At 47.6% G+C, this 100,971-nt stretch carries 71 protein-coding genes (1 of these 71 running past the window's edge); 27 read left to right on the top strand and 44 right to left on the bottom strand.

All coding sequences use genetic code 11. The features are described from left to right. Positions 1–53: 53 nt before the first annotated feature. The 9 genes from NF543_RS16705 to NF543_RS16665 all read right to left on the bottom strand — a co-directional run bounded on the left by NF543_RS16705 (position 54) and on the right by NF543_RS16665 (position 11,523). Positions 54–923 (bottom strand): endonuclease/exonuclease/phosphatase family protein, encoded by an 870-nt coding sequence (locus tag NF543_RS16705; RefSeq protein WP_257669319.1) that lies wholly within the window; start codon positions 921–923, stop codon positions 54–56. Between the two features lie 29 nt (positions 924–952). Further along, a complete protein-coding gene (locus tag NF543_RS16700) occupies positions 953–2,284 on the bottom strand; it encodes an SMP-30/gluconolactonase/LRE family protein (RefSeq protein WP_257669318.1) in 1,332 nt (443 codons plus the stop codon). A 43-nt stretch (positions 2,285–2,327) separates the two neighbouring features. Beyond that, the gene (locus NF543_RS16695; RefSeq protein ID WP_257669317.1) at positions 2,328–3,254 is read right to left on the bottom strand and encodes a phosphodiester glycosidase family protein; all 927 of its coding nucleotides are present in this window, start codon (positions 3,252–3,254) and stop codon (positions 2,328–2,330) included. A 13-nt stretch (positions 3,255–3,267) separates the two neighbouring features. Then, the gene (locus NF543_RS16690) at positions 3,268–4,563 is read right to left on the bottom strand and encodes a RagB/SusD family nutrient uptake outer membrane protein (RefSeq protein ID WP_257669316.1); all 1,296 of its coding nucleotides are present in this window, start codon (positions 4,561–4,563) and stop codon (positions 3,268–3,270) included. A gap of 19 nt (positions 4,564–4,582) precedes the next feature. Beyond that, a complete protein-coding gene (locus tag NF543_RS16685) occupies positions 4,583–7,699 on the bottom strand; it encodes a SusC/RagA family TonB-linked outer membrane protein (RefSeq protein WP_257669315.1) in 3,117 nt (1,038 codons plus the stop codon). A gap of 83 nt (positions 7,700–7,782) precedes the next feature. Continuing rightward, the gene (locus tag NF543_RS16680) at positions 7,783–8,856 is read right to left on the bottom strand and encodes a FecR family protein (RefSeq protein ID WP_257957521.1); all 1,074 of its coding nucleotides are present in this window, start codon (positions 8,854–8,856) and stop codon (positions 7,783–7,785) included. 136 nt (positions 8,857–8,992) lie between these two features. Continuing rightward, positions 8,993–9,535, bottom strand: coding sequence for a sigma-70 family RNA polymerase sigma factor (locus NF543_RS16675; RefSeq protein ID WP_257669313.1), 543 nt, complete (start codon positions 9,533–9,535; stop codon positions 8,993–8,995). A 147-nt stretch (positions 9,536–9,682) separates the two neighbouring features. After that, on the bottom strand, positions 9,683–10,627 hold the full coding sequence (locus NF543_RS16670; protein WP_257669312.1) for an MlaD family protein: 945 nt from the start codon (positions 10,625–10,627) through the stop codon (positions 9,683–9,685). Between the two features lie 47 nt (positions 10,628–10,674). Beyond that, entirely contained in the window at positions 10,675–11,523 is an 849-nt protein-coding gene (locus NF543_RS16665; protein WP_257669311.1) for an N-acetylmuramoyl-L-alanine amidase family protein, read from the bottom strand. A 175-nt stretch (positions 11,524–11,698) separates the two neighbouring features. Here NF543_RS16665 and NF543_RS16660 point away from each other — a divergent pair, with 175 nt between their 5' ends. From NF543_RS16660 to NF543_RS16650, 3 genes are all read left to right on the top strand, one after another. Further along, positions 11,699–14,380 carry a putative LPS assembly protein LptD gene (locus NF543_RS16660; RefSeq protein ID WP_257669310.1) on the top strand — a complete coding sequence of 894 codons (2,682 nt, stop codon included), beginning with the start codon at positions 11,699–11,701 and terminating at the stop codon, positions 14,378–14,380. Positions 14,381–14,397: 17 nt separating this feature from the next. Further along, the gene (locus tag NF543_RS16655) at positions 14,398–15,657 is read left to right on the top strand and encodes a competence/damage-inducible protein A (protein ID WP_257669309.1); all 1,260 of its coding nucleotides are present in this window, start codon (positions 14,398–14,400) and stop codon (positions 15,655–15,657) included. A gap of 196 nt (positions 15,658–15,853) precedes the next feature. Beyond that, positions 15,854–17,170 (top strand): dihydrolipoamide acetyltransferase family protein, encoded by a 1,317-nt coding sequence (locus tag NF543_RS16650; protein WP_257669308.1) that lies wholly within the window; start codon positions 15,854–15,856, stop codon positions 17,168–17,170. 105 nt (positions 17,171–17,275) lie between these two features. On the opposite strand, the gene NF543_RS16645 is transcribed toward NF543_RS16650, so the two are convergent. Both NF543_RS16645 and NF543_RS16640 read right to left on the bottom strand, forming a co-directional pair. Then, a complete protein-coding gene (locus NF543_RS16645; protein WP_257669307.1) occupies positions 17,276–18,631 on the bottom strand; it encodes an MATE family efflux transporter in 1,356 nt (451 codons plus the stop codon). Between the two features lie 59 nt (positions 18,632–18,690). Further along, positions 18,691–19,701 (bottom strand): helix-turn-helix transcriptional regulator, encoded by a 1,011-nt coding sequence (locus tag NF543_RS16640; RefSeq protein ID WP_257669306.1) that lies wholly within the window; start codon positions 19,699–19,701, stop codon positions 18,691–18,693. A gap of 107 nt (positions 19,702–19,808) precedes the next feature. Between NF543_RS16640 and NF543_RS16635 the strand changes: the two genes are divergently transcribed. From NF543_RS16635 to NF543_RS16605, 7 genes are all read left to right on the top strand, one after another. Then, entirely contained in the window at positions 19,809–22,235 is a 2,427-nt protein-coding gene (locus NF543_RS16635; protein ID WP_257669305.1) for a TonB-dependent receptor, read from the top strand. A gap of 17 nt (positions 22,236–22,252) precedes the next feature. Then, complete coding sequence (locus NF543_RS16630; RefSeq protein ID WP_257669304.1) at positions 22,253–23,620, top strand: DUF4374 domain-containing protein; 1,368 nt, start codon at positions 22,253–22,255, stop codon at positions 23,618–23,620. A gap of 127 nt (positions 23,621–23,747) precedes the next feature. After that, a complete protein-coding gene (locus tag NF543_RS16625) occupies positions 23,748–25,043 on the top strand; it encodes a PepSY-associated TM helix domain-containing protein (RefSeq protein WP_257669303.1) in 1,296 nt (431 codons plus the stop codon). Between the two features lie 192 nt (positions 25,044–25,235). After that, positions 25,236–25,460: a hypothetical protein gene (locus NF543_RS16620; RefSeq protein ID WP_257669302.1), complete on the top strand. Its 225-nt coding sequence runs from the start codon at positions 25,236–25,238 to the stop codon at positions 25,458–25,460. A gap of 33 nt (positions 25,461–25,493) precedes the next feature. Next, the gene (locus NF543_RS16615; RefSeq protein ID WP_257669301.1) at positions 25,494–28,241 is read left to right on the top strand and encodes a M14 family metallopeptidase; all 2,748 of its coding nucleotides are present in this window, start codon (positions 25,494–25,496) and stop codon (positions 28,239–28,241) included. 215 nt (positions 28,242–28,456) lie between these two features. After that, positions 28,457–28,930, top strand: a complete 474-nt coding sequence (locus NF543_RS25425) for a Sec-independent protein translocase subunit TatA/TatB (RefSeq protein WP_308379065.1) — start codon at positions 28,457–28,459, stop codon at positions 28,928–28,930. A gap of 82 nt (positions 28,931–29,012) precedes the next feature. Beyond that, on the top strand, positions 29,013–31,253 hold the full coding sequence (locus NF543_RS16605; RefSeq protein ID WP_257669300.1) for a Tex family protein: 2,241 nt from the start codon (positions 29,013–29,015) through the stop codon (positions 31,251–31,253). Between the two features lie 77 nt (positions 31,254–31,330). Here the strand turns inward: NF543_RS16605 and cysM are convergent, their stop codons facing one another. From cysM to NF543_RS16585, 4 genes are all read right to left on the bottom strand, one after another. Next, positions 31,331–32,203, bottom strand: coding sequence for a cysteine synthase CysM (gene cysM / locus NF543_RS16600; protein ID WP_257669299.1), 873 nt, complete (start codon positions 32,201–32,203; stop codon positions 31,331–31,333). A gap of 3 nt (positions 32,204–32,206) precedes the next feature. Beyond that, positions 32,207–33,019 carry a serine O-acetyltransferase EpsC gene (gene epsC, locus NF543_RS16595; protein WP_257669298.1) on the bottom strand — a complete coding sequence of 271 codons (813 nt, stop codon included), beginning with the start codon at positions 33,017–33,019 and terminating at the stop codon, positions 32,207–32,209. 124 nt (positions 33,020–33,143) lie between these two features. Then, the gene (locus NF543_RS16590; RefSeq protein ID WP_257669297.1) at positions 33,144–33,527 is read right to left on the bottom strand and encodes a DUF3037 domain-containing protein; all 384 of its coding nucleotides are present in this window, start codon (positions 33,525–33,527) and stop codon (positions 33,144–33,146) included. Next, a complete protein-coding gene (locus NF543_RS16585; RefSeq protein WP_257669296.1) occupies positions 33,505–34,281 on the bottom strand; it encodes a HipA family kinase in 777 nt (258 codons plus the stop codon). The genes NF543_RS16590 and NF543_RS16585 overlap by 23 nt, the downstream gene beginning before the upstream one ends. Positions 34,282–34,356: 75 nt before the next feature. Here NF543_RS16585 and NF543_RS16580 point away from each other — a divergent pair, with 75 nt between their 5' ends. The 9 genes from NF543_RS16580 (at position 34,357) to NF543_RS16540 (ending at position 43,744) form a co-directional block, all read left to right on the top strand. Continuing rightward, positions 34,357–34,905, top strand: coding sequence for a DUF1599 domain-containing protein (locus NF543_RS16580; RefSeq protein ID WP_257669295.1), 549 nt, complete (start codon positions 34,357–34,359; stop codon positions 34,903–34,905). A gap of 7 nt (positions 34,906–34,912) precedes the next feature. After that, positions 34,913–36,100: a BT_3928 family protein gene (locus NF543_RS16575; RefSeq protein ID WP_373275014.1), complete on the top strand. Its 1,188-nt coding sequence runs from the start codon at positions 34,913–34,915 to the stop codon at positions 36,098–36,100. 8 nt (positions 36,101–36,108) lie between these two features. Beyond that, entirely contained in the window at positions 36,109–36,633 is a 525-nt protein-coding gene (locus NF543_RS16570) for a shikimate kinase (RefSeq protein WP_257669293.1), read from the top strand. Positions 36,634–36,766: 133 nt separating this feature from the next. Further along, a complete protein-coding gene (locus tag NF543_RS16565) occupies positions 36,767–37,711 on the top strand; it encodes a glycerophosphodiester phosphodiesterase family protein (RefSeq protein ID WP_257669292.1) in 945 nt (314 codons plus the stop codon). A 74-nt stretch (positions 37,712–37,785) separates the two neighbouring features. Further along, positions 37,786–38,499, top strand: a complete 714-nt coding sequence (locus tag NF543_RS16560; RefSeq protein WP_257669291.1) for an ATP-binding cassette domain-containing protein — start codon at positions 37,786–37,788, stop codon at positions 38,497–38,499. Between the two features lie 99 nt (positions 38,500–38,598). Beyond that, positions 38,599–39,174, top strand: a complete 576-nt coding sequence (locus NF543_RS16555) for a hypothetical protein (protein WP_257669290.1) — start codon at positions 38,599–38,601, stop codon at positions 39,172–39,174. Between the two features lie 106 nt (positions 39,175–39,280). Next, positions 39,281–41,683 (top strand): gliding motility-associated ABC transporter substrate-binding protein GldG, encoded by a 2,403-nt coding sequence (gldG, locus tag NF543_RS16550; protein ID WP_257669289.1) that lies wholly within the window; start codon positions 39,281–39,283, stop codon positions 41,681–41,683. A 216-nt stretch (positions 41,684–41,899) separates the two neighbouring features. Beyond that, complete coding sequence (locus NF543_RS16545; RefSeq protein WP_257669288.1) at positions 41,900–42,712, top strand: helix-turn-helix transcriptional regulator; 813 nt, start codon at positions 41,900–41,902, stop codon at positions 42,710–42,712. A gap of 174 nt (positions 42,713–42,886) precedes the next feature. After that, the gene (locus tag NF543_RS16540; RefSeq protein WP_257669287.1) at positions 42,887–43,744 is read left to right on the top strand and encodes a 3-keto-disaccharide hydrolase; all 858 of its coding nucleotides are present in this window, start codon (positions 42,887–42,889) and stop codon (positions 43,742–43,744) included. Between the two features lie 69 nt (positions 43,745–43,813). Here NF543_RS16540 and rpsT read toward each other — a convergent pair whose 3' ends face one another. Further along, positions 43,814–44,068 (bottom strand): 30S ribosomal protein S20, encoded by a 255-nt coding sequence (gene rpsT, locus NF543_RS16535; RefSeq protein WP_257669286.1) that lies wholly within the window; start codon positions 44,066–44,068, stop codon positions 43,814–43,816. Positions 44,069–44,241: 173 nt separating this feature from the next. On the opposite strand from rpsT, the gene NF543_RS16530 reads away from it, so the two are divergent. Both NF543_RS16530 and sucD read left to right on the top strand, forming a co-directional pair. Next, the gene (locus NF543_RS16530; protein ID WP_257669285.1) at positions 44,242–44,778 is read left to right on the top strand and encodes an RNA methyltransferase; all 537 of its coding nucleotides are present in this window, start codon (positions 44,242–44,244) and stop codon (positions 44,776–44,778) included. A gap of 193 nt (positions 44,779–44,971) precedes the next feature. Further along, a complete protein-coding gene (sucD, locus tag NF543_RS16525) occupies positions 44,972–45,850 on the top strand; it encodes a succinate--CoA ligase subunit alpha (RefSeq protein ID WP_257669284.1) in 879 nt (292 codons plus the stop codon). A 68-nt stretch (positions 45,851–45,918) separates the two neighbouring features. On the opposite strand, the gene NF543_RS16520 is transcribed toward sucD, so the two are convergent. Next, positions 45,919–46,383, bottom strand: coding sequence for a GNAT family N-acetyltransferase (locus NF543_RS16520; protein WP_257669283.1), 465 nt, complete (start codon positions 46,381–46,383; stop codon positions 45,919–45,921). Positions 46,384–46,452: 69 nt separating this feature from the next. Between NF543_RS16520 and NF543_RS16515 the strand changes: the two genes are divergently transcribed. Together NF543_RS16515 and smpB are read left to right on the top strand one after the other, a co-directional pair. Beyond that, on the top strand, positions 46,453–47,181 hold the full coding sequence (locus NF543_RS16515) for a metal-dependent transcriptional regulator (protein WP_257669282.1): 729 nt from the start codon (positions 46,453–46,455) through the stop codon (positions 47,179–47,181). Between the two features lie 254 nt (positions 47,182–47,435). Further along, the gene (gene smpB / locus NF543_RS16510) at positions 47,436–47,894 is read left to right on the top strand and encodes an SsrA-binding protein SmpB (protein WP_257669281.1); all 459 of its coding nucleotides are present in this window, start codon (positions 47,436–47,438) and stop codon (positions 47,892–47,894) included. Here the strand turns inward: smpB and NF543_RS16505 are convergent, their stop codons facing one another. Then, positions 47,895–49,703 carry a MutS-related protein gene (locus NF543_RS16505; protein ID WP_257669280.1) on the bottom strand — a complete coding sequence of 603 codons (1,809 nt, stop codon included), beginning with the start codon at positions 49,701–49,703 and terminating at the stop codon, positions 47,895–47,897. A gap of 27 nt (positions 49,704–49,730) precedes the next feature. After that, positions 49,731–50,387, bottom strand: coding sequence for a protein-L-isoaspartate(D-aspartate) O-methyltransferase (locus NF543_RS16500; RefSeq protein WP_257669279.1), 657 nt, complete (start codon positions 50,385–50,387; stop codon positions 49,731–49,733). Positions 50,388–50,568: 181 nt separating this feature from the next. On the opposite strand from NF543_RS16500, the gene NF543_RS16495 reads away from it, so the two are divergent. Then, on the top strand, positions 50,569–51,342 hold the full coding sequence (locus NF543_RS16495) for a hypothetical protein (protein WP_257669278.1): 774 nt from the start codon (positions 50,569–50,571) through the stop codon (positions 51,340–51,342). Here the strand turns inward: NF543_RS16495 and priA are convergent. Further along, positions 51,336–53,819 (bottom strand): replication restart helicase PriA, encoded by a 2,484-nt coding sequence (gene priA, locus NF543_RS16490; protein WP_257669277.1) that lies wholly within the window; start codon positions 53,817–53,819, stop codon positions 51,336–51,338. The genes NF543_RS16495 and priA overlap by 7 nt on opposite strands. A gap of 80 nt (positions 53,820–53,899) precedes the next feature. Next, complete coding sequence (locus NF543_RS16485) at positions 53,900–54,289, bottom strand: DUF423 domain-containing protein (RefSeq protein WP_257669276.1); 390 nt, start codon at positions 54,287–54,289, stop codon at positions 53,900–53,902. Between the two features lie 143 nt (positions 54,290–54,432). Between NF543_RS16485 and NF543_RS16480 the strand changes: the two genes are divergently transcribed. After that, positions 54,433–57,117: a PQQ-binding-like beta-propeller repeat protein gene (locus NF543_RS16480; protein ID WP_257669275.1), complete on the top strand. Its 2,685-nt coding sequence runs from the start codon at positions 54,433–54,435 to the stop codon at positions 57,115–57,117. A gap of 16 nt (positions 57,118–57,133) precedes the next feature. Here NF543_RS16480 and NF543_RS16475 read toward each other — a convergent pair whose 3' ends face one another. Next, positions 57,134–60,160, bottom strand: a complete 3,027-nt coding sequence (locus NF543_RS16475) for a ThuA domain-containing protein (RefSeq protein WP_257669274.1) — start codon at positions 60,158–60,160, stop codon at positions 57,134–57,136. Between the two features lie 255 nt (positions 60,161–60,415). On the opposite strand from NF543_RS16475, the gene NF543_RS16470 reads away from it, so the two are divergent. Together NF543_RS16470 and panD are read left to right on the top strand one after the other, a co-directional pair. After that, positions 60,416–61,504, top strand: coding sequence for a DUF6695 family protein (locus NF543_RS16470; protein ID WP_308379073.1), 1,089 nt, complete (start codon positions 60,416–60,418; stop codon positions 61,502–61,504). 32 nt (positions 61,505–61,536) lie between these two features. Continuing rightward, complete coding sequence (gene panD / locus NF543_RS16465; protein WP_257669272.1) at positions 61,537–61,905, top strand: aspartate 1-decarboxylase; 369 nt, start codon at positions 61,537–61,539, stop codon at positions 61,903–61,905. A gap of 9 nt (positions 61,906–61,914) precedes the next feature. On the opposite strand, the gene NF543_RS16460 is transcribed toward panD, so the two are convergent. The 22 genes from NF543_RS16460 to NF543_RS16355 form a co-directional block, all read right to left on the bottom strand. Then, positions 61,915–62,805: an ROK family protein gene (locus NF543_RS16460; protein ID WP_257669271.1), complete on the bottom strand. Its 891-nt coding sequence runs from the start codon at positions 62,803–62,805 to the stop codon at positions 61,915–61,917. Continuing rightward, complete coding sequence (locus tag NF543_RS16455) at positions 62,795–65,350, bottom strand: sodium:solute symporter family protein (RefSeq protein WP_257669270.1); 2,556 nt, start codon at positions 65,348–65,350, stop codon at positions 62,795–62,797. The genes NF543_RS16460 and NF543_RS16455 overlap by 11 nt, the downstream gene beginning before the upstream one ends. A 44-nt stretch (positions 65,351–65,394) precedes the next feature. Then, positions 65,395–66,321, bottom strand: a complete 927-nt coding sequence (locus tag NF543_RS16450; RefSeq protein WP_257669269.1) for a dihydrodipicolinate synthase family protein — start codon at positions 66,319–66,321, stop codon at positions 65,395–65,397. 40 nt (positions 66,322–66,361) lie between these two features. Next, positions 66,362–67,786: a sulfatase gene (locus NF543_RS16445; RefSeq protein WP_257669268.1), complete on the bottom strand. Its 1,425-nt coding sequence runs from the start codon at positions 67,784–67,786 to the stop codon at positions 66,362–66,364. Positions 67,787–67,918: 132 nt separating this feature from the next. Beyond that, on the bottom strand, positions 67,919–68,854 hold the full coding sequence (locus tag NF543_RS16440) for a dihydrodipicolinate synthase family protein (protein WP_257669267.1): 936 nt from the start codon (positions 68,852–68,854) through the stop codon (positions 67,919–67,921). A 131-nt stretch (positions 68,855–68,985) separates the two neighbouring features. Continuing rightward, a complete protein-coding gene (locus NF543_RS16435; RefSeq protein WP_257669266.1) occupies positions 68,986–70,419 on the bottom strand; it encodes a sialate O-acetylesterase in 1,434 nt (477 codons plus the stop codon). A 33-nt stretch (positions 70,420–70,452) separates the two neighbouring features. Continuing rightward, the gene (locus tag NF543_RS16430; RefSeq protein ID WP_257669265.1) at positions 70,453–71,928 is read right to left on the bottom strand and encodes a sulfatase; all 1,476 of its coding nucleotides are present in this window, start codon (positions 71,926–71,928) and stop codon (positions 70,453–70,455) included. Between the two features lie 34 nt (positions 71,929–71,962). Then, positions 71,963–73,417 (bottom strand): RagB/SusD family nutrient uptake outer membrane protein, encoded by a 1,455-nt coding sequence (locus tag NF543_RS16425; protein ID WP_257669264.1) that lies wholly within the window; start codon positions 73,415–73,417, stop codon positions 71,963–71,965. A gap of 11 nt (positions 73,418–73,428) precedes the next feature. Continuing rightward, on the bottom strand, positions 73,429–76,569 hold the full coding sequence (locus NF543_RS16420) for a SusC/RagA family TonB-linked outer membrane protein (protein WP_257669263.1): 3,141 nt from the start codon (positions 76,567–76,569) through the stop codon (positions 73,429–73,431). Between the two features lie 224 nt (positions 76,570–76,793). Further along, positions 76,794–78,728: a glycoside hydrolase family 27 protein gene (locus tag NF543_RS16415; RefSeq protein ID WP_257669262.1), complete on the bottom strand. Its 1,935-nt coding sequence runs from the start codon at positions 78,726–78,728 to the stop codon at positions 76,794–76,796. Positions 78,729–79,022: 294 nt separating this feature from the next. Continuing rightward, positions 79,023–80,762: a sulfatase family protein gene (locus tag NF543_RS16410; protein ID WP_257669261.1), complete on the bottom strand. Its 1,740-nt coding sequence runs from the start codon at positions 80,760–80,762 to the stop codon at positions 79,023–79,025. A 61-nt stretch (positions 80,763–80,823) separates the two neighbouring features. Beyond that, a complete protein-coding gene (locus tag NF543_RS16405; RefSeq protein ID WP_257669260.1) occupies positions 80,824–81,618 on the bottom strand; it encodes a sialate O-acetylesterase in 795 nt (264 codons plus the stop codon). Positions 81,619–81,636: 18 nt separating this feature from the next. Beyond that, on the bottom strand, positions 81,637–82,887 hold the full coding sequence (locus NF543_RS16400) for a sialidase family protein (RefSeq protein ID WP_257669259.1): 1,251 nt from the start codon (positions 82,885–82,887) through the stop codon (positions 81,637–81,639). A 213-nt stretch (positions 82,888–83,100) separates the two neighbouring features. Then, a complete protein-coding gene (locus NF543_RS16395; RefSeq protein WP_257669258.1) occupies positions 83,101–85,938 on the bottom strand; it encodes a glycosyl hydrolase in 2,838 nt (945 codons plus the stop codon). A 50-nt stretch (positions 85,939–85,988) separates the two neighbouring features. Then, positions 85,989–87,137, bottom strand: a complete 1,149-nt coding sequence (locus NF543_RS16390; RefSeq protein ID WP_257957520.1) for a sialidase family protein — start codon at positions 87,135–87,137, stop codon at positions 85,989–85,991. Positions 87,138–87,185: 48 nt separating this feature from the next. After that, positions 87,186–89,117: an exo-alpha-sialidase gene (locus NF543_RS16385; protein WP_257669256.1), complete on the bottom strand. Its 1,932-nt coding sequence runs from the start codon at positions 89,115–89,117 to the stop codon at positions 87,186–87,188. Positions 89,118–89,160: 43 nt separating this feature from the next. Next, on the bottom strand, positions 89,161–90,669 hold the full coding sequence (locus NF543_RS16380; protein ID WP_257669255.1) for a RagB/SusD family nutrient uptake outer membrane protein: 1,509 nt from the start codon (positions 90,667–90,669) through the stop codon (positions 89,161–89,163). A gap of 30 nt (positions 90,670–90,699) precedes the next feature. Beyond that, positions 90,700–93,492, bottom strand: coding sequence for a SusC/RagA family TonB-linked outer membrane protein (locus NF543_RS16375; RefSeq protein WP_257669254.1), 2,793 nt, complete (start codon positions 93,490–93,492; stop codon positions 90,700–90,702). 28 nt (positions 93,493–93,520) lie between these two features. Then, positions 93,521–94,954, bottom strand: coding sequence for a fasciclin domain-containing protein (locus tag NF543_RS16370; RefSeq protein ID WP_257669253.1), 1,434 nt, complete (start codon positions 94,952–94,954; stop codon positions 93,521–93,523). A 12-nt stretch (positions 94,955–94,966) separates the two neighbouring features. After that, positions 94,967–96,466: a RagB/SusD family nutrient uptake outer membrane protein gene (locus tag NF543_RS16365; RefSeq protein WP_257669252.1), complete on the bottom strand. Its 1,500-nt coding sequence runs from the start codon at positions 96,464–96,466 to the stop codon at positions 94,967–94,969. 61 nt (positions 96,467–96,527) lie between these two features. Beyond that, positions 96,528–99,758 carry a SusC/RagA family TonB-linked outer membrane protein gene (locus NF543_RS16360; RefSeq protein WP_257669251.1) on the bottom strand — a complete coding sequence of 1,077 codons (3,231 nt, stop codon included), beginning with the start codon at positions 99,756–99,758 and terminating at the stop codon, positions 96,528–96,530. A 16-nt stretch (positions 99,759–99,774) separates the two neighbouring features. Continuing rightward, on the bottom strand, positions 99,775–100,971 hold the 3' portion of the coding sequence (locus NF543_RS16355; RefSeq protein WP_257669250.1) for a fasciclin domain-containing protein. 750 nt of this gene lie beyond the right edge of the window; 1,197 of the gene's 1,947 nt are visible here — the last part of the coding sequence; its start codon lies beyond the right edge, outside the window; its stop codon occupies positions 99,775–99,777.

Genomic DNA, 100,971 nt, shown 5'->3' with positions numbered 1-100,971 from the left:
GGTATTGTTAATTAACTTTTGTTGCATTTCTTAATTGAACTTACGGTCCTATTTTATTGTAGATCGAAAATAGCAAGCACAGGATAATGGTCTGACATATGATGGGTTGCCTCATCGTGTATAATATCAATCGACTTGAGTTGATCAGCTAATGCGGAATTAGCCAGTATATAGTCTATACGGTTTCTTACTGAAGTGGGGGTTGCATACCTTTCAGTGGGAATACTATGCTTAAATATGCCAGTATGCTGGTGCATCAAATCATGATATCCCATATCCTCCGCAATCTCCATTACCGAGTAGTCCAGTTTATTGTCGTTCAGGTTTCGGATATGGTCATGTTGGACCTCTCTGGTTTTTAATTGTTCTAACCAAGCCTGTAAGTTTTGGTTGTAGGTTATTGAGTCTTTTGAGGAAAGGGAATTGAAATCGCCCATGATAATAATCTTTTCATGCGAAGGTATTAAGGCTGCACGTGCCATGATTTCTTTCATCTCAAATTGACGCTTCACATAGCTGAATGGCGAAAAATGCACGACAAAGACATGAACGTCGTTGATGTTTGCATAGAGGTATGCATGCCACATATTGGCTACCACCTTTTCCACTTTGACGATAGGGTGCTTTGAAGATAGTGCTACGGGAAAACCATCAACCTTTGATGTTACCGCGTAGGGATGTCCGTATTTACTTGCAAATTCTTCGATGCTTTCTTGGGTAAAGCCGTTCATTTCCTGATATGCAATTAGATCGGGATCGATTTCCTTAACCCAATCAACATACTCCTTATGGATTACTGTATCTTGCTGCAATCCTTTCAAGACGTTGTATGACAGCACCTTGAAATTACCCTGCGCATAAATGGAACATGTACCGATCATGGTGGTAAAAAAAAACGTAATCGTTGCTCTCAATGGTATCATAATATTGATTTTAACACGTAACTTGCATTTCAATCGACAAAAATCATCCTTATTCTTGCATTACCAAGATCGGCAACATAGATATTACCTTCATCATCGACCGCAATATCGGTAGGTTGACTGAATCTTGCAGCAGCTCCAATGCCATCTGCAAAACCAGCGGCAGAACCAGCAATTGTTAACACGGTTTCCGATCCGATATTTATCAAACGTACTTTGTTGCTTCCCAAATCCGCCACATAAAGTTTCCCATCATTATCCAAGGCAATACCATAAGGTTGACTAAAAGAAGCCTGGGCTAAGGATCCATCCACGGCTCCGGCTGTTCCCAATCCACTGATGGTACTCAAATGGCCATCAACAGATAACTTGCGAATACGGTGGTTATTTCGATCGGCAATGTATACATTCCCCGCTTCGTCCGTTTCGATTCCCGAAGGGTTCCTCACCCGGGAACTTGTAGCCATTCCATCGGAAAAGCCAGCTGTACCATCCCCTGCGACGGTACTTACCATCCCGTTAGGATCTATTTTACGTATTCGATGATTATTATTGTCTGCTACATAAACATTACCCGAAAGGTCGACAGCCACATCGATGGGTTGGTTAAACCGGGCAATTTCACCTGGACCATCTACAAATCCAGCCTGTCCGGTTCCCGCCAAGGTACTTACCATGCCATCAATGCTTATCTTTCTGATACTGTGATTATCGCGATCAGCAATATAAATGTTGCCTGTTTCATCCACAGCAGATTTCCATGGATAATCCAATTTGGCAATTTCCAAAGGACCGTCAACAAAACCGTCCGTGCCACCCAATAGCGTGGTGACCATACCATCTGTCCCCACTTTGCGGATGGCATTGTTATTTCTATCCGTCACATACAGATTGCCGGCACCATCAAGCGTCACCCCTTCCGGATTATGAAAGGTAGCCTGAAGCAATGGGCCATCACTTTTCCCCGTCATACCGCTTCCGGTATAGGTAATCACCTTATAAATATTAACCGGTTCGGTATAATTAAATGTCCCCACATCAAATACACGATCTCCAACCCGCAATTGCACCAACCCGCTTGTTCCATTAACCGGTACAGCTACTTTGACCTCATCGGTTGATGATTCCAGAATGACCGCTTCACGATCACTGAAGGTTACGCTCAAAGCCGATCTGTCATTGCCGAATTGACGACCCAAGATGCTAACGACTTCATTGCCATATCCACTTTGAGGCCAGAAAGAAACAATTACTGGCTCTTTACTTTCCTGGCTGGAAGTAGTCTCCTTCTTGCAAGAAAGCATACATATGTTGATTGCACATATGATGACTACCCCTAAAAAAACATTCATTATCTTCATTTCGAATCAGTTTATAGCTAAATATTTAGGATGACATGTTGCATTATTGCTCTTCAGCCAAAATAGCCCAACCATTTGCCACGCTACGAGGTGCACCATCCGATGGACGGTTACGTACATGCCAAACATCCGCCATCGGATGCCTGATAACAAAAGTAGATGATCCCCCGCCGTCGAGATTAATTGATTCCTTTGCACCCAAGGCGTTCATGAAAATGGCTAGGTCAAGCAATGTGATCCCGTTGGAATAATCAAACCTACGCCCATCCACTACGATGAAATACAGCGTTTCATCAGCTGTGAAACCCACAGCTGTCCGTGGCTCAATGGAAAGATCCGTTTGGGAAACAATTTGGCCATGATCAATCAAGCGATGATGGCCGCCCAAAGCGTTTGTAATTTGATCGGCAAAAGCAAGATACTGTTGAGGGCCACCGATAATGGGGTCCCCGTTTTCCAGAAAACCAAAGAAACTCCTTCCCTCCGGTATCACGGTCCTTATTGGCACCCCATCCAGTTGTACAATACTCCTAGGTTCACCTGTACTCATGTTGTAAAAATCGGCATTAATACCAGCTACGGGTACGCTGCCCGTTGGGGAAATGACATATTGTAACATATCGGGGATGGTTTGCATGCCATAAGATACCGACCCATATGGTGTGAGTGGCACACAGGAGACGCCTTCTGTGTTTAGATCAATTTTCAATATAAATGCGCGCATGGTATACCCATTCATGGAGAGGTAGTGAATATCAGTTTCTTCCACACCCGGCGCCACGACAAAAGTAGAATCACTAAATACCCTACTAATTAACCCCGTACTGTCTACCAATATCTGAGTAAGGGGAGTTAATTCTACCTGTCCGCCATCAACTACAGGATCCTGTTTTGTACAGGATGAAAATGTAATACTGATGCCATTGCCAATGAACAACAGTAGGATGAGGCCAAAACATCTTGTGTTCATCATACAACCTTTTTTAATTATATCCATCATTTTGCGTCATTAATTCGTTTAAAATCAGTTCATTTTCAGGAATTGGGAACTTTTGTCTGGAGGGATCTATCCCCAACGTTTCCACGGCTTCCCCCCTCCTTACCAAATCATAGTATCGAAATCCTTCCGCAAACAGCTCTCTTCGCCTTTCCAACGTCACCGCGGACTCATATTCCGTTTCATTGGCAGGTGCTATAGGTGGCAAATTGCGTGCATGCCGCAATCCATTTAAACGGGGCAATCCCGCCATGCCCTGAGCTTCAGCACTGATTAGATATATCTCAGCCAAACGGATGACAATAATCGGATCCGTACCAGCTTGGCCACTGGAATATTTATTCACAACATCGAGCCCCTCATAGGTATCGATCGAAATGGCTTTTCTCTTGTCATCCTCTCCGTATAATACCAATACCTCATCATTCGGTTTATAGACATAAGATCCTCCTACCGGATGCGCATAGGTATAAAACATGGTACTCAGGTTGACACTGGATTCAACATTCAGGTTTACGAAGGAGAATATCACCTCATTATTATCTTGTCCACGGAACATGCGTGAAAAATCATCCAACTGAAACTGGTTGGATGTAATTATCGCTTCCGCCCAAATCGCTGCTTCTTCCGTTTTACCCGTCATTAATTTTACCCTTGCCATCAACGCCTGTGCAGCTTCCTGCGAAAGGTAGAAATAGTTGCCATTGAGCCCGGTGGCAAATGAAGGTAATGATGGTATTGCTGCGGTTAGGTCCTCTTCAATGAACGCCCATACTGCTGCTTCGGTATCCCGAGGCAGCTTATCCTCCGTTTTTACCCGCAATATAGGCACCCCACCCCAGCGGGTTACCAAATTATAATAAATCAAAGCCCGAAAGAAATGGGCCGTTCCAAGCAGGCGGCGTTTTTTCTCAGAATCGGGTAGCGGTTCCACGGACTCCATGGCATTATTCACCTGATACAATGCGGCGTAGTAACCATTCCAAGCCGTTGACATCAAACCTTGTTCAGGGCGTAAGATGTTGTTGATGAAGACAAGTTGATTGCCTCCGGCGGCATTGATCATATTACCCCCCACAAGATCAAACATCACATATGATTCTCTTCCCGGCCTATTCTGCACTACATTGTATAAGCCATTTATTAGCGGCTCCAAATCGCTTTCCGTTACATTCCCCGGAGTTACTGATGAATAGGGGTATAAATCAAGTTGCTTGCCACAAGATGGCAAGAGCATTACCCCTAGGGTTATCCACAAAAAATATTTCATCTGGTTATACATGGTCTTACCTTTTTATTGATTAAAACTGAAGATTAATCCCAAAATTAAAGATTCGAGGTTGTGGCAAAATAAGATTGTCCTCCCCTAGAAACCGTGGATCGAAATCGCTTGTCACTTCTGGATCCATTCCTGAATATTTCGTCCATAAGAATAGGTTGTCGGCCTGAGCATAGAGCCTGAGGTGCTTTACCTTGATTTTACTGGTCAACGCGGTCGGCAGTGTATACCCCAAGATCAAGGAACGCAACCTAATGAAGGATCCATCCTCTAGAAAACGTGTGGAATTTTGTGTGTTCCAAGGGGATCCATATATTGCTCTGGGCACAGTGTTGCTTGTTCCGGCACCAACCCACCTGTTTTCCGCCGAAGCCTCAGTGAAACCAAAAAAGCCATTGCCTAACCGTTCGATAAAAGTGCGATAGGAGAAATAGACATCATTTCCATAGCTATAGGTAAAAAATGCACTTAAATCAAAATTATTATAGCGCAAGGTATGGTTCCATCCACCGTAAAACTTCGGATTGATCGATCCTACTACCTGCCGGTCATTTACGTCGATGACCCCATCATTATTGATATCTTCATAGATAAGATCGCCTGCTCGTACATTACTGTTGTTATATAAGGACTCAGGGACTTCCTCATCATGTTGGTATATCCCCAACACCCGGTATACATAATGACTCCCTACTTCATGCCCCACTTGCAATGTTCTGTTGGATCCAATCAACAGCGCCTCATCACCGATAAGTGAGGTAAGCTTATTCTTGACAAATGAAATGTTGAAATCGGAAGACCAATTCACTTTGCCGATATCCAAGTTACCATCCAGTGTAAACTCCCAACCGGTATTGCGCATGGAGCCGATATTGCTGACAATGCTAGTGAATCCTGTGGTGGCATGTAACGGTCTACTATAAAGTAGATTGCCCGTATTTTTGATAAAATAATCGGCAATGAAACCTAATCTTCCCTTAAAAAGGCTTAGATCCATACCCGCATCAAATTGTGTCGCAGTCTCCCAAGTCAAGGTATTATTGCCAAGATCACTCACGCCGATGCCACTTTGGTTATTGTAGTTTCTTCCTCCACTCATTTGGGCATGGTAGGCATAACTGCTAATCCCCTCTTGATTGCCTGTGGCACCATAGCTTGTTCGCAATTTTAAATCAGTACCGTGATCCTTGTTCCAAAAATCTTCTTCGGAAATATTCCATCCGGCAGATACGGATGGAAAATAGCTCCATCTATTGTCAGGACTGAACTTTGATGAGCCATCAGCTCTGAAAGAGAGATTCAGTAAGTATTTATTATTATATGAAAAGCTGGTCCTGGCAAAATATGATTCCAGGGCATTATCCGATAGCGAAGTACCTGCATCATTAATCTCTGCTGCTACAGATAATACTTCGAAAGATGAAGAAGGGAACCCTTGTCCATCAATAGCTGCCGAAGAACTAGTCACTTTCTGGAACGAATGTCCCATTAGTACAGTAAAATGCAATTTATCAAAACTCTTTTTATAATTCAATGTGTTCTCCAGCAGCAGATTGGTAATCAAGCGGCGGTTATCAAACATTCTGCCCATACCGACACCATACGGATGGGTATCGTAATAATGGATGAGATCCTTCGTATAAATGGCATCAAGCCCAACCATACTTTTAAATTCAATATCGCGATGAAGTTTTGCGGTAGCGTGGATATTACCCAAGTAACGATAATTGTCCAAGTAGGCGTTTCCTTCATTCAATACTTGAATGGGGTTATGCCTCAATAAGTCGTCCGTTCCACCTTTATAGTAAGAACCATCCGGCTTATAAATACGGTCATATGGGCGCTGAGAAATGGCCCTTCCCATAATTGTGGCGCCAGAATTGGATCCCGGAACCCTATAATTTCTGGAATAGCTTATGTTGGAATTTGTTCCAATAGCCAACCAGTCATACAGGCTATGTGACAAATTCAATTTGGAAGTTACTTTTTGAAAGCGGTTGGTTTTGATGACACCTTCTTGATCCATATATCCACCAGACATAAAAATCTGGGTCTTTTCGGTGCCGCTCGAGAAGGAAAGATTGGCATTTTTTACGCCAGCTGTGCGAGTAACCGCTTTAAACCAATCGGTGTCGCCCATGCCCGGATAAGGGTTCATCTTTCTTTCCATATAGTTGGCATCGCCTGGATTGTGGCCAAACTGCACATTGTAATTATCTATCGCTTCATTAATAACCTCGATATATAGGTCGGAGCCGGCCATCTTAATTTGCCGTGAATCGGACACATCCTGCATACCTTGGTAATAATTAACGTGGACGGCTGTACGACCCACTTTACCTGATTTGGTGGTAATAATAATAACACCGTTGGTGGCCCTAGAGCCATAAATGGCTGCTGCGGCGGCATCTTTCAGCACTTCAAGGGATTCAATATCATTCGGGTTTAGGAGTGCCAAGGGATTCATGTTTTCTCCCATATTCAATAAGGCCGCATTGTGTCTTAGCACCGGTATGCCATCGATTACATATAATGGTTCGTTATTAGCACTCAACGAACCAATCCCTCGTACACTTACCCGGTTTTGCGTACCAGGCGCACCGGATCCGCCAGAAACATTCACACCAGCCACCTTACCCTGGAGCATCTGTTCGGGGCCCAATACGGGTCTGGAATTTTCCTCGGTTGGCCTGAATGTACCGATGGCCGCAGTAACGTCACCTTTTCTTTGCGTTCCATACCCAACTACCACCACTTCATCGAGTTCGCCTAAGGCTTCCTCCAATTCGATAACCAAAGACAACTTGTCATTGTTACCTATACGATAACCATCCAGCACCTTGGGTTTAAAACCAATGGATGAAAACTTCAGTTCATACCCGTCTCCAGGTTGGATCTGGCTGAACGTAAATATACCGTTGCTGTCCGTACTGGTGTTGCGCTTCACCCCAAGCGTGCTACTCTCCAAACTGACGGATACTCCATTGAGCGGACGTCCTTCTACATCCCTAACGATACCTGTCACCATAGCACCCGTTTGAGCTCGCGCTTGCACAAACACCATCATTAAGCACACATAAGGCAACCATAGATGAAGTCGCCTTGCTTTGATAATTCCTCGTAGTCTATTTTCATTCATATTTATTAAGTTTTAAGCAATACCCTTCCCTCCACACCTTAAAAGTGTAGTATAAAAATTTTATTTTCAATATGTTATGTTGTTTACTTAATTAGATATCCCACATCGGTTTTTTCAATTTTCAACCCATTTAAGGTCGTCACAGTATGCATAATTTCTTCTAATGTCTGTTGTTCGGAGCTTCTATCCAGTTTAAGGGATCCTGTAAAGTACATGTCTTTGACTACTTGAGGGCTGCACTGGATGGAGGTTTTGAAATAAATCTCCAGATCCGCAAACAGCATCTCAAGTGGTTGGTTGGTGAAGACCACCGAAGAATCGGTAAACAACGTAGTACCCAGTTTCTCCACGGCCTGCGACGGAGGTTGTTGAGCCTTTGGCTGGTCACCCTGTTTGGATTTGGGCAGTACCGTTGCCACCCATGTCTTGCGATCCAAACTCACTTTATCCCCCGGTGTGAGGTAAACTTCCTTCATCCCATGACGCAATGTGGTTTCATCGGGACTAACTACCACTTTACCGCTGATCAATTCCACGGCTGTCTCGTCATCGTCCGTGTAGGCAGAGACAAGGAACTCGGTACCCAAAGCTGTGGTAGCCAAGCCACCTGCGTATACCGTGAACGGCCTGTTTTTATCTTTTGCGACAGCAAACCGCGCCGCGCCCTTGAGGTAAAAATCCCTATGGTCGCTTTCCCCTTCCATATAGGCCAACTCGCTTGCTGGATATAACGTAATCACCGAACCATCCTCCGTATGGATTTCTATCATCTTATCGCTTAGATTCTCCCGGGTTATCGGCATCTTCTCAACGATTTGTTGTTCGTTATGCTGTTTTCCTGAGTTCCCCGTACTTACATAATATACCCATAGCCCGATAGAGGCGAGCATAAGTACAGATGCCGCCACGGCCGCTATACGCCACAACCTCACTGCAGGACGGCTTTCAATCCCTGTTTGCTGACGTATACGTGCCAGAATCGCTGGTTTTTCTTGTTCAGGATGCAGACTTTTTTCCCGCGCAAACGATTCCCATTCCGTTTCTGGCAATATCGATTTCAATGCTTCAGGATGCTCCATGAGGTAATTGGCTACGCGATCGGCCTCTTCAGCTGTGCATTCATTCCGCAAAAACTTTTGTATTAGGGACGCTTCCATCATTGTTAGTTATAGGTAATACGTTTAAGGAGCTCCATACCCCTAAGCGAATGTAAAAAAAATAGTGGGACAGGCAAAGGGGGGGTACGTCGCTAAGACGCAAAAAGACAGGCTTGGCGGCTGGTATACCAGCCACTCACATAAAAGGAAACCAATAGCTGACAAGCAACAGCAGTGATTTCTTTAGGTATTTCAGTGCGAGCGCAATATGGTTTTCGACAGTTTTTGGGGATATGGCAAGTTTAGCTGCGATTTGGGCGTAGGTGAAATGCTGGAACCTACTCATCGTAAATACTTTTTTGCGGACAGCAGGCATTTGGTCGATGGCAGCATGGATGCGGGTGAGTGTTTCTTGGTGGTACAGTTGCTGTTCGGCTCCCGGGCTAATGTGGAGCTCCACCTGCTGTTCCCTATATTTACGGGCGTGGGCGGCCTTACGGAGTTCGTCAATTAATATCGTCCTAGCCACTCTGAATAGTTGGATAGCTAACGTATATTCGGTGGAAAGCAAATGGCGCTTTTCCCATAAGCGTACAAAGGTTTGCTGCACCACTTCTTCTGCAAGGTCTTCCGACCTGCATTTTTTTAGTATGAATGTATAAAGCTTAGCATGCCATATGTGGTATGCCTGCTCAAAAGAATCCACACAGCCATTCCGTATTGCTATGATATCCTCCATATTCCGCAGTGCAAATATTCGAAATATTACAAAACACCCAGTGTCGCACTTATTACCTTTTCATCAAGAAAATGTTAAGCCATAAGATTGGGATGCAACATGCATCAGATTTGATTTATAATTTATCTGCAGCTTAATTTTTGGCTTTTAATCCTTCTTACGGCCGAACACCGAAAAATGCACGTATCGTCCCGGTCTGGCTTTCATATCTGCGATGAGTTCTTCAAGATTTTGGGAGGCTTGATTGAGGTTGTCATATAATTTTTCGTCATTCAACAACATACCGATGGAGCCTTGGCCTTGGTTTATACGGTCAGTAATAGACTGGAAATCGGCCATCGCTTTATTAGCGCTGGTGATGGTTTCCGCAAAATTGGCTTTGGCCATTTGATCTGTTATTTCATCCAAATTGATCAATACTTGACCGATCCGTTCATTGTTATTCTTCAAATTGCCGGTGATAGACTCCACATTGCCAACGATATGGCTAATGCGATTCCGTTCAGAGACTACCAAACCATCCAATTGCTGGGTAATCCCCTCCAGGTTTTGGAGTGAATTGGCTATGCTGTTAATACTCCGGTTAAAATTACGTTGAAAATCCGCATTAATAGTATTATTGACGGCACTCAGCACCGAGTCTAATGCGGCAGCGATATCTGCAGCTTTCCTTTGGATAGGCTCTACCTGCTCCATGATGTTTTTCTGTATATCAGCCTCCAATTCATCACCATCCTTAGCATATTCGGGGCTATCGCCCAATTCGAAGACGATGGCCTTCCCCCCTAATAAATCCGTACTTGTCAGACGGGCAAGTGTGTTGGCCGGAATGGCATAGTTCTGCTTTACCTTGAATTCCACCTTAATCTTACCATCGGGTTGCAGTTGCATTTCTGATACACGGCCAATTTGATATCCGTTGACAAGAATGGGTTTGGAGGGTGTCAGCCCATCTACCCGTTCATAGGTAGCATAAAATGTATTTTCACTGCTAAATACATCATTCCCCCTTAGGAAACTATATCCAATAATCAAGATGGCAATGGCCACTACAGCCAATATCCCCACCTTGGTTTCATTTGCTATCTTCATTTATCTCGTTTCTTTGTAAAGATACTGTTTTTTGGCAAACTGAAAACCTAGCGCTCGACCTGCCTTTTGTATGCCTTGACAGCATCAAGCAGATTCTTCACGATTTCGGCCTGCCCTTTTTCTGATTTCATGTAAGTCTCCTCATTAGGGTTGCTCAAGAAGCCAATCTCTGTAAGGATAGCGGGCATGCCCGCACGGGCAAGTACCGCTAAACTCAATTCCTGCACTCCCCTATCACCCCTTCCTGATCTAACGTATTCATTTTGGATAGCGGATGCTAATTTGATACTCTGTTCCCTGAACTGGTTCTTCATCAAGGAAAAAACAATATAGCTTTCAGGGTCATTGGGATCAAAGCCCCCGTAATTCTCTTCATAATTCTCCTCCAGCAGGATATCCGCATTCTCCCGCAGCGCCGCATCTTGCTCTCCCAACCTGCTGAATCCCGATACAAATGTCTCTGTACCCCTCACACTTTTATCTTGTACAGTTGTGTTATAATATTTACCCTTGCTATTCCGTCTCCTTACCCTACGAGCCGGAGTCGCATTACAATGGATGGACATAAAAATATCCGCTTTCTTCGCATTGGCAAATTCAATGCGCTTATATAAATCCACATCCACATCGGTGGTGCGCGTATAATATACTTTTACCCCTGGAATTGCAGCCTCAATCGCCTTGCCTAATTTTAGTGTTACCTGTAGGACGACGTCTTTTTCTAATGATGTTGCTCCTTTGGTGCCGGGTTTGTCGCCCCCATGTCCAGCATCCAGTACAATGGTCTTTATGGTATAGATGGAATCCCTATACTTATTTGCAAAAGTAACCGTTGGTATAGATATGAATAGGAGCAGGAAGTATAGCGTGTACTGCGTAAATTGTTTGTTAATCATATCGATGTATTGAGGTTTGGTTTTCATTCATAAATCACGTTGTCGCATTTCTAGGATTATACTCGTTATCTACAAAGATCCAACCACTATGCGAATATATTTGAAAACACCAAAATCCTGACTATTTTTAATTAATTTTGTGCGCAATTCCAATTTATTGCAAAAATACTATTCATTGTCAAATTTGAAGTCAATTGCCGTTTTTTTTTCGTGTATTTTATTATTCTTAACGGTATTTTCGGTCGTATCCGTATATGCACAGAAAAATTCCCGAAGGAATAGTATCAGGGTTGACTCCCTGCGGCAACGGCCTCCCCTATCCGATACAACGCGCAACGCATTGACAGACACCTTGGTAGTTGATTCCCTTGGCGGCAAACAAGATACCACCCAGCGAGGAGAGGAAACACCCGATGGATTAAAAGCCATGGTAAGCATAGTTGCTGCGGATTCGCAGATCACTGAGATGAAAACCAATATCGTGCATTTGTATAAAGAGGCGCGAATCAAATATGAAGGCTTTGAGCTTGCGGCAGACTATATTCGGGTAAACCAAACCACCAATGAAGTATTTGCTAGTGGGCTATATGACCATAACGACAAATACCGGGGAAGGCCCGTTGTCATCTTCCCCAACGAAACACCAAAGGCTGTGGATTCGCTCCGGTATAATTTCGATACAGGCAACGGCATTACACATGGGATATTCACCGAAGTTGAAGGAGGATACATTCAAGCGAGTAGGGTGCGTAAAAATCGGTACAACGAGATGTCGCTCTATCGTGGCATGTACAGCACCTGCAATTTACCAGAGCCGCATACACACTTTGGTATCCAAATCAGTAAAGGCATCGTTACGGAAAACCAAATCATCGCCGGCCCTTCCTATCTCGTCATAGAAAGCGTCCCCTTGAAATTTGTTGCCATTCCATTTGGTTTTTTCCCGAAGCCTGACAAACGTTCCTCAGGTTTTCTGTTCCCTACGTTTGGCGAAGAATTTTCGAGAGGCTTTTTCATGCGGGATATCGGGTGGTACCTGGCCTTCAACGACTATTGGGATAGTGAAATCAGGGGCACACTGTATTCAAAAGGTTCTTATGAAGCATCTATACTCACCCGGTACAAAGTCAACTATAAGTTTGACGGTGGATTCAACATGCGGTATGCCAACACCCGAAACGGCGTGGAGGGTACCCCGGAATATCGGGCCAACCAAGATTTCAACGTTACTTGGAACCATAGCCAACGGCAGGAAGCCAATCCCGGAACCACGTTTAGCGCGAATGTAAATTTCGGCACAAGTTCCTACTTTCAAAACACCGCCGCAGGTGCCAGTTATGATTACGATCAACTGACCCGCAACAACATGTCATCCAGCATCAGCTATGGAAAGGTATTTGCTGATGGGAAGGTAAACTTCACCTCCAGCTTGAGTCATCGGCAAGACATGGCCAAAGGCGAAGTATTTCTGGAATTGCCCACGTTTTCACTGAATGTGTCTTCGTTCAATCCATTTGATTCCAAGGATCGTGTCGGTGAGCAAAAGTGGTACCAACGCATCACCATGGGTTATTCCTTGCAGGGCAGGAATTCGGTCACATCCCAAGAAAGCGGTCTGTTCAGCAGGGAGACATTGGATAAATTCCAGAACGGCTTCCAGCACAACATCCCCATTAACCTTTCGCTGAATGCATTCAAGTTTTTCCAGTTCAACACCAGCGTAAATTATACCGAACGCTGGTATTTACAAAGCATCCGAAAGCGCCTAGAGAATTCGCCGAGTGGATTTGAAGAGGTTCGGGATACCCTTCCGGGATTCAACAGGGCCTATGATTATTCCATATCTTCTGGCCTATCCACCAAGATTTATGGGATGTACCCCAAAATAGGCAAAATGCAAGCGATGCGCCATGTCATCACCCCCTCCATAAACCTCAATTATCGGCCTGACTTTTCCGATGAGCTATATGGTTTTTACCGGAGGTTCAGGGATGCGCAAGGCAACGAGACACAATACTCCATCTTCGAAGGCGGAATGTTTGGCGGGCCGGGGCGCGGCAGATCCATGGGAATTGGCTTTTCCATCGATAACAACTTGGAGGCGAAAATCCTGAGCAAAAAGGACACCACCGATGGCGGCATAAAGAAAGTCCCCATTTTACAGGGGTTGACATTCAGCGGCAACTATAATTTCGTTGCCGATTCTTTTAACCTGTCCAACATCAATTTTTCGGGTAGGACCGCTATCTTCAACCAAAAAATAAACCTCAATTTCAACGGCACCTTCGACCCGTATAGTTTTGACCAGGCTACTGGCAGGCGCGTCAACCGTTTTGCCATCAAGGATGGCAAGCTTGCTCGGCTTACCAACTTTGGATTGTCCTTTGATTATAGCTTCAATCCTGAGGCCAATGAAAGCCGACAAAATGGATTGGATTCCTTAAACAACCAACGGGCCAACATGACCCCGGAACAGCAACAGGCGCTATCGCGGATCAGTTCAGACCCCAATGCCTTTGTCGACTTCAATATCCCATGGAACCTTGCCGGCTCGTTTAGTTTCCAGTATTCAAATCCAGGCAACCGCAGTAACGTTACTGCTACGCTGAATGTCCACGGCGATTTCAGCCTCACCCCCAAATGGAAGGTGCAATTCAATTCGGGTTACGACTTCAGGCAAAAAGAAATTTCCCTTACCCGCTTCAGCATCTATCGCGATCTGCATTGCTGGGACATGTCTTTCGGCTGGGTACCATTCGGCCGATACCAAAGCTACAATGTCACCATTCGGGCCAAGTCTTCTATCTTGCAAGATTTGAAGTTGACCAAACGGAACGATTCTTTCGGAGGCTTTTAACACCATAAATCAGAACCATGTTAGCTGAAATCATTACCATAGGCGACGAAATCCTCATCGGGCAGATTATAGATACCAACTCGGCCTGGATGGCTCAACAACTAAATGCCGAAGGTATCCATGTGAAACAGGTCAGCTCCGTCGCAGACCATCCGACAGATATTATTGTGGCGCTTACACTCGCTGCTGGTAGGGCCGATATCATCTTGATCACAGGTGGATTAGGACCTACCAAAGACGACGTGAGTAAACAGGCAATGGCCACCTATTTTGACTGCGGCTTCAGGCGCGATCCGAACGTGCTTGCCCATGTCGAGTCCATTTTCCGGCGTTATAACCGCCCCATGCTAGAAATGAATCGCCAGCAGGCCGATGTCTTGGACAAATGCGAAGTATTGTCCAATGAGCTGGGCACTGCCCCCGGCATGTGGCTCACCCATAAGGGAAAGACATACATTATTATGCCCGGCGTACCTTTCGAGATGAAGCATATCATGCAAGAACGGGTACTCCCGCGCCTTCGGCTATTCGAAGGAAGGCTTCCCATGTGGCACCATACCCTATTGACCGGTGGCATCGGTGAATCTTTCCTTGCCAAGCAAATTGCCGATATTGAGGCGGCATTGCCACCGCATATACATCTCGCCTACCTGCCTAAGCCCGGTGTTGTGCGGTTGAGGCTTACCGCTATTGGCGATAACTTGGATACCTTGAAGCGCGAAACGCAAGCCATTGCTGCCCAATTTAAAGAACGTATAGATGGTCACTTCATAGCCGATGAAGACACCACATTGGAATCCGTAATCAAGCGCATAATGAATCAGAAAGGCTTGCTCCTTGCCACAGCCGAGAGCTGCACAGGAGGCAACATTGCCCGTCTCATCACTTCCCTTCCGGGAAGCAGCTCCATGTTTGAGGGCGGCGCCGTTACCTATTCCAATGCTATGAAAATAAAATTGCTCGATGTCAAACAACAAACCCTTGAGCGCCATGGTGCTGTAAGCGAGGAAACCGTGCGAGAAATGGCATTAGGTGCTCAAGCAAACTTCAAAACAGACTATGCCATTGCCGTAAGCGGTATAGCCGGACCCGACGGTGGTACGCCCGAAAAACCGGTCGGCCTCGTGTGGATTGCAGTGGCCGGCAAAAAAGGTGTGATTGCACGGGAATATCAATTTGGCAACGACCGACTCGTCAACATCGAAAGGACCTCCATGGCTGCACTATTCATGCTTTGGCAAATGTTAATGGCCGAAAACCCATTCAAAACCTCATAGGTTTTGCCTCACTTGGGCTGGTACCCAAACCCAAGCGGTTTAATCATAAATAAACCGAAGAGCAGGCATATGAAGGTTAATAACAACTATTAAATTATGTAAAAATACCATTGTGCAAAATAAAATTCTGTTCTTTTATTTTTAATCAATTATTTATGTAACTTGGGCCTTTTCAATAATAGCACGAATAATCGTTATGGCGACATACAACTTACAACTACCCCGGATGGGCGAAAGCGTATCAGAAGCAACGATAGTAAAATGGTTGAAACAACCGGGCGACCACATTGAAGAGGATGAACCGGTGTTGGAAATTGCCACGGACAAAGTGGATTCCGATGTCCCTTCTCCGGTTTCAGGGATACTCAAGGAGCAGCTCATAAACGTGGATACCATCGCCCAAGTTGGGGAAGTCATCGCCACCATTGAAATTGAGGGCGATGAGGATAACATTGAACCTACTGAACAACCCGATGAGATCATAATCGGAGAACCCGCTACAGACGACATCCCGGGTATAGAACAACTGGACGAACCTGAGCCAGCGCAACAGCCCAAAAGCCAGGATTCGCGCTTTTACTCTCCACTGGTCAAGAGCATCGCCGCAGAAGAGGGGATTACACCTGAAGAATTAGACACTATTACTGGCACCGGCAATGAAGGCCGTGTGACAAAACAGGACATACTTGATTATGTAGGAGCAAAGAACAGCGATGAGGCATCGGAAAAAACGCCAACAGGTATACCCGCGGAAAAAGCCGAACAACCTATCGCACCCCCACCCGCCTCTGTAATCGTATCGCCCACCGACGAACTCATTGAAATGGACCGCATGCGTCGGTTAATCGCCGACCATATGGTCATGAGCGTACAAACTTCCCCGCATGTATGTTCCTTTGTCGAAGCGGACGTGACCAATTTGGTCAACTGGCGTAACAAGATAAAAGCTGCCTATGAAAAACGGGAAGGCGAAAAAATCACCTTTACTCCCATTTTCGTTGAAGCGGTAAGCAAAGCCCTTCGGGATTTCCCCATGGTCAACGTCTCGGTAAATGGCACACAAATCATCAAAAAACGGCGCATCAACATCGGTATGGCTGCGGCGCTACCCTCCGGAAATCTTATTGTACCCGTTATCAAGAACGCCGACCAGTTGAGCCTCGTTGGGCTGAGCAAAGCTGTAAACGACTTAGCAAACCGTTCGCGAACCAATAAGCTGAAGCCCGACGACACACAGGATGGCACCTTCACACTCACCAATATCGGTGCTTTTGGCAATATCATGGGCACCCCCATTATCAACCAGCCCCAGGTAGCTATATTGGCCGTCGGCATCATCACCAAGAAACCAGCTGTCATCGAAACGGAATACGGCGACATGATCGGCATACGGCATATGATGTACTTATCCTTGTCGTATGATCACCGTGTGGTGGATGGTGCATTGGGCGGGCGGTTTGTGAAACGTGTAGCCGATTATTTGGAAAATTGGGACGTGAACCGAGAAATTTAGTGTTTCACGCAAAGGACGCCAAGGCAATTTACGCAGAGAACGCTAAGCGTATGGATTTCTTCGCGAACTTTGCGCCCATCTTTGCAAGCTTTGCGTGAAACCAGCTCAAACGCCACTCAACTTACCCACCACCCGTCGGTATCGCATATATAACAATACCGAAGAAGTGAGCAGGCCCAAGGTGAGTCCATACCATATCCCCTCCACACCGAAGTGGAGCACGATGCCCAATAAATACGCTATAGGAAGCCCCACTACCCAATAAGCCACAAACGTAATCAGTGTGGGCGTGTTTACATCACCCATTCCCCGCAATATACCCAGGCCCACTACTTGGGTGCCATCAAAAAGCTGGAACAACCCGGCAATGATTAGCAATTGAGCAGCAATACCAATCACTATGGTATCCTTTGTGAAAATCCATGGCAGATATTGATTCAATAGCGCAAACAGCAGCGCACATATTCCCATAAAAACCAGTACGATATGGTAACTGGAAATCGCGTACCGCTTCAAACGGAAAAAATTCCGTTGCCCAAAGCTGTTGCCTGTTTTAATGGTCGCAGCAGCAGCTATGCCACTGGCCATCATATAGGTCATGGCAGCCAAGGTAATGGCCACTTGATGAGCTGCTTGTTCATTGGGACCTAATGTGCCCGCTATCACGGCCGCCCCGGCAAAAGCACCGATTTCAAAAACATACTGCATTGCTACAGGTGCTCCGATTTTCAAGATTGACAAGCACCGTTTCGTATCGATGCGCATGATATTGAACCGCGGCAAGTATCGTTTGAAGTTGACGGAATGGAACACATAAAACCCCATCACTACCGCCATCAAACAACGGTCTATCAAGGTACTATACCCCACTCCGCTCACCCCCATGGGGGTTATGCCAAACATCCCCTTCACGAAGACAATGGCCAACAGCACATTCAGTACATTACCCCATATGGTGATATTCATCGCCTGCTTAGTAAAACCAAGTCCTTCCGCAAACTGTTTGAAGGCATTGAACACCATCAAGGGCAAGATCGACAAACTGAGGATAAACAGGTAAGGTTTGGCTTCGCGCACGACTGCCGGGTCTTGGCCAAGGTGGTCTATCACCACCATCGACCCAAAATATACGAGGCAAAACAGTAAGATACCGGATAAGATATTAATCAATAAACTATTGGAAAGTAGCACCCCGCATTCGTCGTAATTTTTTCTACCGTTTTCTTGTGCAATCAATGGTGTGAGGCCATAGGCAATGCCCAATCCGATGACTAGCACAATCATGAAGACGCTATGTACCAGCGACACGGCGGCAAGGGGTATCGTGCCTGCAAACTGCCCTACCACGATACTATCGGCCGTATGTACCAGCGTATGTCCCAACTGGGAAATAACCACCGGGCCAGCCAATACCAAACTACTCCAATAATAGGGTTTATATGCTCTGAATCCTCGACGCACCTTGTTTGCTTTTTAATACAGGAGCGGCAAAGGTACGAGAATTTAGCTTCTACCTCTTATCAAAATGCCAATAACAGACACACCGATTCCAGTTCGTCAGCAATAATAAATGAGGCTGCGAAAATCATTCTCCGTATTACTTTGTTGGGGAGGTACCCGAAATATTTCCGAAAAGCTGACGAAAAATGAGATGCATACTTATACCCCACTTCTTGCGCTACCGCCGCCACTTTCAATTGCCCATTGGCCAGCAAGATCTTGGCGCGCTCCATACGACATGCGGTAAGGTAACCAAATACCGTTGTTCCGTAAACCGCTTTGAAGTTCTTCTTCAGGCTCGCCTCATTCGTACCCACGGCGTGAGCAAGCCCAACAAGTGAATAGGCCTCAGCCGGATGATCATGCAGCATAGTTCCGACTTTGCGGATGCGGTCTAACTCGTCCGGCCGCAGTCGCGCCAGCGCCTGTTTGCTATCAAACCTATCAGCCTGTTCCAAAAACAAAACGAACAACTCAGCAAGTTTCAATTGCATGTAGGCAGATTGTAGATACGCTGGTTTCTTCTCATGCAATATTTGTTGGATTACGGCAGTCTGTCGGATGTCCAGCGGCGAATTACACACATCCAGTAGCCAGGCACACTTATTTCCTTCCAGGAAATCACGGAGATGTGGTTGGCTTCCTGATATAGGCAAAGAAATATCAGAAAGTCCTACGACAAGCATAAACAGCTCACATCCTCCTTCACTATCGATGGTAATATCCTGAGTGCAACCCGCCTTTACGAATGAACAATTGCTTTCTCCGACCGAAAACACCCTCATACTCCCTGCATAACCCACATGGGCATTTTGCCCCTGTAACAAGCAAATTAAGCGGATCTCCGGTCTCGATTGCTCCAAAACACGCCAATGGCAACCGGAAGGATGCGAAGTGCTGAAATGATAATAGCCGAAAACGCCGAAACGACTTACCGTAACTTTACCGTCCCCCCGTGCAACTGTATCGATAGCTCCATCTATTAATAGGTCGTGCGTGAGTTCATCACACTGTAACGAAAATTCCGCCATTTATAATTTGTATTCCGTTAACTATAATATTCTAGTTGTGCGTACGCTTATATTTGCGCCAAATTTACATTATTTAGACTATATATAAATAATGGGATGAAAAATAAATGAAGCTACTATCATCTATTACCATTTTGTTCCTTTCCACGTTGACGACGCTCGCCCAAAACGGCGAACTTTGGGGAACAGTAACGTTATCTTCAGGGCAACCCGTTGTTGGGGCGTCGGTCATTTTACAGTCCGGCAACATCGGTACAATGACAGACGAGCGCGGTCGCTATTCCTTAAGCGCCATACCATTCGGAGACCATGTGTTGGTCGTCACTTCATTAGAGATACAGCCCGTAGAAGCTCGGGTCACGTTAAATGAAGTCCGCCAACGCAAAAACATTATCGCGAAGGGAAATGAGTCTACACAATTGACCGAAGCATCCGTCGTACGGAGTTCGGAAAAGCGTGAAATCGAAACCCAGGGATTTGCCGTAAATGTTATCGAAACGAAAGAAGCTGCTCTCCGAAATATTCAAACGAATGAATTATTGGACAGAACGGTAGGCGTTAGGGTCCGGCAAAGTGGAGGTTTGGGTTCTGAAGTACAATACAACCTCAATGGGATGACCGGAAGGTCCGTCGGTATTTTTATCGACGGGATAGAAATTTCAACGTATGGTTCGTCATTTAATCTAAACAATATCCCTCCGGCAATGATCGACCGGATAGAGGTATATAAAGGTGTTTTGCCTGCGCATCTATCCGGAGACTTACTTGGCGGAGCGATTAATATCGTATTGAAAAAAGGAAATACGGTCAACAACATGACGGCTTCGGTATCCTATGGATCGTTCAATACCTTACAATCAGATTTAAGTGCCAATTACCGCAACGCTAAAAATGGATTCACCGCCAAAGTATCAGGTTTTTATACGGCTACCGACAATGATTATGAGCAATGGGGTAAATTTTCGAAGTATATCGAACCGAATGGTATCGTCACCCGAAATTATCGAACCAAGCGATTTTTTGATGGATATACCACCTTCGGAGGAAGATTTGAACTCGGCTTTACTGACGTCAAATGGGCAGATGCCTTTTTAGTCGGGTATAACATCGCTGACTCCTATAAGGAAATTCAGCATGGGCAAACCATGGGCACACCTTACATGGGCAGAACTTCGGAAGCCCAAGGTCATGTACTCAACTTGCATTACACCAAGAACGATCTATTAACCCAGGGACTAAATCTGACTGTTAATGGGGTATATGGCAATCGGAATACGTATATCCAAGACACCGTTCCATGGGCCTATAATTGGGATGGCAATATTCGTGTCGATCTCAATGGTAACCCGATACGAAGATTAGGCGGCGCGCAACAAGGGTCGGCTCCGACCATGATGGATATCGATAGGCAAATTACGAATATCAGGTCCAATGTAAGTTATGATATGGTAGCAGGGCATCGGATATCCGTAAACCACATCTACTATACGGTTGATAGACAAGACGATGACTTATTAAATCCCCTTGGAGACGGTGCGTTAAAGAACTCGAATGACTTGTCAAAAAATGTCCTTTCATTCAATTACGAAGCGCAAACCTTCAATAATAGATTGCGGACAAATTTATTTGCCAAGATTTATCAGCAGTCTTTAACGAGTATCGCTTACAACGGCTCGCAGGTTGATGGTCAAGTCGTTATTATAAAAGATGTTGTGCACGATAACCGGTCCAACACGGGTTATGGTTTTGCTGCGTCTTATTCGCTATTCCCCCGCATGATCATCATCACCTCAGCAGAACGTGCGGTGCGCATGCCTGGAGACAATGAAATATTCGGGAGTCCAGATCAAAACGTGCTGGCCAGTCCTGCGCTAAAGCCCGAGCGAAGCGACAACTATAATGCAGGTTTTAGAGTCGGTACGTTCGAATTCGACCAGCATAAAATATCCTTGTCTACCAATGTCTTCTGGCGTAATGTAAAAGACAGAATTATGCCAAGGACCAATGAGCTGCTCAACAATCAGGAAATAGAAGAGACACAATATATCAATCTTGGTCTAGCCCAATCGTTAGGTTTCGAAGGCGAGCTATCTTATATCTACCAGAATAACCTGACCCTTATGGTCAACTTCTCCAAATTCAACTCGTTATTTAAACAGGAATTTGACCCTGCCACAGGTCAACGGATGACCTATTACAATACACAAATTCCCAATGAGCCATTTTTCACCATCAATGGCAACGCGCATTACAGACTTGACGACGTCATTCAGCAGGCATCGGAGTTAAACTTATTTTACACATTAGGCTATGTACATCCGTTCAGAACCATATGGCCGGTATCCGATTGGTTTATTACCCCCGCACAATACGCGCAAAATGTAGGGGCAAGTTACATCTTCCCTAATCGCAAAGTTATAGCCAGCCTGGATATCAAAAACATATTTAACGCAGAAGTCTATGATAATTTCGGTGTACAGAAACCTGGAAGAGCTTTTTATTTGAAACTTAATTACACCATTAACAACTTCTAAATAAATATCACAGTAATATGAAAGCAAATCTGATTAAAACCGCTTTATTCGGTGCAGTTGCAACGGCATTTTCATTGGCAAGTTGCAGTAAAAATGATGGCCCAGACACGACAATTCCCGAAGATGTAGACCGTTGGATTACCGTTTCCGGAGCGATGATGGATGAAGAGGCTGGTGACGGTAATGGCGGCACCATGGTATATAGTGTATCTGCTGCTCAGGCCAAAGATCCGGGTGTCTCCATCAATGTTTTTGATAACGGTATGCACGTTAAATCACAGCGTACCGCTCGTCTCCAAGCTTCTGCTGATGGAGATTTCTTATATAATATCCAATATGTGGGAGACGATGGAGGGATCTTTAACAAATACAGTGTTCATGGCGGAAAAGATTTCCGGCCAGATGGCCCAGAGGTAGAAACAGCAACTTATGTCAGTACCTCTCCTCGTTGGCTAAAAGCCGCTGAAGGCGTCGGGGTAGCCGTGAGAGCAGCTGCTAATGATGCCGTATATGAAGGCACCAATCCCAATTTTGTTTTTAAATACAGAAGGGCAAAAACCGATGCGATTACCTTAGATCTTAACGACCCAAAAATCACCAAAACAACTTCATTCGAATTAGGGCTTTCTGAAGATGAAGAGGCCGCTGGGTATTATGTGTCCCGTATTGATGTTCCGGTAATTAATAAGGCTGGAAACAAAGTATTCATTGGCGCCGCGGTAAACAAAGTTAATCCTGATAGCTATACACTGGAAGAAGGCGTACCGGTCTTTGACAACGATAGAACAAGGCCGAAAAGTTGGGCAAAAACCCTGGTATTGGACTACCCTTCGCTTGCTAATCCGAAGGTGATTACGTCTACGCAAACCAGGGGCAATACCAATGGCTACCGCAGCACCATGCAATATGTAGGCACAGACGGCCATGTGTATCAAGCTACTTCTGGTGAGGCGGTAGGCACCGGCGGATCTAAAATACTCAGAATCAGTACCGAAACGAACGATTATGACAACAGCTACGTATTTAGTCTGGACCAGGCGTTGGGCTTAACAAACACGTACATTGAAACATGGAGATATACTGGTGACGGTATTGGTTTTGTGGTTTATAGCTTGGTCAATAATGCCGGAGAGCGCACTGGCGGTTACATCGCCCGTGTCGACCTGAATAATAAAACCGCTACGAAGTATACCATCCCTAACGAGGCTGCGTTGAAGTTCCGTCAAATTCAAAACATTGCAATCGACGGTGACGATGTTTACATTGCTGTTGCTGCTATTGGGCAAAACGGCAACATCTATGTGTTTGACAGAAAAACAGGTGAAATGACGGTAGGCGCTAAACTTGTTAATAAAACTGGTAACCAGTACATCGGCGTTTACTAAAAGTAAAACGCCACATGGTCTTTAATAAGGAGGAGGCTTTTGCCAGCAATTGCTGAACAGAAAATCATCCAATTTGACCATTGGATGATTTTCTTGTTTGGATTATTTTAAAACGAACTACATAAACATGGTTAAAACAGCACGCAAAAAAACAACCTGGCAAAAGACCCGGAAGTTCTTCAACGACATCCATCTCTGGGCTGGGCTAATCAGTGGTATCGTTGTGATCCTGATCTGCTTCAGTGGCACCATCTACACCTACAATACCGAGTTGCGCGAATGGGCATCGCCACACCTGCACAAGGTAGAGATTCCGGCAAACGGTAAACGCCTGCCGGCAGATGATATCATCAAAAAAATAGAAGAAACCTCGGGCGGAACGGTTACTTCGATTAGCATTCCTGCTGACCCGGCCCGCACCTATCAATTTTCAGCACGCATTGAAGGCGATAGAAGCCGCTTTGGCACGACGTATTACGTCAATCCCTATACCGGCGACATCACAGGTACCTCCAAAGAAAAAACCAAAACCGGCGAGTTTATGCAGAATATGTTCAGCCTGCACCGCTGGTTATTGCTGGATAAAATAGAAGAGCCCCTGATCGGTGAGTTACCAAATCGGCAACTGGGCAGTTATATTTCCGGAACGGCTACCATATTGTTCACCTTGGGCGTCCTAACCGGACTAGTCATCTGGTTTCCTCAGAAATTACGGACATGGAAGCAGGGGCTTAAAATAAAGTGGAGCGGCAACTGGAAACGCATTAACCACGACCTTCATAACTCCCTAGCATTTTATTCATTGATCTTTTTATTCCTCATGGGTATCACCGGCCCCCAATGGTCTTTCCCCTGGTACCGCACGGGGCTGCAAAAAACCCTGGGCACCTACAAGGAACAACCTGCTGAACGTGACGGAGGCCCTGGCCGTGCCAATGCCGAAAGAGGCGGCAGGGGAAAACCAGGTAATGAAGGGGAGCCGGACGAAAAAGAACAAAAAGCCGAACTACAACTATTGCCGTTCGCGTCTTATCTTGCTGCTGCCGATCAGGCGCTACCTTATACCGGCGACTATCGGTTAAGCTTGCCGAAAGATGCGGAAACTCCCCTATCCATCAGCAAGAACCGGGTCGGTTTTTTTGCCCCGGCAGCCGGGGATCAGGTTAGCCTGGATGCCTCCACTGCGGCCGTAAAAGACGTGCGGATCTTCCGTGACAAACCGTTCAACGAACGTGTGGCCGCTTCCATAAAAGCACTGCATGTAGGCAATATCTATGGCCAATTCACCAAGCTGATTTACTTTTTAGCCTGTTTAGTCGCCACCACCCTACCCATTACCGGTACCCTCATCTGGCTCAATAAAATGAAGAAAAAACCAGCTAAACAGCATCGGAAAATTCCGACAATTAAAGCGGCTTATTAAAAAAGAGCGGCTGGCGTTAGGGGTTAAGTACATAATTACATCAAGAGTACATGGCTACATCTTGGTGACGACCGACTTCCCTAAAACACTTTTGAATACACTGGCCGAACTAGCAGAAATTGGCTACCACACCCCAACATCCGGCAATTCCCATTACCCAGTACCATCAGGAGTACCGACATCCTATATGAAGTGGTCACCGAATTCCCCAAGACGTTCATCCATACCCCCACCGGATTGGCTGAACTTGTTGGTATCGATTTAGATACAGTGGAACCGAATGATTACTTTTTATTTAAGTTTGCCATTACAATGTCAGACGGTACTCGGATTGTGCAATTCCAAGACAATGCCTGTGACGAGTCACGAGGTGAGCCTTGCGATTGCCGTACCGGAGTCCGATTCAAAAATCAATAAGCTTATCTTCTAATCCAATTCAATTGCAAACAAATGCTGAAACGTATCACTTTTTCCTTACTGGCATTTGTCCTAGTATGGACACAGGCCCTCGCACAGCACATCCCCACACCCAAAGAACATTTCGGGTTCAACATCGGGGACGATTACACACTGGCTAATTACATGCAGACCGAAGCCTACTTTAAAAAGCTGGCTGCGGCATCTAATCGGGTAAAAATGGAGTTGGCTGGAAAAACCTCGGAAGGTCGCAACCAGTACCTGATTATTATTTCTGCGCCTGAAAATTTGAGTAAAATAATCGAGTATAAAGAAATCTCCCAAAAGCTAGCGCATGCCGAGATGACGGAAACAGCAGCCAAGGAGCTATCCTTGGCAGGAAAGCCGATCATATGGATCGATGGGGGATTACACTCCACTGAAACGGTGGCCGCACAGCAACTCACTGAAACCTTTTATCAACTCGTCAGCCGCAATGATCCCGAAACCCTACGGATACTTGATGAAGTCGTCATCCTACTTTTCCACTGCAACCCTGATGGGCAGGATCTGGTATCCAACTGGTACATGCAGCATGAAGACACGGCTAAGCGGAACAAAAATACACCCACACTATACCATAAGTATGTGGGACATGATAACAACCGTGATTTCTACATGAATAACCTAATAGAAAGCACCACCATATCTCGCTTGCAATACATTGAATGGATGCCGCAGATTATCTACAACCACCACCAATCAGGCCCTCCAGGAACTATTCTCGCAGGGCCTCCCTACCGCGACCCGTTCAATTACGTACTCGATCCCCTGCTCATCACCGGCATAGACGGAGTAGCCGCCGCGATGATCAATAGACTCAATGCCGAAGACAAACCCGGCTATACACGGCTTAGTGGTTCGGTCTTTTCCACTTGGTGGAATGGCGGACTGCGTACCACTCCTTACTACCACAACAGCATTGGTATATTGACGGAAATTGTAGGCGATCCCACTCCCATGACCATACCCCTCGTACCCGATAGGCTCGTACCCAATAATGCCACCCCTTACCCGGTGTCTCCCCGCCCATGGCATTTCAAGGAGGCCATTGATTATTCCGTTTCCCTCAATTATGCCATCCTCAATTATGCCAGCCGTGTGGGCGACGAATTGCTGTACAACAGGTATAAAATGGGGCGCAATGCTATCGAAAAGGGGAACCAAGATTATTGGACTCCTAAACCCAGCTATATCCACAAGATAGAAACCGATTACGCGGCAGACAAAAAAGCGGGTAAAACCGGTGGGGAAGCCGACGAAGGGCACTATGGGAATCGCAACAACATCCCCACAAGCTATTACGATGCAGTGTTCAAAAACCCCGCGCTACGTGATCCCCAAGGGTTCATCATCCCTGCAGATCAAACAGATTTCCCCCGGGCAATCCACTTCATCAATGCCCTGATGAAATCCGGAGTCTTGGTGCATACAGCCACATCCGATTTCTCCGTGGCCGGCAAAGCCTATCCTGCGGGTTCATACCTCGTCAAAACCAGTCAGGCTTTCCGCCCCCATGTTATCGACATGTTTGAACCCCAAGACCACCCGAATGATTTCCAATATCCCGGAGGGCCACCCGTGCGACCCTATGACGCCGCCGGATGGACATTGGCCTACCAGTTTGGAATTGAGTTTGACCGCATATTGGATTCCTTTGAAGGGCCATTCGAACCTCTTCCCTATGGCCAATTGCAAGCACCACCGTCGCAAACGGTCGCTAAGTCATCGGCGGGCTACCTATTGAACGCCGAAGTTAATAATTCCTTTATAGCTGTCAACAAACTACTTGCGGCTGGCATAAACGTATCGCGTATCACCAATCCGATAGAAGGCGCATCTGCTGGTTCGTTTTATGTCCCGGTGAAAGGCCTGGCTGTTCTTCAAAAAACGGCTGATTCTTTGGGGATAAGCCCCATAACGGTCAGCACCAAACCTAAAGGCCTCATGGAAATCAAGCATCGGCGGATTGCCCTTTTTGATCAATATGGTGGCTCCATGCCCTCCGGATGGGTGAGGTGGATGCTAGAACAATATCATTTTGCCGACTTCACCGTGGTATACCCGGGAGAAATAGATGAAGGTGGCCTCAAGGAAAAGTATGACATCGTCCTGTTCATTGGAGGCGGTATCCCATCTGCCAGTGGCCAAGGAGGAGGACAACGACGCGGTCGAGGGCCAAATGCGGATGACATACCGGAAAAATACCATCACATGCTTGGCAGTATTACCAAAGAAATCTCCATTCCCAAACTAAAGGAGTTTTTGGAAGCAGGGGGTGAAATCTTCACCGTTGGAGCCAGCACGGCACTGGCCTATCATTTGGAGTTGCCCGTCAAGAATGCCTTGGTAGCGATAGATAGCAGTGGCCAGGAAAAACCGTTACGTAGCGAGCAATTCTACGCGCCCGGAAGCATCCATCAAGTGTTTGCAGACACCGTCGACCCCGCTGGCTGGGGTATGGCAGCAAAGGTGGATGTCATGTCGAACAACAGCCCTGTGTTTAAGTTAACTGACGATGCGGCATCCGAAGGTATTACGCCGCTGGCTTGGTATGGCGATGAAAACCCGTTAAGAAGCGGTTGGATTTGGGGGGCGGATTACCTCAAGAACGGGGTGGTGGCCTTTTCAGCGCCAGTGGGTAAAGGAAAACTTTATGTCTTCGGTCCGGAAATCACGTTCCGAGCCCAACCCCATGGCACATTCAAGTTGTTATTTAACACATTATATCAAACCCAATAGTTCTTTCTGCCGTCACCGATCAAGCAGATCATCGCTGATTTTTGATCATTAGCTGTGTGAATCCGCAATATCCGCATCATCGGCGTTCTATTTTTAGTTTATGCGATCCAAGACATCGACGGTTTGCCTATTGGCGCCAACTATTTTCACCCAAAACATGGATATCACAAAATTTACCCCTACCTTAGCGGTTACAAAATAGCGAAGATATAGTTATGTTGAGTACAGTATTGGCATTCCTGAATATTGGAACAAGTGAGATGATGCTCATCATCGGAGCGGCATTGTTGCTGTTCGGGGGCAAGAAATTGCCAGAATTGGCTAGGGGCTTGGGACGAGGTATCCGCGAATTCAAGGATGCTTCAGAAAGCATTAAGCGTGATATCAGTGAGCAGATTAATAATTTCGAAAAAGATATAGACGTGAAGGATGTCATTGTGGATGATGCCGAACCCAAAAAATTGAACGAAAGTAATCCTTCTACACCAGCCGGCACCTACCAACACAATCCCGGACGTGAACCCGACTATTATGGTAGCGAGGGCCCTTATTATAATGACAGCTATTCATATACCCAGCCCGAGGCTACCGAAAACACGGAGGATCCATCTCAAGAAAGCACTTCGAAGGAGGAAAACACAGCTTCTAAAACACCTCGTTTACCGGAAAACGAAGAAAAGAATACGTAGTCGATTTAGCTGATCATTACTTTCCATTCTCAGCAATTAGCAGTGCAACTGTGTTGTCCACCCATTTTTTTCCATTCCATCCATGACCCACGAAATTCGTATTTCCAAGGAACTTACGTTGTCAGAAAGACAAGTGAGCACCACCATTGCACTCCTTGATGAAGGTGCTACCATTCCATTCATTTCCCGCTACCGCAAGGAAATGACAGGCAGCTTGGATGAAGTGCAGTTAACACATATACGTGACCGTGTGCAGCAATTGCGCGACTTGGATAAACGTAGGGAAGTCATTCTCAAATCGTTGGCGGATCAGGGAAAGCTCACCCCCGGATTGGAGGAACAGGTCAGGGCTGCCGAAACCATGGCAAGCTTGGAAGATATTTACCTTCCTTACAAACCCAAGCGCAAAACCCGGGCAAGTGTGGCCCGCGAAAAGGGGCTCGAACCCCTCGCCCAGCTCATTCTCTCGCAGGATGGCAGCAATATCAGGAATGCAGCCCAGCTATTTCTTGATGCAGACAAGGGGGTAAATGACGTGGAGGAAGCATTGGCTGGAGCACGTGACATCATTGCCGAAACCATTGCTGAAGATGCTTCCGTTAGAGCCAAGACCCGGCATATTTTTCTGGAAAAAGGACTTTTCGTATCCCGGGTGGTACCCGGCAAAGAGGAAGACGCCCTCAAATACAAGGATTATTACGAATGGTCGGAGCCATTGAAAACAGCTCCCTCGCATCGGATTCTGGCCATGCGCCGGGGCGAAAAAGAAGAAATGCTGTACCTCGACATTGAAGTATCCGAAACAGATGTATTGCCACTGTTGGACAATGCCTACATAAAAGGCGCCGGCGAAGCGAGTGCACAGGTGCGTATGGCCATGCTCGATGGGTATAAACGCTTGCTCAAACCTTCCATGGAAACCGAGGTACGGGTGCTTACCCGTGTACAGGCCGATGAAGAGGCCATACGGGTATTTACCGAAAACGCCCGGCAGCTATTACTTGCTGCACCACTTGGCCAAAAACGGGTGATGGCTCTTGACCCCGGATTTCGTACAGGTTGCAAAACCGTATGCCTCAACGCGCAGGGTGAATTGCTTGATAACACGGCGGTATTTCCCCATACCGGTGCTGCAAAAGCCGAGGAAGCCGCCAAGACCATCCATTTCTTGGTGGAAAAACACCAAATAGAAGCCATCGCCATTGGCAATGGTACGGGTGGGCGTGAAACGGAGGCTTTCGTACGCAAACTGGCCATTCCGGATGTTACCATAATCATGATCAATGAAAGTGGAGCCTCCATCTATTCGGCGTCTGAAGTTGCCCGCGAGGAATTTCCAAACCATGATGTGACTGTACGTGGTGCGGTGTCCATTGGTCGTAGGTTGATGGATCCTTTGGCCGAGTTGGTAAAAATCGACCCAAAATCCATTGGTGTAGGCCAATACCAGCACGATGTAGACCAAACAAAGCTTCAAACGGCGTTGGACGATACGGTCATGAGCTGTGTAAACGCGGTGGGTGTGGAACTCAATACCGCATCCAAACAAATCCTGTCATATGTGTCGGGCTTGGGCCCCTCGCTAGCGCAGCAAATCGTCAACTACCGCCATGCAAATGGTGTATTCCATAGCCGTGAAGCGCTGCGGAAGGTACCCCGTCTCGGAGACAAAGCCTTTGAACAGGCGGCGGGTTTCCTGCGTATACGCAATGCCGAAAATCCACTCGACACGAGCGGCGTGCATCCCGAACGGTATGCGTTGGTGCAACAAATGGCCGCTGATCTGGGTCATGATGTAGCAACTTTACTCCGTGATGAGCAATTACGTAAACAAATCCCCTTGCGCGACTACATAAGCGATACCGTGGGGATGCCTACCCTCCGGGATATTCTTGCCGAATTGGCCAAACCGGGCCGTGATCCGCGTGAGCAATTTGAGCAATTTTCCTTTACGGAAGGCGTGAATAGTGTTGCCGACCTGCGTATTGGCATGCGGTTACCAGGTATCGTCACCAATATCACCAATTTCGGGGCATTTGTAGACATCGGTGTACACCAAGATGGCCTCGTACACCTCAGCCAATTGGCCAATCGCTTTATAAAGGATCCCAATGAAGTGGTGAAGGTACAGCAAAAAGTGATGGTAACAATTACGGAAATCGACGAAAAGCGTAACCGCATTAGCCTCTCCATGAAAACGGAAGAACGCCCTACTCCAAAGAAAAACGCAGGAAATAAAACCCGGAAAGTAGAAAAGCCAAGAAATCAAGAAAATGACTTGGTTTCCAAATTAGCAGCGCTTAAAAATAAATTTGGGTTTTGATGGAATGGAACACGGATGACACGGATTCGACGCATAAATCCATCTGATCTGTGTTATCGGCGTTCCAATAATAGTACTCATCCAAACAGATCACTGGTCAAGTAGCGGTCGCCCCGGTCACAGGCGATGAACACAATGATTCCTTCATCCAGTTCTTGCGCCAAGCGAACAGCACAGGCCAAGGCACCTCCCGTGCTCATGCCCACAAACACACCTTCCACCCTCGCCAATTGCCTTGTCATTTCCGTCGACTCCAGTTGCGAAACATCCATTATACGGTCTACCCTACTGGCATCATAGATTTTGGGCAAGTATTCCGTAGGCCAACGGCGAATGCCGGGGATGGATGATTCCTCCGTAGGTTGGCAACCTATGATTTGGATAGCCGGATTTTGCTCCTTCAAAAACATCGAATTGCCCATAATGCTTCCGGTAGTACCCATTGCGCTTACAAAATGCGTGATTTGTCCCGCTGTATCACGCCAGATTTCCGGACCCGTTGTCTTATAATGCGCTAGGTAATTATCCGGATTGGCAAATTGGTTCAAGATGAAATAATCGTCCTGCTTTCCCTTCTCCTCGGCATAATCTCGGCAAACTTCGATGGATTCCAGTAAGGTGACCTTCGCACCAAAGGCTTCCATGGTGAGCGTGCGCTCCCGGGTAGAATTGGATGGCATCACCAGCTCGATGTCCAGCCCATAGATTCGGGCAATCATGGCCAGCGCGATGCCCGTATTGCCACTGGTCGCTTCAATCAAGCGGGTTCCTTTTTTGATATCCCCGCGTTCCAAGGCGCTTCGAATCATGTTAAGCGCGGCCCTGTCTTTCACACTTCCCCCCGGGTTGTTGCCTTCGAGTTTTGCATATAACTGCACCCGGGGATTAGGATTCAATTTCTGGATTTCTACTAGTGGGGTGTTCCCTACACAATCGATAATCGTTCCCATCTTTCAATGCGCTGTTTTGGAGTCCACAATTTTAACGGTAGGTTGATGATACGCCGTGGAATATGGCGGGATGCTCGATGTAAGCCATACATTGCCCCCAATCACGCTGTCATGGCCAATAACTGTTTCCCCACCAAGGATGGTCGCCCCAGCATAAATAATCACACGATCCTCAATGGTAGGATGCCGTTTAGTATTTGCCAAGATTTTCTCCACACTCAATGCGCCCAACGTTACCCCTTGATATAGCTTCACCTGGTTACCAATCACCGCCGATTCTCCGATGACAATCCCCGTACCATGGTCGATGAATAGGTATTCGCCAATGGAGGCACCGGGATGAATATCGATACCGGTAGCGGAATGAGCATGCTCAGTTAGGATTCGTGGAATCAGGGGTACCTGCGATTGTAGCAATGCATGGGCCATACGATATAAGGAAATGGCAAAGAATCCCGGATAAGTACGGACGACTTCAAATTCACTTGAGGAGGCGGGATCTCCTTCATAAATGGCCGCCGCATCGGTATACATCACCCGTCGCAATTCCGGCAGGGTGCCAAAAAAGTGCTTGGCCACCAATTCGCTATTGCACTCTTCACAAGCCTTGGTCTTGTTGAGAATACTGATTAATTCCTTTTCAGACTGGACAAACTGCTCCTTGAGCTGGTCTATGGTCCTGTCGGGATGTGTTTGGCGTTCAGGAAAAATCAAGTCCAATAGACGTAGTGCCCAAGCCGCAATGGTATGATTGGCTGGCACATCCGCTATTTCCCGTTGTTTATCATGAAGGTTATTGAAAAACTCCTCGTTCATTGTTTGTTGTTATAATCTTTATAAAGAATAAAGAAAAGAAAATTAGTATATTTTGGCAACAGTACCCTCATATTATGACATTCATTCCAATTTACAAAGTCAGCTAAAGACCGGTGGTATCGTATCAAAGTACCAACTTCTCATATAAACGTTCCAGTGCCAATCCCGCATCCTTACATAGCCCTGAGTGCACGGGCGATGTTTGTACGACCGTGCTCCGCTTAGCCGTGAGCCAACGGAAACGCTCCGCCATCGGCAAAGCAGCAATGGGCCCTCCATCGGCATTGCCCCAGCAGATACGTTGGAAAGCCAACAGATATGCCTTTAGCTCATCCCTATCCAATGGAGCAAAGAACACTTCACATCGAGTTGTATCCAAGGCAAACCGCACGTCCAGAAAGTTTTGCCCACGGCAATATAGCACCACCCCCACGTTTAGGAATTCTTCCCGCTCCACCCTTGGAACGATACGGACAACGGCATATTCAAATAATTCGCTTTCTTGCATTTTGCGCCTCGTTTACAAACCTAGTCGATGCGGCCACCCGCATCTCCAAGAATTCAGCATATACCTCCCTCGCTTCATCAGGAGAAATTCCACCTACATCCATCAACCATTCGTCGGGCACCAAATGCACAATTGCCCGGATGCGATCTGCTGTGAGCATGGGTTTCAGCGCAAGGTCCGCCTCTTCCAATTCAGACGCCCAGGGGAGCAGCACATGTTCATTGACTTTCACGAAGGGCCTGGTAGCCTGTTCTCGCCAATTGTTCCATGAATGGTGGAAATACAACGATGCTCCGTGATCTATCAGCCATACCTCCTTATGCCACATCAGCATATTGGTGTTCCGCGCCGTGCGGTCAACATTCGTCAATAAGCAATCCAACCATACGGTACGCGAAGCCAACGTCGCGTCCACTGTGGTAACCGCGGGGTCAAACGTAATTGCTCCCGAGAGGTAATGCAATGCGAGATTGAGCCCTGTGCTGGCCCGCAGTAAATCCTGTATCTCCTCATCCGGCTCGGTTCGGCCAAAAGCCTCATTGAGGTTGGCAAACACGATTTCAGGTACCCGGAAACCCAATGTACGGGCAATTTCTCCACCCAGCAGTTCAGCGATCAGCGCTTTGGTTCCCTGGCCCGCCCCCCGAAACTTCAGTGCATATAAAAATCCGTCGTCTGCCTCCGCAATGGCGGGCAATGAACCTCCTTCACGTAAGGGAGTGACATAGCGTGTTACCTGTACAGTACGTATCATCAAATTATTCACCTCCAAATATCCATATAATTTTGCGAATCGTAAATCGTAAATCTTCTTATCTTTGCCGATAACATGGATACATCAGCACAATACGACCGCGTCATCAAGCATTGCCAGCAGTTATTCACCAAAAAAACTACAGATTATGGTACCGCATGGCGAATCATGCGCTTGCCGTCCATCACGGACCAACTTTACATCAAAGCCCAGCGCATCCGTACCCTAGAAGAAAAAAAAGTATCCAAAGTGGGTGAAGGGGTGATGGAAGAATATGTAGCGATCGTCAATTATTGCGTGATAGCCATCATGCAAATGGAATTGGGGGTCGATGAGGATGAAAATCTGCCATTGGAAACCGTCGTGCAGAAATATGATGAAGCCATCCATGAAACCAAGGAATTGATGTTTGCCAAAAACCATGATTATGGTGAAGCATGGCGCGATATGCGGCTGACATCGCTTACCGACCTGATTTTGATGAAGGTATACCGCGTGAAGCAAATTGAAGACAACCAGGGCCAAACGGTTGTTTCAGAAGGCGTGAAAGCCAACTACCAAGATATGCTCAACTATGCTGTATTTGCGCTGATCAAACTCGGAGTTGCTGCAAATAAACCATAACCACATGATGCAAACCACAAGTAATCTCCAAAAACGAACAAACTACCTGCTGGGATTCGCAAGAATATTCACGGGCCTATTGTTTATCTTTTCCGGACTTATCAAGGCCAATGACCCGATAGGATTTGGATATAAGTTAGAAGAATATTTCCATGTCTTCGGCACCCACTTTCTCAATGACTATTCGGTGATTATCGCCGTGGTAGTATGCGGCCTCGAAATTTTGCTTGGCACATTATTGTTACTCGGATTTTGGAGGCGAACGGTTGCTTGGGGTTTACTGTTGCTCATCCTATTTTTTACGTTCCTTACGTTTTATTCCGCTTTTTTTGAAGTAGTCACTTCCTGTGGATGCTTTGGAGACGCCATACCGCTCACACCCTGGCAGTCATTCATAAAAGACTTGGTATTACTCGCGTTGATCTTGATCATTTTCTTCAACCGTAGCCATATTAAACCCGTCACGACGGACCGATACACCAAAACCATCACGACTGTGGCGTTGGTTATCTTATCACTGGGTATTGGCATCTATACCGTCAATTACCTGCCATTTATCGATTTCCTACCCTACAAGAAAGGCAATAATATTCCCGAGCTGATGACCTTGCCGGAAGGAGCCGAGGGCGACCAGTATGAAATTCGCTATACCTTACACCATAAATCTTCCGGCGAACAAAAAAAAGTATCGGACAAGGAATACATTGCCGAAGAAATATGGAAGGATGAAAACTGGGAAATCGTTGGCGACCCTGAAAGCAAACTGGTAAAAGAAGGACACCAGATTCCCATTCCCGATTTGCTGATAAGTGATGCCAATGGAAATGATTTCACTCAGCAGGTCATCGAAAATCCCTATTACAACATCATCATCGTGGCCTGGAACCTGGATCATACGAACCTTGAGGCATTGCGCAATATCAATGCGCTGGTGATGAATGCAGCCGACGCCTACAATATACGTTCGGTATTGCTTACCGCAAACAGCACACAGGATGCCGAAAGAATCAGTGACGACCTGAAACTATTGGCTGAAATTTTTTATGCCGATGCTGTACCGCTCAAAAGCATGGTTAGGGCTAATCCAGGGGTATTACTTATGCAAAATGGTGTAGTGATTGACAAATGGCATTACAATACGCTGCCTGATTTCGACACCTTGGACAAAACATATTTCAGCAAATCTTATCAATAGCGCATTCCATGGACAACAAAGACAGACCCGTGTTCATTGTGGGCTTCATGGGAAGTGGCAAAACCACTTGGGGCCGCAAGCTCGCCCGCAAGACCGATCGGGCATTCATTGATTTGGATGCGCGGATTGTCGATGAAGCAGGCATGTCCATTGCCGGGTATTTCTCGCAGCACGGTGAAGCACCATTCAGGGAAATGGAAAGCCAAGTGCTGAAAAACCTACGCTTTACGGATCCGGTTATTGTGTCTACAGGCGGGGGTACCCCTTGCTACTTTGACAACATGGCATGGATGAATGAAACCGGGACAACCATCTACCTTCAGCTGCCCCCCAAGGCAATATGGGATAGGCTCATGCAGACCGACATCACTTCACGGCCGGCGCTCAATGGTTTATCAGGCGAGGAATTATTGGATTACATCACGCTTAAATTAGCCGAACGAGAACCTTTTTACAAACAAGCCAAGTACACGATAGACCAATTGTCCTTACAAATGGCTGAATTGATTGAACTAGTTGAAAGCGATAACTAATACCCCAAATCCTACTTTTCTCATAAAAACGACATTTTTCGTCAATAAACCTCAATAAATTACATTTTGGCATTAAAATCGCTAGGTAAATAGTAAGGCTTTCCCCTTATTTTGTTGCGTTTAAATTTATTTTATGGTCAAGGATTTTACTAAGTTCCTTTTTGTCCTTTTTATTGCAAGTTTATGTACTTCCTGCCTACCTTCCGGTATCGGCAGCGGAGAATTTCGTTATAACGCCAATAAAATAAAACTCAAAACGACCACCGACTTATACCGTTTCCTCACTTATAACGAAAAGCGTTATCCCTTAGTCAGCGCACACCGCGGGGGACCCACTGCAAAATTTCCTGAGAATGCTATTGAGACCTTTGAAAACAGCCTTCGTCAGCATCCAGTCATCATCGAATGCGATGTCCGTGTGACCAAAGATTCCGTACTGGTACTCATGCATGACGAAACCGTGGATCGTACCACCACGGCTACAGGCAAGGTGCATGAATACGATTTGGTTGCACTGAAGAAGCTCCGCCTAAAAGACCCGGATGGCCAGGTAACGGCGTACCGTATCCCCACGTTGGATGAAGCGCTCCGATGGGGTGCCGGAAAAGTCATCTTCACGATCGACGTTAAACGAGGAACACCCTATGCATCCGTTGTAGAGGCCATTCGCCGCAATAAGGCAGAGGCCTATAGCGTGGTCATTACATACAATGCTGACCAAGCAGCGACCGTACACCGGTTGGCACCCGATTTGATGATTTCGGCTTCCATTCATTCGGCCAGCGACCTACTCCGGCTCAATGACCGCAATATTCCCGACAACCGGCTTATGGCATTTGTTGGTACCAGCGAAGTGAATAAACAGGTATATGAACTCCTCCACGGACACGGTATCCTATGCATATTAGGTACCATGGGCAACTTGGACAAGCAGGCGACCAGCCGGGGGGATACGGTATACACTGGTTTGGTGGAACGGGGAGCCGACATCCTATCGACTGACAGGCCCGGAGAAGCGGGAAAGGCCTTAAACTCTTACCGGAAGCAATACAAAATAGCTTCGGCATATATCAATTAAAGCTGCCGTTTTCAGCATCTAGGTCCATCTTAATTCCTTCCAATCAATAAAAAACACTTATTTTCGCCAATAAGATGTCGATCCATGTAACCAATCTTAGCAAATCTTACGGCCATCAGCTTGCCCTGAAGGGCATTTCTTTCAAGGCCAGCCCCGGCAGGATATTGGGTTTCCTTGGACCCAACGGCGCGGGGAAGTCCACCACGATGAAAATCCTTTCCGGCAGCCTATCGCCTTCTTCGGGCCAAAGTGTTGTATGTGGCTTCGACATCCAGCAGGATAGCCTTGCGGCACGTCGGCACATCGGCTATCTACCAGAAAACAATCCGCTCAACACCGATATGTACGTGCGTGAAGCGCTGGATTTTATGGCAGGGATGCATGGCATACGCCACAAAAACGCACGAATAGATGAAGTCATCAGGCTGACGGGGCTAAATCCAGAGCAACACAAAAAAATTAACCAGTTGTCCAAAGGCTACCGCCAACGCGTTGGCTTGGCTCAAGCTATCCTGCATGATCCCGATGTACTTATCCTGGATGAACCGACCTCCGGGCTGGATCCCAACCAATTGCAAGACATCCGTTCATTAATCAAGCAATTCAGCCTTGAAAAGACGGTATTGCTATCCACCCACATCATGCAAGAAGTGGAGGCTATCTGTGATGATGTGGTCATTATCAATCAGGGTGAAATCATTGCGGATTTCGCATTAAGCAAGCTCCATACCATCTATCCAGAAGACAACTTAGAAAAACTATTCATTAGGCTCACAGCTAACAAATAGGAGCTAATTTACCCTATTTTAAACAAAATGGCACGTTTTATGTTAACAACCTAAAGACATTTAACCATATTAATTTTGAAACATTAAAAACAGAAAACCATGAAAAGCGTATTTTTATTCTCAGTACTCTTCTTGACAGGTGCTTTTTTAGCAAATGCTCAAGAAATCAATAAGCCGCAGACAACGGCCGATGTGGGGATGACCCCAATCCAGAAGGGTAATTGGATCGTTGGTGGCGCTATTGGCGATATAGGTTACAGTTTTGAAGGCGAAACTTTTAAAATAGGACTTGCCCCTACGGCTGGATATTTCATCACGGACGGATTAGCTTTGGGTTTACAGCCTTCCCTGTCTTTTCGTACGGTGAAAGATGGAGATGACATTTGGGGATATGGTATTTCTCCCTTTATTCGTTATTATTTCCCCCAGGGTTCTAGTGCTTCCGGCCGCTTCTTCGCACACGGCAATATAGGTATTGCAGGTAGTTCTCCTGGTGATGGTGCTACGCTAGATGTTGGAGCTAATATTGGTTATGCTCATTTTATTACTCAAAATGTAGCATTAGAAGCCATGGCGGGTTATAATTATAAAAAGGCGTCGGTTGAAGGATCGCAGAAGCACACTGGGCTTGGTGTTAGCTTAGGCTTCCAAATCTACATACCCGGCCAACGATAAGCTGATTCAAAAAAACAAAGCAAAAAAGCACGGGCTAACTAGCCCGTGCTTTTTTGCTTTGCAACCTATATTTTCCTATTTTCGATGCCGCATAACACCAAACAATTTGCTAAGCATCTATAAAAGAGAAATTGCCGCTTATTTCAACTCGCTGACCGGATATCTAGCCGTTGGCCTGTTCCTGTTGGTCTCCGGTTTATTACTGTGGGTATTCCCAGATACGAGCATCCCTACCCATGGCTATGCTTCCCTGGAAAGTTTCTTCCAGCTAAGCCCCTACTTATTCATGTTCTTGATACCGGCCATTGCAATGCGTAGCATCGCCGGCGAAAAAGCCGAAGGTACTTGGGAACTGTTGCTTACCCGCCCTATCCGGATGTGGGATTTGCTCTTTGGAAAGTACTTGGGCAGCTTCAGCATTGTGGTGCTGGCCCTCGCACCCACCTTGATCTATTATTACACTGTATACCAGTTAGCCATGCCCGTTGGCAACATAGATACAGGAGCCGTTATCGGTTCCTACATCGGTCTTTTACTCTTGGGAGCCACGTTCACCGCCATCGGGGTTTTCGCATCGGTTTTAAGCAACAACTCCATCGTGGCGTTTTTGCTCGCTGTCTTTTTATGTTTTTTATTTTTTTATGCCTTTGATGCCCTCAGTGGATTGCCACTTCTTTCCGCTTACGAATATACCGTCTCCTCTTTGGGTATTCAATCCCACTACGAAGCCATCAGCCGGGGAGTGATGGATAGCCGAGATCTTATCTATTTCCTCAGTCTCGCGGCGTGCTTTCTCTGGAGTTCTTATGTCTTATTGACCAAAAATCGGAACCCTTGGAAGAAAACGCTGGTACGCTGGCTGATGGTGGTGGCTGGTATCTTGGTTGCCAATATCTTTGCTTCCATCTATTTTGGCCGTGTCGATTTTACCGCCGAAAAGCGATTTACCTTCTCCCCCATTTCCAGGCAAACCGTGGGCAATCTCCCCCAAGGCGTTCATGTCACTGTATTCCTCGAGGGCAAGCTACCAGCGGGCTTTACCCGGCTACGGAAGGCCACTGTCGACTTATTGAGCGACCTGAAAGCCTATTCGGGTGGCAAGTTAACCTACTCATTCATAAACCCGATGGATGGCAATGCAGAGCAGCGGCAGCAAAATATGGAAGCGCTTGCCGATAGGGGCATTTCTCCTACCAACTTAAATGTGCGTACGGAAACCGGATTTACCCAGCAGCTTGTTTTCCCCGGAGCCCTCATCACCTATGGCAAGGAGGAGATACCGGTAGCCCTCCTCCAAAACCGCACGGGAGCCTCTCATGAACAGGCATTGAACAATTCCGTGCAGAACTTGGAATATGCGTTCGTATCCGCGCTCCGCAAGGTGGCATCGGGCGGCAAACCCTTGGTCGGGTTTACCGAAGGGCATGGCGAATTGAACAATTTGCAACTCCATGATGCCATCCAAAGTTTGATGAATGGATATCAGGTGGGGTTTGTGGATCTGAACAGCATTACGGTTGAAGGATTGGACCAACTGAAAGTGCTTATCGTAGCCAAGCCGACTCGCCCCTTCACCGAAACGGAAAAATATAAAATCAACCATTTCGTGATGAATGGGGGTAGCATGTTGTGGGCTATCGACCAATCGGATGCCGAGTTGGATAGTCTGCGCACCACCGGTGACCAAACCGTGGTCGCCAGGTCGCTCAACCTCGATGACTTGTTATTTACCTATGGCTTGCGCTTCAATTATAACCTTATTGCCGACATGAATTGCGCGCAAATCCCATTGACCATGGGCCATATGGGCGGACAAGCGCAAATTGAACTGGCACCATGGCTTTTTTACCCCATCTTTGTGCCTACTACCAATCACCCCATCTTGAAAAACCTTGATGGCATACGTAGTGAATTTGCCGGCACACTCGATACGGTAGCTGTTCCGGGCGTAGCCAAGGAAATCATTCTTCAATCATCACCTTTTTCCCGATTGCGCAACATCCCCGCCACCATTTCCTTACAATTGGTGGAAGAAGAGCCCAATCCGGCCGAATTCAAAAACCAGCCATACCCTGTGGCAGTAATATTAGCGGGCAAATTCCCCTCCGTATTTGCCAATCGTCCGATACCTGCGGGGATAACCCTTTCGGATCAAGTGCCCGAGCAAGGCAAACCCGCCAAGATGCTGGCTATTGCCGACGGCGATGTATTCAAAGGGCAGGTAAATCCCACGGACGGCTCGCCTTATCCACTAGGTTGGGATCGGTATACCGAACAACAATATGGCAATAAATCGTTCCTGCTGAATGCCATGGATTACCTCACCGATGATGCGGGCATCATTGAACTGCGGGCCAAAGAGGTGAAACTCCGCTTGCTGAACCAAGTGAAGGTCAAGGATGAATCGCTTTATTGGCAGTTATTAAATGTAGCCCTTCCTCTCATCCTGCTCATATTGTGCGGCGTGATGCAGCAGTATCTGCGGAAGCGGAGGTATGGTTTGTTTTAACGCCACGGCGTATGGTTATGGATGTACGATGCTAAGCTTTTTCCAAACGGTAGTTAAGCATTTTCAAACGGTTTTAGTAGGGAAAAACATTCTTTTACTGCTTATCACCTTACGTCATAAATTTATCCAATTTAGACAAAGAATCATATTTTCTGATTATTTTCGCCCATTGAACCGCAATCAAGTGGCACTGAACAGCTGGAATTAGCTCGTTAAATGGAAAAATATGTAAATAGGTATTACCTCACCGAGGTGGACCGATACCCGGACACCATCTATTGCCACCATGCCATGATGGGGGAAAAACTCATCCCTGAACACGAACACAAAAAAGGCCAATTCCTCTACACCGAAGGCGGGGTCGTCTACCTCAATACACCAGAACAATCTTATTTCCTGCCCGCAAGGCATTACATTTGGATTCCCGCGGGGGTACGGCATAGTATCCATCCCAGCTCACCAGAGGTAATCATGCGCAACCTGTATTTTCCGGTATACGCATGTGACGATGCGTTTTTCTTCCGGACAGGAATATACCCGGTGGATGACTTGCTGATGGAATTGATGATGTTTACCAACCGGTGGAACGGCAACATCCAGCGTGATGAAGAGAGTCGCTATAGCATCGCCAAGGCATTTAAGATGCTATTACCCGAACTGAGCAGAGGGGCCCTGCCCTTGGCTTTGCCTTACCCGGATGATCCCCGACTCAAGAAAATCGTCAAATACCTGGATAAACACATCGCAAATACCATTAGCGTCAAGCATGTGGCCGATCATTTCGGCATCAGTGAACGGTCCCTAGCCCGCTTGTTCCAAAAGGAACTCAATATGTCCTTCATCCAGTATTTCACGATTTTGAGGATGCTCAAAGGCTTGAAATTGCTACTGGATGAAAAACTCAGTATCAACGAAGTGGCCACCAAAGTAGGATACAGCAGTTTACCCACATTCAGCAATACGTTCACCAAGATTGTGGGGGTGAGACCCAGCGAATATGTCAAACACCGAGGGGTTTGGGATAAGTAAATGGAAGGCAAAGTGTACCAATCCCATTCCTTAGCGGCCTTCGCGAGAAAGTGGAGCGCCTTTGTGGTCTCTGCGTGAACCCTTTTAACAGATTGATGCATTTTGTCGTACACCCTATAGGACTTTAGTAATTTATTATTATCTTCAACGCGTTGAACGAATAATTATATCTTAATGAAAACATCCCTCATTCTCGCAGCGACATTGGCTGCAGCCGCAAGTGCATGCACAAACTCGGCTAATGAAAAAAATGATACCTTGGAATGGATACAGCTCTTCAATGGAAAGGACATCAACGATTGGACCGTTAAAATCTCCAAACACGAAGTGGGTGAAAACTATGCCAATACCTTCCGTGTGGAAGACGGCTTTATGAAAGTACGGTACGATGGGTATACGGATTTCGATAAGCAATATGGCCATATCCATTATAACACCCCCTATTCGGCCTATCTCCTACGTGTGGAATACCGCTTTACAGGCGAACAAGTACCGGGTGGCGAAGGTTGGGCTTGGCGCAACAGTGGCGCGATGCTCCATGGGCAGGATCCGAAAACCATGTTGAAAGACCAGGATTTCCCCATCTCCATAGAAGGCCAACTGCTTGGCGGAGATGGTACAAATGAGCGGACGACCAGCAACCTCTGCACACCGGGCACCAATGTGGTGATGGAAATCGACGGTGAAGTATTCACCCCCCATTGCATTAATTCCAGTTCCAAGACCTACCATGGCGACCAATGGGTTACTGCCGAATTCCTCGTACTGGCAGATTCCGTGGTGCACCACATCCTCGAAGGGGATACCGTGATTACCTATTACAAACCCCAGATTGGTGGCGGAGGCGTGTCCAACCACGACCCTGCCGTAAAAGAAGACGGGAAATTGCTGAAAAGCGGATATATTTCCCTCCAAAGCGAAAGCCATCCCATCGACTTCAGGAAAGTGGAATTGCTGGATCTGGAACCGTACATGCAAGACCAAGGCAAACTCCAGCAGGTGCTGGAAAGATTGAAATCGGAAAAACGCTAAGCGCACATCAACTAAAAAAAGCCGCTCTGGATATCCAGAGCGGCCTCTATATTTTTTATACCTGTACTATTATGACAAGCTATTCACAAGTTTCGTCAACTTCGACTTGTTGTTGGAAGCTTTGTTCTTGTGGATAACATTTTTCTTGGCCAAGCGGTCAAGCATTGAAATCACCCGCGGTAACAATGTTTTCGCATCTTCCGCAGAAGTGGTGTTCCTTAATTTCTTGATTGCATTACGGGTCGTCTTTGCCTGATAGCGATTCCTGAGACGCTTTGTGGCGTTTGACCTGATTCTTTTAAGTGCTGATTTATGATTTGCCATTTATTCTAGCTAATTTATTCCTGCCTTGTTTTTCGGACTGCAAATTTAGCATCTTATTTTCAATATTCAAAACAATTATCTCAAAATTTCATATACTAGTAAAGAATACAGGTCTGGGGCTTCCCAACTTCTTTCCTATCTTTGCGGCATATCGCCAATAAAAGTCAAATCATATGCATATAAAACGCTCCATGGGCCAATTGCAGCGGCCATCCATCGAAGCATTCAAGGCACAGGCCAAACTTCCGGTCGTACTCGTACTCGATAATGTCCGTAGCCTGCACAATGTAGGTTCGGCGTTCCGCACCGCTGATGCGTTTGCATTGGAGCGGATTGCGCTGTGTGGCATTACGGGCACCCCACCCCATCGTGAGATTGAAAAAACCGCCCTTGGTGCCACCCAATCTGTGGAGTGGAACCATGTAGCCGAAACGGCGCAGGCCATCCAGCAACTCCGTGAAGAAGGTTACCATATCATCGCTATTGAACAAGCCGAAGGCAGCATCCCCCTCCATCAATTCGCTCCGGTATATCCGGAAAAATATGCCTTGGTATTCGGCAATGAGGTTCATGGCGTATCGGATGAGGTGATGCTTGCCGTCGATTCCTGCATTGAAATCCCGCAATCGGGTACCAAGCACTCCCTTAATATTGCGGTATCCATCGGCATTGTATTATGGGATTGCTACCACAAACTCCACCTCCAATGAGAGATTCGCAATAAATACCACATTATCTCTTCCAAACATTTCCACATCTCATCTCAAAAAACCGCTAAATTGCTTTTATAATACCGTTTCCATGAACGTGCTTATACCGGTGAAGCCAACTTGAACCCTATGCAAATTAACATTTGGGAAAAAAAGCAATTTTAGCTAAGTTTGCGGTGCAAAAAACAGAACAATGAGCGTATTAGTAAATAAGGATTCAAAAGTCATCGTACAGGGCTTTACAGGCAACGAAGGCACTTACCATGCTTCGCAAATGATTGAATACGGCACCAATTTGGTGGGCGGCGTAACACCCGGCAAGGGTGGCCAAACACATTTGGAACGGCCTGTGTTCAACACGGTGCAAGAAGCTGTGGATAAAACCGGGGCCAATGTCTCCATCATTTTCGTTCCTCCGGCATTTGCCGCAGATGCCATCATGGAAGCTGCTGCCTCCGGCATCGGGGTGATTGTGTGCATTACCGAAGGTATCCCTACCAAAGATATGATCCAGGTAAAATCATACCTGAGTGATAAGCGCTCAACGCTGATCGGGCCAAACTGCCCCGGTATCATCACCGCCGATGAAACGAAAATCGGCATCATGCCCGGTTTCATTTTCAAGAAAGGCAACGTGGGCATCGTATCCAAATCAGGCACCCTTACCTATGAGGCGGTGGACCAAACGGTGAAAGCCGGATTGGGCATTACCACGGCCATCGGTATCGGTGGTGATCCCATCATCGGCACCACCACCAAGGAGGCCGTAGAACTATTGATGAATGACCCCGAAACCGAAGGTATCATCGTTATCGGTGAAATCGGCGGTGGCATGGAAGCCGAAGCCGCACATTGGATCAAGGAATATGGCACCAAACCTGTAGTGGGGTTCATTGCCGGGCAAACAGCGCCTCCGGGACGCCGCATGGGCCACGCGGGAGCTATCGTGGGTGGTGCGGATGACACCGCTGCCGCCAAGATGAAAATCATGCGTGAATGCGGAATATGCGTAGTGGAGTCGCCCGCCGAAATCGGCAAGGCCATGGCTGAGGAATTGGGTGTACGTGCCTAGTAGCTAATTTTATCGTGATATAGTGGGGCGCTGGATGTATAATTCAGTGCCCTTTACATAACCGTATTTTATATCCACGATTTTAATTCAGGCTTTATTGCCATTCTCAATACAGCAACGTTAATCCGCTCGTTATACTTCCCTTCAAATTCCTCAGCGACTCTGAATCCATGTTTTACATACAAGGCAAAAGCTGGTGAATTTGTTTTCACCACAAGCAACCACGCACGATCGCCGATAATGGAAAGGACAAATTCCAATAATCTTGTCGCAATTCCATGCCTGTAGAAATTCGGATCAATAAATAGAAATGAAATCAGATCTCGCTGATATCCGATGAAGCCCAAAACCCCGTTCTCATCGACAGCAACATACAAGTGGCTGTTTTCAAACAAATTCAGGAGTCCATCATCTTTATCCAAAGGAATAATGTCCTTTTGGTGGATAGATCCGGCAAATTCATCCGGTTTGGCCCTACTGAAAATGTCGAGTATAACGCTCCAGTCATTTTTATGGTATGGTCTGATTGTCATAAGGTAACCAATACGCCGCATCGATAAGATTTGTAAGATATTATATTTTCGGACAAACAAGAAATATTTTTGCCAATCGTTTTTCAAGCTATTGAACGCAGCGCTATTCCTGACAATTTACCTACCTTTGCCCTTATGTTATCCGATACCGAGGAAAATTACTTGAAAGCCTTACTCCGTATCACTGTCGAACAGGACAGTGCTGGTGAAGCGGGCACCAACCAATTGGCGGGCAAACTCAATGTGCGTCCGGCTACGGCTACCGACATGCTTAAGAAGCTAAAGGAAAAACAGCTCGTCAACTACGAAAAATACGGGAAGATATCGCTTACAGATACGGGGCGCGACCTAGCCATTGCTATCGTCCGCAAGCACCGGCTTTGGGAAACGTTCCTGTTTGACAAGTTGGGATTCAGCTGGGACGAAGTGCATGATATTGCCGAACAGCTGGAGCATATCAAATCCGAAAAATTGGTGGAACAGCTCGACAAATTCCTGGGTTACCCGCAGTTTGACCCACATGGCGATGCTATCCCAACCGCTGATGGAGACTATATCAATGAAGCGCGCCTCACATTGGCCGAGGCCAGTGAAGGTAAGCACTATACCATCATCGCCGTGAAAGATAATAGCCCGTCATTCTTGCAATACGTGAGCCAAATGGGCATCGGTATCCATAGTCAAACAAAAGTACTTCAGAAATATGCGTTTGACCATTCCATGGCATTGGAAGTAGATGGCACTAAAATCAACATTTCGGACAAAGTAGCACAAAACATCTATTGTAAACTTTTATAATTTATACGCAGATTCGCTGTTCGCCATTCGCAAATAGNGTAGATGGCACTAAAATCAACATTTCGGACAAAGTAGCACAAAACATCTATTGTAAACTTTTATAATTTATACGCAGATTCGCTGTTCGCCATTCGCAAATAGGCAAAACCCGACGCAGGAGGGTTCATTGATGCCTTTAAAAACAAACAGGGAATCAATAATAAACGAATAAGTGAACAGCGAATAAACGAATAAGCAAATAAACAATACTTAACATGGCATTATCTTCAGCTATCAATATTAAAAACAAAAAAGCACACTTCGAATACCATATCCTGGACACTTATGTGGCTGGTATTCGACTTCTCGGCACGGAAATCAAATCCATCCGGGAGAGCAAGGTCAATATCAACGATTCCTTTTGTGCGTTTTTCGATGATGGCCTCTATATCCGCAATATGCACATCGCCGAATATTCCCACGGCTCATTCTATAACCATGAAGCCAAGCGCGACCGCCAGCTCCTGCTCAACAAAAAGGAAATCAAGAAATTGAAAACCAAGGGCGAGGAACGTGGCTTCACCATCATCCCGCTGCGCATCTTCATCAGCAAAAGGGGGTTTGCTAAGGTGGAAATCGCATTGGCGCAAGGCAAAAAAGATTTTGATAAACGGGATTCCATTAAGGAGCGTGACACCAAACGCGAGTTGGCAAGGGTGATGAAAACTCATTGATCAACCATTCACATGTATGCCGATGTTTTTAAGCAATAGGGAAGCATTGAAAATGGTACACTCACCGGGTTTGAGTTTATAGTCAAAGACCATCTCATCATCCCGTACCTGAATATCGAAATGGAAATTGGCTATAATGCCGGGGTGTTCATCGGCGAGTTTAGCCAGTTGCAAGTCGTGCGTAGCCACCATACCTACCCCACCATCGGCAACCAATTGCTTGATAATCGCTTTGGAACCCAAATATTTATCCATTGAATTCGTTCCCCGCAGCATTTCATCGATAAGGAAAAACGTATTCGGTTGGCTTTTCACGGTTTGAAGAATCATGTGTATCCGGTCGAGCTCGGCCTTAAAGGTAGACGTGCTTTCATTCAGCGAATCCTTGATCCGCATATAAGTGACCAAGTGGAACGTCGCTACTCGCATATGCTCCCCATGCACGGGTGCACCGCAAAAAGCCAACACGGCATTACTCCCCACCGTCCGTAGGAATGTGCTCTTACCCGCCATATTGGAGCCTGTAATAAGCGCTACGCGGTGGTTTTCCATCTGATAGTCATTAGGCACCGATTTATCGGCCGGAATGAGCGGATGGGAAAGTACAGAGGCCTCCACAAAAGGTGCTGTAGCGCTGATCACCTCAGGGAATGCCCACTGTGGGTGGTTTCGGCTTAATGCGGCCAAGCTGCCCAGTGCTTCGATCTCCGCGACCACATCAAAGGCTTTCAGGATATCTACACCGTATTTGGCACGCCAGTCGAGGATGGCAAATACCTGCCTGAAATCCCACAACGCCACCATATTGAGGACGGCGCCAACCAACATATTCAGCCGGTAGTCTAGCCGGTCAATCAGCGTAGCCAATTCCTTGAAAACAGTCGAAATCGGTTTGGTGCCATTTTCGGAACGTAAGGACAAAAACAATTTCATACCTAACTGGCTCTCCCATTTCCGGCTTTCAACCAGTTTGAACGACTCCGCAAAAGCCCCCAATAATTGTCCGGTTTTATCCATTTTACCAGCGATGCGACCTACCTCACCCCCATACCTTACGGCAGCCAATACATGTATCATGGCCAAAAAAATAGCTATACTTGAGCACGTGGGCACAAAAAAAGCTAGCCCTACTAGCCCCCCCATCAACCAGGGCACCACCTTCACATACATGCGCAGGAGCGTGTTGCCAAACGTGAGATTACGGTCATTTAGATAGCGCGCAAACTGCTGCCTGAAATCCTCGTGTTTCTCCAAATTGAACCACAGCTTGGCCTGGAACTGCTGGCACCAGCCCGCATCATCGGCCAACTCCTTGACCGCTTGCTGCCTCATCGCGATGGTTGTGGCATCTGCCGGAGCCATCAACCAAGTTGCCAGTAGTCGGTTGGCCTGCACCGTAGCGCTGCGGTTGACTAAAGCAAATAATGAAGATACGCCAAATACATCCAAATCTTCACTATAGGGATGGCCGCCATCCCTGAAAGATTCCCCGTTGGGATAACGGTTTGGCTTGCCATCAACGATGTCGATCTCGTTTTGGTTGACTGCCAAAAAATCAAGCAGTACAGCCTTCTTTGCTTCCAGCTTGCTTTGTCGCCACACCAGCCCCGAAAAAAGCAAAATCACTGCAAAAAATAGCACTAATACCAGCCATACTTTCTCCGACTGCACACCCATAAACAGTGCAGCACCGCCGCCGATGATGACCCCAAGACGCAAAAAGGAATTGCTGTTTATCGATTTGCGCAAGGAAGCCAGCGCCTTATTTGTATCCGTTATGTTCCTTCGGTATATATCAAAACTGTTCATTTGCTGATTTGATGATTATTAATGACACTACCATGCTTGGTCGCCCACTAAGGGTACAAACCGGAATGTGTCCAGCTCAATCCGGTCATAGTCGTGCTCCCCCGCTCGGATGATGGTTACCATTTTCTGTTCTTTTTCACTTCCCACCGGAATGACCAACACCCCTCCGATGCGAAGCTGCTTCAGCATGATTTCAGGTACAAAGGGCGCTCCGGCAGTCACCAATATCTTGTCATAAGGTGCGTGCGCGGGGATTCCCTTGGAGCCATCGCCAAGGAAAAAATGTGGTTTGTACCCCATATAGGGCAATACTTGGATGGTGCGGTCATAGAGGCTCTGTTGCCGTTCTATGGTATATACGTCGGCACGCAGTTCCATTAAGATGCAGGTTTGGTAGCCAGACCCCGTGCCAATCTCCAGCACTTTATCGCCTGGTTTAATGTGCAGCAATTCAGTTTGGTAGGCCACGGTATAGGGTTGAGAAATCGTTTGCCCCCCCCCAATGGGAAAGGCAATATCTTTATAGGCTTGGTTCCAAAAGGTTTCGTCAAAAAAATAATGCCGGGGCACCTTGCCGATGGCTTCTAGCACCTTCTTGTCGGCTATTCCTCTTCGCTTCAAGAGTTCCACCAATTGCTTCCGTGCGCCCCGTTCCCGATAATTGTCAATAAACTTATATGCCATTACGCCCCAAAAATAAGATTTTAGATTGATGATTCGGTTATCGGGTATTAGCTATCGATTATCAGCTGTCGGCTGTTGGCTATCAGCTAATGGCTAACTGCGATACCCTTACCTATTTCCAACCACACGCTCGATATACAATTTTATTTACTATTTTCGCACGGTATAAACGCTATCACGGATGAGGTATATACTTTTACTTGTTATGCTTTGCAATCTAGTCGGTTATGCATCGGCCCAAGTGACGAAAATTGATACGGTCAACTATCTCGACCCTATCATCCCGAAGAAAAAGAACTATAATTTCAATACGGATTACTGGTACACCATCGCCATTAGGGCTTACAGCTACGAACAATTCCCGCAAATCCTCAACGAACCCTATGGACAAGCTTTCCATACGTCATACCTCAATGGGATTCTCTTCAAGATAAACGACAATCAAATCGGATACCGGTTGCAGGCCGCTTATTTTAATCAGGATGTTTCGTTTACCAACGAATGTGAAGGGTGTGCTACCGGCAAAGGAAAACTGCAAAATACAGCCGTGAAAGTGGGTATCGAAAAGAGCATCAATTACACCAGGTTCCAACCTTACTTCGGTGCGGATATAGGCTTCATGGTGCAACAGTTCGACGGGCATACCTATCATGCCATTACCACTGACTCCATAACTGCAAGAACCCAGGACAATAAAAATGCGCTGTTGATATCACCGTTGGTTGGATTCAAATTGTACCTTACACCTCGGGTGGCGCTAAGCGCTGAAGCCAATTTCAACATCGCCTACACTTACCAAAAGTCTAATTTATATGCACCGCTACCAAAAGATGAGGGTGAGAAACAAACATACAGCACCATACCTGATCAAACAAAACGTTACCGATTTGAATACTTCTTCGCTCCGGTAGCCGCCATCACCCTCCAATACAATTTTAGCCTCGTCAATCAGTAAGGATCTACATCAATCTGCAGACGAACCCCCTTGTTGGCTTTATTGGCTTCAAAATTCAATAGCGTACTTTTTATCAGTTCCTTCACCTTGGCCATGCTCGTACCCATGCGTTCCACTTTGAGCATGATGCTGTAGATGTAATTGTTACGCACACGGCTCACTAACGGCACTTCGGGTCCAATCACCCGGCTTCCCAAGCCCTCCCGCAGCAATACAGCCAAGCGATGTGCCGCATCATGGACGGTTTGTTGTTCTTTGTGCTTCACATCGATTTTGAATAACCGGAAAAAGGGTGGGTAAGCATAATTCTTCCGTTCGGTCACTTCCGTCATAAACATCCCTACATAGTCATTCTCCATCACTTGTTGGATAATACGATGGCTCGGTGCATAGGATTGGATGATCACCTTCCCACTGCTATTGCGCCTCCCCGCCCTTCCGCTCACTTGGGCCAGTAACGAAAAGGCCCTTTCATAGGCCCTGAAGTCCGGATAATTGATCAGCCCATCGGCGTTGATGATGCCAATGACGCTTACTTTTCCAAAATCCAGTCCTTTCGCCACCATTTGGGTGCCTACCAGGATATCATAGCGGTGCTCGTCAAACGCATTAAGCACCCGGTCAAAGCCGTGCTTACCCCGTGTTGAATCCAAATCAAGGCGACCTATACGGGCATTGGGAAGCAATGATTCAAGCTCCTCTTCCACGCGTTCGGTACCAAACCCCTTGCTTTCGATATGGGTAGAGCCGCATGCCGGGCATACCGGTACGGGCTCCTCCGAAAATCCACAATAATGGCAATGCAATTTGCCGCTGCTTTTATGGTAGGTAAGGCTCACATCGCAATGGATGCATTTCGCAATATAACCGCAGGTCTTACATTGCAGAAGTGGCGTATGCCCTCGTCTATTCTGGAAGAGGATAACCTGTTGCTGTTGGGCCAATGCCTTTTCTATCTCCTGCAGCAGCGTGCCACTGAAGTATGAAAACATGTTTCCCTTCCGGCTTTCTTCGCCGATGCTCACCGTAGTGATTTCGGGCAGTTGAGCATCCCCGTATCGTTGGTTCAATTCCACTAGGCCATATTTGCCCGCACGGGCATTGTAATAACTTTCCACGGCGGGTGTGGCCGAACCCAATAACACCTTGGCGCCATGGATATGGCCGAGGTAGATAGCCGTATCACGTGCATGGTAGCGGGGTGCAGGGTCAAATTGTTTATAAGACGTTTCGTGCTCTTCGTCAACAATGATGAGCCCCAAAGATTGGAATGGCAGAAAAACAGCCGATCGCGCCCCGATTACCACCTGGTATTCATGGTTGAGTACCTTATGCCACACCTCCGCCCGCTCATTGTCATTGAACCGTGAATGGTAAACACCCAGCTGATTGCCAAAATGCAAGCGCAGCCGCTCGGTAATCTGCGCGGTCAATGCGATTTCCGGTAGGAGATAAAGCACATTGTTCCCTTTGGCCACGGCCTCCTCAATGAGGCGGATATACAGTTGGGTCTTGCCCGATGCGGTGATACCGTGCAGCAACACCACATCTTTTTCCTCGAATTTATTCTTTATTTCACCAAAAGCCTTTGATTGGGCGTCATTGAATGTAAAATCCCCCGACACATCAATGGGTTCACCATCCAGCCGACTAATGGCCCGTTCTTCCAATACAAATACCCCTTTATCCACCAAAGCCGTTATCGTGGCCGCACTGCAACTGCTCGCCTCCATGATGTCCGATTTGGCCGCATCAGGGTTCAAGCGCGCCAATTGGAGGTAAGCCAGCACCGCATCCTGCTGCTTCGGAGCTTTACTGAGCGACTCCAACAGCAGCTTTTTCCCCGTGTTGTCTGCATATTCACCGTGGAGCCTGATGAACGCTTTCATTCGGGGTTTATATTTTGCCGAAACTTCCTCGGAAATCATGATCAAGCCCTTGTCAAAAAGCCGCTTCAAAATGGGAAATACCGTTTTTTGTCCCAGCAGCTTCACGATATCGCTCACTTTCAGCTCAGGTGAAATATCCAGCGCATCCAAGATAAGATACTCCTTGTCATTCAATTCAGACCGGTCGACAAGACCCGTATCCACTGCAATGATTTTGGTCTCGCTGGCCAGTTTGAGGGCCGCGGGCAAGGCTGCCTGCATCACTTCGCCCAACCTACATAGGTAATAGGTAGCAATCCATTCCCATAGTTGGAGCTGGGTATCTTCAACAATGCGTGTATCATCCAATACGTCGAGGATATACTTGGCTTCATACAATCCCGGGGGTTGGTCCGTCACCCGGTAGATGATGGCTGAATAGACCTTGTTCTTCCCAAATTGCACGATGACGCGTTTGCCAATCGCTACCTGGTCATTCCATGCATTGGGAACACGATACGTATATGTTTTGGAAATGGCCAAAGGCAGTATCACCTCCACGAATAACGTGGCGCGTACATCCTCATTACCTTCCGTAAATTCAAGCATAGTCGGATAAAAGATCATTAAACTGGTGAATCCATGCTTTATATGAGCGCGGATGAACCAACGGTACGGGAAAAATTAATTTAGCCCCTGCTCTTTATGGTGGCAATGAATAACCCCAACCAGCCCACAATGAAACACACCCCGCCAATAGGGGTAATGGGTCCTAAGATGGCAGGTTTGCCGAAATCGGTAAGCGAGTATGTACTTAACAAATATAACGATCCCGAAAAGAGCAATATTCCCAATGTGAATGAAGCATAAGCGAGCTTGATAAATGAATTTTTCGCCCTCGAAAAGGTGGCCAAAAACAATAATGCCACTGTATGGTAGAATTGGTAGTCCACTGCGGTTTCCCATGTTTTCAAATGGTCTTCGCTGATTTTGTCTTCCAAACCATGTGCTCCGAAAGCACCTAATATTACAGCGGAAAGGCCAAAGAAAGAGGCAGTGAGTATAATCCGTTTATTCATCGGTATGTCAACGATTTATATAAGGCCAATTGTACGGTACAATATTTTGCCAAACATAGTTATAATTGGAGTTATATGCAAGGATCATCCCGACCTACCGACTGCCATGTTTCAAACAATCTTTCAAACACGTAATAAAGTTCATGAAAATTTCCAGTTCGGCACTTTTTGTGTTAGGTTTGTCTAGGATGAGGAACACGATTATCGTCACATCGGTATTGTTCATTGCTGTGATCGTTGCTTCTGTTTTATATTTTGCCGATCTCAAGCAGGGCGACCAATCCAAACGGAAACTATTTACCCATGTTCCCGAAGATGCTGTTTTTTTGGTATCATTCCAGAACGACGAGGTATTGGATGACATCTTCAGCGGATTCGATATTTTCAAGGCCATGCTCGGCGATGCACATTTTCAGCAACTGACCGATATCCGCGAGCAGGTGTTGCGGCATGAACTGATCTCGGCATATACCCATGGAGAGGAAATCGCGTTATCCTTCCACCCCAGTAAGGCGCAGATTGATTACCTCATGGCGCTACCCGCCAATAAATCGTTGACCATACAAACCTTGTTTAACGAGGTGGAAACCATCGATGCAGGCTTCAACCCGGAGTGGATGGATTCCTTGCAACAACAACTTTTCCGCATGCATTTACCCGATGGCAAGCAATCCCTGTATGTGGCCGAACACCAAGGAGTCTTATTCGCAAGTTTTTCTGCAGATTTAATAAACCGTGCCACCGATGATACATCGCCTAAGCTTCCTGATGCAGCGATCACTTATTTCCGTCAAGGGAACAACGGTAATTCGCCTTTGACATGGTATATCAATCACGAACGGTTGTTCGATTTCGCAGGGAGTCTCATGGCCAATAAACCGGGTGATTTTGTTCGGTTGCTGGAAGGTCTTTCGGGCTATTCAACATTGCGCATGAACTTCAAAAGCGATGCACTCATGTTTAGCGGTAGCAGTACATTGGAGGTTGATTCAACCCAGTACTTATCCTTATACAGCCAACAACAGCCCATTGAACAAACCCTGAAAAACATCGTTCCCGCTACCACCGCCACCTATATTTCGTTCGGCATCTCGGATTTTATACGATTACATGATGGCATTACCAACCTGCTAACCACTAGAAAGGAAATTGCCCAAATGCGTGAGCAACACCGGTTGATCCGACATACGGCTAAGGTATCCATTCAAGAAGAGCTGTTGCCGGAGTGGGGAAACGAATTCGCTGTACTTGAATTGGCCAACCGGGAAACCCTCGCCATCATCAAGGTGAAAGATTCCCTATCCTTTGCCAACACCATCCAACGGATTAGCACACCTTATCCCGCAAACTTATACAGGCTCAACCATTCCAACCTGTTGTACTATAGCTTTGGCGACCCTTTGAAAGCATTTACCCGCCCATACTTCCTCTTGATTGACCAATATATGATCTGTGCCAACCATACCAGCACCCTGCGGCGGTTCGAAACGGAATACGCTCAGCAGAAGACCCTGGCAAGCACGTTAGGTTATATCAACTTTGACCGTTTACAGGCCAATAGGGCTAATGTAGCCGTGTTTGTTAACAATGAAAATGCATCAAACACCATCGCACGCGGATTGAAAGCTCCATTTGAAGCCGCTTACACCGATGAAGCACATTTTGGTTATCAAAAATTCTATGCATGGTCCTTCCAACTATCGGGTTCATCAGGAGGTTTTTTCAGCAATTTCTATGCGAAGTACGCCGATACGGAAGCGCCAGGCGCCACACCGGAGTGGACATTCGACCTGCATGGCAGGCCCGTTGCCGGGCCCATGGTACTTGATTATGACCATTCCAGTAAATTTATCCTGGTCCAGGCATCCAATCACATCCTCTATGCGGTGTCGCCGGATGGGCAGCAGCTGTGGAACGCACAATTGCCCGGCCCTATATTGGGACGTGTGCATCAATTGGCAGACAGCAGCATCATACTTACCACAGCACAACGACTCTACCGCATTGATACCGGCGGCAATCCCCTACCAGGATTTTCCCTGCAATTGCCCCATGGCGCTACGAGCAGTGCCACCGTGTTTGAAGATGGGGAGGATATCCGGTTGTTTGTGCCTGCCAAAAACCGTATACTGGCATATGATGCAAGGGGGAAGATACTTCCTGGATGGGAAAACAAGACCGTTACCGGCGATATCCTGTTTGACCTCAAGTCCACCCATGTGGATGATATCAATTATGTCATCGCTGGCACAGACGCGGGAAGGTTTTATTTTTTTAATTACAATGGTCAGTTGGTACAGCTGACTGAAGCAAAAACGCGTACCGATTTCCAGAATCCAATTGGACTATATACCCTCCCCGATGAGCCTTCATCATCATGGATTGCCACTACGGACACCGCCGGAATGCTTACCACCATCTCCTTCGAGCAGCAGCAATCGCGTAAAGTGATGGGGCAATGGAGCGCATCGCATACATTTGACACGGAAAACATAACAGACAATCGCTTACCCGAATTTGTGTTTACAGACAACGGGCAACTGTCCGTGTATCGGTATCAAGACAGCAGCTTGGTATACCACTATGACTTTGGCCAGCGCATTGCACTACGCCCGCAATTTTTCCGCACAACCTCCGGCACGCACCAGATCGGTATTGCCACAGCAGGAAATGGGTTACTCTACGTATTCAATCCCGATGGAACCTTGGTCGATGGGTTCCCCACAACAGGCAGTCCGTATTTTTATTTTGGCAAGTTACATAGCGATAACAGGGCTTATTTGATATGCAGCAAAAACGACCGGAAACTCCATGTATACCAGTATTAATCAATGACAAGCATTGTTATTCTTTGAGGTTGAGGTCAACCGTTTTCGATCCTGACAACGGCCTGATACCCATTTCTGGGCTATTGGTATACTGGGCAGTAATGCGCAAGACCGTTTGCTTGCCATCGTCTGATGGAGGTCTGGCCACAAAGGTTCCCTTAGCCGGCAAGGATTTGCGCTTGGCGCTTTGGTCATCCGCCAACGACATGATCCATTGCACGATTTGCCTAGCTTCGGATTCCTTCATATCCGGATGCGCTGCCATGGCCACCTCTCCCCATACGCCGCTGCCCCCTTGTGTGATTTTTTCGACGAGGTAGCTTGATACATCCTTCCGCTGCTTATAGCGGGTAGCTACCTGCATATAGGAAGGTCCAATACTGGGTTCATCGATTTTGTGGCACGACTGACAGTCGGAAGCCATCATCAGGCTCCTTCCCAATACAATTTCTGATACTTGCTGGTGACCTAAAGACGCACCTGCCATGTCTGTACCCTTGATATAATCGATGGATATCACCAGGTTAGATGTGTCAATCGCGCGCCCACGGTCATCCACTTTTACCTCATAGCCAATGGTTTCCCCTGGGGTATAAAAACCATCGGTGTTCGTGAGTACAATCTCCACTTCGGGGTTTTCATTGCCAGCATAGACCGTAATGGGGTTGCTTTCCGCGTTACCTTTGGAAGGATCTTCCACCGTTACGCTGATGGCATATTCCCCTACCCTATCCAATGTATGGGTAAGTAAAGGTTCATTCGTTTGCTGGGTTACTTCCCCGATTTTCCAAGTGTATGTGAGCTTGTCGTTCTCATAATCCGTGGCTTCCACCCTGGCCTTCACGGTGAAAGGCACCTTGCCATTGTTTTTCTCCACCACAATATCGCCTACCTGCGGCGGAAGATTGCCTGAGATGTAATCGATACGGGCTATACCGGCATCTTCATTCTTGGAAAACCATCCAGAACCATATTCAAGCACATAGATCCTGCCATCCCGTCCTACTTCCATGTCGATGGGGTTGGCAAACTTAACCCCCTCTATAAACGGCTCCATCTTGTCAAAGTCGCCATTTGGCAACATCGTCACTGCCTTGATCCAGCCCCGTATCCAATCGTAGATCATTAGTTTCTCATCGTAATAATCCGGATAGCGGGTAGCTTTTGGGAACATATCTTCATAATATACCGGTCCGGTCATCGCATTGCGCCCACCTGTGCCCACCTGAGGGAACTGTGGCGATGCTGCATAAGGGTACCAGACATAGGCGGGTTGTGCAGGCGGCAACGCCTGTATCCCCGTGTTGTTCGGCGAATTGTTTTCGGGCTTGTCCGGATTGAAGGTTTCACCAGACTGTCCTGTAGCATAATTGTATTTGCGGTACGCATAATTGTCGCCCACGAAGAAGGGCCAGCCAAAGAAACCGGCTTGCCTTGCTTGGTTCACTTCGTCATATCCACGGGGGCCACGGGTAGCCAAGCTGTCGTTATTGGCATCCGGACCCACCTCTCCCCAGTAGAGGAACCCATTTTTCTGGTCGACGGAAATGCGATAAGGATTGCGGTTGCCCATCACATAAATCTCCGGCTTGGTCCGCTCCTGCCCAGCTGGAAACAGGTTGCCATCCGGAATTTCATAGCTACCATCGGGCAACACTTTTATGCGAAGAATCTTACCTCTTAGGTCATTGCTGTTGCCCGCTGAACGACGGGCATCATATTGCTCATATCCCGGGCGGCTATCCAATGGCGCAAAACCATGGTTCTTATAGGAGGGGTCGGGTTGGTCAAAAGGTGTCGAGTTGTCGCCTGTCGATAGGTACAGCAGCCCCTCGCTGTCAAAAGCGATGGAACCACCCGTATGGCAGCAGATGTCGCGTTGCGAATAAAATTGCAGTACCACCTGCTCGGTACTCCGGTCTAAGGTATCATTGCGATAGACAAAACGTGAAAGGCGGTTTACCGATGTATCAGCAGGGCTATAGAAAGCATAAATATAGTTGTTGTGTTCATAATCTGGGTCAACGGCCAATCCCATGAAACCTTCCTCGGCATTGACCTTGGGCACTTCAGTCTTGTGGTACACATCCAGAAAACCCACCTGCTTTACTTCCCGTGTTTCCTCTTGGTACAGCATTAGCTCACCCCGCCGCTGGGCCACCAGGATATCAAAGTTGGGCAGTATAGTCATCTCCGTGGGCTCAAACAGACCGCCTTGGTGCAATTGCGTTTTCACGAAACGCTGCCTTTCCGGCACAGGCTTGCTTTTTGCCTTGCGGTAATTCAGTTTATGGTTTTTGCCGATGGCGTAGTGCAAGCCCCCCAATATATGTTTCAAATGCAAGGAATCCCGAAACGATTCCGGAGAATGGCCAAAGGCCGTGAAAAACGATCTTCCCCCATCGTAATCGTGGTACCAAGCCATTGGGTGCCGTTCGCCGTTTTCCCCACCCTCGTAGCTGCTTTCGTCAATCGTAATGAGCACGTTGATAGCTGGGGAAAGTTTGGTGAAATTATACCATTCGTCATCATAGGTAAATGTCTGCGGCAAGCCTTCCGTAGCGGGGTGTCCCGAATCGATGACATGGAAAGTTGCCGGTTGGGGCCGTGGATGGTTCTTGAAATACCCACCCACCAAACGGCCATACCATCCCCAATCATATTCCGTATCGGATGCCGCATGGATACCCACGAAACTACCTCCTGCTTGGATATACCGTTCAAATGCCACTTCCTGATAATGGTTGAGTACATTCCCTGTTGTGCTCAGGAATACCACGGCAGCATATTTTGCCAAACTGTCTTCATGGAACCATGCCGCATTGGTGGTGGTATCGATATCAATACCATTTTCCCTTCCCAGCTTCAGCAACGCTTCATTCCCCGCGGGGATGGATTTATGGTAAAATGCAGCTGTTTTGCTGAATACCAGTACCCGCGGTTTTCCGCTGCGTTTATTGCAGGAATTTACAGCGATACAGACCGCCACAGCCAGAAAAAATAAAATCGATTTAGTCGAAACGGCATTAAAAAAACTCTTCATCTTATGGTTTATCACATTGTTTACTATCCGGATTGCAAAAATGATAATTTCTGCAACAATATCATGATAAATTTAAATTACTTGGGTAAGTTTTCTGGTACAGATTTGAGGGTGGGGTTTCAATGCGATGTAACGTTATGCGTTACAGGGAGGAATTAATGAATCCAATGTGTTAAAAAACCTTAAAAATAGAGGAGAGTAAATGATAATGCTTAGTTTCGCAAACGATGTATGTATATCGAATAGTAAATATAAATTAAGGACTTAGAGACGGAGGACTATCTGGACAGTAAAGATTTAGCATTAGTAATCGCTTGGCCTGATGTAACAGCGCGGGGAGATGAGAAGTGGATGGCTGTACTGAAGCGCCTTGGTATCGTAAAAAACCTGAATTTTAAGGTAGGCCATGCAGCCATTGTATTATTGCATCGTGAAAGCGGAACGATGGCCTATTATGACTTTGGCCGTTACATCACACCCCGCGGATATGGACGGGCCCGTTCGGCTGAATCTGATCCGAGACTTCGCTTATTTACCAAAGCAACGATTACGGGAAATAACGAAATTGGAAATATACATGCCATTTTGGAAGAATTGCACCAATTGGAATTTGCTACCCATGGGGGCGGGAGGATGTTTTTTTCCCTATCCGAAGGAATTTCGTACGCGAAGGCAACAACATTAGCCAATCGCCTCGTCAGCCAAGGCTTGATTAAATATGGCGCTATTGCTAAAGGCCATAATAGCTGTTCCCGCTTTGTGGCCCAAACGTTATCAGCAGGCATGAAAGACAAACATCCTGCAAAAGCCACCCTTATTTATCCAGAAAGCATCAAGCCGAGTCCGATGAGCAATGTAGTAAATGCGGTAACTAACGGCACCATTTATTGTTATTACGAAAATTCGTTGACAAAAATGAAGATGAACAGGTGGCAATCCCTTCGTTTACAAATAGATTTGCTACTTCATAACTTTTCTTCCGGCAAGGCAAAGCAGCTGCCTTGCGACCGGACACCGGGATGTATTTCAGAACCCAGCAGACCATCTCATTTACCTAAATCTGCCCAATGGTTGGGCGGTATCGGCGAGGGGGCCTGGTTTTTTCTTGAGCAGGTTACGAAAGCAGGTTCCTATGCCGTCATCAAATATACCAGCCGTGGCGATGAAGAATACCGGGTGAACTGTGAAGCAGGGCAACCGATAGAGCCGCATGTCCCTTATCAATTTACTTACCACTTACATTACCAGCGGTATATCTTGCAACAAGGGCAAACACAAATCACCTTAAATGCCATGCCTATAGCAGCAGAACGTTTAGTAACTGAACAACAAGAAAACAACTAACTATATTAATGATAAAAATATAATGAATTAAAATGGAAATCAATATCTTAAAGTCAAAAATCCATACTGTAAAAGTGACCGAAGCAAATGTAGCGTATAATGGATCCATCACCATAGATGCTGATTTGCTTGATGCCGCCCAAATAAAAAAATACGAGCAGGTGTATATCAATAACGTGGTAAATGGTAGCCGCATTATGACCTATGTACTACCTGGGAAAAGAGGAAGTGGTGAAGTGTGTATGAACGGAGGAGCGGCCCTACATGCCAAAAACGGTGACACCATACATATCCTCGCTTTTTGCAATATGACGGAAAAAGAAGCCGACACATACCAACCTATACTGGTATTCACCAAGGAAGACAACCAAATTGCATCCGTAGAGCGATATGAATACTAGGTGGATGGTTCAAATGCTGTTTGAAACGTTCGCCATCGCATGTAAGGATGCGGCACCCCATATTGGTGCCATCTCACCCAACCGGCATGGTGCCAATGCGATGCCATTCGGTGCTCCAAATTCCGATTCAAGAATAGGCCAAAACAAATCACTGGCTTTTGCAATATTTCCACCGATGATGATGGTATCGCATGTTAACTGCTGGATAATGCTATTCAAAAACGAGGAAAGGTTATACCCAAATTCTTCAAATAGCTGCCCTACCTTAAGATCTACCGAAGCCATGTGATACAATTCGGCTACACCAGTTGCTGTTTTTCCTGTACGTGATTCATACTGACTGACAAACCAGCGGGTGGAAAAATGGTTTTCGGCAATACTTTCCCCGAATGGGGTCCTCCACAATTCAGCATCTTCAGCAACCCCGCCCACTGCGTATGCCGATCCGAATCCCGTGCCCAGCGTAAACCCAAGTACACGGCCTGGTGTTTCCCCCGATAAGGCCAACAACTCGCCTTGTAGAAAACAAGCTGCATCGTTTTTGAACAGGATATTTTCAGGTGCGGTGTTTAGCCGCATCGCTAACGCCTCACGGACATCCACCCCATATAACTTCTCATATTTACCCATCCCTTTCATCCACGATATGCCCTTTTCATAATCAAACGGGCCGGGCATGGCCAGGCCTACCCGCTGCGGAACAGCCCGCCCTTGACAACTGCGGCGCAATGCCGCAGACCATGCATTCAGGATTTCGTCTGCACTCCCATCCGACTGGACAGGGGTTCGTACAACCGTATCTTCCAAGAGACGACCGTTACCCAAGTCTACCAAACCCGTTGTGATATGCGAGCCGCCAATATCAGCGCCAAGTGCCACGTTATCGTACTTAATCTTCATCAGTATGCTTAAAATTGATTTTTGCTTGCGTTTGGTCAGGGATTAAATAACTGGCGAGCCAACTTACCGTGAAACATCCCAATACCCCTACGGCAGCATACAACAATAAATGGATGGAAGTAAACTGCTTGACAAGGAACAGCGCTGTGGCACTGAGGATGAAACCGAAAAAGACCGCCCGAGCATGTATCCGCTTCACCAGTATTCCCGCCATAAACATACCGGCCAGACAGCCACCCAATAATCCGATGATAGCAATGTATTGGTCCCATATCGATGTATTGCCCAGCGAAGCGATGTATATCGATACCATACAGCCGATGATTCCCATCGCAACGGTGGTCCACCTGGCAAACACAAACTGCTTCTTGTCTGGAGCCTCTGGTTTGAGGTATTTGTAAAAATCAGTGGTGATAACCGTAGCCATCGAATTCATGCTGGAGCTGATGGTTGACATCGTAGCCGCAAAAACACCTGCAATCACGAGGCCGGAAACACCGGACGGTAGCTCATGGGCAATGAACCAGGGAAATACATCGTCAATCCGCCCATGCGGGTTGATTGCGGCAGGATTATGCCTGAAATATACCCACAGCGCCGATCCTACACCAAAAAAGATAATAGAAGCTGGAATGGTCAGCAATGCATTAGTATATATCGACTTGCGGGCTTTCTGTTCAGTAGACGTAGTAAGATAGCGTTGAACCACTACCTGATCCGAGGAGTAGGTCACCAACTGGCCAAAAAAGCCCCCGATGATCATTACCCACAATACCGGCTCAGATAGGCTGCTCCCCAAGTCGGCAAGTACCAGCTTATGGTTTTCTGATGCTTCACCAAAAAGCTGGACAAATCCGCCATCCAAGGAAAAGGCAATGTAAAACAAGGTGGCCAGCGCCCCACCAAGCAACACAACCACTTGCATCACATCGGTCCAAACCACGGCCTCAATACCCCCTAGAAAGCAGTAAACAGTGGTCACCAAACTTGTGACCATAATGCAATACACCAGATCAATACCCATCAGCGAACTCACTACCAGCGCAGGCAGGTATATCACCACACCCAAGCGGCTCATCTGGAAAACGAGGAACACAAAACTGGCCAGGAGCTTTACGGAACGTGAAAAACGAATCTCCAAATACTCGTACACGCTGACGATTTTCAGTTTACGGAAGTAAGGCAAATACAGATACACAATAAAAGGTGCCACCACCACGATCATCAGGTTGTTCACCAAGTATGTCCAGTTTGTCGCATAAGCTTTCGCTGGGATGGCAATGAAGGTAAGGGCGCTTAGGGTTGTTCCGAATATACTCAAGCCTGCCGCCCACCAGGGGATTTTACTGCCCCCCAAGAAAAAGTCGGATGTGGTGCCACCCATCTTTCTGGATACCACGACACTGATGGCGATGGTCAACAAGAAATAAGCCAGCACCACCAGCCAGTCAAGCATCAAAAATACGCCTTTTTGCTGTACAGGTTGTGCGATAAGCACCCTCGGTGTGCGAGTGGCCGGCCGCACCTCTCCTCCGGGGATGACTAGCTGTCCATTCCAGTTGACCAAGGTGGTGGTTACCGCAGGCCAGGTACTGCCGTTGGGATTTTCTTCGGCATCCGGCCGTTTGTCTGATGAGATGGATTCCATCGCTACCCAGGTATCGGTAACTACATTGTAGCTCCACACCTGATGGGAAAACCCCGGGTGCCGGGATTGCAATGTTGCCGCTTCCTGCGCCAATGAACCATCGTCTCCCCCCATGATGAGCAAACTAGTCTGCCCTGCCGCATAGGCCGGCGTAGGTGCGGCGGCAACCGATGCGGGCATATCGTTCAGGCGTGTCCATTCCCCATCGGCACTCAAGCGGTAGGCATCGTTCAGGTACCTACGCTGTCCGTCTACCAATTCCACACCACTGAACACAAAGAATGCCCCATCTTGCACACCAGCCACACTCAGCATGCGTCCGGGACCGGGTATGGGTGCTTCCTGCTTCCAATGTCGTTGACCGGGCGACATAGCCAAGTCCATCGACCAGCAATCGCTCGATGCCATCTGCGCATCGGGGGTATGTATCCCTCCTGCAATGTAGAGCACATTCCCCACCAGCGCCCCACAGGCATTGGCCAATGGTCGCGGGAGTGGAGGCAAATCTTCAATGGTCGTTTTTCCATCGCGGTACCGCACGATAAAGGCATCCCCGGAATGCCCATCGGCATGGCTTCCGCCCACACACACCATTCCATCCATCCAGCTTGCCGAAACGCCGTATCCCAGCCTACGTGGCAGCTGCCCGGCATACTTCCATTCCCCATCGGGTTTTTCCAAGGCAAAGAGGTGGTCATACCATAATTTTGTTCCACCGTTCCAAGGAGTTTGGCCGTTCGGGAAATTGGCCCCGCCGGCCACCAGCAGTGTGCCATTAGATACCCCAGCAAAAGAACCAGCAAAGCCGACGCTATCGGGGATTGCCGGAAGCTGCCCCCATTGGAGGTAACCTGAGCCTTCGTCTGCTGCGCGGTTAAGGGTTGGGAATGCGACCATGAAAACAGCTAGCCAAATAATCCATATGCTATTTGTGAAAATCCTCATCTATGTATGGGGGAAGTGCTATCCAACAGCGAAAAAAAATCCGTTTCTGTCAGCATAGCTATAAACGCTTCGGTTTCTATCGGGGTAAGGCCCTTCAATGGCAAACGGCATGGTCCCATATCAATGCCACGTGCTTTCATGACCGCCTTTTGCGCCGGAATGGGCGAAAATTTCATCAGTACCCTGACCATCTCGACCAATTTAAACTGCGTATCCTTTGCTTTTTCCAATTCACCGTCTGCAAAATAAGCCATTACCTGTTGGTATAGGGGTGCGGCATAATTATACGTGCTCCCAACAGCACCCCGTGCACCAATGACCAATGCTGACAAAAGTAATTCATCGTAGCCAAAGAGGATATCAAATTTACCGTTTTTATAATTGAGGCAGGCTTGGTACTCATGCAATGTGGAAGCGGTGTATTTAATGCCATACAACGTTGGTATCTGCTTCTCCGCCAGCGTCAAAAACTCCACCATATCCATCCCCACACCGGTCAATGCCGGAATATGGTAATAGTAAAATGGTGTGTTCGGCGCTTCCGCAGCAATGTCTACCATGCTTTCCACCAAGTTTGCCACTGAGGTCGGCTTAAAATAGAATGCCGCTACCGATGAAATGGCATCTGCTCCTGATGCTTCCGCGTGCCGGGCTAATTTCCGGGATTCTTGGATGGAAGAATGCCCTACATGTACCATCACCGTTAGCCTATCTGTGGCTGCCTTAATATACGCTTCGGCCACAGCCATCCGCTCGGCAATGGTCAGGCTGGGCCCTTCGCCGTTCGTACCGCATATAAATATCCCTTTTAAACCGTCGGCTACCAGTTTATCCACCATTGTCGGTATGATATCAAGATTCAGTGAACCATCCTCGTGGAACGTAGAAAATGTAGCAGCTATTAGACCTTCTATTTTTGTCATTTGTTTTTAGTTTTTACCCAATTCAACATATCCATTCCTTTTATTTCGTACGCTGAACAGGAAATCGGGCATTAATCGTTGTTAAGTGTGATAATAATTTTTCTTTCATGGCTTTCGCTCGTTCAGGATACAACTCACTGAGGTCTCGCTGTTCCCCGGGATCCGCGTTGATACGGTATAATTCAACATCATCATGTTCATAATGGTAAATCAGTTTATAATCTCCTATCCGCAAAGCTGATTGGGGTTTGGTATCAACAACGGGCTTATGGTAAAAAGGGAAATGCCAGTAGAGTTCTCTTTCCGCCATGGCATCTTCGCTTATATCCAACCCCAGGAAAGCAGGCAACAGGCTTATTCCATCGAGTTCGACATTCACCGGTATTTTTGACGAAGTGATATCGACCAACGTAGGAAGCAAATCCATGCCGGTTACCGGAAGGTCACTCACCGTTCCGCCGGCGATCCGGTCTGGCCACTTTACCAGCATCGGAACCCGGATACCTCCTTCATATAAATTCCACTTACTCCCATTAAAGGGCGTATTATCGGCATATTCAGGATGCCCTCCATTGTCAGATGTCAAAATAACCAAGGTGTTTTCCGCTAAAGCAAGCGCTTCCAAGGCTTGCAATAACCTACCAATGTGATGGTCCATTGTTTCCATAAAAGCGCCATAATGAACATGGTTTTCCGTGGCATCGTCGCCTAGCTTTTTCCGGTATTTATCATGTAGCCATTTGGTGCGGGTTTGCACCGGGGTATGCACATAGTACATGGAATAATAGAGAAAAAACGAGGTATCCCGATTGGATTTCAAAAAATCGATCGCCTTTTCAGTCAGTGAATCCACGGGAAATTTTCCTTCTTCAGTTTCATCAAATGGTTGGTTTCCGGTTTTGGGATAACCATACGAATGGCTACCACGGTGTGCTGAGCCGGTTGCAAAACCCTGCTGTAGCGGTCCAAATTTACCCCCCCAATCCAAATAAAGGTCGCTTTCCTGCGTCAAATGCCATTTCCCATAGAAACCGGCTATGTAACCAGGGCCTAAAACTTCCGGTATGGTCACCTCTTCCAAGGGCAAATCCCGGGGATATGGGGGCTGTAGAAGAGCCGTGTTCTTTGGTATTTCACTCTTATCAGGTTTGGTCACAAATTCGAAGTGCAACCTTGCAGGCGATTTGCCTGTCAGCAAGGAAGCCCTGGATGCAGAGCAAATTGGAGCAGGCGCATAGGCATTCGTAAATCGCAAACTCTCCTTCGCCAATGCATCGATATGGGGTGTTTCGTGCACAAAGTTGTTATAACAAGGCAAATCAGACCAGGCCAAATCATCAATCAGGATGAATACGATATTCGGGCGATCTGTGGTATTCGCTGCAAAACATGTGCATGACACCGTTGCCGCAATAAAAACAAGCAGTGCTTTTGCGTTAAATATTTTACGATTTCCCCTTATCATTTCTTCCCAATTTAAGTTTGCATGGTATGCACGTTTCCTTTTATTATGTAGAACATATCAACAAATATAAAAGATTATTTCATTCATCTCAAAATAAAATAACAAAAAATAGTACCACGGAGTGCCACCGGATTAATGCTCGAAAAAAAAGCTCGGCAATGCTTTCTTGGCATATTTCCTTGCCTCGTCCACGTTGGCTTCCGGGACGGACCGATATGGCCACCTGATCCGCGTGCTTATTTTACTCCAGCCGCCTACCACGGCCAAAAACTTGTCTAGGGCGGGATTTGAATATCCCGCGTTTTTTAACGGATCAATCGCCTTGCGGAAAAAACCAAGCAGCAATTTTTCAATCGCCAATGCTTCCTTCGTATCTGATAACATCAACGCATACCAGCGTTGGGCGCCCAAAGGGCTCAAACAGGCTATATTGGAATAAGCACCCGCTGCCACCCCCGAGGCGATACCCGTAGCAAGGTGATGTCCCGGCACAAAAATCGCCAGTTTTGCAGCGATAGGTTTCATTGCCTTGTACCATGACGTATCGCCATCGGCTACTTTGATACCGATCAATCCCGGTATCAGATTGGCCAATTGATTAAACTCCTGGGGCGTCACCATTCGTTTGGCATGGGGTGGATTATAGAGAACCAACGGGATCGGGAAGGCCTTTTCCTGTATCCGGGTTAAAAATTCAGCCTGTTCACTGTACGTAGGCGCCACCCAGTCCGGCAATATCAATTGGAAGGCCGATGGCCGCAAGTGTTTCAAGCTATTGAGGCGCTTAAGGGATATCTTAGGGTTAGTATCGCTGATACCGATCTGGAATGGAATGGCCGCCGCGTGGCATTTTTTTGCCAACATTTCATTTACCCGGAGTGTTTCCTCTTCCTCCAGGTTGTAAAATTCACCGGCAGTTCCACCTGAATAAATACCGTCTACTTTGATGCTGGTCAAATAATCAATTTCTTCGTCCAGTATATCAAAATCAATGTTTTCTGATGCCGTCAGCGGTAGCAAGAGGGTAGCCCAGTTGCCTTTCAAACTATTCGCGGTAAGGTATGCCATCTAACACGTACTTAAACTTGTTTATGCATTATAAGGTTTTGGTCCTGAATTAATTAATCATTGGCATGCAGTATTGGCTATTCCGGCTATTGCGTTACTAGGGGTGTTTCGGGTGTTAATTAATTGCATCCTTACCATTCATCGGTCCTAAACGATGAGGCCGGTAGTCCAGCTGAATTATATAAATCGCCGACAACCCAATCTTTAAAAGCATACCGGACACTCACCGGTTTGGCCACCTCCTGGCAGCTGACCACCACTTCGTCCTGTCCGGTAATACGTGCTTCAGCCGGATAAAATACCTGATCGGCGCCCGCCACCTCAAAATGGGCCAACGCTTGGGTCGAGGTCGAGGCGGTCAGTCCCTCCGCTACATGGTCAAAATGCAAACGGACGGCCTTTCCATCCACCTTCATGCGTTTTAACGCCGGACCAAACACTTCCCCGCGCCTCTTTTTATACGTTTCCGCCAGCGCGAGGTTGGATAGCCGATTGGCCACAGTTGTCTTGTCCGGCGGATGTATCGTGCTTTCGGATCCGACATCCATGGTAACGGCCATCCCGGCATGGGGGATTTCTTCAGCCGCATCCAATTGGGCTTCGCGGAGATACGCCGACTGATGGGTACCATCGTATTTATACGGTGCGATCTGCGCGTAATAAAATGGAAAATCTCCTTGTCCCCATCGTTGCCGCCAGCCGCGCACCATACCGGCAAACCAATCCGCATACCGGTCGGCTGTGGCCCGGTTTCCTTCACCCTGATACCATATCGCGCCTTTGATTCCGTATCCCAGAACCGGATAGATCATGGCATTGAATAGCACTGTCGGTGTATTTTTGGTCACCTTTTCGGGTACCGCTTGGCCGGCAAGTTCCGGAAATGAGTTGAGCGTGGTCGAATCCATCCACGCTTGGACCTTTGTGCCACCGTAGGCGGATTGTACGATGCCAACGGGCACGTCCAGTTCCTGTTGCAGATTTAAGGCAAACTGATAGGCAACTGCACTAAAGGACGACACCGATGCCGAATCGGACTGTGTCCACGTGGCATCACAGTCATCCAACGGATGTACCGCCTGCTTTACCGGCAGCCTGAATAAGCGGATAAGCGGATTGCCGGCTTCCGCAATGAGTTTAGCGGCATGCAGGGTTGTATCTCTAGGTCCGTTTCCCACCCGCATGCCCATATTAGACTGGCCCGAAGCCAGCCAGACTTCCCCGATCAACACGTCTCGCAACACCGTTTCGCTTCCGTCGTCCAGGTGAATCTCATAAGGCCCACCTGCTTCCGGTGTTTTCACCAGCAATCGCCAGGTACCGTCATCGTTTACGTTGGCGCGGTACTTTTTTCCATTCCAAGAAGTGGTAACATTAACTGACTGACCATCGGAGGTACCCCAAAGCGGTACGGTCGCTCGTTGTTGCAGTACCATACCATCACTCAATATAGCAGGCAGTTTGATATTGGCATAGGCCGACCCGAAAAGCATACCGACCCACAATAAGGCGATAGTCTTCATATAGTTAACTGGTCTCGTCACTGATATTTTCATATTGTTCATCGTATCGTGTTATTTGTTTGTATTCTGTACGTTTCAACGGTCACGCAGGATTGTCCCTTTCTGTCCCTTCCGCAACATGGTGCGCATCTTACGCAACGCTTTCTTATATTCCGTCCGGCCGGCTAAATTTTCGGTTTCGATACCTTCGCCATCATAGCTGTACAGCTCCGTTGCCATCACCGATGCATCGTTCATATTCCGCCATTCCGTATACCGGAAATCCGGGGAACGCACACTGTAACCCATCACGTCGGGGGTATCCTTATACATCCAGGGCCGTGGAAACTGACTGAACGCAACGCTTTTCCAGCGCCTATCCGGGTCAGCCAGCAACGGCGCCAAACTGGCACCTCCCAAGTCGCCGGAAACCGGCAAATCGGCAAGTTCCGACAACGTGGGGTAAAGATCCACTAGCTCCACCACGGCATCGGTGTGCATCCCATTGCCGGAATGGTCAGGAGCGGAAATAATCAACGGTACCCGCGTGTCTAGTTCAAAATTGGTTGTTTTACACCAAAGGCCAAGCTCACCCAGGTGGAAGCCATGATCACTCCACAGCACGATGATTGTATTGTCGAGCAATCCTTGCCGTGCCAGCTCATCCAACAGGTTGCCGATCTGCGCATCGATAAAGCTGATGCTGGCATAGTAACCGTGGCGCAGCTGATGGATCTGTTCATCAGATAGCGGCCCCATATCCGGTATGTCGGTATAACCGCGAAGTTCCACACCATCATGCAGCGCGATTTCCGGTGCATGTCCAGGCGGATCCGTACGAGAAGGCTTGGGAATTTGGGAATCATCATACAGGTCCCAATATTTCTTCGGCGCCGAAAACGGCAAATGCGGCCGCCTGAACCCGACCGCAAGGAAGAAACTGGTATCTTTCAGTTCCCGGATGGCCGCGATCGCGGCATTGCAAACCCTGCCGTCCACATAAGCGCTGTCAGGCACATCTGCAGATTCCGTAGCGGCTGCTTTCCAGGAAGTTTTAGATACTAGGTTCTCGCTCAGCACATATTTACCCCCGGCATCGTCGGTAACCGCCAGCACCGGAGGGGTCGACCAGGAAACCGGATCTTGTGCGCTCTTGGGATCATGATAGATCTTGCCAACACCGCGCACATCATATCCGTGCTGTTTGAAATGCTGCGGCAGCGTCACCACGTCTGGCAGCGCCTGCCGGAAATGGGTCTGTAAGTCCCAGACTTTGGTCGCATCCGGCCGCCTACCCGTCAGCACGGAAGCCCGTGAGGGTGCACAGACCGCCTGCTGGCAATAGGCGTGGTTAAATACCACGCCCCGATTGGCCAGTCGATCAATATTTGGCGTAATGGCAACCGCATCGCCGTAGCAACCCAGTTGTGGACGGAGATCATCTACCGCAATGAACAGCACATTGGGCTTCCCCGGCCGTTCATTATGTCCATCTCCGGCAGCTGATGCACGACCAGTGAGCCATACCAGCGCACAACACAGCAAGCTATATTTAACGTTTATCCAAACCATCTGCTCCTGTTATTCATCTTCCAATCAACCGTTGTTAGTACCCCGGCGTTTGAATAATATTGGGGTTCGTGTTGATGGATGTATTATGCACTGGCCACAGGAGAATATTTTGTTCATTCTCACGGCCGACCAATGACGGCACTTCATCAAATACCACTCCAAATCGGATTAGATCCCACCAGATCTTCCCTTCAGCAACAAACTCTCGCTTACGTTCATTCAAAATTTCGCGATCTATCTGGTCCGGCGATAAGGCGGCGGAGTAGAAATCAGCCGTGCCATAGGCCCGTTCTGCCACTGCATTCAGCCGTTCGATAGCCAGGGGTGAATTATCCAGTGCATTTTCGATCTCGGCGCTCATCAATAAGGCGTCCGCGTACCGGTAAACAACGATGTCAGCGTCGAAAACACGGGTTTGGTTCTGCCAGCTGCCCGCATACTTGTTGATCCATTGAAACGTTGCGTCTTTCGGTGCGTCGAAAAACGTCTCGAAACTTACATTAGTCCGTTGATCATCTTCGTTTTCTGACAAAAATGATTTGTAGGCATTCGTCAGGAAAATCCATTGCTGATGACTACCCACCTTAATGGGATTTTCGATGTACTGTGTCGATATGTATTGCAAAGGCACCAGGTAATCCGCCGGATACCCGCCGGTATATTCGTCCATGACATAGCTCCACGCAAATACGATTTCTTGATTGAGTTCACTGCTGAATACGCTTGAAAAGTCCGACATCAACGCATAATTGGAGTTACTCAACACCGCATCAACCACTTGTTTTGCCATATTCAATGCTTCCATTCCTCCACCCCTCACTTTCGCCATCCACAAATAATAATCAGCTTGCAATAGATTAATTGCCGCCTTGGATGCCAAATCGCGGTCGGTAACGCTCTCTGGCATCAGGGAATTGGCAGTTTCAAGGTCAATGCCTACTTGATCGAACACACGATCGGCCGGGTCACGTGAAGGATACAGATCTTCCTGCCCGCCAGACTCAAACCCGTTCAACAATACCGGAGCATCGCCCCAAATGCGCCCGATCCAGTAATAGCAAAAAGCCCTGACAAACAATGCATTGGCAAGCACCTTATTCTTATCTACTTCATTAGCAAAGGAAATGTCCGGCGTGTATTTCAGAATAAGATTGCAATCGTTGATTGTCGTATACAGGTTTTTCCAATTGGCATGGGTATGCGTACTGGTTAACTGGTTGGTAAACGGATCGCTATACGTTGCATTGGTGGCCAATCCCCCTCCCCATAAACCAGAGCGGTATTCCCCCCAGAAGGCATAGCCGTCTGAAAACGACGAACGCATCTCATTGTAGATACCATACATCGCCGCAACGGCGTCGCCTTCATCCGCCCACATGGCGTCTGCCGTAATGGCGCTTTTTTGGTTAACATCCAGTTTGTCATGGCATGCCTGCAATCCGAGCAAGCCGGTCATTATATAGATAAGATAATATTGTTTGATCTTCATGACGCTGTGATTTACAGTGTAATTTTAGCTCCAATCGAAAACCTTCTGATTGGCGGATAATTGTAATACCGGGTTGCGTTACTATTGCTATACGTAGTAGACGCTCCCACCTCGGGCGAAATACCCTTGCCCTGCACGGCAGAGAAATAATGCAGATTGTTTCCGGACAAGGTCAGGGTCATATCCTTGATTCCCAATTTAGCGAAGACCTTCTCCGGCATGCGGTATTGCAAGGTCACTTCCCGGATGCAGAGGTAATCACCTTTGTAATTGAATACGTCTGATGTCCTCGAAAAGTTCGAGTTGCCAGCGTCGGGATCGTTCGCCGTAAACCGGGCATACTTGGTGCCATCACCCTCTTGCTTCCACGTCTCTTTAACTTCGTCCACAATGGTGTAGTTGTTGGCAAAGGTATTCATGAAGTAGCGCATATACGCATTGTGGTTAATCGAATGTCCCAATGCCCAATCCACGAATATGTTCAGGCTAAAGTTTTTATACGAGAAGGAGTTATTCAAGCCACCGGTAGTGTGTGGCACCGTTACACCCAAGTCAAACTGGTCCATGGTCGTAATCCGCCCATCCCCATCGCGGTCCATCCATTCATAGTCGCCCGGCAATTTCCGGCCGCGTATGCTTTGTCCATCTGTAGGATCAAAGCCGCGCGCACGCTCATCGTACCGTGCATTGGCCGCCTGCTCCGCATTTTGCAGGATATGGTCCACCACATAGCCCGTATACCGATACAACGACTCCCCCTCGGCAGTACCGCCGAAAGCCGTCCCGTCAGCCAGGGTAATCCCGCCGATACGATTACGGTCTCGGCCATTGTCCGGCAATTCGAGCACTTTGTTCTTGACAAAGCTCCAAGTAAGTTTCGAATCCCAGGAAAATGCATCCGTCTGGATGTTGCGCGACGACAATTCCAAGTCATAACCATGGAACCGCACCTTGCCGACATTGGTTTGTACGTTATCAAAACCAGAAGTATTAGGCAGCTCCATGCTGAACAGCAAATCTTCCGTGATTTTGTTAAAATAATCGGCACTGATTGAAATCCGGTTATTGATAATATTCAAATCGAAACCAGCATCGAGCTGCGTCGAGGTTTCCCAGGTCAGGTCCCGGTTCGGCATGGTAGCGGTGGCATTGCCTGAGGTCCCAGGAACAATACCCGCATTTCCATTATACCGGGCGTCGGTCGCATACCGGCCAAGCGCATCGTACAACCCGATTGCGTTGTTACCCGTCTGTCCGTAACTTGTCCGCAGTTTTAAGTAATTGATGACCGGGCTATTCTGTAAGAAATTTTCGTCCGAAATCACCCAACCTGCTGACACCCCCGGGAAAAAGCCCCAGCGGTTCTCCTGCGCAAACAGCGACGAGCCGTCGACCCGAAATGTCGCCATCAGCAGGTATTTCTTCATGTAATCATAGGAGAGGCGACCGAAATAACCGATCAACACCTCTTCATCAAAATTGCTATCTGCGCCGGTCTTATTCGGTCCGGCGGTCAACGTAGGCACTTTGTCGGAGCTCGCACCCGTGGCGCTGGCGGAAAACCCCTTGTTATCGGTCACCTGGTACGAATAACCCGCCATCCCCGATAGCGCGTGCTGGCTACCAAAGGTCTCATCATAAGAGAGATAGGCGTCCAGTTTGGTCCGTTCCAGCTCAGCAAACCTAGCCTCAGTGGTCCGGAGACCGCTGAATTCATGCGCTCTTTCAAAATAATCATATTGCGTGGCGTGGTTATAGTTCGAAAGTTGGACATTGGCCTTCAATTGGTCCAAAATCCGGTAATTTAAACCACCAATCAAGGAAAGCCGTTGGTCCTTGTTTGCCACGTCGCGGGTATAATTCCACCAGACGGGGTTTGGCGAGGTAGCGTTGTAGCCTGGTGTCGGCCGACCGTCTGCATAGTATATTTTCTGGGTAGGCGGTGTAGCCAATCCCCTTGCAATCACGTTCTGCTGGTTTTCAAATTGACTGGAACGCGTCAACGAAAAATCAACGGCCGTATTTAATGTAAGCCGTTCCGAGATCGTCACATCCGTCTTTGCTCGTGCACTATAACGGGTATAACCGGTGCCTAAGGCTACGCCGGCATCATCCGTATAGCCACCGCTGGCCGCATACCGAAGATACTCATTGCCTCCATCGACGCCCAGGTAATAGTTTTGCCAAAGCACTTCGCGGAACATCAGCGATTGGTAATCGTTATCTTGATAGATCAATGTTCTACTTGGATCCACGGGGTCAGGCATCGAACTGTACCCTGCGGGCACAGCTTCACCCTCGCCTAGGTATCGGGTGGAATAAAGCGAGCTTTCATCATTGCCGGAACTGGCCGAATATCCCGAAGCGCTGTTGTACTGCGGGTTCGGACTCAAGGCCACGGCCGGGCGCACCGTATTGATATAGTCCCTCGAATTCATAAAATCGATGAGGGTTTCCGGTTCCTGGTATGCAAGGCTCGCATCAAACGTAATCCGCGGCGCCTGCGAGGCTGATCCCTGTTTGGTGGTAATCAACACCACCCCATTGGAAGCGCGCGAACCGTAGATGGCCGTAGACGCCGCATCTTTGAGCACTTCGATCGATTCCACATCATTGGGATTGATACCGGAAAACGCCCGTTCCACCCCATCCACCAGTACCAGCGGATTGTTTGATTTATTGATGGACGACCCACCTCGTATCCGGAAAACAGCATCCGCACCTGGCGTATTGTTGGACTGATACACGCGTGCACCGGCCACTTTGCCTTTCAATCCCTCCCCTACTGTACTGATGGGAATGTTACGCAAAGCCTCACCACTGATTTTCGTAATGGCTGAAGTAATCGTTCGGCGTGATTGGGTGCCATATCCCACCACCACGACTTCGTCCAAACGCTCATGTGCGCCGGCTAGCGTAATGTTGACTTCATTTGACGCGGGTATAGGAGTCTCTATCGTTTCGAACCCGATAGCCGTAAAAATGAGCACTTGCCCCGTGGGCGGCACATCGATGCTAAATGCTCCGTTTCCATCCGTAGTGGTTTTTGCATTTGAATCTTTGAGTGAAACCGTCACCCCTTCGAGCGGATTTCCGTCAGCCCCACTGACCGTACCCGCAACCCTCCTATCCTGTGCGACTACATGTTGCATTGAAAAAATAGTACAACACAGGAAAACAATAACTAACAAATTAACCCTCATAACTCAGTTAAATTTAATATTGGACATTGGTCTTTATGTAGAACATATCAACAAATATAGAGTTTAACGTTCGATAGTTCCAAATTATTGTTTAAAAATTGTTAAACGAGGGTTAATGTTCAATCAGCTTCTCCCCGGGGTCCGGGGAGCGATAACGTTATGCGTACTTCATATTATTTTATTTTCAACAGCTTAACGCCATGTCTATTGATGTCAAGATCAATATTTCCGCTAAACGTTCCTAAATCTTTCTGTGTCCACACATCGCGGGCATGATGGTTACGAGATAAGCCCAAAGCGGATAATGATAGTTTATATGATAGCGGAGTTTCACCAAGATTGAATATTCCCACAGCCATCGATCCATCTGACAAGGATTTTACCCACACCTGAATATCATCTTCTTTTAGGACTCTTGTAGCCTGATTCCCCAGCATGTCTTGATTAATGGCAATAACTTCAGCATTTGACAGTAAATTGTAAGTAAACGGATCCAAACGGGTTAAATCGGATCCGATTAGAAGCGGCGCACTAAGTAAACTCCAAAGTGAAATATGGGCATATTGTTCATTAGGAGAAAGCATGGTGGGCCTCAAATGCTGGCTCCATCCCACATAACCAACAACCAGCATGTCCGGATCATTCCAATGTCCCGGACCTGCATAGGATTCCAAGCCTGCCTGGCTAAAGCCGTTTTTTAAAATGCTTCCCCAATTGTCCCTTATATCACCCCTGGTACGCCATAAGTTTCCGCCAATAGATTTTCCCCATTTCCAAACATCTTTATTCCCGTATTGACACAGACTAAAGACAATGTCTCTATTCACACTTTTTAACGCATCGCCCATCAAGCGATACGGTAATTGGGCTTCGTTTAAATCCGGTTCCGGAACTACGCCTCGGTATCCGCACCAATCATATTTCAAGTAGTCAAATCCCCATTTTGCGAATTGTTGAGCGTCCTCCATTTCATGTTCATAACTACCTTCATAACGTTGGCACGTTAGTGGTCCGGGTGATGTATAAATCCCTGCTTTAAGCCCATATTCGTGCAAATACCCCGTCAAAGATTGCATATCCGGGAAATCTTTATTGGACAAAATGCTTCCGTTATCATCCCTTGTCTTACCGACCAGTTCATGTTCATTAAAACGTACTTTCTTTGTGTTGGTACGGAAAGCTACGTTCGCCTCGTAATAAGGTTTCCGAATCGCTTTATCTTCCCCTTCGGGCATATGCTCGATATCCGGCACCTTCATCCAGCAATCATCAATATTAATATAGCTCCAACCGAAATCTGCAAGGCCCGAGTCAATCAGGATATCTGCAGCATTTTTAATATCAGCCGCCGTAACATTGCACGCATAGGAATTCCAGCTATTCCAGCCCATTGGTGGGGTTAGCGCAATATCTCCGCCTACCTTAATTAACACGTGCTGTTCATCCTTACCATGTTTATTTTGAGCGGTAATAACAACATCATATGCTCCCTTTTTAGCGATGCTTCCTCTAATTACACCAGACTCTTCGTCTAAATAAGAACCCGGTGGCAATCCGTTAACCGCATATCGCATTGGCTTCTCGCCAGAAACCGCAATCCTATAGATGATCTCATGGTTTGGACGCACGCCGTATAGTTTCGGACTATTTATTTTTGGACTTTTACTCGGTTTAGGTGTTAAAATAATATACTCTGCCTTCCTCGAAGCCAAGTAAACTGCCCGGAGACTTACGAGATCTTCCATGGTTCTAACGGCTGAATCAAGCGGTTCCGGCGCTACTCCGCGTTCATTACATGAAACCCTGTATGCATCTAAATACTTATTCGCCAGGACCTGCGTTCCTTTAATTCCCTTTGGTAATGCATCACTCCAGATACCATCACGCTCTTCCCAACTCATTTCCAGAAGAACATCAGCATTGGTGAAACGACCCCTCAATTCATACCAAAGATGACTAACATTATTCTTCCATGCTGAAGAATCGGTATGGGTAATAGAATGATACATTTCGGAAAACCAGCTACTATCACGTACTTGGCTTAGGGCACTATTAGCAAACACACATAAAAAAAGTGTTACTAAACAACAAAGACCAGTGTATTTCATCTGTTTATTTTTAATTTTATTGATGTCATTATTTGACTTTTCAAGGCATCAATGAGCTCGCAAGCTCGGTTCAATGGCCAGATGGAACCTTTGATGATTAATCCGCCAGCTGGCGGACCCCTGTGGGTTTAACTGCAAAGCATTCATGAACGCCGTTAAAAATAGACAGGAATGTGAATAATGATTATTTTTAATCATGTCGGTTTCATATGTTTTTATTCTTTTGGCGTTTATAGTTAAATTTATCCAATTATTACAAATAGCATTTACCGGGGGTTATGCTCATTTCAACCATTAAGCCGGCCCTAAGCGAGGCATCCATGCCGTCTCCTTAAACATATCAGCTTGCATGGCCCGGTGCATCATTTCCATTTTCAGTTCCTTGAAGTCTTCTTGTTGCCATAGGTTGTTGAATTCCTGTGGATCGGTCTGTAAATCGAATAGCTCTCCTTCATCGGAATGCATGTACCAGGTTATTTTATACCGTCCTTCGATATAGGTCTTCTGGTAAAATTTAGTAGGCTGGAAGTGATTTTCAGTAATGACCCAATCGCGTACCTTGTCAGCTTTGCCATACCAGAGGGCCGAGGCATCAACACCGCTCATGGTTGTCGGTTTTTCGCCGCCGGCAAGGGAGATAAAGGTCGGGGCAAGATCCACCACGGATATGAGGGCATCAGTGCGCCCGCCCGATGGAAAGCGGTCTTTCCATGAAACGACAAACGGAATACGCAGGTCTTCCTCAAAAGCGAAGCCGCCCTTGGCATAAAGGCCATGCGTACCCAGGTGATGCCCGTGATCGGTGGTAAACACGATGATGGTGTTTTCCAGCTGACCGGTTTGCTCCAGGTGATCCAGGATCTTGCCGATGTAGTGATCCATCATAGAGATCATGCCGTAATAGATGGCTTTGTCCCGCTTGGCTTTTTCGGGATTCACCAGGTGACTGTAGAATCCATGGACGCCCTGTCCGTCTTCCATGTATTGCTTGTTCCATCCTTTTTGGTTGGTCTGCGTCATCCGGTAGTGGTGCGGCATGTCATCCAGATCGCCTTGGGGCACCTCGGGCAGGACCATATCTTCGGGGTCATACATTGAAGCCCATGGCTCGGGAACCAGGTAGGGCGGATGCGGGTCAAAAAAACTTGCCCACACGAAAAAAGGCCTTCCATCTTTGATTGATACATCGATTTGTGCATTGGTCTGGTCGGCTATCCATGCATTTAAATGGTATTCACCGGGGATGTTCCATACCCCATTCTGGGCGTTCCCTTGTGCGGCATGTTCCTCCATAATGGGCCGCATCACCGCGTTTGCCGCATTAAATTTCGCTTGCCGGGGTTTGCGGTACCATTGTTTCCATGTTGCGGGATCGTGCCCCGCTTCTTTTAGCTTGCGTTCCATCCAGAGGGCATAATGCTGGCCAACATGCGCTTCGTCGCCATGCGGCCGGGCCAGCTCGACCGACTCAAACCCATAGAACGGCCCGCGGTAATGGGTCCAGAAGTCCAGGTCCTGGAGTACCGGATAGGCTTCCAGCGAGGGGTACTCGGCGTTGCCCGCCAAGGGCATGAAGTGCGCTTTGCCAACCAATGCTGTACGGTAACCCAATTCTTTCAGGTAGTCGCCAACGGTAGGGACGGTTTCTGGAAGCTTGGTACCGAGGGCATACGCGCCGTGCTGCGAGGGGTACATGCCTGTAATCATCGAAGCCCTCGCAGGGGTACATACAGGATTGCAGGTATAGGCACGGTCGAAAATCATACCTGATTTGGCCAGTCGATCGAGGTTAGGTGTTTTCAGGGTGGTATCGTTGTAACCCACGCCCATCCAGTATTGCTGGTCGCTCGTAATAAACAGCATATTGGGCTGGCGGTCTGTCGCCGGCACTGCTTCCACCGGCACGCCATAGGCTTTCCGGTATTCTTCGCGGACGGCGGGTACGTCGTTGTGGAATACGCGCAGCGGTGCCCGCTGGGCCAGCAGTGCTGAGGTGCATAAATTCGTAATCAAAAGCAAGATGATTTTTTCCATTTCTTTCATTTTTACCACATAACGGTAGTTTGTTCCAGATAAACGGGCAACGAATCCTTCACTACCTAATTGACAGGACGGCCCTTGCAAACCTTATTCCCAATTCGTGAGCAGATTCACTGTTTAGGTGGACACCATCTCCCTTATGAGTCAGCCCTTCAGACGAAACGACCCATGTATTTTTAACCTTTAACGGCAGTTTAGCGAGTTGCTCATTTATCAATGCATAGCTATCCTTGTACCTACCTAATTCACTAACCACAAAAGGTAAATCGGGGGTATTCGATTCCTTTCTTATTCTTGAGATTAACTTCGATAATTTTTTCAGATACTTATGCTTCTTTTTTTCTGTGCTATTCGCTTCACCCTGCATCCACAGCACCCCTTTAATCACGCCGTATTTTTGTGCTGTCTTCAGCCGGCGCACGGCATCATCAAAGGGGTAGGTTTTGGTGATTTCATCGAAACTACCGGGGGTCCACTTTCCTATATCCGTGCCGCCAACGGCGCAAGGAACCAAACCCACACGGATAGCGGAATCCGCCTCAGCGATTTCCATCCCAAACGAAAGCCCTGGTCCTACGCCTGCCCTTTTCGGTTTATCGAAATGTAGAGGATGTTTTGCCTTCACCCAATGTCCTTCAGCATCCAGGGCGAAAACCCTTTCATGCTCCATAGCTGCAAATTCCGGTGTGATTTTTCCCCTGCCAGCCATATTGGATTGGCCCAACAAAAGATAAATATGGAAGTCGTCATCCTTTTGCACTTCTTGCCCTAGCACGATTGGGACCCCCAGTGTGACTAGATACACGCAAAGAACCACGGACACGCTATAAATCCTGCGAAATACTTTCATAACGATATCCTAATAGCTTTACGGCTCGGATTGTCCATTTAATATCCATGGGATATTGAACCTATGGAATTCGATAGATCGATGTGAGGTAGCGTTGCCTACATTTTCGTTATATTCGACTAATGCGCCAATCTTGTAATCTGCTGTTTTTGTCATACTTGAATACCCACCTTTACCTTGATTGCACGTTTCGGTTTCCGTAAGCCAATCATGAAGTCTACGGCTTCTGGGCCATGTAGCTCCACTGTTATAGCTAATCCTTACACGCATTTTGCAGCGTCTTTCTGTGCTGGCCGGATTCAAGAATATTAAACGATCACGATCGCCGGCATACCGTATAATCGACGCCTGGCACTTCGGATCTAACAACGTCGCATCATGTACAAACGAATTAAAGCCGCCGCTTAGCGACCCAGACGCTTTCCACCTGCGCTTATGCTGGTTCCATTGGGTACTATTCGGGCGATCATTACGCAACAACGACCCGTTATCCCGCTCTACAATCGCGCCTTCATTTGTGCCGCCGTGAATTTGTTGGTACGCCCAGGTATTTCCTCCGTCGGTGCTATAAATATTTCTCCGAGTGGCCGGAATAATCAATGCGCCGTTATCCGGTGATTTGGCTTTTTGTATCCCATTACCTGGCCCCATGGCATCCCAGGCATATCCGGGAGGCAAAAGCGTAGATGTCATATTCTGACGAGGTGACCAGGTAAGCCCATGGTCATCACTATAAGTCATATAAACCCTTCGGTCCCCCCAGGAATCAATTTTGTCGTAACCATCGTTCCCATTTTGATTATGAAATTCATCATTCCAGGACATGAACAACCAAACCCGGCCTGTATTCTGGTCAACTACAGGTGTAGGGTTACCCCAGGTACCTTGCCCCCAGCCTACCACTTCCTTCAGCGATGACCAACTTGCACCGTGGTTTGTCGATCGTTTATAAACCAAGTTAATATTGCCATAGTCCCGATTATTGGCTACACGCCCTTCCGCAAATGCCAGTAGTGTACCATTAGTCGTTCTGACCAGTGCGGGGATACGATAAGAATGGTACCCATCCGTGCCCCCATTAAAGAGAACGGTGTGGCTATGAAACTGTGGAGCCGCAAGAACGCCCGCTTCGAGTGAAAAATCATCTTGCAATTCAGACTCCGGTACGTTATCGATACCCGCTTCTTTGCTGCACGACAGAATAAAAAGAATCGTAAAACAGGACAAGCCTTTCAGAACCACCTGTTTAATTTGTAAAAATTGTATCATAATTCATAAATTAAATAATTGAAAACTACTTTGTTATATGGTTTGAAATTGGTTTATATGTAGAACATATCAACAAATATAATATTTATTATCTGACAATTCCAAGATTATGTTAAAAAAAATCACGACCAATCCAGCAAACTAAGCGAGGAAGCGATTCTCAAAAACGTCAGCTAATCCGTCTGATTGGAAATAGGTTATAAAAAATGCCATTTAATGTGCTAAAATCTCAACTTCCCCATCTATTCCCGACGGGATCTTTTTATAGTTTTTAGTCCATACGTTAGAAACAGGGTCTTTCAACTCCATCATATAGTTGCTCAAAAGCGTAGTATACTTAATCTCCAGTGTATTTTCTCCTTTATTAAGGTGTTTGGCCAACGCAAAAGAAGGCACGCCATACCAGCTTTCTCCAATTTTCGTATTGTTTAAGAATACTTCCACAACTCCCTTATTCGTATTATTAATTCTCAAAACATCACCTAATCCGTCTGATTGGAAAGTGGTTTTATAATAAACGGTACCCGCAAACGCATGGAGCAAAGAATCATTTGACGTGCCGAATTCACGAAGTATATTTGATTCATTACGGGTAAACTCGGTTCCGTTTACATGTTTAAAGGTCATTTGCCAATTGGCATTGAGTGATTTGATTGACTTGTATTCCTTGCTTTCAAGTGCATAATCCACCACATCTTCTTCATCTGACGGGTCGAAAATCAATAGGATAGATTGCAAAGGCCGCAATTTAATAGATAAGCTATTGCTGCTTTTTCCATTTGCATATTTTTCTCTTGTCCCATCTTCCGGATTCCATATCCATGGCGTTTTTCCAGTCAATGGGAAGTCTACATAAAAACTTATTTCTTCCGACCTGTTCGTGTTGGTGAAGAAATAAATATCGCTGTCTCCTGCCGTTTTATGTATTTGGAATATATTTTTATTGGGGGTTTTAATCTTCACATCGTATACATCCTCTCCTCCGTGTGACAATGTCTTTAACATATTATCTACCCATGGAAGCAGTTCGTCTTTATTTTTGGGAGCAGGCACCCGGTGAAAATTGGAAGAATAATTTTTTGCTAGCAGATTGAACGCGTCGCTAACAATTTTGTCTCCCTGTGCTTTATCTTTCATTGAAAGCGATCTATTTGGAGTTTTGTCTATTCCAACGAGCGTTCCCCCGGATTTTACAAAGTCAGCCAATTTTTTAGCAACGTTAGGTTCAACCGATTCCACGGACGCCAACATGATTACGTCAAAAGACATTGGACCGTATATCAACTGCCCGTTACTTACTTCTCCGTTTTTGATAATATCATCCGTAATATAGTCACAAGAACTGCCTGCCTGACTAATCCCCTCCCACAATCTGTAAGCATACCACGGTTGTGTGTTAAAGTGTGTCCTTATTAATCCATGATTAGCCCATACGTCATTTTGTGGGGCAACGATTGCAATTTTCTTTACCGGGTCGGAATGTTGAAATACATAGGAAAGCCTTGCGTTATATGCCGCCCATTTCGGAAAATAGGGCCACCACGTATTATATTCGCTGAAATAGGCACCATACCTCACCCAACCGGGGAAACCGGCATGCGGCGGGGAATAATTATAACCATGCAATACGGAATGATTAATCCCTGTTATAAAATTCATATCGTCGCTTTGCTTGATGTCCTCCAGCGAGGCTTTAAAAACACCCTTCGTATTGGTCATCGCCTCAACACTAATAATGCGCTTATTGGTCAAGTGACCTGCGGATGAAGCATATAAGTTCCAAATCATATAACCATGCCCCTGATGCCAATTCCACTCGTTGGAATACATGTCGGACGCAAATAGCCAATTATTGCTTTCGGGAATATCGACGGCCATATTTCCTTCCAGTATCCCCAATAACCACGGAAATCCATAGGCCTGATACCGGCACAGCACCTCGTTATCGCTACAATACTGCTGGAACACTTGAACAAAGTTCTTCAGAAATGTATTCACCAGCAATCGGTTATAATCATAACGAATACGAGCCAAATCATCAGTAAACGCAATGTTGTACTCACTTTCCGTATAACCGCTATAAAGATCATAAAATATGAAAGGCAGCCATGGTTCAACCCGATAGCCATATTCGGCAAAGAAAAGATTAGGCAGCTCCTGAGTCCAGTTAGCGCCGCCCAACTCGATACTATCGCAAAACAACGCTCTTATCAAGGAGGATAGTGGAACACCTGTATCTTGGCTTATCCTGTTCAGTCTATCCAAATAGGCTTGGGTTACGTCGGCCCGATAATGGTCCATCACGTTACCGGCCCCTCCCGGGGCACCATGGACAACTTTACGATACCCTTTTTGCAAAATACCATAGATAAGTTCATACCTTCCCTCAGGAATCGTATATGTTAGTGTATCCCCTGCCGTTTTAAATTGGTCTGTTAAATCAATTTGGTCTGTTATCGATTCAATGTTTACAGGCACTAGTCTGATAAACAACATCTCATAATGATCGACTGCCTCTTTTTGGGGGCGCGGTGACGCTGCTATTGCCTGATCATATAGTCCCTTGAGGCTCTCGTTTACCCGATCGCCTCCTTTGCATGGTAAACGATGGACAATCGCTCTTTCAATAACCTGATCTTCCGTCAAAAATTCGCCCCCGAAAGGCCATCCGGTACCGACAAGTAAATCGACAACCATATCCCTGGCCTTCGCCTCCTCAGCAGCATACCGAACCATCTCATTCCATTCTTTACTTAACCACACCAAGGGTTTCGATTTGTCATCGCTTACACCTTCAGGCAACGCAATTGGATTTATTTCGACCCCGCCAATTCCGGCTTTTTTCAGCACATCCAACTCCCTAGCTAGCTCATTTTTTGTAATACGGTTGCCGTTCCACCACCACCTAGCAAAGGGTCTGGAATCGGTCGGGGGATCGATAAATTCCTGAAAAGAAACTTGCCCAATAACAGGAAAAAAGGACATCAATGACAGCAATAGCATACATGGCATGATCAAATATGCCTTAGGTATCCCATTCGTAACAGTCATAATAACGGGTTATAATTATGTATTCGGCGGGCGCCGTGTGTTGATTTCGTTCAGCGGCCTACTAGCTCGTCCATGGTCACCCGCTTTAATACAAGCGACCAATTATCTTTCGGGTTATGTTTCGTTTCAAATAAGCAATAGACGGTGCCATCGGCTCCCATGGTAATGTCCGAGTAACCTGAAATCCCTTCGTTGACCACCCGCTCTATTGCCCAGGTTTTACCGCTGTCATCGCTCGCCTTCAGCGTCAGGTTCTGGCGGGGATGCTTCGGAATATGCTCGCTATCTGGATTCAAGAAGAGCAAATAATCTTTTCCATGATATGGAGCGGCGATCATGCTTGACATGCAGATCGGCTCAAACAGTGCTTCATCATATGTTGGCGTGGTCCAGCCCGAAATCACATTCTTGCTGAAACTTACGCCTTTGCGCCTTTTGACAGACTCGTTCCGGATGCTCAGCATCACCCTGCCATCGGGGAGCTGCACGGCCATGGTTTCGCTTGGGTCTTTGAAACCATCTGCCTCGGGCACCATGGCTCCGCGGCGCCACGTTTTGCCGTTGTCGTCGCTGTAAATGGTCGCAATCCGTGAAGGATGGTGGCTCCGATGTGGTTTTATCTTGTCCGAATTAGCCAACCATACCGGCACCAGTAGCCGCCCATTCTTGAGCTGTATGCCATGCCCCGGCGCTGGAGCCAATACCTTCCAATCGTAATCCTTTTTGAATGCGTCGAACGTCGAGGTAATGTTTACCGCCGGCGACCAGGTGAGTCCATCGTCAGTGGATTGGGTATAGTATGCATAGGCGTAGTCGCGTTGGTACAACAGATGGATGGTGCCATCGCTTCCCACGATGGGAGCGGGATTGTCCGTCGGCTTGCCGCCCGCACGTTCGGCGACCACCTGTATGGCCCCCCACGTGTTACCCCCGTCTTCACTTCGCCGCAGCAATAAATCCATATCCGCCCAGTCGCTCGCACTTTCTATCCGCCCTGCGGCAAATGCGAGGAGCGTTCCTTTCTTCGTGAGCACCAGCGCCGGTATACGGGTAGACGAGTATTCACCTGCCTTTGGTTCAAATACAACAACTTCATCCTTCTTTTCTGTTGCTACGGTCTGGGCGACCACACCATTCAACTGTGCAGTACATATGATCAATGCAACTGCTTGAAACCATTTTCCTATCTGCTTACACATTTTCAATACCATCATAAGTTACCAATACAATTTTAAATCAATCAAACACTATTTTCGATATACTACAATGCCTTCCCTCGGACTCTCCACGCCGCCTTCCCCAACAATGACCACAGTCCCATCTTCTAATGCCACAGCATCCAGCGCCCCAATCGGCGAATTATAACCACGATAACTCAAGTGGTCGAACAACGGCGCACCCTGCCCGAAGGATCCCCCTTCGTCCTGGCTTGAAAACAATACCGGGTTTACGCTATAGACCGGACCATTATACGTTCGGCTGTCCGACGTTCTGTTGATCGGTGTAATCAAATGCACCGTTCCATCAGTCGATTTGACCATGGTGGCCGGGAACATGTGCCCGAAATCTCCCGTACTCACATCTGCGCTGAGATTCTCCGGCGCTGTCCAGGTTTCCCCGCCATCGCTGCTGTAGGAGACCAACCGGCTCCGGGGCGTCGTATTGCCATGCCCCACCACCATCATCAGCCTGGAATCGGCCAGTTCGATCACGGTGCCCGACTGGCGATTGGTGCCGGGTATCCGCGCCTCCGATAGTCGCCATGACTGCCCACCGTCATCAGACAATGCTACGCGCACCTGCCGACCGTCATGCACCACCGGCATCACCAAGCGGTTTTTAAAGGCGTCCGACGTCAGTTCAATGCCATGCCCCGGTCCGCTCTTCACGTACCCCACATCGGATTTCAGGTAGTCGGTAATCTCGCTGGGGGTCGACCAGGTTTGCCCATTGTCGCTGGAAACCACCTGATAGACGCGCTGCTGGCTTGGGTCAAAGGTATAGCTTTCATCTTGAACATGCCCAGGCAAGAGACTATAATGCAGTATGATATCCCCCGATGCTGTCGTGACCACCTGGGGAAAAGCAAACGTTTGGTCGGTGCCCTGTCCGGCTACAACCGATAGCTGTTCGTTCCACGATGTACCCTGAGAGGACGATCGGCGCATGATGATGTCCGTATCACCGGCAGGCATGGTTTGCTGGGCAACCCGCTCGTCGTCCGAACGCGGGTTTGACCTGCCCTCGGCAAACAATAATAAGTCGCCATTCGATGCCTGCGCCAGCGCAGGTGACTGTATACGGTTATATCCCTGCTCATACTCATGCATGGCGTAATCTACCGTGAAGGCATCCATACTCTCGATGTAGAAGTCATGCACCGTCACGAAATTGCGCCAAGGCCTGATCGTCGGTGTGAAGTAAAACGTCTCGCCCGGAATCTTGAACTGAAAACACAGCGTTCCGTTGATTTTGAAGTAAAACAGCCCATCATGTATCACCACCTCGATCTCAGCAGGAATTCCGGGCACAACCACCTCATTCACCGTCGGCCATCCTTGGTTGGCGTCCACATTTGCGGTCGTCCCATACAGGTTGATAAAAAACGTCGGCGCGATGTTCGAAAACCCATCCATCCCCAAAACAAAGGCTTCACCATTATCCCAGCTGATCCCAAGGAGCAGCCCAAGTGCGGTACCGCTAAACGTACCAACCGTCATCTTGGTGTACATATAGAAGCTTTTTCCCGGACCTATGGGCACAAAGTATTTACTAAGTGCCCAGTTAAATTGATAGCTGTTTGGGTTGCCCCCGAAGTGGTCAGCGTTCGAAATGGGATAGTAATTGCGGTGCGGAATCATCCGCATGCCATCGGGATCGGATTTCCATGATAGGGTATCCCCTGCCGGATAAAAATCGGTATACCCCTTGAACAATATCCTACCGTAATCGGGCACGCCGTCACGCATGAGCCAAATGCCGGCTTCGCGATTCTCGTCAAACGGAAACGGCAGGCTATCCGGCATGCGCTGTTCTTCGTCGTAAGGTCCTGGAAAGCCGAAATGCTGTTCCTTGTAACATCCCGAAAGCAGCAAGGTCAGCAGGCAAAAAGCCATTGCCATACCTGCAATTGCCTTCTTGCGCAACACATCGTATTTTATATCGATTAATACTTTCATGATTCTTAGTTTTTTCGTTGTACGCTCATTGCCAATCACCAAATTATTTCCACAGCAGTGGATCCACCGGGATGAACCAGTTCTGTTCAAACCGCAGTTTCTCTTCCACCCGTTCGTGCGTCCCTGGCGGGTATTTAGCCGCCACATGCGGTGCCAATTTATTCTCGCCGGAAAGTTCCGACCACAACATCAGGTCATACCAGCGTTTCCCTTCAAATGCAAATTCCCGTGCCCTTTCATTAAAAAGCTGCGCTAGCATAAACGGCTTGTTCGTATAGTCGATCTCTTCTGGCAGCAAAGGGAGCAATCCTCTCGCCTCCCGAACCATGTTTAAGAAATTAAATGCCGAGGAGTAGTCATTAAGCATCAAATCGGCCAATGCCTTGAACAGGTAGGCATCAGCACTCCGGTATAACTGCCAGCTTGCATTGCTCTGATAAGGCGGGCGCATGGATAACACATTGTCCGTACCGATATACTTCCAGATGACGGTGTCTTGTCCGATAACCTTATAGCTGAAACTCGTGCGGATATCGCCTTCTTCCTGGAAAAATATGGTATTGATTACGTGAGACACTGGTTTTAAATGATAGCGCCCCCCATCGGCAGGAACCTGTGACGTAAACTCCTGGAGGCGGTTTGTCTCGAAACTCTTTTCGTATTGATAACCAAGAAGAAACATCGAATGCTGCGAGGCGTAAGAACCGGTAAACTGGTTTATCCAGTTGCCTGACGTCCCCAACCCATGGTTGTTGTTGGTGATTGGTGAATTGGCGAATGCGGAGGCCGATTGATACTCGCCGAGCCACAGCGCCAGCTCAGTAGCAAAGGTATTGGCCGTGGCTTGGGACATCCGTCCATATCGCTGTTGGGCAGGCAAACTATTGCGGTCCCATTGGTAGTTGAGCGGTAGGATCCCCAGTACGGTGAGCACATCGTTATAAATCATCAGCCAGACCTCCTGTTTGTCCTCTGGAAACTGATAAAGCCCCCGGATTTCATGGACGGTCAGGGCCGCTGTAGCCCGCGAAACCGTATCGCCCTGTTCATTCACGAACCGGATTTCCTCGGCATAATCTGATCGGATAATCGGAAAGCGATCAAAGGTCCTTACCAGCAGGTAATAACAGTAAGCCCGAAGCAGTAACGCTTCACCATAGAAGGCCCCCGCATCCCTGTCAAGGATCTTGTCATCTACCGCCATCACGTCATACACTCGCTCCAGCTGGCGGTTACAGCGGGCGATGGTCCGATAAATACCCGAATAATCGGTATGTGGGTTATTCACCGTGACATTATTCAACACAAACTCGTTGACATAGGGATCGGGCTCAGGTTGCCCCGTTGTAACCATATCTGCACGGGCGTCACCCCATAGCAAGAACTTATGCACTTCTTTTGTTAAGGACTGATACATTCCGATGGCAGCGGCGTTCAGGTCCTCCCGGTTTTTATAAAACTCATCTTCCTTTACCGCATTGTAGGGGGTGACCTCAAAAAAGTCAGTGCATCCAGCTAATGCAATAAAGCCAATCCACATTAATTTCTTCATAATTGATTTCATGCTAACATTAATCTAAGGTTAAAGGGATAATTTAACACCCACCACGAATGTCTTGGGCAGTGGCGATGCACCAAAATCAATCCCCCTCATTAGCGGATCGCTGTATGATACCACTTCCGGGTCCATGCCACTGTAATTGGAGATGGTCAGCAAATTTTCGCCCGTTACGAACAGCTTAACCCCGCGTAGAAACCGCAGGTGCGTTTCGGTGTTGATCGCATAGCTCACGGTCACGTATTTCAACCGCAGGTATCCACCGTCCTCCACCCACATATCGGATGCGATGCCATTGAAAGAGGGATCACCGAAGGCGGCCCTGCTCAGCCCGTCACCTTGTTCGGTGACCGATTTCCATCGGCCTGCAACGGCTGGGGATTGGTTGGAATAATCGCTCATCAGTTGCATGCGTTGATTAAAGCTGTTGTAGATCTCCTGTCCGTACGAATAGGCAAATTGCGTGCTCATGGATAGCCGTCCCCATCCGACCGTCGTACCAAAACCGCCGAAGAGCGTCGGCAATGCTGAACCAATTACCTGCCTATCCAATTCATTGATCTTCGAATCCCCGTTTACATCGTCTATGATATAGTCGCCGGGCCTATAGTTGGTGCCATCGGCTTTACGCAGGTAAACATCTTCTTCTGAACCAAATACACCGAGCACGCGATACCCATAAAAACTACCCATCTGCTCACCAGCCAATGCCACCCCATCGACATTTCCGAGTGTCCTGATGACCTCCCCGTTGCCCAAAGACTCCAAGCGGGTATTCAGTGTCGACAGGTTGCCAAAGACTGACCAAGAAAACCGATCGGTGTTACGAAGAAGATTTACATTCAAGGCCAGTTCCAGCCCGTGGGAATACATCACGCCCCGGTTTTCAAATTGGGGGCCCAATCCGATTTCGATGGGAACGGCCTTGGAGGTAATGAGGTCATGTGTCCGTTTGTAGTAGTAACCCAGATCCACGGTGGCCCGATTTCCAAACAGCGCGACCGCCAGGCCGCCGTCTGCGGTATTGGTGATCTCCGGACCGATGTCCGTGTTAGCAACATTTCCTAAGTAAGCCCCGCCGTATCCGAAGTATCCAACGGGATAATACAGGTTATAATGATAAAAACCGCGGACGTCATGATTGCCGCTAAGCCCCCAGGATGCGCGTAACTGCATTTGATGCCGGTTATTCGGTTGTAGCAAATCTACCGCCGCGCTTACCCCGGGATAAACATTCCATCGTCCTTTGGACCCGAAATTGGATGAACCTTCCAAGCTCACATTGGCCGAGAAGGTTGCCCTGTCCAACACGCGGATGTCGCCACTAGCGTAAATCCGCATCAGGTTCGACTGGAACTTGGTGTTAGAAGCACTATCCGCCGTCCCTTGCTCCAGCGTTTCGTAATCATCTGTGCCGGCATTGATCTTTCGGGCATAAACCGTCTTCTCCTCAAATAGTTCCACCCAAGCACCCACACGTCCTTTATAACTTGCCCAATCGCTCAATACACCGTTCTGATCCAAATGGGAGTTCCACAGCAACGTAAATTCGCTGGAAGACCGTTGTGCGTTCTGACGAATACGGTGCCGATCGTTCACGATACCTAGCGCAGGCCGATATTGCTTCTCTTTCAGGTTGAAATAATTCACCGCCATGACCGAGGTCAACGACGTGCGCTCACCTGCTTGCCATGTTGCGCTGATGGAACCGTCTACCCGGTTTTCCTCATTGTCATTAGCCATATTGTTTACTAATGCCCAGGGATTGCTTTTACCCAGCACGTCTACATCCGCCAGCAAGTCGGTCAGCTGGTTTTCGTCATTGTATGCGTAGCGTCCCATAAAAGGCGCCTTGGTCGCAGCGGTATAAATGGGATGCACATCCCAGTTGCTTCCTTGTTCAAGATAGCCTGCCGTTGTATTGGCATAAGCCAAGTTGTTTGTGATTTTAAACTTCTGTGAAAGCTGATAGTCTAGATTGAAACGCATGCTGATGCGCTGCATATCGGTACCGATCAGTGTGCCCTCCTTATCGGTATACCCCACACTGAATAAGTAGTTGGCATCGGCGTCGCCGCCCTTTAATTTCAGATGATAGTCGCTGAAGGAGGCCCTTCTTGTAATCATATCTACCCAATCCGTTTGATACGCATATTGCGGCAAGGCAGGGTCAAATATGGGGTTACTCGCCAATTCACTACTAGAAACCCCGTTTTCTTCCATCACTTCCCGTAGATACCGTTTAAACCCATCAGCTCCCATACGGCTCACCTGATACGTTGCGTCTGACAATCCATAGTTGGCGGTGAAATCGATCTGGGTACCGCCGAACTCGCCCCGATCCGTGGTCAGGTAAATCGCTCCGTTTGCGCCTCTCCCTCCGATTTCCGACAATTCTTTTCCGCCATTGGCGATATAGATTGCTCCGATGTCGTGTGGATTGATAAAACCGAAGCGCGTTGGCTCAAATACCGATAGAAAAGACGGCAGGTCCCTATTGTATCGTACGGATATCCCATCTATGAACACTTGCGGGGTCACATTTAAATTGACGCTGTGTATACCCCTGATCATCAATTGGGGCGCCGAACCGACCACTCCAGATTCCGTTACATGGATCTTTGCATTGCCAGCCAATACCTCGGCAAAGGAAACCGCATCACTTTGAACGGGTATCCGCACCTGCGTAGTGGCAGCAATCACACTGTCTTTCAGCGCATTCATGGATAAACTATCCTGTTCTGCCTGACCGTAGGCTGGCCATGCAGCGTACCCAAGCGAAGCAAGTACCACCAAACTCTTATATAAATATTTCATTGACATGTCCATTTGTTGGGTGTTCATTTTAGTTTATCGGTATCAGTTCTACGATATCCATCAACAGGTCGCAGCAATAGCCCGGGTTCGAATTCGAGCCGAATCCAGCAAAAGCGAAAATCACCGTAACATCTCCTCGCTCTTCCACCGTAATATCGCCGCATTGGTTGTACACCAGGTAATCCCACTCCTCAAACGGGCCTTCGTTCCTGGCCATGTTGATGTCGTCTTTCACGATCTCATCGTTATAAATCGTGATGTATTTTCCCCGCGTACCACCACCCCGGTGCATGACCCGGATTCGGTAGTTCCCTTTAGGAACGTCGGGCACGGTCAACCAGAAGTGATCACCTACTTGAGTCGCATCAAATTGCGTGATTCTGAACTCCTGGTTCTGATGATAGCTGCGTGTGCCCGTATTTAGTAAGATACGTGCCGGAGCCTCAGCAAATACATTTTGTTCCCCATAAGGACTTCCCGGAGGATACAGATTGAGCCGGATGGTCGTGGGCTGAGCTTCCACAATATCGAGCAGCGTGTCCAAGGTGTGATAGATTCCGTTTCGCGAGACTTTGTCGATCCCAAAGTCGCGGGATTGATTGAAACGGTAGTCATTATTCACATAATACTGTCCGAATTCATCGGCTTGGAAATTCAATGATTCATCGGGAAACAGGGAATAAAACCGTTGTGCCGTCAGGAGGTTTAGGAAGTACCCGGAGTCCGGAATGATGTGGTATTTCAGCCAATCGTCTATATTTTCTACCGCTCCCACCGAAAAATTACTGCGTTGCAAAGCCTCATCACTTTCGATCAACAGGGTGACTGTACTGTCCCGCAGATAATCTCCGTACCCGTTATCCTGCATCAAGTCGAGCATGATGCTGTATTTACCCGAAGCCTCCAACGCCTCGTAGATGCTCTTGGAGGGCGGGAGTAGTACATCATCGATTATGTTGACATATCCATTGCTCAATTCAATGTTGGATTCCTTGATGGTGGCCACATTGTTCAGCCGGACGGCAGCAAACGATTCACTGATGTCGGCCAAAACATACTTTTCATTGTACACCGTCGGATAGGGCAGCGGACCATGTGTAAACTCATTGGTATTGATCTTGCGATTCAACAGGTGGTACCTGAAATAGTCAATCCAGAATTCGGGGCTCGCATCCCCGATCGTCCTGATGGCTTCGCCCGCTTCGCTAAGTTCGGCAAACAAGCGCTCGAACGCTGCATTGTTAGGGATAAACACGGTATAGGTTCCGGCGGTTTTCAGCAAACTGCGCTGGCCCGCATGCTCTACCAGTTGCCGGTATGTACTCAAATCCTCGCGGCTGTCGACGTAATCCATAATCTGGAGCTGATCGGTGCTGTCATACCGCGCTCCGGACAGTTCCTTGTCGCAACCTTGTATGCCCACCACCAGGCACAGTACCAGTAATCTATATAAGCTTTTCATCGTCTAGTGCGTTTATTTGTTTCTATAATATGGCTTCTGGTCGAGCTGCGGATTGTTCTCCACCTCCGTCAAATGGTAGGGTAGAAACCAACTCTCCTGATCCAGCAATCTGGCGCGGATTACCTGATAGGACCTCCCCATGGAATTGTTTATGGCAGCTTTCTCTTGCAATATACCCTCATAACCGGGTCTACGGGCGATGCGCACCGCCGCAAACCATTCCTTGCCTTCGAAGCCCAGCTCATATTCGCGCTCCATCAGCAGCCTGGATATAAACTCCGTTCCTTCACCGCCTTCACCCTGTGCCAACGGAGGGATGTCGCAGTGCTCGCGGATAATGTTGATCAGCTGTTCCGCTTCAGCATACCGGTTCAGCATAGCATAGGCTTCGGCCTTCATAAACAGCACCTCCCGGTACCGATAGAAAATGTAGTTGGTGTTGCGGGCGTTAGCGGGTCGATAGGATACCTGGTAAGGCGCCGTACCGAGGAATTTGTAGACTTCCAGCGCTACGCCATAACCATTCGAAATCCCAATCGGGTTGAACATTGCAAATGAGCTGAGCCGGATGGTATCGGATGTCGCATAGTCGGGCAATACCGGCGGATATAAGATTTCCTGCGCATTGATTGACACATTCGTCGCGTTGGCGAGGTACCTCTCCCCATCGGAATTGGCCCTCGAAAAAATTGCAAACCAATTGTATAGGGGCGACGCCGGCCCCAGTTGGCCGTATTGAAACTCGAAGATGCTTTCCGCGGAGTTACCCGGATTGAAAATGGTATACCAAGCCAGCGGACTTACCAAAGAGCCAGCATATTGCGCTTCCAACTGATCGCAAAGATCAATGCACCCCTGATAGTCATTGCGCCAAAGTTTCACATCGGCCCAAAGCGCCCTTACCATGTTTTTTGTCACCCTTCCGTAACGATTGGCGACATTGTCAAAGCTGGCCGGTGCATCCCCAAGTGCCTGCTGCAAATCAGCCTCAATGAAATCCAGCACCTCTTCTTCAGACGATGGAGAGGTATCAAACTGCTGGTTGTCCGACTCATATGGCTCGTCGATAACTGGCACTTCCCTGAAGGCTCGCACCAGGTAAAAATAGTTCAGCGCCCTGAGCGCACGGGCCTCGCCCACCATCGACTGGAGTTCCGCTGCACTGAACGTGTTATCGTGCTCCAGTGCAGTGGGTGCGTTCTTAATGAATGAGTTGATCCAGGTAATGGAGCGGTATACGAACTTCCAGGAAAGCAGGTCATTATTTTGGTAGATATCATGCGATAGGAATTGTGCATGCGCACCCGTAAATGCATCTCCGATTCCCGGTGCATAGAAACTCGAACGCAAATCACCCCATGCGTGGTAACTGTCCAGGTTGTTGTGCAGGGAGGTGTACAGCCCAATCAACGATGAATACACCTGGTCCCGGTTTTGCCAAAATTCGTGGTGCACCAAATTGTCGGGCACATCGACCTCCAGGATGCTGTCGCATGAGACGGTTAGTAACATGCACAGTCCTAGAATTCCATATTTTATATTAGCCGTCATAATCGTTTGTTGTATTACCAAGTTAAAATGATGCCCTTAAGCCCAGTGTATATTGCCTGGCCGGTGCGGTTGTACTGTTATCAATGCCGAATAAGGTCACAGCACCTGTGATGGGTATTTCTGGATCCACACCCAAGTAATTTGTCCAAGTGTAGAGGTTGTATCCGGTAACAAACACGCTCAGCTGGCGGATACCGAGTCCCAGGCGGTTGGTAAATGCTTTATCCGCGTTGTAGGTCAGCGATACGGTTTTCAAGCGCAGGTAAGAAGCGTCCTCCACCCAGCGTGATGACGCGATGCGGTTCCAGGTACCGTCCGATTGTGCGCGCGGAATGTCCGTAATATCTCCCTGCCTCCGCCAACGGGCCATGATCGACCTGGACTGGTTGTGGGAGTACCTCATCTGCTCCATTTGTATCCGGGTGCCATTGATGACATCGTTTCCGTATTGGTACTGGAAGTTGACGGTGAGCACCCAGTTTACGTAATTGAATGTATTGTTCCACCCGCCGAAAAACTGCGGGTTCGCATCGCCGATCTGTACACGATCCAGCTGATTGATGATGCCGTCTCCATTGACATCGTCATAGATCATGTCACCGCCTTTGAATCGATGCCCTGTATTGGAGCCATAGCGCATGTATTTTGGGTTAATGCCATCGGCTTCATAAATGATGTTGCCGTCGGGTCCGCGCAGCACAGCATCTGCGTCGGTCGCATAGACTCCCAATGCCCGGTAGGCGTAAAAACCACCGATGACGTCACCTTCCTGCAGCTTGGAGGAAAACCCGTTGCGGGTCGCTGAAACCGCGCCATCATTGAACTGGTCCGGCAGGCTCAGCAACTCGTTTTTGTTGGTTGCGATATTAAAGAACGACTTCCACCTGACGCGGTTTTCGCCGCCTTTTAAAATCACTGCGGTTATACCCAGTTCCAGGCCCGTATTACGCACCTGCCCGAAATTGACGTATTGGTCTTCATACCCCAATGTGGTCGAAAGGCGCTCCTGTAATAGCAGGTCGTTGGTGGTACGCGTATAATAATCGAATTGACCGGTGAGCCGGTTGTTGAACAAACTCCAGTCTACGCCGAGGTTGTATTCCGTGGTCCGCTCTTCATGGATGTTGTCATTTGCAAATTTAGACGGATAGATATACGTTTCACCCATATAGCCTACACCTGTACTATATGCAACATCATAAAGATTCAGCACGTTGGGCAGATTGCCGGTAACGCCATAAGCAAAGCGGGGCTTGATGGAATTGACCCACTCCACATTGGCCAGAAAAGGCTCCTTGGTCATTTCCCATGCACCACCTATGGCCGGGAAAACCGAATACGGATTGTCGCTACCGTATCGGGAGTCACCTTCCGTTTTCCCGGTTACGGTAAGGAAATAGCGGTCGCGCAGGGCATAATGGCCCTGCAGGAACATCCCGAGGTATTTCCGCGTTCCGAACTTTCCTCTGGCTTCCGCAATCACCGCCGAGGCATCGGCCGCCCGCAACTGCGGTGAACCGCCGTTGTGGTACCACACTTGCATTGAATTATCCCGGTCGATATTCAAATTGAACACGCCCGTAAATGTCAGTCGATGATTCTCCTGCTGAAGAGCCAACCACGTCAACCGGTTATTGTTGTTGATCATCAGTTGGTATCCCTCCGTTTGCTGTCCCGAGTTATAAAGCGGCTCACCGGGCCGTGCATCTGTCGCATACCCCGGGAGAAAGTACTCGTCGGCCGACTCACGGAAATCTGCGGAAAGCTGCGTGCGGAAATCCAGGTTATCAAGTATTTTATAGTCTACAACCGTTGACGCCATGAACCGGTTGGCGCGACTGAGGTATGTGGAGTAGTCAATGAGCGCCAGCGGATTGTATCGCGAATGGCTTGACACTGGGACATTCCGATCTACGAAGTAATTCAGCCCGTTTTTCGAATAGATGGGAAAATAAGCCGGTGTTTCGCGGGAGAACAAAATCGGGTTGATATCCTGTTCTCCGACTTTAATAGGATGGTTCTGCCCCCGCTTGTCGGTCAAGGAATTGGTATAGGTCAAATCTGCTGAAACCTTCAACCTATCGGAAACTGTATAATTCAGGTTGAATCGCGTATTGAACCGGTCATACCCTGTTCCTTTGGTCGTTCCGTACTGGTTGGTGTAGCCCAGCCCCCAATAATAGTTGATACGCTCGCCGCCGCCGCTTAGTGCTGTATTGTATTGCTGGTAAACGCCTGTGCGGGTGATGGCGTCTACCCAGTCCGTGTTGTTGTTGAATATCCAGGCGTCGTCACGCGTCAAATCTCCGCGGAGCTGCGGATGGACCGTTCCGTCATCTGCTCCGCTTGTCCACCGCTCGATGTAGTAAATACGTTGTTCATCACCCGAAAGCATCGGAATCGTCTCGGGTACTTCCGTCAAGGTAAACCGTGAATTGAAGGTCAGCTGAGGTGTGCCGCGTTTCCCGCGTTTGGTTTTGATGACGATCACCCCGTTGGCACCACGGGAACCATACAAGGCGGTAGCTGAAGCATCCTTCAGGATATCGATGGACTCGATGTCCGATGGATCCAAGTCGCCGATTGGGCTGAATCCAAAATCCGAAATGCTTGCCACCTGGTAGTTGCTACCAATTACTTCCGAGCCATCCACGATCCAGAGCGGATCGTTGATACCTGAAATACTTGAAATACCCCGGATACGGATGGATGCCGATGCACCGGGGTCGCCACTGGCAGCAACCACTTGTAGACCCGGCGCCATCCCCTGGAGCAATTGGTCAACCGAGGCCACGGGCATGTTTTCAATCCCCGTAAGGTCAACCGAAGCGATCGAACTCGAAAGCTCTCGCCTGTCGATGGAAAGAAAACCCAGGTCGGCTTGTTTTTCACGTTGTCCTGTAATCTCAACCACGTCCAGCTCCTGCCGGTTCGATACCATCACCACTTCAAACGTGCGGCTCTGACCGGTCTGTAGCCGGAACTCCTGGCTTTGGTATCCCACATTCGAGAACCTGATCTTAACAGCGTCCGGATGCCGGGAGATTTCAAAAATACCATCGTCGTGTGTCTTTCCTCCTCGCAATATCAGGTTGTTAGCATTCACCAAGGTTATCGAAACACCCGAAAGCGGTGTACCTACTTTCTCCATGTAAACCCTACCCCGGAGCATCTCCTGTGCAGAGACGCCATTGAGCAGGCCTATAACAAGTAGTATGGCCGGTACAGTCAGTTTGATACATATTCTCTTCATATCTTGATTGAAAGGTTTAGAATAGTTGGTTAATCTTGTGAACCACTCCGTTGTTTCCTTGTACATTTCCCGATGGGACGGGGATGACTTTGCCGCTAGTGTCGCTGATTAGGAACGAATCCCAAGCGCCGCTGATTCCCATACGACTGCCATTCTTATTGGCTATCTGTCCGTTGAATACACCGTCTGTAAAGATGTACCGATTCTGGATGATATAGGTGTTGACGAACTGGGTCAACTCTTCCTCTTCCATTGCATTTAGGTCAACCCCTGCGGCCTGGATAGCTGAATTAGTAGGCGCGAAAATTGTAAAGGTGAAAAAACCGGTCAACTGCAACTGCGCAGCCAACCCCGTCCTGTCGATGGCATTGGCAAATAATGAAAACTCCGGGTCGGCGAATATTTTAGTATAAATGGTCTGGGTAACATCCAGCTTTTCTATGGGGGTCAGGAAACCGTCGATTTCGAAAATCGCGCCGTTTACACGTTCCCACACCGGACTATTGGTCAGCAACTGTACCGAATGGCCCGTATAGTCATAGAACCGCCCGTCGTCATACAGTACATGACCAAAATCGGTTGCATAAAAACGCTTGCGGAAGCCGCCATCTTCACGTACATCGAGGTTGAGCACGCCCGATCGGCATTGTTCGTACCGGTACACACGGTCCTCCGGCAACATATCAGAAGCCAACGGGAATCCCCAGACATCGTCAGACTGGACAAGGAGGGTCTTTTTAGGGTGCTGGAAAGACAGTCCATCTGTTAAACCTGCGTTCAGGTTCGTCCGTTCAAACATCCAGTACCATTGACTGTATACCTTATGTTTCATGTAAATGCCGCCCTGGACGCTATTCATTTCGGCCGACTCAATGAGCTGGTTCGTCTTATAGATGACGCTGTTACTGGCCAATACCGACCCGGTAATCAAACTGGAAATGTCGGGTACCAGGTACACATAGGCTTTGCCCTCCCTAAGCCCCCCGTCTTCCTTGCGCACCAAATCACTCTTAAAATAAAAGTTGGCAATCTGGGAAGCCCGGACTAGGGACGCCATTACCCGCTGTGGCACCGAATCAATGGTATTGTCCAAATCGGGCAAGTAAGGCTCAAAATATGCCATGATCGCTTCATTGGTAGGGACCAGCAAGGTAGACTGCACCGTTTCGTCTGCTAGGTTCCGGCCTGTGCTATACGTCTTATACAGCGTGGT

This window comes from Parapedobacter tibetensis (genome assembly GCF_024704835.1).
GTDB classification, from domain to species: Bacteria; Bacteroidota; Bacteroidia; order Sphingobacteriales; family Sphingobacteriaceae; genus Parapedobacter; species Parapedobacter tibetensis.
The sequence above is the reverse complement of the archived record's forward strand: the minus strand, read 5'-3'. Positions and strand labels throughout refer to the sequence as shown.

Coding starts and splice junctions, on each gene's coding strand:
- NF543_RS16455 (WP_257669270.1), bottom strand. CDS start 65,350: ATGGTCGCATTCCCAACCCTTAACCGCGCAGCAGACGAAGGCTCAGGT.
- NF543_RS16565 (WP_257669292.1), top strand. CDS start 36,767: ATGGTCAAGGATTTTACTAAGTTCCTTTTTGTCCTTTTTATTGCAAGT.
- NF543_RS16640 (WP_257669306.1), bottom strand. CDS start 19,701: ATGGCGGAATTTTCGTTACAGTGTGATGAACTCACGCACGACCTATTA.
- NF543_RS16540 (WP_257669287.1), top strand. CDS start 42,887: ATGAAAACATCCCTCATTCTCGCAGCGACATTGGCTGCAGCCGCAAGT.
- NF543_RS16420 (WP_257669263.1), bottom strand. CDS start 76,569: ATGCAACATGTAGTCGCACAGGATAGGAGGGTTGCGGGTACGGTCAGT.
- NF543_RS16365 (WP_257669252.1), bottom strand. CDS start 96,466: ATGTTACTAACCGTCTCATGCGACAGCATCCTGGAGGTCGATGTGCCC.
- NF543_RS16560 (WP_257669291.1), top strand. CDS start 37,786: ATGTCGATCCATGTAACCAATCTTAGCAAATCTTACGGCCATCAGCTT.
- NF543_RS16605 (WP_257669300.1), top strand. CDS start 29,013: ATGACCCACGAAATTCGTATTTCCAAGGAACTTACGTTGTCAGAAAGA.
- NF543_RS16390 (WP_257957520.1), bottom strand. CDS start 87,137: ATGTGTAAGCAGATAGGAAAATGGTTTCAAGCAGTTGCATTGATCATA.
- NF543_RS25425 (WP_308379065.1), top strand. CDS start 28,457: ATGTTGAGTACAGTATTGGCATTCCTGAATATTGGAACAAGTGAGATG.
- NF543_RS16545 (WP_257669288.1), top strand. CDS start 41,900: ATGGAAAAATATGTAAATAGGTATTACCTCACCGAGGTGGACCGATAC.
- NF543_RS16360 (WP_257669251.1), bottom strand. CDS start 99,758: ATGAAGAGAATATGTATCAAACTGACTGTACCGGCCATACTACTTGTT.
- rpsT (WP_257669286.1), bottom strand. CDS start 44,068: ATGGCAAATCATAAATCAGCACTTAAAAGAATCAGGTCAAACGCCACA.
- NF543_RS16380 (WP_257669255.1), bottom strand. CDS start 90,669: ATGAAGAAATTAATGTGGATTGGCTTTATTGCATTAGCTGGATGCACT.
- NF543_RS16375 (WP_257669254.1), bottom strand. CDS start 93,492: ATGAAATATTTATATAAGAGTTTGGTGGTACTTGCTTCGCTTGGGTAC.
- panD (WP_257669272.1), top strand. CDS start 61,537: ATGGAAATCAATATCTTAAAGTCAAAAATCCATACTGTAAAAGTGACC.
- NF543_RS16575 (WP_373275014.1), top strand. CDS start 34,913: ATGCAAACCACAAGTAATCTCCAAAAACGAACAAACTACCTGCTGGGA.
- NF543_RS16590 (WP_257669297.1), bottom strand. CDS start 33,527: ATGCAAGAAAGCGAATTATTTGAATATGCCGTTGTCCGTATCGTTCCA.
- epsC (WP_257669298.1), bottom strand. CDS start 33,019: ATGAACGAGGAGTTTTTCAATAACCTTCATGATAAACAACGGGAAATA.
- NF543_RS16445 (WP_257669268.1), bottom strand. CDS start 67,786: ATGATAAGGGGAAATCGTAAAATATTTAACGCAAAAGCACTGCTTGTT.
- priA (WP_257669277.1), bottom strand. CDS start 53,819: ATGCTTGAATTTACGGAAGGTAATGAGGATGTACGCGCCACGTTATTC.
- NF543_RS16495 (WP_257669278.1), top strand. CDS start 50,569: ATGAGGTATATACTTTTACTTGTTATGCTTTGCAATCTAGTCGGTTAT.
- cysM (WP_257669299.1), bottom strand. CDS start 32,203: ATGGGAACGATTATCGATTGTGTAGGGAACACCCCACTAGTAGAAATC.
- NF543_RS16430 (WP_257669265.1), bottom strand. CDS start 71,928: ATGGTTTGGATAAACGTTAAATATAGCTTGCTGTGTTGTGCGCTGGTA.
- NF543_RS16615 (WP_257669301.1), top strand. CDS start 25,494: ATGCTGAAACGTATCACTTTTTCCTTACTGGCATTTGTCCTAGTATGG.
- NF543_RS16435 (WP_257669266.1), bottom strand. CDS start 70,419: ATGAACAATATGAAAATATCAGTGACGAGACCAGTTAACTATATGAAG.
- NF543_RS16665 (WP_257669311.1), bottom strand. CDS start 11,523: ATGATTAACAAACAATTTACGCAGTACACGCTATACTTCCTGCTCCTA.
- NF543_RS16425 (WP_257669264.1), bottom strand. CDS start 73,417: ATGAAGATCAAACAATATTATCTTATCTATATAATGACCGGCTTGCTC.
- NF543_RS16440 (WP_257669267.1), bottom strand. CDS start 68,854: ATGGCATACCTTACCGCGAATAGTTTGAAAGGCAACTGGGCTACCCTC.
- NF543_RS16500 (WP_257669279.1), bottom strand. CDS start 50,387: ATGGCATATAAGTTTATTGACAATTATCGGGAACGGGGCGCACGGAAG.
- NF543_RS16450 (WP_257669269.1), bottom strand. CDS start 66,321: ATGACAAAAATAGAAGGTCTAATAGCTGCTACATTTTCTACGTTCCAC.
- NF543_RS16675 (WP_257669313.1), bottom strand. CDS start 9,535: ATGGAGGATATCATAGCAATACGGAATGGCTGTGTGGATTCTTTTGAG.
- NF543_RS16630 (WP_257669304.1), top strand. CDS start 22,253: ATGAAAGCAAATCTGATTAAAACCGCTTTATTCGGTGCAGTTGCAACG.
- NF543_RS16530 (WP_257669285.1), top strand. CDS start 44,242: ATGCATATAAAACGCTCCATGGGCCAATTGCAGCGGCCATCCATCGAA.
- NF543_RS16400 (WP_257669259.1), bottom strand. CDS start 82,887: ATGATACAATTTTTACAAATTAAACAGGTGGTTCTGAAAGGCTTGTCC.
- NF543_RS16695 (WP_257669317.1), bottom strand. CDS start 3,254: ATGAACACAAGATGTTTTGGCCTCATCCTACTGTTGTTCATTGGCAAT.
- smpB (WP_257669281.1), top strand. CDS start 47,436: ATGGCATTATCTTCAGCTATCAATATTAAAAACAAAAAAGCACACTTC.
- NF543_RS16370 (WP_257669253.1), bottom strand. CDS start 94,954: ATGAAAAGCTTATATAGATTACTGGTACTGTGCCTGGTGGTGGGCATA.
- NF543_RS16680 (WP_257957521.1), bottom strand. CDS start 8,856: ATGGAAGCGTCCCTAATACAAAAGTTTTTGCGGAATGAATGCACAGCT.
- sucD (WP_257669284.1), top strand. CDS start 44,972: ATGAGCGTATTAGTAAATAAGGATTCAAAAGTCATCGTACAGGGCTTT.
- NF543_RS16685 (WP_257669315.1), bottom strand. CDS start 7,699: ATGAATGAAAATAGACTACGAGGAATTATCAAAGCAAGGCGACTTCAT.
- NF543_RS16655 (WP_257669309.1), top strand. CDS start 14,398: ATGTTAGCTGAAATCATTACCATAGGCGACGAAATCCTCATCGGGCAG.
- NF543_RS16475 (WP_257669274.1), bottom strand. CDS start 60,160: ATGAAGAGTTTTTTTAATGCCGTTTCGACTAAATCGATTTTATTTTTT.
- NF543_RS16650 (WP_257669308.1), top strand. CDS start 15,854: ATGGCGACATACAACTTACAACTACCCCGGATGGGCGAAAGCGTATCA.
- NF543_RS16625 (WP_257669303.1), top strand. CDS start 23,748: ATGGTTAAAACAGCACGCAAAAAAACAACCTGGCAAAAGACCCGGAAG.
- NF543_RS16705 (WP_257669319.1), bottom strand. CDS start 923: ATGATACCATTGAGAGCAACGATTACGTTTTTTTTTACCACCATGATC.
- NF543_RS16395 (WP_257669258.1), bottom strand. CDS start 85,938: ATGACTGTTACGAATGGGATACCTAAGGCATATTTGATCATGCCATGT.
- NF543_RS16410 (WP_257669261.1), bottom strand. CDS start 80,762: ATGGAAAAAATCATCTTGCTTTTGATTACGAATTTATGCACCTCAGCA.
- NF543_RS16405 (WP_257669260.1), bottom strand. CDS start 81,618: ATGAAAGTATTTCGCAGGATTTATAGCGTGTCCGTGGTTCTTTGCGTG.
- NF543_RS16635 (WP_257669305.1), top strand. CDS start 19,809: ATGAAGCTACTATCATCTATTACCATTTTGTTCCTTTCCACGTTGACG.
- NF543_RS16585 (WP_257669296.1), bottom strand. CDS start 34,281: ATGATACGTACTGTACAGGTAACACGCTATGTCACTCCCTTACGTGAA.
- NF543_RS16485 (WP_257669276.1), bottom strand. CDS start 54,289: ATGAATAAACGGATTATACTCACTGCCTCTTTCTTTGGCCTTTCCGCT.
- NF543_RS16580 (WP_257669295.1), top strand. CDS start 34,357: ATGGATACATCAGCACAATACGACCGCGTCATCAAGCATTGCCAGCAG.
- NF543_RS16555 (WP_257669290.1), top strand. CDS start 38,599: ATGAAAAGCGTATTTTTATTCTCAGTACTCTTCTTGACAGGTGCTTTT.
- NF543_RS16520 (WP_257669283.1), bottom strand. CDS start 46,383: ATGACAATCAGACCATACCATAAAAATGACTGGAGCGTTATACTCGAC.
- NF543_RS16670 (WP_257669312.1), bottom strand. CDS start 10,627: ATGAAGATAGCAAATGAAACCAAGGTGGGGATATTGGCTGTAGTGGCC.
- NF543_RS16480 (WP_257669275.1), top strand. CDS start 54,433: ATGAAAATTTCCAGTTCGGCACTTTTTGTGTTAGGTTTGTCTAGGATG.
- NF543_RS16460 (WP_257669271.1), bottom strand. CDS start 62,805: ATGAAGATTAAGTACGATAACGTGGCACTTGGCGCTGATATTGGCGGC.
- NF543_RS16690 (WP_257669316.1), bottom strand. CDS start 4,563: ATGTATAACCAGATGAAATATTTTTTGTGGATAACCCTAGGGGTAATG.
- NF543_RS16385 (WP_257669256.1), bottom strand. CDS start 89,117: ATGAAAGTATTAATCGATATAAAATACGATGTGTTGCGCAAGAAGGCA.
- NF543_RS16415 (WP_257669262.1), bottom strand. CDS start 78,728: ATGAAATACACTGGTCTTTGTTGTTTAGTAACACTTTTTTTATGTGTG.
- NF543_RS16570 (WP_257669293.1), top strand. CDS start 36,109: ATGGACAACAAAGACAGACCCGTGTTCATTGTGGGCTTCATGGGAAGT.
- NF543_RS16505 (WP_257669280.1), bottom strand. CDS start 49,703: ATGAACAGTTTTGATATATACCGAAGGAACATAACGGATACAAATAAG.
- NF543_RS16700 (WP_257669318.1), bottom strand. CDS start 2,284: ATGAAGATAATGAATGTTTTTTTAGGGGTAGTCATCATATGTGCAATC.